At 73.1% G+C, this 114506-nt stretch carries 105 protein-coding genes, 2 tRNA genes and 1 riboswitch (1 of these 108 running past the window's edge); of the genes, 66 read left to right on the top strand and 41 right to left on the bottom strand.

What is annotated here, in order from left to right; translation table 11 throughout:
* The 10 genes from MWU57_RS02015 to pyk form a co-directional block, all read left to right on the top strand.
* Nucleotides 1–1199, top strand: partial view of an anthranilate synthase component I gene (locus MWU57_RS02015; RefSeq protein WP_246906970.1) — the 3' portion only. It extends 403 nt beyond the left edge of the window; 1199 of the gene's 1602 nt are visible here — the last part of the coding sequence; its start codon lies beyond the left edge, outside the window; the stop codon is at nt 1197–1199.
* Complete coding sequence (locus MWU57_RS02010; protein WP_106269470.1) at nt 1196–1783, top strand: Trp biosynthesis-associated membrane protein; 588 nt, start codon at nt 1196–1198, stop codon at nt 1781–1783. Before MWU57_RS02015 ends, MWU57_RS02010 begins: the two co-directional genes overlap by 4 nt.
* A gap of 41 nt (nt 1784–1824) precedes the next feature.
* Complete coding sequence (locus MWU57_RS02005) at nt 1825–2103, top strand: HGxxPAAW family protein (protein WP_106269471.1); 279 nt, start codon at nt 1825–1827, stop codon at nt 2101–2103.
* A 255-nt stretch (nt 2104–2358) separates the two neighbouring features.
* A complete protein-coding gene (trpC, locus tag MWU57_RS02000; protein WP_106269526.1) occupies nt 2359–3183 on the top strand; it encodes an indole-3-glycerol phosphate synthase TrpC in 825 nt (274 codons plus the stop codon).
* Between the two features lie 108 nt (nt 3184–3291).
* Nucleotides 3292–4563, top strand: a complete 1272-nt coding sequence (gene trpB, locus MWU57_RS01995; protein WP_106269527.1) for a tryptophan synthase subunit beta — start codon at nt 3292–3294, stop codon at nt 4561–4563.
* Nucleotides 4560–5402 (top strand): tryptophan synthase subunit alpha, encoded by an 843-nt coding sequence (trpA, locus tag MWU57_RS01990; protein WP_106269472.1) that lies wholly within the window; start codon nt 4560–4562, stop codon nt 5400–5402. The genes trpB and trpA overlap by 4 nt, the downstream gene beginning before the upstream one ends.
* Nucleotides 5399–6409, top strand: a complete 1011-nt coding sequence (gene lgt / locus MWU57_RS01985; RefSeq protein ID WP_246906969.1) for a prolipoprotein diacylglyceryl transferase — start codon at nt 5399–5401, stop codon at nt 6407–6409. The genes trpA and lgt overlap by 4 nt, the downstream gene beginning before the upstream one ends.
* 122 nt (nt 6410–6531) lie before the next feature.
* Nucleotides 6532–11100 carry a glutamate synthase large subunit gene (gltB, locus tag MWU57_RS01980; RefSeq protein ID WP_246906968.1) on the top strand — a complete coding sequence of 1523 codons (4569 nt, stop codon included), beginning with the start codon at nt 6532–6534 and terminating at the stop codon, nt 11098–11100.
* The gene (locus MWU57_RS01975; protein ID WP_246906967.1) at nt 11093–12559 is read left to right on the top strand and encodes a glutamate synthase subunit beta; all 1467 of its coding nucleotides are present in this window, start codon (nt 11093–11095) and stop codon (nt 12557–12559) included. The genes gltB and MWU57_RS01975 overlap by 8 nt, the downstream gene beginning before the upstream one ends.
* 77 nt (nt 12560–12636) lie before the next feature.
* On the top strand, nt 12637–14076 hold the full coding sequence (gene pyk / locus MWU57_RS01970; protein ID WP_106269476.1) for a pyruvate kinase: 1440 nt from the start codon (nt 12637–12639) through the stop codon (nt 14074–14076).
* Nucleotides 14077–14169: 93 nt separating this feature from the next.
* On the opposite strand, the gene MWU57_RS01965 is transcribed toward pyk, so the two are convergent.
* Nucleotides 14170–14243, bottom strand: a tRNA-Leu gene (locus MWU57_RS01965).
* Between the two features lie 133 nt (nt 14244–14376).
* On the opposite strand from MWU57_RS01965, the gene MWU57_RS01960 reads away from it, so the two are divergent.
* Nucleotides 14377–15042, top strand: coding sequence for an ANTAR domain-containing response regulator (locus MWU57_RS01960; protein WP_106269477.1), 666 nt, complete (start codon nt 14377–14379; stop codon nt 15040–15042).
* 109 nt (nt 15043–15151) lie between these two features.
* Complete coding sequence (locus MWU57_RS01955) at nt 15152–15856, top strand: GNAT family N-acetyltransferase (protein WP_125206568.1); 705 nt, start codon at nt 15152–15154, stop codon at nt 15854–15856.
* A gap of 49 nt (nt 15857–15905) precedes the next feature.
* Here the strand turns inward: MWU57_RS01955 and MWU57_RS01950 are convergent, their stop codons facing one another.
* Nucleotides 15906–16328 (bottom strand): hotdog fold thioesterase, encoded by a 423-nt coding sequence (locus MWU57_RS01950; protein ID WP_246906965.1) that lies wholly within the window; start codon nt 16326–16328, stop codon nt 15906–15908.
* Between MWU57_RS01950 and polA the strand changes: the two genes are divergently transcribed.
* Complete coding sequence (gene polA / locus MWU57_RS01945; protein WP_246906963.1) at nt 16327–19041, top strand: DNA polymerase I; 2715 nt, start codon at nt 16327–16329, stop codon at nt 19039–19041. The genes MWU57_RS01950 and polA overlap by 2 nt on opposite strands.
* Before the next feature lie 9 nt (nt 19042–19050).
* On the opposite strand, the gene MWU57_RS01940 is transcribed toward polA, so the two are convergent.
* Entirely contained in the window at nt 19051–19845 is a 795-nt protein-coding gene (locus tag MWU57_RS01940) for a class I SAM-dependent methyltransferase (RefSeq protein WP_246906961.1), read from the bottom strand.
* A gap of 219 nt (nt 19846–20064) precedes the next feature.
* Between MWU57_RS01940 and rpsA the strand changes: the two genes are divergently transcribed.
* Nucleotides 20065–21567, top strand: coding sequence for a 30S ribosomal protein S1 (gene rpsA, locus MWU57_RS01935; protein ID WP_106269482.1), 1503 nt, complete (start codon nt 20065–20067; stop codon nt 21565–21567).
* Between the two features lie 80 nt (nt 21568–21647).
* On the opposite strand, the gene MWU57_RS01930 is transcribed toward rpsA, so the two are convergent.
* On the bottom strand, nt 21648–23576 hold the full coding sequence (locus MWU57_RS01930; protein WP_246906959.1) for an ABC transporter ATP-binding protein: 1929 nt from the start codon (nt 23574–23576) through the stop codon (nt 21648–21650).
* Nucleotides 23577–23610: 34 nt separating this feature from the next.
* On the opposite strand from MWU57_RS01930, the gene coaE reads away from it, so the two are divergent.
* From coaE to MWU57_RS01895, 7 genes are all read left to right on the top strand, one after another.
* The gene (coaE, locus tag MWU57_RS01925) at nt 23611–24249 is read left to right on the top strand and encodes a dephospho-CoA kinase (protein WP_246906958.1); all 639 of its coding nucleotides are present in this window, start codon (nt 23611–23613) and stop codon (nt 24247–24249) included.
* Nucleotides 24246–24875 (top strand): pyroglutamyl-peptidase I, encoded by a 630-nt coding sequence (locus tag MWU57_RS01920; protein WP_246906956.1) that lies wholly within the window; start codon nt 24246–24248, stop codon nt 24873–24875. The genes coaE and MWU57_RS01920 overlap by 4 nt, the downstream gene beginning before the upstream one ends.
* A 67-nt stretch (nt 24876–24942) precedes the next feature.
* The gene (gene uvrB, locus MWU57_RS01915) at nt 24943–27051 is read left to right on the top strand and encodes an excinuclease ABC subunit UvrB (RefSeq protein ID WP_106269486.1); all 2109 of its coding nucleotides are present in this window, start codon (nt 24943–24945) and stop codon (nt 27049–27051) included.
* Between the two features lie 75 nt (nt 27052–27126).
* Nucleotides 27127–27555, top strand: coding sequence for a VOC family protein (locus tag MWU57_RS01910; RefSeq protein ID WP_246906954.1), 429 nt, complete (start codon nt 27127–27129; stop codon nt 27553–27555).
* A 197-nt stretch (nt 27556–27752) separates the two neighbouring features.
* Complete coding sequence (locus tag MWU57_RS01905; RefSeq protein ID WP_106269488.1) at nt 27753–28757, top strand: TerC family protein; 1005 nt, start codon at nt 27753–27755, stop codon at nt 28755–28757.
* Complete coding sequence (locus MWU57_RS01900; protein WP_246906952.1) at nt 28754–29797, top strand: TerC family protein; 1044 nt, start codon at nt 28754–28756, stop codon at nt 29795–29797. The genes MWU57_RS01905 and MWU57_RS01900 overlap by 4 nt, the downstream gene beginning before the upstream one ends.
* 45 nt (nt 29798–29842) lie before the next feature.
* Entirely contained in the window at nt 29843–30466 is a 624-nt protein-coding gene (locus tag MWU57_RS01895; protein ID WP_246906951.1) for a hypothetical protein, read from the top strand.
* 27 nt (nt 30467–30493) lie between these two features.
* On the opposite strand, the gene MWU57_RS01890 is transcribed toward MWU57_RS01895, so the two are convergent.
* The gene (locus tag MWU57_RS01890; protein ID WP_106269491.1) at nt 30494–30790 is read right to left on the bottom strand and encodes a YciI family protein; all 297 of its coding nucleotides are present in this window, start codon (nt 30788–30790) and stop codon (nt 30494–30496) included.
* Nucleotides 30791–30904: 114 nt separating this feature from the next.
* Between MWU57_RS01890 and uvrA the strand changes: the two genes are divergently transcribed.
* The 11 genes from uvrA to MWU57_RS01835 all read left to right on the top strand — a co-directional run bounded on the left by uvrA (nt 30905) and on the right by MWU57_RS01835 (nt 43770).
* A complete protein-coding gene (gene uvrA / locus MWU57_RS01885) occupies nt 30905–33868 on the top strand; it encodes an excinuclease ABC subunit UvrA (RefSeq protein WP_246906950.1) in 2964 nt (987 codons plus the stop codon).
* Nucleotides 33869–33885: 17 nt separating this feature from the next.
* The gene (locus tag MWU57_RS01880; protein ID WP_106269493.1) at nt 33886–34395 is read left to right on the top strand and encodes an OsmC family protein; all 510 of its coding nucleotides are present in this window, start codon (nt 33886–33888) and stop codon (nt 34393–34395) included.
* A 42-nt stretch (nt 34396–34437) separates the two neighbouring features.
* The gene (uvrC, locus tag MWU57_RS01875) at nt 34438–36459 is read left to right on the top strand and encodes an excinuclease ABC subunit UvrC (protein ID WP_106269494.1); all 2022 of its coding nucleotides are present in this window, start codon (nt 34438–34440) and stop codon (nt 36457–36459) included.
* Nucleotides 36456–37391: an RNase adapter RapZ gene (gene rapZ / locus MWU57_RS01870; RefSeq protein ID WP_106269495.1), complete on the top strand. Its 936-nt coding sequence runs from the start codon at nt 36456–36458 to the stop codon at nt 37389–37391. Before uvrC ends, rapZ begins: the two co-directional genes overlap by 4 nt.
* Nucleotides 37392–37452: 61 nt before the next feature.
* Nucleotides 37453–38421, top strand: coding sequence for a uridine diphosphate-N-acetylglucosamine-binding protein YvcK (gene yvcK / locus MWU57_RS01865; RefSeq protein ID WP_246907123.1), 969 nt, complete (start codon nt 37453–37455; stop codon nt 38419–38421).
* Nucleotides 38422–38456: 35 nt separating this feature from the next.
* Nucleotides 38457–39437: a DNA-binding protein WhiA gene (whiA, locus tag MWU57_RS01860; RefSeq protein ID WP_106269497.1), complete on the top strand. Its 981-nt coding sequence runs from the start codon at nt 38457–38459 to the stop codon at nt 39435–39437.
* 246 nt (nt 39438–39683) lie between these two features.
* A complete protein-coding gene (gene gap / locus MWU57_RS01855) occupies nt 39684–40688 on the top strand; it encodes a type I glyceraldehyde-3-phosphate dehydrogenase (RefSeq protein WP_106269498.1) in 1005 nt (334 codons plus the stop codon).
* Nucleotides 40689–40829: 141 nt separating this feature from the next.
* On the top strand, nt 40830–42029 hold the full coding sequence (pgk, locus tag MWU57_RS01850) for a phosphoglycerate kinase (protein WP_246906949.1): 1200 nt from the start codon (nt 40830–40832) through the stop codon (nt 42027–42029).
* A gap of 81 nt (nt 42030–42110) precedes the next feature.
* Complete coding sequence (gene tpiA / locus MWU57_RS01845) at nt 42111–42878, top strand: triose-phosphate isomerase (protein ID WP_219885670.1); 768 nt, start codon at nt 42111–42113, stop codon at nt 42876–42878.
* A 172-nt stretch (nt 42879–43050) separates the two neighbouring features.
* On the top strand, nt 43051–43296 hold the full coding sequence (gene secG / locus MWU57_RS01840) for a preprotein translocase subunit SecG (RefSeq protein WP_246906948.1): 246 nt from the start codon (nt 43051–43053) through the stop codon (nt 43294–43296).
* Between the two features lie 108 nt (nt 43297–43404).
* Nucleotides 43405–43770, top strand: a complete 366-nt coding sequence (locus MWU57_RS01835; protein ID WP_106269502.1) for an RNA polymerase-binding protein RbpA — start codon at nt 43405–43407, stop codon at nt 43768–43770.
* A gap of 75 nt (nt 43771–43845) precedes the next feature.
* On the opposite strand, the gene pgl is transcribed toward MWU57_RS01835, so the two are convergent.
* The 5 genes from pgl to tkt form a co-directional block, all read right to left on the bottom strand.
* Nucleotides 43846–44610, bottom strand: a complete 765-nt coding sequence (pgl, locus tag MWU57_RS01830) for a 6-phosphogluconolactonase (RefSeq protein WP_246906947.1) — start codon at nt 44608–44610, stop codon at nt 43846–43848.
* Nucleotides 44607–45542, bottom strand: coding sequence for a glucose-6-phosphate dehydrogenase assembly protein OpcA (gene opcA, locus MWU57_RS01825; protein WP_106269504.1), 936 nt, complete (start codon nt 45540–45542; stop codon nt 44607–44609). The genes pgl and opcA overlap by 4 nt, the downstream gene beginning before the upstream one ends.
* A 29-nt stretch (nt 45543–45571) precedes the next feature.
* Nucleotides 45572–47113, bottom strand: a complete 1542-nt coding sequence (gene zwf, locus MWU57_RS01820; protein ID WP_106269505.1) for a glucose-6-phosphate dehydrogenase — start codon at nt 47111–47113, stop codon at nt 45572–45574.
* A gap of 60 nt (nt 47114–47173) precedes the next feature.
* Entirely contained in the window at nt 47174–48286 is a 1113-nt protein-coding gene (gene tal / locus MWU57_RS01815; RefSeq protein WP_246906946.1) for a transaldolase, read from the bottom strand.
* 102 nt (nt 48287–48388) lie between these two features.
* Nucleotides 48389–50500, bottom strand: a complete 2112-nt coding sequence (gene tkt / locus MWU57_RS01810; RefSeq protein ID WP_246906944.1) for a transketolase — start codon at nt 50498–50500, stop codon at nt 48389–48391.
* A 401-nt stretch (nt 50501–50901) separates the two neighbouring features.
* Here tkt and MWU57_RS01805 point away from each other — a divergent pair, with 401 nt between their 5' ends.
* The 13 genes from MWU57_RS01805 (at nt 50902) to MWU57_RS01745 (ending at nt 62597) form a co-directional block, all read left to right on the top strand.
* Nucleotides 50902–51816 (top strand): heme o synthase, encoded by a 915-nt coding sequence (locus MWU57_RS01805; RefSeq protein WP_246907122.1) that lies wholly within the window; start codon nt 50902–50904, stop codon nt 51814–51816.
* A gap of 34 nt (nt 51817–51850) precedes the next feature.
* Complete coding sequence (xerD, locus tag MWU57_RS01800) at nt 51851–52804, top strand: site-specific tyrosine recombinase XerD (RefSeq protein WP_246906942.1); 954 nt, start codon at nt 51851–51853, stop codon at nt 52802–52804.
* Nucleotides 52805–52932: 128 nt separating this feature from the next.
* Nucleotides 52933–53841: a ParA family protein gene (locus MWU57_RS01795; RefSeq protein WP_106269530.1), complete on the top strand. Its 909-nt coding sequence runs from the start codon at nt 52933–52935 to the stop codon at nt 53839–53841.
* Nucleotides 53825–54697, top strand: coding sequence for a ScpA family protein (locus MWU57_RS01790; protein ID WP_246906940.1), 873 nt, complete (start codon nt 53825–53827; stop codon nt 54695–54697). Before MWU57_RS01795 ends, MWU57_RS01790 begins: the two co-directional genes overlap by 17 nt.
* Nucleotides 54694–55362, top strand: a complete 669-nt coding sequence (scpB, locus tag MWU57_RS01785) for an SMC-Scp complex subunit ScpB (protein ID WP_374108511.1) — start codon at nt 54694–54696, stop codon at nt 55360–55362. The genes MWU57_RS01790 and scpB overlap by 4 nt, the downstream gene beginning before the upstream one ends.
* A gap of 19 nt (nt 55363–55381) precedes the next feature.
* Nucleotides 55382–56191, top strand: coding sequence for a pseudouridine synthase (locus MWU57_RS01780; RefSeq protein ID WP_246906939.1), 810 nt, complete (start codon nt 55382–55384; stop codon nt 56189–56191).
* Between the two features lie 50 nt (nt 56192–56241).
* Nucleotides 56242–56931, top strand: coding sequence for a (d)CMP kinase (gene cmk, locus MWU57_RS01775; protein WP_246906937.1), 690 nt, complete (start codon nt 56242–56244; stop codon nt 56929–56931).
* A gap of 100 nt (nt 56932–57031) precedes the next feature.
* Nucleotides 57032–58561 carry a ribosome biogenesis GTPase Der gene (gene der, locus MWU57_RS01770; protein ID WP_246906935.1) on the top strand — a complete coding sequence of 510 codons (1530 nt, stop codon included), beginning with the start codon at nt 57032–57034 and terminating at the stop codon, nt 58559–58561.
* An 80-nt stretch (nt 58562–58641) separates the two neighbouring features.
* Nucleotides 58642–58772, top strand: a riboswitch (FMN riboswitch).
* Between the two features lie 126 nt (nt 58773–58898).
* Complete coding sequence (gene ribD / locus MWU57_RS01765) at nt 58899–60020, top strand: bifunctional diaminohydroxyphosphoribosylaminopyrimidine deaminase/5-amino-6-(5-phosphoribosylamino)uracil reductase RibD (RefSeq protein ID WP_246906933.1); 1122 nt, start codon at nt 58899–58901, stop codon at nt 60018–60020.
* Entirely contained in the window at nt 60020–60622 is a 603-nt protein-coding gene (locus tag MWU57_RS01760) for a riboflavin synthase (protein WP_246906932.1), read from the top strand. The genes ribD and MWU57_RS01760 overlap by 1 nt, the downstream gene beginning before the upstream one ends.
* On the top strand, nt 60619–61911 hold the full coding sequence (locus MWU57_RS01755; RefSeq protein ID WP_246906930.1) for a bifunctional 3,4-dihydroxy-2-butanone-4-phosphate synthase/GTP cyclohydrolase II: 1293 nt from the start codon (nt 60619–60621) through the stop codon (nt 61909–61911). Before MWU57_RS01760 ends, MWU57_RS01755 begins: the two co-directional genes overlap by 4 nt.
* A complete protein-coding gene (gene ribH, locus MWU57_RS01750) occupies nt 61908–62402 on the top strand; it encodes a 6,7-dimethyl-8-ribityllumazine synthase (protein WP_246906927.1) in 495 nt (164 codons plus the stop codon). The genes MWU57_RS01755 and ribH overlap by 4 nt, the downstream gene beginning before the upstream one ends.
* Before the next feature lie 121 nt (nt 62403–62523).
* Nucleotides 62524–62597: transfer RNA gene (locus MWU57_RS01745), tRNA-Pro, on the top strand.
* Nucleotides 62598–62668: 71 nt separating this feature from the next.
* Here MWU57_RS01745 and MWU57_RS01740 read toward each other — a convergent pair.
* Together MWU57_RS01740 and MWU57_RS01735 are read right to left on the bottom strand one after the other, a co-directional pair.
* On the bottom strand, nt 62669–63772 hold the full coding sequence (locus MWU57_RS01740) for a pectinesterase family protein (RefSeq protein ID WP_246906925.1): 1104 nt from the start codon (nt 63770–63772) through the stop codon (nt 62669–62671).
* 127 nt (nt 63773–63899) lie between these two features.
* Nucleotides 63900–64301 carry a four-helix bundle copper-binding protein gene (locus tag MWU57_RS01735; protein WP_246906924.1) on the bottom strand — a complete coding sequence of 134 codons (402 nt, stop codon included), beginning with the start codon at nt 64299–64301 and terminating at the stop codon, nt 63900–63902.
* Between the two features lie 103 nt (nt 64302–64404).
* On the opposite strand from MWU57_RS01735, the gene MWU57_RS01730 reads away from it, so the two are divergent.
* Entirely contained in the window at nt 64405–65784 is a 1380-nt protein-coding gene (locus MWU57_RS01730) for a copper resistance CopC/CopD family protein (RefSeq protein ID WP_246906922.1), read from the top strand.
* A 9-nt stretch (nt 65785–65793) separates the two neighbouring features.
* On the opposite strand, the gene surE is transcribed toward MWU57_RS01730, so the two are convergent.
* Nucleotides 65794–66564 carry a 5'/3'-nucleotidase SurE gene (gene surE, locus MWU57_RS01725; RefSeq protein ID WP_246906920.1) on the bottom strand — a complete coding sequence of 257 codons (771 nt, stop codon included), beginning with the start codon at nt 66562–66564 and terminating at the stop codon, nt 65794–65796.
* A complete protein-coding gene (locus MWU57_RS01720; RefSeq protein WP_246906918.1) occupies nt 66564–67505 on the bottom strand; it encodes a PfkB family carbohydrate kinase in 942 nt (313 codons plus the stop codon). Before MWU57_RS01720 ends, surE begins: the two co-directional genes overlap by 1 nt.
* A gap of 165 nt (nt 67506–67670) precedes the next feature.
* Here MWU57_RS01720 and MWU57_RS01715 point away from each other — a divergent pair, with 165 nt between their 5' ends.
* From MWU57_RS01715 to MWU57_RS01705, 3 genes are read left to right on the top strand one after another with little or no spacing between them, the layout of a single operon-like run.
* The gene (locus tag MWU57_RS01715; protein ID WP_246906916.1) at nt 67671–67931 is read left to right on the top strand and encodes an acyl carrier protein; all 261 of its coding nucleotides are present in this window, start codon (nt 67671–67673) and stop codon (nt 67929–67931) included.
* Nucleotides 67932–67986: 55 nt separating this feature from the next.
* On the top strand, nt 67987–68229 hold the full coding sequence (locus tag MWU57_RS01710) for an alpha/beta fold hydrolase (protein WP_246906914.1): 243 nt from the start codon (nt 67987–67989) through the stop codon (nt 68227–68229).
* Nucleotides 68230–68264: 35 nt separating this feature from the next.
* Nucleotides 68265–68612: a hypothetical protein gene (locus tag MWU57_RS01705; protein ID WP_246906912.1), complete on the top strand. Its 348-nt coding sequence runs from the start codon at nt 68265–68267 to the stop codon at nt 68610–68612.
* Nucleotides 68613–68631: 19 nt separating this feature from the next.
* On the opposite strand, the gene MWU57_RS01700 is transcribed toward MWU57_RS01705, so the two are convergent.
* Entirely contained in the window at nt 68632–69960 is a 1329-nt protein-coding gene (locus MWU57_RS01700) for an APC family permease (RefSeq protein WP_246906910.1), read from the bottom strand.
* A gap of 96 nt (nt 69961–70056) precedes the next feature.
* Nucleotides 70057–70488, bottom strand: a complete 432-nt coding sequence (locus tag MWU57_RS01695) for a hypothetical protein (RefSeq protein WP_106269782.1) — start codon at nt 70486–70488, stop codon at nt 70057–70059.
* Nucleotides 70489–70600: 112 nt separating this feature from the next.
* On the opposite strand from MWU57_RS01695, the gene MWU57_RS01690 reads away from it, so the two are divergent.
* Entirely contained in the window at nt 70601–71206 is a 606-nt protein-coding gene (locus MWU57_RS01690) for a DUF998 domain-containing protein (RefSeq protein ID WP_246906909.1), read from the top strand.
* A 1-nt stretch (nt 71207) separates the two neighbouring features.
* Here the strand turns inward: MWU57_RS01690 and MWU57_RS01685 are convergent, their stop codons facing one another.
* The 4 genes from MWU57_RS01685 to MWU57_RS01670 are packed head-to-tail and all read right to left on the bottom strand — an operon-like array spanning nt 71208 to nt 76024.
* On the bottom strand, nt 71208–71738 hold the full coding sequence (locus tag MWU57_RS01685) for a gluconokinase (RefSeq protein WP_246906907.1): 531 nt from the start codon (nt 71736–71738) through the stop codon (nt 71208–71210).
* A gap of 2 nt (nt 71739–71740) precedes the next feature.
* Complete coding sequence (locus MWU57_RS01680; protein WP_246906905.1) at nt 71741–72664, bottom strand: NAD(P)-dependent oxidoreductase; 924 nt, start codon at nt 72662–72664, stop codon at nt 71741–71743.
* A complete protein-coding gene (gene yicI, locus MWU57_RS01675) occupies nt 72661–74976 on the bottom strand; it encodes an alpha-xylosidase (protein ID WP_246906903.1) in 2316 nt (771 codons plus the stop codon). The genes MWU57_RS01680 and yicI overlap by 4 nt, the downstream gene beginning before the upstream one ends.
* A 46-nt stretch (nt 74977–75022) precedes the next feature.
* A complete protein-coding gene (locus tag MWU57_RS01670; RefSeq protein WP_246907120.1) occupies nt 75023–76024 on the bottom strand; it encodes a LacI family DNA-binding transcriptional regulator in 1002 nt (333 codons plus the stop codon).
* Nucleotides 76025–76211: 187 nt separating this feature from the next.
* On the opposite strand from MWU57_RS01670, the gene MWU57_RS01665 reads away from it, so the two are divergent.
* The 6 genes from MWU57_RS01665 (at nt 76212) to MWU57_RS01640 (ending at nt 82059) form a co-directional block, all read left to right on the top strand.
* Complete coding sequence (locus tag MWU57_RS01665; RefSeq protein ID WP_246906901.1) at nt 76212–77417, top strand: extracellular solute-binding protein; 1206 nt, start codon at nt 76212–76214, stop codon at nt 77415–77417.
* Between the two features lie 52 nt (nt 77418–77469).
* A complete protein-coding gene (locus tag MWU57_RS01660; RefSeq protein WP_246906899.1) occupies nt 77470–78423 on the top strand; it encodes a carbohydrate ABC transporter permease in 954 nt (317 codons plus the stop codon).
* Nucleotides 78424–78431: 8 nt separating this feature from the next.
* Nucleotides 78432–79250: a carbohydrate ABC transporter permease gene (locus MWU57_RS01655; protein WP_246906897.1), complete on the top strand. Its 819-nt coding sequence runs from the start codon at nt 78432–78434 to the stop codon at nt 79248–79250.
* A 65-nt stretch (nt 79251–79315) separates the two neighbouring features.
* Nucleotides 79316–80362, top strand: a complete 1047-nt coding sequence (locus MWU57_RS01650; RefSeq protein WP_246906895.1) for a glucose 1-dehydrogenase — start codon at nt 79316–79318, stop codon at nt 80360–80362.
* An 84-nt stretch (nt 80363–80446) separates the two neighbouring features.
* Nucleotides 80447–81049, top strand: coding sequence for a flavodoxin family protein (locus MWU57_RS01645; RefSeq protein WP_246906893.1), 603 nt, complete (start codon nt 80447–80449; stop codon nt 81047–81049).
* A gap of 128 nt (nt 81050–81177) precedes the next feature.
* Entirely contained in the window at nt 81178–82059 is an 882-nt protein-coding gene (locus MWU57_RS01640; protein WP_246906892.1) for a manganese catalase family protein, read from the top strand.
* An 89-nt stretch (nt 82060–82148) separates the two neighbouring features.
* On the opposite strand, the gene MWU57_RS01635 is transcribed toward MWU57_RS01640, so the two are convergent.
* A complete protein-coding gene (locus tag MWU57_RS01635; RefSeq protein ID WP_246906890.1) occupies nt 82149–82406 on the bottom strand; it encodes a hypothetical protein in 258 nt (85 codons plus the stop codon).
* A gap of 194 nt (nt 82407–82600) precedes the next feature.
* On the opposite strand from MWU57_RS01635, the gene MWU57_RS01630 reads away from it, so the two are divergent.
* The gene (locus tag MWU57_RS01630) at nt 82601–82882 is read left to right on the top strand and encodes a hypothetical protein (RefSeq protein WP_246906888.1); all 282 of its coding nucleotides are present in this window, start codon (nt 82601–82603) and stop codon (nt 82880–82882) included.
* Nucleotides 82879–85260 carry a nucleotide sugar dehydrogenase gene (locus MWU57_RS18290; protein ID WP_308221127.1) on the top strand — a complete coding sequence of 794 codons (2382 nt, stop codon included), beginning with the start codon at nt 82879–82881 and terminating at the stop codon, nt 85258–85260. The genes MWU57_RS01630 and MWU57_RS18290 overlap by 4 nt, the downstream gene beginning before the upstream one ends.
* Here MWU57_RS18290 and MWU57_RS01615 read toward each other — a convergent pair.
* The 11 genes from MWU57_RS01615 to MWU57_RS01560 form a co-directional block, all read right to left on the bottom strand.
* Nucleotides 85194–85616, bottom strand: coding sequence for a nuclear transport factor 2 family protein (locus tag MWU57_RS01615; RefSeq protein WP_246906886.1), 423 nt, complete (start codon nt 85614–85616; stop codon nt 85194–85196). The genes MWU57_RS18290 and MWU57_RS01615 overlap by 67 nt on opposite strands.
* Nucleotides 85613–86614 (bottom strand): glycosyltransferase family 9 protein, encoded by a 1002-nt coding sequence (locus tag MWU57_RS01610; protein WP_246906884.1) that lies wholly within the window; start codon nt 86612–86614, stop codon nt 85613–85615. The genes MWU57_RS01615 and MWU57_RS01610 overlap by 4 nt, the downstream gene beginning before the upstream one ends.
* A complete protein-coding gene (locus tag MWU57_RS01605; protein ID WP_246906882.1) occupies nt 86605–87330 on the bottom strand; it encodes an SDR family oxidoreductase in 726 nt (241 codons plus the stop codon). Before MWU57_RS01605 ends, MWU57_RS01610 begins: the two co-directional genes overlap by 10 nt.
* On the bottom strand, nt 87327–89471 hold the full coding sequence (locus MWU57_RS01600) for a PfkB family carbohydrate kinase (protein ID WP_246906880.1): 2145 nt from the start codon (nt 89469–89471) through the stop codon (nt 87327–87329). Before MWU57_RS01600 ends, MWU57_RS01605 begins: the two co-directional genes overlap by 4 nt.
* The gene (locus MWU57_RS01595) at nt 89468–90748 is read right to left on the bottom strand and encodes a glycosyltransferase (RefSeq protein ID WP_246906878.1); all 1281 of its coding nucleotides are present in this window, start codon (nt 90746–90748) and stop codon (nt 89468–89470) included. Before MWU57_RS01595 ends, MWU57_RS01600 begins: the two co-directional genes overlap by 4 nt.
* A complete protein-coding gene (locus MWU57_RS01590) occupies nt 90745–91743 on the bottom strand; it encodes a glycosyltransferase (protein ID WP_246906876.1) in 999 nt (332 codons plus the stop codon). The genes MWU57_RS01595 and MWU57_RS01590 overlap by 4 nt, the downstream gene beginning before the upstream one ends.
* Nucleotides 91740–92771, bottom strand: coding sequence for a glycosyltransferase family 9 protein (locus MWU57_RS01585; protein ID WP_246906874.1), 1032 nt, complete (start codon nt 92769–92771; stop codon nt 91740–91742). Before MWU57_RS01585 ends, MWU57_RS01590 begins: the two co-directional genes overlap by 4 nt.
* Nucleotides 92768–94408, bottom strand: coding sequence for an HAD-IIIA family hydrolase (locus MWU57_RS18285; RefSeq protein ID WP_308221126.1), 1641 nt, complete (start codon nt 94406–94408; stop codon nt 92768–92770). The genes MWU57_RS01585 and MWU57_RS18285 overlap by 4 nt, the downstream gene beginning before the upstream one ends.
* On the bottom strand, nt 94405–96075 hold the full coding sequence (locus MWU57_RS01570) for a carbamoyltransferase C-terminal domain-containing protein (RefSeq protein ID WP_246906873.1): 1671 nt from the start codon (nt 96073–96075) through the stop codon (nt 94405–94407). Before MWU57_RS01570 ends, MWU57_RS18285 begins: the two co-directional genes overlap by 4 nt.
* A 146-nt stretch (nt 96076–96221) precedes the next feature.
* Nucleotides 96222–96764 (bottom strand): DUF2231 domain-containing protein, encoded by a 543-nt coding sequence (locus MWU57_RS01565; RefSeq protein ID WP_246906872.1) that lies wholly within the window; start codon nt 96762–96764, stop codon nt 96222–96224.
* Nucleotides 96761–97426 (bottom strand): PAS and ANTAR domain-containing protein, encoded by a 666-nt coding sequence (locus tag MWU57_RS01560; protein ID WP_165800073.1) that lies wholly within the window; start codon nt 97424–97426, stop codon nt 96761–96763. The genes MWU57_RS01565 and MWU57_RS01560 overlap by 4 nt, the downstream gene beginning before the upstream one ends.
* Nucleotides 97427–97610: 184 nt before the next feature.
* On the opposite strand from MWU57_RS01560, the gene MWU57_RS01555 reads away from it, so the two are divergent.
* Nucleotides 97611–98381 carry a PAS and ANTAR domain-containing protein gene (locus tag MWU57_RS01555; RefSeq protein ID WP_106269763.1) on the top strand — a complete coding sequence of 257 codons (771 nt, stop codon included), beginning with the start codon at nt 97611–97613 and terminating at the stop codon, nt 98379–98381.
* A 44-nt stretch (nt 98382–98425) separates the two neighbouring features.
* Nucleotides 98426–99289 carry an SDR family oxidoreductase gene (locus MWU57_RS01550; RefSeq protein WP_246906871.1) on the top strand — a complete coding sequence of 288 codons (864 nt, stop codon included), beginning with the start codon at nt 98426–98428 and terminating at the stop codon, nt 99287–99289.
* A gap of 113 nt (nt 99290–99402) precedes the next feature.
* On the opposite strand, the gene MWU57_RS01545 is transcribed toward MWU57_RS01550, so the two are convergent.
* The 5 genes from MWU57_RS01545 to MWU57_RS01525 form a co-directional block, all read right to left on the bottom strand.
* A complete protein-coding gene (locus tag MWU57_RS01545) occupies nt 99403–100596 on the bottom strand; it encodes an alcohol dehydrogenase catalytic domain-containing protein (RefSeq protein ID WP_246906870.1) in 1194 nt (397 codons plus the stop codon).
* A 108-nt stretch (nt 100597–100704) separates the two neighbouring features.
* Complete coding sequence (locus MWU57_RS01540) at nt 100705–101388, bottom strand: PAS and ANTAR domain-containing protein (protein ID WP_165800072.1); 684 nt, start codon at nt 101386–101388, stop codon at nt 100705–100707.
* Between the two features lie 122 nt (nt 101389–101510).
* A complete protein-coding gene (locus MWU57_RS01535) occupies nt 101511–102212 on the bottom strand; it encodes a GAF and ANTAR domain-containing protein (RefSeq protein ID WP_246906869.1) in 702 nt (233 codons plus the stop codon).
* On the bottom strand, nt 102209–102973 hold the full coding sequence (locus tag MWU57_RS01530) for a GAF and ANTAR domain-containing protein (protein ID WP_246906868.1): 765 nt from the start codon (nt 102971–102973) through the stop codon (nt 102209–102211). The genes MWU57_RS01535 and MWU57_RS01530 overlap by 4 nt, the downstream gene beginning before the upstream one ends.
* 94 nt (nt 102974–103067) lie before the next feature.
* The gene (locus tag MWU57_RS01525) at nt 103068–103745 is read right to left on the bottom strand and encodes an ANTAR domain-containing protein (protein ID WP_246906866.1); all 678 of its coding nucleotides are present in this window, start codon (nt 103743–103745) and stop codon (nt 103068–103070) included.
* A 121-nt stretch (nt 103746–103866) separates the two neighbouring features.
* On the opposite strand from MWU57_RS01525, the gene MWU57_RS01520 reads away from it, so the two are divergent.
* Nucleotides 103867–105654 carry an ABC transporter ATP-binding protein gene (locus MWU57_RS01520; protein ID WP_246906864.1) on the top strand — a complete coding sequence of 596 codons (1788 nt, stop codon included), beginning with the start codon at nt 103867–103869 and terminating at the stop codon, nt 105652–105654.
* A gap of 15 nt (nt 105655–105669) precedes the next feature.
* On the opposite strand, the gene MWU57_RS18280 is transcribed toward MWU57_RS01520, so the two are convergent.
* Complete coding sequence (locus tag MWU57_RS18280) at nt 105670–105939, bottom strand: acylphosphatase (protein ID WP_106269756.1); 270 nt, start codon at nt 105937–105939, stop codon at nt 105670–105672.
* Between the two features lie 117 nt (nt 105940–106056).
* On the opposite strand from MWU57_RS18280, the gene MWU57_RS01510 reads away from it, so the two are divergent.
* The 5 genes from MWU57_RS01510 (at nt 106057) to MWU57_RS01490 (ending at nt 112031) form a co-directional block, all read left to right on the top strand.
* Nucleotides 106057–106512, top strand: coding sequence for a MarR family winged helix-turn-helix transcriptional regulator (locus tag MWU57_RS01510; RefSeq protein ID WP_246906862.1), 456 nt, complete (start codon nt 106057–106059; stop codon nt 106510–106512).
* Nucleotides 106513–106546: 34 nt separating this feature from the next.
* Entirely contained in the window at nt 106547–106975 is a 429-nt protein-coding gene (locus MWU57_RS01505; RefSeq protein WP_246906860.1) for an organic hydroperoxide resistance protein, read from the top strand.
* Nucleotides 106976–107042: 67 nt separating this feature from the next.
* Entirely contained in the window at nt 107043–109478 is a 2436-nt protein-coding gene (locus tag MWU57_RS01500; protein ID WP_246906858.1) for a glycoside hydrolase family 3 protein, read from the top strand.
* Between the two features lie 127 nt (nt 109479–109605).
* Nucleotides 109606–111015: a hemolysin family protein gene (locus MWU57_RS01495; protein ID WP_246907116.1), complete on the top strand. Its 1410-nt coding sequence runs from the start codon at nt 109606–109608 to the stop codon at nt 111013–111015.
* Nucleotides 111012–112031, top strand: coding sequence for a hemolysin family protein (locus MWU57_RS01490; protein ID WP_246906856.1), 1020 nt, complete (start codon nt 111012–111014; stop codon nt 112029–112031). Before MWU57_RS01495 ends, MWU57_RS01490 begins: the two co-directional genes overlap by 4 nt.
* Here MWU57_RS01490 and MWU57_RS01485 read toward each other — a convergent pair.
* The 3 genes from MWU57_RS01485 to MWU57_RS01475 form a co-directional block, all read right to left on the bottom strand.
* The gene (locus tag MWU57_RS01485; RefSeq protein ID WP_246906854.1) at nt 112028–112837 is read right to left on the bottom strand and encodes a CdaR family transcriptional regulator; all 810 of its coding nucleotides are present in this window, start codon (nt 112835–112837) and stop codon (nt 112028–112030) included. The two genes, MWU57_RS01490 and MWU57_RS01485, sit on opposite strands and share 4 nt — an antisense overlap.
* Before the next feature lie 70 nt (nt 112838–112907).
* Nucleotides 112908–113750 (bottom strand): helix-turn-helix transcriptional regulator, encoded by an 843-nt coding sequence (locus tag MWU57_RS01480; RefSeq protein ID WP_246906853.1) that lies wholly within the window; start codon nt 113748–113750, stop codon nt 112908–112910.
* Between the two features lie 87 nt (nt 113751–113837).
* On the bottom strand, nt 113838–114374 hold the full coding sequence (locus MWU57_RS01475) for a hypothetical protein (protein ID WP_246906852.1): 537 nt from the start codon (nt 114372–114374) through the stop codon (nt 113838–113840).
* Nucleotides 114375–114506 lie beyond the last annotated feature (132 nt).

Below are 114506 nucleotides of genomic sequence, written 5' to 3'. Positions count from 1 at the left end.
CGATCGACGGCCTGCCGCCGCTGACGGGCGGCTTCGTCGGGGCGATGGGCTGGGACATCGTGCGCCACTGGGAGCCGACCCTGCCGGCCACCGCGCCGGACGAGCTCGACGTGCCCGAGGTCGCGCTGTCGCTCGCCACGGACCTGGTGGCGATCGACCACCACACCGGGGCGGTGTGGCTGGTGGCCAACGCGATCAACGGCGACGGCACCGACGAGCGCGTCGACGAGGCGCACGCGGACGCCGTCGGGCGCCTCGACGACCTGGCGAGCCGGCTGGCCGTCGCCGCCCCGGCGGTGCGCACCGTCGTGGACCCGGACGCGGCCGAGCCCGAGCTCGAGTTCCGTTCCACCCGGGACGAGTTCGAGGACGCCGTCCGGGCCGGGCAGGAGGCGATCCGCGACGGCGAGGTCTTCCAGGTGGTGCTCTCCCAGCGCCTCGACCTGGACTGCCCGGCCGCGCCGCTGGACGTCTACCGCGCGCTGCGGACGATCAACCCGAGCCCGTACATGTACTACTTCCAGCTCCGGGACCACCGGGAGCGCGACTTCGCCGTCGTGGGATCGAGCCCCGAGACGCTGGTCAAGGTCGACGCGGGGCACGTGACGACGTACCCGATCGCCGGCTCGCGGCCGCGCGGCGCCACGGTGGAGGAGGACGTCGCCCTGGCCGACGAGCTGATCGCCGACCCCAAGGAGCGGGCCGAGCACCTCATGCTGGTCGACCTGTCGCGCAACGACCTGGTCAAGGTCTGCGAGCCGACGTCCGTCGAGGTGGTCGAGTTCATGTCGACCCGCCGCTTCAGCCACATCATGCACCTGTGCTCCACCGTGGTGGGGCGGCTGCGTGCCGGGGCGAGCGCGCTGGACACCCTGCGGGCCACCTTCCCGGCCGGGACGCTGTCGGGCGCACCGAAGCCGCGCGCGATCGCCCTGATCGACGAGCTGGAACCCGCCTCGCGCGGGATCTACGGCGGCACCTGCGGCTACCTGGACTTCGGCGGCAACATGGACATGGCCATCGCGATCCGGACCGCGTTCCTGCGCGACGGACGTGCCTCGGTGCAGGCCGGCGGCGGGATCGTCGCCGACTCGGTGCCCGCCCTGGAGTACGCCGAGTCGCGCAACAAGGCCGCGGCGGCGGTCCGGGCCGTCCAGCTCGCCGCACGGTTCGCCGATCTCGGGGGGCGGGGACGGTGATCCGCTCCAGGTCCCGGGCGGTCGTCCTGCTGCTGGTGCTCGGCGGCGCGGCCTTCGCGGTCTCCGCACCCGTGTGGCTGCGCACCACGGTGGCGACGGCCCTCGAGCCCGAGGTCGTGGTGGAGGTGCCCGGCACGACGGCGGCGCCCGCGGTGAGCGCAGCGGCCTTCGTCGTCCTCGCCGGGGCGCTCGCGGCGACCCTGGCGGGACGGGTCGCCCGGTGGGTCGCGCTCGCAGCGGTCGGGCTGGCGGGCGTGACGGTGGCCGTGGGGGCCGCCGCCGTGCTGCGTGACGTGCGGGCACCGGCCGTGTCCGCCGCCGCGGACGCCGCCGGGGTGACGACGCTCACGTCGCCCGTCGAGGTGACGCCGTGGCCCTGGCTGACGGTGGTCGTGGGCGTGGCGGTCGTCGCCGCGGCCGTCCTCGCCGCGCTCGGGTCGCCGTCGTGGTCGGGTGGCGGCACCCGGCACGAGCGGGCCCCGACGGGACGGGACGCCCCCACCGGGCCGGTGGACCGGGACCCGGACGCGCAGGCCGACTGGGACGCCCTCTCGCGGGGCACCGACCCGTCCGCCGACCGGTAGTCTGACCCTCAGCACCACGCGACGAAAGGTATGCCCCGCCCATGACCGACAACAGCCCCGCCGAGCCGATCTACCTGCCGAAGGCGGTACCGCCCACCAACCACGGTCACACCGTCGCGGCCTGGACCGCCATGATCGGCATCATGGCCGGTGCGCTCGTGTCGGCGGTCGGATGCCTCCCGGGTGTCCCGTTCCTCCTGTTCTGGGTGGGCATGGTCGTCGTCGTGGCGTCCTGCGTGGCGGGGCTCGTCCTGCGGAACATGGGGTACGGCCAGGTGAAGGACGGCGTCGAGCCGCGGCGCGCGTCGTCGACGCACTGAGCGCACGCGCGCGCTGAACGCATCGAGCAGCCGCGACCCGGCGGCTCCGGCGCCCGCACCTCCACGGAGGTGCGGGCGCCGTCGCGTCCGGGGGCCGCGGCGCCCCGCCTGTCACGGAGCGATAACGATGTGTGCGCGGTGGCCGCGCGAACCGTGCGGCCGTGGCGGCCCATCCGTCTCGCACCGCGGGCGGTGGTCGGCCCGCCGGTGGGACGGGCCTACCATGGCAGCAACACGACCGAGGGAGGGGAGAGCATGACTGTCCTGGAGGACATCGTCGCGGGTGCCCGCGAGGATCTTGCCGCGCGCCAGGCCCGCACCTCGCTCGACGAGCTCAAGGAACGTGCCGCCAGGGTGCCCGGTGCCCTCGAGTGCTGCAGCCGGCTGCTGTCCGAGGACAAGGTCGCCGTCATCGCCGAGGTCAAGCGTTCGAGCCCGAGCAAGGGCGCGCTCGCCGACATCTCCGACCCGGCCGCGCTGGCGGTCGAGTACGCGGCGGGCGGCGCCAGCGTGATCTCGGTGCTCACCGAGCAGCGGCGCTTCAACGGAAGCCTCGCCGACCTCGACGCCGTGCGAGCACGCGTGGACGTGCCGGTGCTGCGCAAGGACTTCGTCGTGACCCCGTACCAGGTCTGGGAGGCGCGGGCGCACGGCGCCGACGTCGTCCTGCTCATCGTCGCGGCCCTCGAGCAGACGGTGCTGACGTCGCTCGTCGAGCGCGTCCACTCGCTCGGGATGACCGCGCTCGTCGAGGCGCACACCGAGGACGAGGTCCGGCGGGCCCTGGACGCCGGCGCACGCGTCGTGGGCGTCAACGCGCGTGACCTCAAGACGCTCGAGGTCGACCGGGGCACCTTCGCGCGCCTGGCCCCGCTGATCCCCGACGACGTGGTCCGCGTCGCGGAGTCGGGTGTGCGGGGCCCGCACGACGTCATGGACTACGCCCGCGCGGGCGCCCATGCCGTGCTCGTCGGCGAGGCCCTCGTCACCGACGGCGAGCCCCGCCGCTCGGTGGCCGACCTCGTGGCGGCGGGGCAGCACCCCGCGCTCTGGTCGGTACGACCCGCCGCGCAGCAGTGAGTCCCGTGGCGGAAGCCGCCGTCCTGATCTGACACCCCCCGACGCCATGAAGGAGCGCCCGTGCCTGAGCAGCCCGAGCAGCCCGTGCGAGACGCGCTGACCGAGACACTGGCCGATCAGGTCGCCGAGAAGCTCGCCGACGTCCATGGTCCCTACTTCGGGCAGTTCGGCGGCCGGTACGTCCCGGAGGCGCTGATCGCCGCGCTCGACGAGCTGGAGGCGGAGTTCCGCAAGGCGCAGGGCGACCCGGGCTTCGCTGCCGAGCTGTCCCGCCTGCACCGCGACTACACCGGCCGCCCGTCCCCGCTGACCGAGGTGCCGCGGTTCGCGGCGCACATCGCCGGCCCGGGCGACGACGGCGCCGCACCGGTGCGGGTGTTCCTCAAGCGGGAGGACCTCAACCACACGGGGTCCCACAAGATCAACAACGTGCTCGGCCAGGCGTTGCTCGTCAAGCGGATGGGCAAGACGCGCGTCATCGCGGAGACGGGAGCCGGTCAGCACGGGGTCGCGACGGCGACGGCGGCCGCCCTCCTCGGCCTGGAGTGCGTCGTCTACATGGGCGAGGAGGACACGCGCCGCCAGGCGCTGAACGTCGCCCGCATGGAGCTCCTCGGCGCGACGGTCGTCCCCGTGACGGTCGGGACGCGCACCCTGAAGGACGCCATCAACGAGGCGCTGCGCGACTGGGTCACCAACGTCGACCACACCCACTACCTGCTCGGCACCGTGACGGGACCGCACCCGTTCCCGGAGATGGTGCGCGAGTTCCACCGGATCATCGGCGAGGAGGCGCGCGAGCAGATGCTCGAGCGCGTCGGCCGCCTGCCCGACGTCGTCGCGGCGTGCGTGGGCGGCGGGTCGAACGCCCTCGGCCTGTTCAACGCGTTCCTGGACGACGACGGTGTGGCGCTCTACGGGTTCGAGGCCGGGGGAGAGGGCATCGAGTCCGGCCGCCACGCGGCGCGGTTCTCCGGTGGTGCGCCCGGAGTGCTCCACGGCGCGCGGTCCTACCTCCTCCAGGACGACGACGGCCAGACCCGCCCGAGCCACTCGGTCTCGGCGGGGCTCGACTACCCGAGCGTCGGGCCGGCGCACTCCTGGCTGCACGACATCGGCCGGGCCGCCTACGAGCCCGTGACCGACGCCGAGGCGATGGAGGCCTTCCAGCTCCTGTGCCGGACGGAGGGGATCATCCCCGCGATCGAGTCGGCGCACGCGCTGGCCGGTGTGCTGCGCGTCGGCCGCCGGATCGTCGAGGACGGCGGGTCCGACCAGGTGCTGCTCGTCAACCTCTCGGGCCGGGGGGACAAGGACGTGGCCACGGCGGCCCGCTGGTTCGGCCTGCTCGACGGGGACGCGACGGAGGGGGACCAGTGAGCACGGCGACGACATCCAGGACCGCGGCGAGGCTCGACGAGCTCGCCGGGACAGGGCGCGCCGCGCTCGTCGGCTATCTTCCCGTCGGGTTCCCCGACGTCGCCCGCTCCGTCGAGGCCGTCACGACGATGGTCGACGCGGGGGTCGACGTCGTCGAGATCGGCGTGCCGTACACCGACCCGGTGATGGACGGGCCCGTCATCCAGCGTGCGGCCGAGGCCGCGTTGGCGGCCGGCGCCCGGGTCCGCGACGTGCTCACCGTGGTCGAGGCCGTCGCCGAGCACTCGGGCGGCACGGTGCCCGCGCTGGTCATGTCGTACTACAACCCCGTGCTGCGGTACGGGGTCGAGGCCTTCGCCCGCGACCTCGCCGCCGCGGGCGGTGCCGGGATGATCACGCCGGACCTCATCCCCGACGAAGCCGCGGAGTGGAGCGCGGCCGCCGACGAGCTGGGGCTCGACAAGGTCTACCTCGTCGCGCCGAGCTCGACCGCCGAGCGCCTGCACCTGACCGCCAGGGCCTCCCGCGGGTTCGTCTACGCCGCCTCGACGATGGGTGTCACGGGCACGCGCGAGTCCGTCGGGCTGGCCGCCGAGGAGCTGGTCACCGCGACCCGGTCCGCCGGCGCGGACCACGTGTGCGTGGGGCTCGGGGTCTCGACGGGCGAGCAGGCGGCCGAGGTCGGACGGTACGCCGACGGCGTCATCGTCGGGTCGGCACTGGTCCGCACGCTGTTGTCCGACGACCCCTGGACCGACCGGCTGGACGCCCTCGGTAGGGTGACCGGCGAGCTCGCGGCCGGAGTCGCGCGCGCCCGCACCACCGGAGGAGACTCGTGACCGTCCTCGGCCAGCTCGCGGCATCGATCCCGAGCCCCGACCAGCACACCTGGCACCTGGGCCCCGTGCCGATCCGCGCCTACGCCCTGGCGATCCTCGCGGGCATCGTCGTGGCGGTGTGGATGACCATGCGCCGGTGGAAGGCTCGCGGTGGTGACCCGGACGACGTCCTGGAGATCGCCTTCTGGGCCGTCCCGTTCGGGATCGTCGGCGGGCGGATCTACCACGTCGTCTCGACGCCGGACCCGTACTGGGGCGAGAACGGCGACCCGGTCAGCGCGCTGTACATCTGGGAGGGCGGCCTCGGCATCTGGGGCGCTGTCGCGCTCGGCGCCGTCGGCGCCTGGATCGGCTGCCGCCGGCTGGGCGTGCGCCTGTCCACCTTCGCCGACGCCCTCGCCCCGGGCCTGCTCGTCGCGCAGGCGATCGGGCGGCTGGGCAACTGGTTCAACCAGGAGCTCTTCGGGGCACCGACCGAGCTGCCCTGGGGCCTCGAGATCGACGTGGCCTACCTGCCCGTCGACCCGGCCACGGGCCTGCAGTACGCCGAGGGAACACTGTTCCACCCGACGTTCCTGTACGAGATGCTCTGGAACCTCGCTGCCGCTGCTCTTCTCATCTGGCTCGACCGCCGGTACAGGCTCGGTCATGGGAGGGTATTCTGGGCCTACGTCGTGATCTACACCCTCGGCAGGGTGTGGATCGAGATGCTCCGCATCGACACCGCTGAGATGGTGCTCGGGATGCGGCTGAACGTATGGACCTCGCTCGTCGTGGGCCTCGGTGCCCTCGTCGCGTTCGTCGTCGTCGGCCGGTTGCATCCCGGTCGCGAGGACGGTGTCTCGCTGCCGGGCTCCACCGTGGAGCCGGACGCCGATGCGCAGACCGAGACCGACGGTGACCACGCAGGCACGGCCGAGGCCGTCGCCGACGAGGACACCACCGACACGACCGACACGGAAGCGTCGGCCGCCGGGCCCGACCAGGACCCGGCACCGCGCGCCTGAGGCACCGCCGACCGGGTCACCACCCGGAGAGCGTCGCCTGGCATGTCCGACGGGCCGACGACGTCCCGAACCACCCTTGAAGCAGACGCGCCCGCGTGCGGGCGCACAGGAGGACGGTGTTGATGACCACGCCGCAGCACTGGGTCGCGCCACCCGAGGCGCAGGGCCTTTACGACCCCGCGACGGAACACGACGCGTGTGGTGTCGCGTTCGTCGCGACCCTGCGCGGGACGCCCGGGCGCGACATCGTCGACGCAGGCCTCACCGCGCTGCTCAACCTCGACCACCGCGGTGCGGTCGGTGCGGAGGAGAACAGCGGTGACGGGGCAGGGATCCTCACCCAGATCCCCGACGCCTTCGTCCGTGACGTCGTCGCCGTGGAGCTGCCGCCCGCCGGGCGGTACGCCATCGGCATGGCGTTCCTCCCGCAGGACCGCGACGAGGCCGACGCCGTCGCACGCCGTTTCGAGGCGATCGCCGTCGAGGAGAAGCTCGACGTGCTCGCCTGGCGGGACGTGCCCGTGACCGCGGACCTCGTCGGGCCGACCGCGCGGGCCTCGATGCCGACCTTCCGTCAGGTCCTCGTGGCCGACCCGGCGCGCGAGCTGGCCGGGATCGAGCTGGACCGGCGCGCGTACCGGCTGCGCAAGCGGTCCGAGAACGAGCTGGGGCTCTTCCTGGCATCCCTGTCGGCGCGTACGGTGACCTACAAGGGCATGCTCACCACGTCCCAGCTCGAGCCCTTCTTCCCCGACCTGTCGGACCCGCGGTACGCGTCGGAGATCGCGCTGGTCCACTCGCGCTTCTCCACCAACACGTTCCCGTCGTGGCCGCTGGCCCAGCCGTTCCGTATGATCGCGCACAACGGCGAGATCAACACGGTGCGCGGCAACCGCAACTGGATGGCGGCCCGCGAGGGCAACCTCGCCAGCGAGGCGCTCGGCGACCTCACGCCGCTCCTGCCCGTCTGCACGGCGGGCTCGAGCGACTCGGCGAGCTTCGACGAGGTGCTCGAGCTGCTGCACCTCTCGGGGCGCTCCCTGCCCCACTCGGTGCTCATGATGATCCCGGAGGCCTGGGAGAACCATGCCGAGATGGACCCGGCACGCCGTGCCTTCTACGAGTACCACGCGAACCTCATCGAGCCGTGGGACGGCCCCGCCTGCCTGACCTTCACGGACGGCACGCTGATCGGTGCCGTCCTCGACCGCAACGGTCTGCGACCCGGCCGGTACTGGGTCACGGAGGACGGCCTCGTCGTCCTCGGCTCCGAGGCCGGCGTGCTCGACCTGGACCCGGCGACGGTGGTCCGCAAGGGACGGCTCGAGCCCGGCCGCATGTTCCTGGTGGACACCGCGCAGGGGCGGATCGTCGAGGACGACGAGCTCAAGTCGCAGCTCGCCGCCCAGCGGCCGTACGCGCGGTGGGTCGAGGAGAACTCGATCTCCCTCGACTCCCTGCCGGAGCGGGAGCACGTCGCGCACTCGCCGGCCTCGGTGCAGCGCCGCCAGCGTGCCTTCGGGTACACCTCGGAGGAGCTCAAGGTCATCCTGACGCCCATGGCGAACAAGGCCATGGAGCCGCTGGGCGCGATGGGCTCGGACACCCCGGTCGCGGTGCTGTCCAGCCGCCCGCGCCTGCTGTTCGACTACTTCACGCAGATGTTCGCCCAGGTCACCAACCCGCCGCTCGACGCGATCCGCGAGGAGCTGGTGACCTCGATCGGCGGTGCCATCGGTCCGGAGCCGAACCTGCTCGACGACACCCCCCTGCACGCCCGCAAGCTCACGCTGCCCTTCCCCGTGCTGGACAACGACGAGCTCGCGAAGATCGTGCGCATCGACCGGGACGCCCGGTTGGAGGGCGAGTTCCGCGCCGCCATCGTCCGCGGTCTGTACGACGTCTCGGGTGGCGGGCAGGCTCTGCACGCCCGCCTCGAGGAGATCTTCGCCGAGATCGACGCCCAGATCGACTCCGGCGCGACCCACATCGTGCTGTCCGACCGCGACTCGGACGCCGAACGGGCACCGATCCCGTCGCTGCTGCTCACCAGCGCGGTGCACCACCACCTGCTGCGCCGGCAGACGCGCACGAGGATCTCCCTCGTGGTGGAGGCGGGCGACGTGCGCGAGGTGCACCACGTCGCGCTGCTCATCGGCTACGGCGCGGCTGCCGTCAACCCCTATCTCGCCATGGAGACCGTCGAGGACCTGGCTCTGCGCGGTTACCTCGACGTCTCTCCGGAGGTCGCCGTGCGCAACCTCATCAAGGCGCTGGGCAAGGGCGTGCTGAAGGTGATGTCCAAGATGGGCATCTCGACGATCATGTCCTACCGCGGTGCGCAGGTCTTCGAGGCCGTCGGGCTCTCCCACGAGCTGGTGGAGGACTACTTCACGGGCACCACGAGCCGGCTCGGTGGCATCGGCCTGGACGTGATCGCCGCCGAGACCGCGGCGCGCCACACCGAGGCCTACCCGGCGTCGGGCAACCACGCCCCGCACGAGCGCCTCACCACGGGCGGCGAGTACCAGTGGCGGCGCGACGGCGAGGAGCACCTCTTCGACCCCGAGACCGTGTTCCGTCTGCAGCACGCCACGCGCACCGGCCGGATGGAGATCTTCCGCAAGTACACCCGTCGCGTCGACGAGCAGTCCGAGCGGCTGATGACGCTGCGCGGGCTCCTGCGCTTCAACCCCGACCGCGAGCCGATCCCGATCGACGAGGTCGAGCCGGTCAGCGAGATCGTCAAGCGGTTCAACACCGGTGCGATGTCCTACGGCGCCATCTCCCAGGAGATGCACGAGACGCTCGCCGTCGCGATGAACGAGCTCGAGGGCCGCTCGAACTCGGGGGAGGGCGGCGAGGACTCCGAGCGCCTCTACGACCCGCGGCGTCGTTCGCGCGTGAAGCAGATCGCCTCCGGTCGCTTCGGCGTGACCAGCGAGTACCTCACGCAGGCGGACGACATCCAGCTCAAGCTCGCCCAGGGCGCCAAGCCGGGCGAGGGCGGCCAGCTGCCCGGACCCAAGGTGTACCCGTGGGTGGCCAAGACCCGGCACTCGACGCCCGGCGTCGGCCTCATCTCGCCGCCGCCGCACCACGACATCTACTCCATCGAGGATCTTGCCCAGCTGATCCACGACGCCAAGAACGCGAACCCGAGCGCCCGCATCCACGTCAAGCTCGTCTCCGAGTTCGGCGTGGGCACGGTCGCGACGGGCGTGTCCAAGGCGCACGCCGACGTCGTCCTCATCTCGGGGCACGACGGCGGCACGGGAGCCAGCCCGCTGACGTCGCTCAAGCACGCCGGCACGCCGTGGGAGATCGGCCTGGCCGAGACCCAGCAGACGCTCGTGCTCAACAACCTGCGCGACCGCATCACCGTCCAGGTCGACGGTCAGATGAAGACCGGCCGGGACGTGGTCGTCGCCGCGCTGCTCGGTGCGGAGGAGTTCGGCTTCGCGACGGCGCCGATGGTGGTCTCGGGCTGCATCATGATGCGCGTGTGCCACCTGGACACCTGCCCGGTCGGCGTGGCCACGCAGAACCCGGAGCTGCGCAGCCGGTTCACCGGCAAGCCCGAGTTCGTCGTCAACTTCTTCGAGTTCATCGCGACCGAGGTGCGCGAGCACCTCGCCTCCCTGGGCTACCGGTCCGTCGAGGAGGCGGTCGGTCAGGTCCAGGCGCTCGACACGCGCAAGGCGGTCGACCACTGGAAGGCCGAGGGCCTCGACCTGGCGCCGGTGCTCGAACGCGTCGAGCACCCGGCCGGTTCGGCCCTGCACCGCACCCGTGCGCAGGACCACGGTCTGGACAAGGCGCTGGACCAGCACCTCATCGCGCAGGCCCGAGCGGCGCTCGAGGACGCCCAGCCGGTGCGGATCGAGGTCCCGGTCCGCAACGTCAACCGCACGGTCGGCACGATGCTCGGCCACGAGGTGACCAAGCGGTACCGCGGGGCCGGTCTGCCCGACGACACGATCGACGTGACGCTGACCGGTTCCGCCGGCCAGTCCTTCGGGGCGTTCATCCCTCGTGGGGTGACCCTGCGGCTCTTCGGCGACGCGAACGACTACGTCGGCAAGGGGCTCTCCGGGGGTCGGATCGTGGTGCGGCCCGACCGCGCGGCCGTGCTCGACGGCGCCGCGAACGTCATCGCGGGCAACGTCATCGGCTACGGCGCGACGAGCGGCGAGGTGCTGCTGCGCGGCCGCGTCGGTGAGCGGTTCGGCGTCCGCAACTCCGGGGCGACCCTGGTCGTCGAGGGCGTGGGCGACCACGGCTGCGAGTACATGACCGGCGGCGAGGTGGTCGTGCTCGGTCCGACCGGCCGCAACTTCGGGGCCGGGATGTCCGGGGGCGTGGCCTACGTGCTGAACCTGCGCGACGGCGCCATGAACTCGGCGTCGGTCGCGTCCGGCGAGCTGGTGGTCGGGCCCCTCGAGGACGACGACTGGTCCCGCGTGCAGGAGCTGCTGACGAAGCACCACGAGGAGACCGGCTCGCCCGTCGCGGCCGAGCTGCTGGCGGACGAGGGCACGCGCGAGCGCTTCTCGCGGATCCTCCCGCCGGCCTGGGCGAACGTCCGCGCGGCACTGGCCGACGCGGAGTCCGCCGGAACGCCCCTGGGCGAGGGCGACGACTTCGATCCCTCCCTCTGGGAGCACATCATGGAGGTGGCACGTGGCTGACCCGCGCGGATTCCTGAAGGTCCGGGAGCGCGAGCTCCCGCCGAACCGTCCCGTCGAGGTGCGCCTGCGCGACTGGAAGGACGTGCACGCCCACCTCCAGGAGGGCCAGCCGTTCCTCAAGGAGCAGGCCGGCCGCTGCATGGACTGCGGCGTCCCGTTCTGCCACCAGGGGTGCCCGCTCGGGAACCTCATCCCCGAGTGGAACGACCTCGTCCGCCAGGACCAGTGGGCCGACGCGATCGAGCGGCTGCACGCGACGAACAACTTCCCGGAGTTCACGGGCCGGGTGTGCCCCGCCCCGTGCGAGACCAGCTGTGTGCTGGGCATCAACCAGCCGGCCGTGACGATCAAGAACATCGAGGTCTCGATCATCGACGAGGCCTTCGAGCGCGGGCTGGTCACGCCGCAGGTGCCGCAGCGGCTCACCGGGTCGACCGTCGCCGTCGTGGGCTCGGGTCCGGCCGGTCTGGCCGTCGCGCAGCAGCTCACCCGTGCCGGCCACACCGTGGTCGTCTACGAGCGGGACGACGCGATCGGTGGTCTCCTGCGCTACGGCATCCCGGACTTCAAGCTCGAGAAGACGCACATCGAGCGTCGGCTCGCCCAGATGGAGGCCGAGGGCACCCGGTTCCGTGCCGGGGTGGAGATCGGCAAGGACATCACGTGGGACGCGCTGCGCCGTCGGTTCGACGCCGTCGTGGTGGCCACGGGTGCGACCGTGCCCCGCGGCCTGCCGGTCCCGGGCCACGAGCTGTCCGGCGTGCTCCCGGCGATGGACTTCCTGACGCCGTCGAACAAGGCGGCCGCGGGCCGCCCCGTCGAGGGCGCGCCGAGCGCCCGGGGCAAGCACGTCGTCGTCATCGGCGGTGGTGACACCGGCTCGGACTGCGTCGGCACGTCGTTGCGCCAGGGCGCGGAGAGCGTGTCGACGCTCGCGATCGGCAAGAAGCCGCCGTCGGAGCGCCAGCCGCACCAGCCGTGGCCCACGGACCCCATCCTCTACGAGGTCTCGACCTCGTACGAGGAGGGCGGCGAGCGGACCTTCCTGGCCTCGACCGTGGAGTTCGTCGGCGACGAGAACGGCGCGGTCCGGGCCCTGAAGGTCGCCGAGACGGAGTACCTGGCCGACGGTCGGCGCGTGCCGAAGTCCGGCACGGAGCGCGAGATCCCGGCGGACCTGGTCCTGATCGCGATGGGCTTCACCGGGCCGGAGACGGACCAGCTGGTCGAGCAGACCGGCATCGAGACCACGAGCCGCGGCCTGGTGCGCCGCGGTGACGACTACGCGACCACACTCCCGGGCGTCTTCGTGGCCGGCGACGCCGGCCGCGGTCAGTCGCTCATCGTGTGGGCGATCGCCGAGGGGCGGGCGGCCGCGGCCGCCGTGGACACGTTCCTCCAGGGGAGCACCGAGCTGCCGGCCCCCGTGGGCCCGCGCACCGTTGCCCTGAGAGAATGAGCACGAACCCGGGCGTCGTGTGGCGTCCGGGACGGCCCCGGTCGGTACCGGGGCAGTACGACGACGAGGCTGGAGACATGCGCAGAGCGAAGATCGTGTGCACCATCGGACCCGCGACAGCATCACCGGAGAAGCTCCGGGAGCTGGTCGACGCGGGTATGGACGTGGCCCGGATCAACCGGAGCCACGGCGAGCAGTCGGAGCACGAGGCCGTCTATCACGGTGTGCGCGCGGCGGCGAAGGACGCGGGGCGCAACGTCGCCGTCCTGGTCGACCTGCAGGGACCCAAGATCCGGCTGGGCCGGTTCGGCGGCGACGAGAAGCACTTCCTGAACGAGGGTGACACCCTCACCATCACGACCGAGGACGTCGTGGGCACCCGTGAGCTGGTCTCGACCACGCACAAGGGCCTGCCGCAGGACGCCCGCGTGGGCGACCCGATCCTCATCGACGACGGCAAGGTGCGCGTGCGCGTCACCGCGGTGGAAGGCCCCCGTGTCGTCACCACCGTCGAGGTGCCCGGCCCGGTGTCCAACAACAAGGGGCTCAACCTTCCCGGCGTGGCCGTCTCGGTCCCGGCCCTGAGCGAGAAGGACACCGACGACCTGCGCTGGGCGCTGCGCATGGGCGCGGACATCATCGCCCTGTCGTTCGTCCGCAACGCGGCCGACTACGAGGACGTCCGCAAGATCATGGACGCCGAGGGCCGTGTCGTCCCCGTCGTCGCGAAGATCGAGAAGCCGCAGGCGGTGGACAACCTCGAGGAGGTCATCGCGGCGTTCGACGGCTTCATGGTGGCCCGTGGGGACCTGGCGGTCGAGATGCCGCTGGAGCAGGTCCCGCTGGTCCAGAAGCGCATCGTGGAGCTCGCGCGCCAGAACGCGAAGCCGGTCATCGTGGCGACGCAGGTGCTCGAGTCGATGACCACGAGCCCGCGTCCGACGCGCGCCGAGGCCTCCGACTGCGCCAACGCGGTGCTCGACGGTGCCGACGCGGTCATGCTGTCGGGCGAGACGTCCGTCGGCGACTACCCCATCCTCACGGTGCAGACGATGGCTTCGATCATCGAGGCCACGGAGGAGATGGGGCGTGAGCGCATCGCCCCGCTCGGCTCCGCGCCGCACACCCGTGGCGGGATCATCACGCGGGCGGCAGCGGAGATCGGCAACTCGCTCGGCGTGAAGTACCTGGTGACGTTCACGCAGTCCGGTGACTCGGCCAAGCGCATGTCGCGCCTGCGCTCGGGCATCCCGCTGCTCGCCTTCACCCCGGAGGAGTCGGTGCGCAACGTGCTGGCGCTCACCTGGGGCACCACCACGTACGCGGTGCCGGAGGTCGGTTCGGTCGACGCGATGGTCGGGCAGGTCGACCAGACCCTGCAGGCCAACGGCCTGGCCGAGGTCGGGGACCGCGTGGTCATCGTCTCGGGCGCCCCGGTCGGGGTGCCGGGTACGACGAACTCGATCCTCGTGCACAAGGTGGGCAGCCACAGCGACGGCGGCGCGCTGAGCGTCTGACCCGCTCCGGTCCGACCGGCGGTGCCGGTGGACCGGCACCGAGGAGACCACGAGAGCCCGGACCGCTGCTGCGGTCCGGGCTCTCGTGCTGCGTGCCCCGGGCGGGATTCGAACCCGCACTGGATCGGGTTTGAGCCGATTGCCTCTGCCGGTTGGGCTACCGGGGCGCGGGCGGCAGCGGCCTTATCGAACCACACCGTCCTGCCCGGTGCCCAACCGGCCGCGACCTGGTACGGGTGCGCACGGTCACACCGCGGCGTGCGGGGCAAAAGCGCCCGACCGGTGCCCACGGGGTCTACGATGGTCCCTGTGACCGACGAGAAGCTGCCGCTCGACCTGCCCCCGCTGATCGACGCCGAGCCGGAGGCGTCGCCTCCCGAGCCCCCGGCGAAGCCCTCACGGCGGGCCGTGGTCGCCGAGGACGAGGCGCTGATCCGCATGGACGTCGTGGAGACGCTGCGCGAGGCGGGCTTCGACGTCGTGGGCGAGGCCGGCGACGGTGAGACGGCCGTCAGCCTGGCCACGGAGCTCAAGCCCGACGTCGTCGTCATGGACGTCAAGATGCCCGAGCTGGACGGCATCTCGGCGGCCGAGCGGATCGGCAAGGCGCACGCGGCGCCGGTCGTGCTGCTCACCGCGTTCTCGCAGACCGAGCTCGTCGAGCGCGCGCGCGACGCGGGCGCCATGGCCTACGTCGTCAAGCCCTTCACCCCGGCGGACCTGCTGCCCGCGGTCGAGATCGCGATCTCCCGCTACCAGCAGATCGGTGCGCTGGAGTCGGAGGTGGCGGACCTCCAGGAGCGTTTCGAGACCCGCAAGCGGGTGGACCGGGCCAAGGGCCTGCTGATGACGAAGATGGGCCTGAGCGAGCCGGAGTCGTTCCGCTGGATCCAGAAGACCTCGATGGACCGGCGGCTCACCATGCGCGAGGTGGCGGACGCCGTCATCGACCAGGTGGGCGCCTGAGACAGACGTTGTGCGACTCCCTGGTGACGGCTATCGTCGCCAGGGAGTCGTGATCTTTTCGTGACCTTTCCGCTCGGAGAAGACGTACGGAGTGTCGGAGGGAGAGTCGATGCGTGCAGCGGTCACAGTTCGCCCCGCGACGGAGGACGACCTGCTGGAGGTCGCCGAGCTGGCGGCGAGCGTCGCCCCGGACGGCACGACGACGGCCGCCGCCGACCCGGGCAGGCTCTGTGAGCACCTCAGCGTCCTGCTGGCCGCCGGGGGAGAGGTACTGGTGGCGGTCGAGGACGGCGCGGTCGTGGGCTTCCTCCTGGTCCGCGTGCTCGGCCCGCGCTTCTACGCACTGACTCCGAGCCTCTACGTCGACGCGATCCTCGTCGCGCCCCGGACCCGTCGGCACGGCGTCGGTCGGTCCCTGCTCGTCGCTGCGCTCGACCTCGCTGCCGAGGCCGGTGCGGAGAACATCTACTGCGCACCCGCGCCCGGCGCCCGGGAGATGCACCGGTTCCTGGCCCGGCTCGGGTTCGCCCCCGCTGCCGGGCACCGCGTCGTCGCGGTGCCGGTGCTGGAGCGGCGGCTGGCGCAGGGAGCGTCGCCCGGTGCCACGGTCGTCCGTCGTCGCGACGGCGGTCGCCGCCGTCGCGACGCGACCCGTGCGGCGATCGAGGACCTGGTGGCGCGCCGGCGTCGCGCTCGTGAGGCCGGTCTGCCCACCGGGCCCGTGGACCTGCGCGCGTTCCAGGTGGAGCACGCCGCGGCCGAGGCGGCCCATCGGGCCGGGACCGAGGCCGAGCAGACGTCCAACGCCTCCTGACGTCCCCCGTCGCGTGGCGGGTCCCGGTCTCCCGAGGACGGCTCGCCGCTCAGCCGGCGTCGAGCAGCATGCAGGTGAGCCGCGCCGTCGCCACACGCCGCTCGTCGTCGTCGGTGACGACGATCTCGTAGGCTGCGGTCGACCGTCCGAGGTGCAGCGCCGTCGCGACCCCGTGGACCTGTCCGCTGCGCACGCCACGGTGGTGCGTGACGTTGAGCTCGAGCCCGACGGCTGCTCGTCCGGGGCCGGCGTGGCTCTGCGCCGCCACGGATCCGAGCGTCTCGGCGAGCGAGGCGGTCGCGCCGCCGTGCAGCAGTCCGGCCGGCTGCGTGTTGCCGGTCACCGGCATGGTGCCCCGCGTCGTGCCGGCGCTCACCTCGGTCAGCACGATGCCGGTGCGCTCGATGAGCGTCCCGGCGGCCGCCCGCTGCCACCCCGCCGCGTCCTGGGGGAAGGAGTCCGTGTCAGTCATGGACGATAGGTTGGCACCCGTGACGACCTCAGCGCGAACCGGTGGCCGACTGCTCCTCATCGACGGCCACTCGATGGCCTACCGGGCGTTCTACGCCCTGCCCGACACGCTGGTGACCTCCAGCGGTCAGGTGACCAACGCCGTGTACGGCTTCTTCTCGATGCTGACGAACCTGCTGCGCGACGAGGAGCCGACGCACCTCGCGGTCGCGTTCGACGCCGGGCGCGTGACGTTCCGCACCGAGCGGTTCGCCGAGTACAAGGGCAACCGCGACGCCACGCCCGAGGTCTTCCGTGGCCAGGTCCCCCTCATCAAGGAGGTCCTCGAGGCGCTGCGCGTGCCGGCGCTGCAGCGCGACGGCATCGAGGCGGACGACATCCTGGCGACCCTGGCGCGCCAGGGCGCCGAGGCCGGGCTGGAGGTCCTGGTCTGCTCGGGAGACCGTGACGCGCTGCAGCTGGTCACCGACGGCGTCACGGTGCTGTACCCGAAGAAGGGCGTCTCGGAGCTCGCGCGGATGACGCCGGAAGCGGTGGAGGAGAAGTACAAGGTCCGCCCGGAGCGCTACCCCGACCTGGCCGCGCTCGTGGGTGAGACGAGCGACAACCTGCCCGGCGTCCCCGGTGTGGGCCCCGGTGTCGCGGCCAAGTGGATCACGCAGTTCGGGGGCCTGGACTCGCTGCTGGAGCGTCAGGGGGAGGTCACCGGCAAGCGTGGTGAGGCGCTCCGGGAGCACGCGGCCCAGGTGCGCCTCAACCGCGAGCTCAACGCCCTGCTGACGGACGTCGACCTGCCGCTCGCGATCGAGGACCTCGCCGTCGTGGGCTTCGACCGCGAGGCCGTCCACAGCGTCTCCGACGCCCTGCAGTTCGGGGCGCTGCGCGACCGGCTCCTCGCGGTCGACCCGGCGGGTGGCGACCAGGAGCAGGTGGCCGCGCCCGGAGTCGCCGTCACCCTGCACGACGGGCCCCTCGCCGACTGGCTCGCCCAGCACGCCGGCGTCGTCCTGAGCCTCGACGTGACCGGGGTGGCCCGACCGGCGCGGGCCGACGCGTGGCAGCTCGCCGTCGCGACCGGAGGGACGGACGGGACGGCGAGCGCCGTCGTGCTCGACCTGGCGGAGCTGGACGCTGCCGACGAGCGCGCGCTCACCGACTGGCTCGCCGACCCCTCCGCCCCCAAGGCCGTGCACGGGGCCAAGGCCGCCTGGCACATGCTCGCCGCGCGTGGTCTCGCGCTCGACGGCGTCGTCTGGGACACCGAGCTGGCCGCCTACCTCTGCTACCCCGACCAGCGAGGGTACGACCTCGCCGACCTCGTGGTCCGGCACCTGCACCGCGAGCTCGCCGTCGCGGACGACGCCGCCCAGGGCGCCCTCGACCTCGACCTCTCCGAGGGCACGGCGCCGGGGGGCGAGGCCGCGGCCCGCGCGGTCGCCGTCGTCGACCTCGCAGACGCCCTGGCGGACGGGCTGGACGACCGGGGTGCGCGCAGCCTGCTCGACGACGTCGAGATGCCGTTGTCGAACGTGCTGGCGCGGATGGAGGACACCGGAATCGCGGCGGACACCGCGTTCCTCACGGAGCTCGAGCAGCACTTCGCGGACGCTGTCTCGCGGTCGGCCGCGGAGGCGTACGACGTCATCGGTCGCGAGGTCAACCTGGGCAGCCCGAAGCAGCTCCAGGAGGTCCTGTTCGACCAGCTGGGCATGCCGCGGACGAAGAAGATCAAGACCGGCTACACCACGGACGCCGCCTCCCTGCAGGATCTCTTCACCAAGACCGAGCACCCGTTCCTGGCGCACCTGCTGGCACACCGCGACGCGGCCAAGCTGCGGACCACCGTGGAGGGTCTGCTGAAGTCCGTGCAGCCGGACGGACGGATCCACACGACGTTCCAGCAGACGATCGCCGCGACGGGTCGGCTCAGCTCGACGGACCCGAACCTGCAGAACATCCCGATCCGGACGGAGTCCGGCCGGCGGATCCGCCGGGCGTTCCGGGTGGGCGAGGGCCACGAGGTGCTCCTGACCGCCGACTACAGCCAGATCGAGATGCGGATCATGGCCCACCTCTCGGGTGACGAGGGCCTCATCGCCGCGTTCCGCTCGGGCGAGGACCTGCACCGCTACGTCGGGTCGCGCGTCTTCGACGTCGCACCGGCCGACGTCACGGCCGAGATGCGCGCGAAGGTCAAGGCGATGAGCTACGGGCTCGCCTACGGGCTGAGCGCCTTCGGCCTCTCCCAGCAGCTCAACATCGCCACCGGCGAGGCGCAGGGGCTGATGGACGACTACTTCACGCGTTTCGGGGGAGTGCGCGACTACCTGGCGGGGATCGTGGAGGAGGCGCGTGCCACCGGGTACACCGCCACCATCCTGGGGCGCCGGCGCTACCTCCCGGACCTGACGAGCGACAACCGGCAACGTCGTCAGATGGCGGAGCGGATGGCACTCAACGCACCGATCCAGGGCAGCGCGGCCGACATCATCAAGCTCGCCATGCTGGGGGTGCAGCGCGAGCTCGACGACCGTGGACTGGCGTCGAGGCTGCTGCTGCAGGTGCACGACGAGCTCGTGGTCGAGGTCGCCCCCGGGGAGCGGGAGGCTGCCGAGGAGGTCCTGCGCACGAAGATGGGGGCCGCCTACGCGCTCGACGTGCCGCTCGACGTGTCGGTCGGTACGGGCGAGACCTGGCACGACGCCGGTCACTGACGTGCCGGGTCAGTCCTTGGTGGTGACGAACACCGCCGTGCCGGGCAGGTACGCGCCGCGGACGGGTCCCCACCCGCCCCAGCTCTGCCTGTTCCAGGCGGGCCACTCGGGCTCGACGACGTCGCGCAGGCGCAGGCCGGCCGCCACGACGTCCCGCACGTGGTCGCCCACCGTCCGGTGGTGCTCGGCATAGACGACGTGGCCCGACGCGTCGGCCTCGACGTAGGGGCGCCGGTCGAAGTACGACCGGTGCGCGGTCAGCCCGTCGGGCCCCGGGTCGTCAGGGAAGGCCCAGCGCAGGGGGTGCGTCACGGAGAACACCCACCTGCCGCCCGGCCGCAGCACGCGCGCGGCCTCCGCGTGCACGCGGTCCGCGTCCGGGACGAAGGGGATCGCGCCGAACGAGGTGAAGACGACGTCGAAGGTCTCGTCGGCGAAGGGCAGCGCCCGGGCGTCCGCCTCCACCGTCGGCACACGGGTCCCGGCGCGGGCGTCCAGGCGGGCCGCGGCGTCCATCATCGCGGGTGCCACGTCGGTCGCGACGACGCGCGCGCCCTGCCGGGCGAGCCAGCGCGAGCAGTGTGCCGCGCCGGCGCCCACCTCGAGGACGTCGGCGCCCCGCACCTCGCCGAGCAGCCCTGCCTCCGACTCGGCGAGCCCCTCCGGGCCCCACCGGAACCCGGCGTCGCCGAGGAAGGTGCCGTGCTCGTCGAGGTACTCGTCGGCGTGGCGGTCCCACCACGCGCGGGCGGCGCAGCCGTCGTCCTCGGGTGCGTCTCGGTAGCCGAACCAGGTCGCGGTCACGACCCCATGGTGTCACCCGACACCTCGGCCGGTGACAGGGGTCTCAGGGCGTCGCTGCCGTCGGCGTTGACCCCTCCATACTGCACGGATAAGATAGCTCGCGGTGCAGTGCGCCGTGAGTCCGCCGGTCTGGCCGACGGCCGCCCGACAGCCGCACAGTACACCTGCACCACGACCCCTGTCCGCACTATGCCCTGTCCGCATCGGAGCAACTACTCAATGACCATCTCCACCACGAAGTCCGCCCCGCAGGTCGCCGTCAACGACATCGGCACCGAGGAAGACTTCCTTGCCGCCGTCGACGCCACCATCAAGTACTTCAACGATGGTGACATCGTCGAAGGCACGATCGTCAAGGTCGACCGCGACGAGGTCCTCCTCGACATCGGCTACAAGACGGAGGGCGTGATCCCGTCCCGGGAGCTCTCCATCAAGCACGACGTGGACCCGGGCGAGGTCGTCACCGTCGGTGACGCCGTCGAGGCTCTCGTCCTCCAGAAGGAGGACAAGGAGGGTCGCCTGATCCTGTCCAAGAAGCGCGCACAGTACGAGCGCGCCTGGGGCACGATCGAGAAGATCAAGGAGGAGGACGGCGTCGTCACCGGCACCGTCATCGAGGTCGTCAAGGGTGGCCTCATCCTCGACATCGGCCTGCGCGGCTTCCTCCCCGCCTCCCTGGTGGAGATGCGCCGCGTCCGCGACCTCGCGCCGTACGTCGGCAAGGAGATCGAGGCCAAGATCATCGAGCTCGACAAGAACCGCAACAACGTGGTCCTGTCGCGCCGCGCCTGGCTCGAGCAGACGCAGTCCGAGGTCCGTTCCACCTTCCTGCAGACCCTGCAGAAGGGCCAGGTCCGCCCCGGTGTCGTCTCCTCCATCGTCAACTTCGGTGCGTTCGTCGACCTGGGTGGCGTGGACGGTCTCGTGCACGTCTCCGAGCTCTCCTGGAAGCACATCGACCACCCCTCCGAGGTCGTCGAGGTCGGTCAGGAGGTCACGGTCGAGGTGCTCGACGTCGACTTCGACCGCGAGCGGGTCTCCCTGTCGCTGAAGGCGACGCAGGAGGACCCGTGGCAGACCTTCGCCCGCACGCACGCCATCGGCCAGGTCGTGCCCGGCAAGGTCACCAAGCTCGTGCCGTTCGGCGCGTTCGTGCGCGTCGAGGACGGCATCGAGGGCCTCGTGCACATCTCGGAGCTGGCCGTGCGCCACGTCGAGCTGCCCGAGCAGGTCGTCCAGGTGGGTGCCGAGGTCTTCGTCAAGGTCATCGACATCGACCTCGAGCGTCGCCGCATCTCGCTGTCGCTCAAGCAGGCCAACGAGGGCATGGACCCGGAGTCCGAGGACTTCGACCCCGCGCTCTACGGCATGGCGGCCGACTACGACGAGAACGGGGAGTACAAGTACCCCGAGGGCTTCGACCCCGAGACGAACGAGTGGCTCGAGGGCTTCGAGACGCAGCGTGAGGCCTGGGAGGCGGAGTACGCCAAGGCGCACGCCCGCTGGGAGTCGCACCGCGAGCAGGTCCGCGCAGCGCTGTCGGCCGACGCCGACGCCGCGGCCGGGGACGTCGTCTCCGGCGGTTCGAGCAGCAGCTCGTCCTCGTCGTCCTCCTCGTCGTCCTACTCCTCCGCTGCCCCCGTGCAGGAGGAGGAGACCGGCGGCACGCTGGCTTCGGACGAGGCGCTCGCCGCGCTCCGTGAGAAGCTGACCGGCAACTGAGCCGACGGTCGCCGGCCCGCTGAGGGTCGTCGACCAGGACGAAGGCCCGCCACCCCCCGGGGTGGCGGGCCTTCGTCTCGTCAGGAGCCGGACCGGTCGGCGTCGAGGTCGGCGAACTGGGTCCGGTACAGCTCGGCGTAGAGCCCGCTCGACGCGAGGAGCTCGGCGTGCGTGCCCCGCTCGACGACGACACCGTCGTCGAGCACCACGATCGAGTCGGCGGCCCGCACGGTGGAGAGCCGGTGCGCGATGACCAGCGAGGTGCGGCCCGCCAGCGCCTCGTCGAGCGCCGACTGCACGGCCGCCTCGGACTCGGAGTCGAGGTGCGCGGTCGCCTCGTCGAGCACGACGACGTCCGGCGCCTTGAGCAGGAGCCTGGCGATCGCCAGCCGCTGACGCTCACCACCCGAGAGACGGTACCCGCGGTCGCCGACGACCGTCTCCAGGCCCTCGGGCATCCGGGCCACGAGGTCGCCGATCCGGGCCTGCTCGAGGGCGTGCCAGAGCTGGTCGTCGGTCGCGTCGTGGCGGGCGAACCGCAGGTTGCCCGCCACCGTGTCGTGGAACAGGTGGGCCTCCTGCGACACCACGCCCACCGTCTCGCGGAGGGAGGCTGCGGTGACGTCCCGGAGGTCCTGACCGGCGATGCGCACCGCCCCGGCCGTCGGGTCGTACAGGCGGACCACGAGCTGGGAGAGGGTCGTCTTGCCCGCCCCGGACGGTCCCACGAGGGCGACCATCGAGCCGGCGGGCACCGAGAACGACACGTCGTGCAGCGTGGCACCGACGGGGTCCTTGCGGACCGTGGCGACGGACTCGAGCGAGGCGAGCGAGATCTCGTCGGCCCGCGGGTAGCGGAACGTCACGGCGTCCAGCTCGATGCCCGCCCCGTGGGTGGCCACGGCCGCCCGGAGGTCGAGTGCATCAGGCTTCTCCGCCACCGTGGGCTCGAGGTCGAGGACCTCGAGCACCCGCTCGAAGCTCACGAGTGCCGTCATCACGTCGACCTGCACGTTCGACATGGCGGTCAGGGGGCCGTAGAGCCGTCCGAGGTAGGCGGTGAGCGCGACGATCGTGCCGACGGTGAGCTGACCGGCGATCGCCTGCAGGCCGCCGACCCCGTAGACGACGGCGATGGCGACGGAGGCGAGCGTCGTCAGACCGACGCGGAACCAGGTCGAGTACAGAGCTCGTGCGACGCCGACGTCACGCAACGCCCGCGCCTGCTCGGCGTAGCGGGCGGCCTCGCGCTCCGGGTCGCCGAACACCTTGGCCAGGTGGGCCCCGGCGACGTTGAACCGCTCGTTCATCAGTTGTCCGGCGTCGGCGTCGAGCTCGTAGCCGCGGTGCGCCAGGGCGGCGATCCGTCGGCCGAACCAGCGGGCGGGCAGGACGAACGCCGGCAGGAGAGCCAGGGCCAGCAGCGTGAGGCTCCACGACATCGCGAACATCGCCGCGAGGGTGAAGACGATCGTGAGGCCGTTGGAGACGACCGTCTGCAGGGTGGACGTGAAGGCCTGCTGCGCTCCGAGCACGTCCCCGTTGAGCCGTTGCACGAGCGCCCCGGTCCGTGCGCGGGAGAAGAAGGCCAGCGGCATGCGCTGGACGTGGTCGTAGACGCCGGTGCGCAGGTCGACGATGAGCTCCTCGCCGACGACCGCCGACACCCACCGCTCGGCGAGCGTCAGCACAGCGGTCAGGAGAGCGAGGCCGGCCGCCGCCGCCGCCATGGCCAGCACGACGTCGCGCTGCCCGTCGCCGATGCCGACGTCGATGAGGCGGCGGAAGAGCAGCGGGACCGCCGCGCCGGCTGCCGCCCCCACGAGGAGCAGGAGCACGAAGAGCGCCAGTCGGCCCCGGTAGGGGCGGGCGAAGGCCAGGATGCGGCGCAGGGTCTCGCGGGGGAGCCGGCGCCGGCGCACCGACGCGTCCTGGAGGTAGGACCGCATCGGCCCGCCCATCCCGGCTCCACCGGGCCGTCCACCGGGTGCTCGCCCGCCCATGCTCATGGCGTGAAGCCTACGGCGAGGGCAGGATGTACCCATGTTCCGCATGGGTCTCACCGGTGGCATCGCCGCAGGCAAGTCCGTCGTCTCCCGTCGTCTCGACGAGCTGGGCGCGGTGGTCGTGGACCACGACGTGCTGGCGCGCGAGGCGGTCGCGCCGGGCTCCGTGGGGCTCGCCGAGGTGGTCGAGGCGTTCGGCGACCAGGTGCTGGCCGGCGACGGTTCGCTGGACCGGCCCGCTCTCGGACGGCTGGTGTTCGCCGACCGTGGTGCACGGAGCCGGCTCGAGGGGATCGTGCACCCGCAGGTGCGCCGTCTGGCGGCCGAGCGCGAGGCCGCAGCGGGCGCCGCCGACCCGCGTGCCGTCGTCGTGCACGACGTCCCGCTGCTCGTCGAGACCGGCCATGCGGACCGCTACCACCTCGTGGCGGTGGTCGACGCCCCGGCGGAGCAGCGCGTGCGGCGGCTGGTGACCGGCCGGTCGCTGACGGAGGCGGAGGCCCGTGCGCGCGTCGAGGCGCAGGCGGGCGACGACGAGCGTCGGGCCGTGGCCGACGTCCTGCTCGACGGGACCGGTACGGAGGCCGGCCTGAGGGCGCAGGTGGACGATCTGTGGGCCCGGGTGGCGACGGAGGTCGCGCAGGAGTTGGACGCCGAGGAGGACGAGCGCGCGTGAAGGTCCTCGTCACGGGGTTCGAGCCCTTCGACGGCGCGGCGGTCAACGAGTCGTGGGAGGCCGTGCGGTGCCTCCGGGCGGCGTGGGCCGACGAGCAGCGCCCGGAGGAGCTGGTCGTCGCCCGGCTGCCGGTCTCCTTCCGGGGCGCCCCTGCGCTCCTGCGCCGGCTGCTCGCCGAGCACTCCCCGCAGGTCGTCGTGTGCGTGGGTCTCGCGGCGGGCTCACGCGCCGTGCGGCTCGAACGGGTCGCGGTCAACGTCGTCGACGCCCGGATCCCGGACGCCGCAGGGCGGGCACCGGTCGACGAGCCGGTCGTCGCCGACGGCCCGGTCGCCTACCTGAGCTCGCTGCCCCTGAAGGCGGCCCTGGCGTCCGTGCGCGGGACCGGCGTCCCCGTCGCCGTCAGCAACACGGCCGGCACCTACGTCTGCAACGCCACCTTCTACGCGCTCGCGCACGCGCTGGCGGCCACGGACGTGCGGGCTGGTTTCGTGCACGTGCCCGCGGCCGACGTCGTCCCGGTGGCCGGGTCGGCGCGCGCCCTCGCAGCGGTCGTGCGCACGGCGGCCGACCACCGCGCCGGACGGATCGACGACCTCGTCCTGGCGGCCGGTACCGAGCACTGACCTGACTGAACTGGTCGGGCCCGCACGTCCCGAGGCGGTTGTCGGTGGCCCGGCCTACCGTGGGGGCATGCGACCCGTGACCGACCTGCAGCGCACCGTTGCTCCCTTCGAGGTGATCTCCGAGTTCGAGCCCAGCGGAGACCAGCCGGCCGCGATCGGAGCGCTCTCCGAGCGGATCCAGGCAGGCGAGAAGGACGTCGTCCTGCTGGGCGCCACGGGTACCGGCAAGAGCGCGACCACCGCCTGGCTCATCGAGAAGCTGCAGCGTCCGACGCTCATCATGGCGCCGAACAAGACGCTCGCGGCGCAGCTCGCCACGGAGTTCCGTGAGCTGCTGCCGAACAACGCCGTCGAGTACTTCGTGTCCTACTACGACTACTACCAGCCCGAGGCGTACATCGCCCAGACGGACACCTACATCGAGAAGGACTCCTCGATCAACGACGAGGTGGAGCGGCTGCGGCACTCGGCGACGTCGAACCTGCTGACCCGTCGCGACACCGTCGTGGTGGCGTCCGTGTCGTGCATCTACGGCCTGGGTACACCGCAGGAGTACGTCGACCGGATGGTGCGGCTCGAGGTGGGGGACGTCGTCGACCGCGACGAGATGCTGCGCAAGTTCGTGCAGATGCAGTACTCGCGCAACGACATGGCGTTCACCCGCGGGACGTTCCGCGTGCGTGGCGACACCGTGGAGATCATCCCGGTGTACGAGGAGCTGGCCGTGCGCATCGAGATGTTCGGCGACGAGATCGAGTCGATCCAGACGCTGCACCCCCTCACGGGTGACGTGATCCGTACGGAACAGAGCGTGTACCTCTTCCCGGCGACGCACTACGTGGCGGGTCCGGAGCGGATGGAGCGCGCGATCGGCAGCATCGAGGCAGAGCTCGAGACGCGCCTGGCCGAGCTGGAGCAGCAGAACAAGCTGCTCGAGGCTCAGCGGCTGCGGATGCGCACCAGCTACGACATCGAGATGATGCGCTCGATCGGGACCTGCAACGGCATCGAGAACTACTCACGTCACATCGACGGCCGCGAGGGGGGTACCCCGCCGAACACGCTGCTCGACTACTTCCCCGAGGACTTCCTGCTCGTCATCGACGAGTCGCACGTGACCGTCCCGCAGATCGGGGCGATGTTCGAGGGCGACATGTCGCGCAAGCGGTCGCTGGTGGACCACGGGTTCCGCCTTCCCAGCGCCATGGACAACCGGCCGCTGCGCTGGGAGGAGTTCGTGGAACGCATCGGGCAGACGGTCTACCTCTCGGCGACCCCCGGCGACTACGAGCTGTCGATGTCCGACGGCGTCGTCGAGCAGATCATCCGGCCCACCGGCCTCGTCGACCCGGAGGTGGTGGTCAAGCCCACGACCGGCCAGATCGACGACCTGCTGGGCGAGATCCGCGACCGCGTGGAGCGCAACGAGCGGGTGCTGGTCACGACCCTGACCAAGAAGATGGCCGAGGACCTCACCGACTACCTGCTGGGCAAGGACGTGCGGGTGCGCTACCTGCACTCCGAGGTCGACACCCTGCGCCGCGTCGAGCTGCTCCGTGAGCTGCGCATGGGGGAGTACGACGTGCTGGTGGGCATCAACCTCCTGCGCGAGGGCCTGGACCTGCCGGAGGTCTCGCTGGTGGCGATCCTCGACGCCGACAAGGAGGGCTTCCTGCGCTCCGAGCGCTCCCTGATCCAGACGATCGGCCGCGCCGCCCGCAACGTCACCGGTCAGGTGCACATGTACGCCGACAAGATCACCCCGGCGATGCGGTTCGCGCTCGACGAGACCGACCGACGTCGGGAGAAGCAGAAGGCCTACAACGCCGAGCGGGGGATCGACCCCCAGCCGTTGCGCAAGCGGATCGCGGACGTCACGGACATGCTGGCCCGGGAGGACATCGACACGGCCGAGCTGCTGGCGGGAGGCTACCGCCGGGCAGCAGGGGACAGCCGCGGCAAGGCGCCCGTGCCCGGATCGCCGAAGGAGGCCTCGACGTCGGGCAACCGCCTGGCCGGGCTGGCGGGCGACGAGCTCGCCGAGCTGATCCAGGAGCTCAGCGACCAGATGCACGCCGCCGCCGCCGAGCTGCAGTTCGAGGTGGCGGCACGCCTGCGCGACGAGATCGGCGGGCTCAAGAAGGAGCTGCGCCAGATGCGGGCGGCCACGGGCTGACGCCGGGGGCCCGGGGCGTGCCCGCGCCCCGGACCCCGGGCCGCCCGCCCACCCACCGGACCGGAGGAGCTCAACATGGCGACGACCTTTCAGGTGACCTTCGACGCAGCCGACCCGAGAGCGCTCGGTGAGTTCTGGTGTGCCGCGCTGGGCTACGAGCGGGACGCGCCCCCGGCCGGGTTCGCCACGTGGGAGGAGGCTCTGACGGCATGGGGCGTGCCGCCGGAGCGGTGGAACAGCAAGAACGCCGTGAGCGACCCGGCCGGCGTGGGTCCGCGGATCTTCATCCAGCAGGTGCCGGAGCCCAAGATGGGCAAGAACCGGGTGCATCTCGACCTGAACGTCAGCGGAGGACGGGCGGATCACGAGCGCCTCGTGGTGCTGCAGGCCGAGGCCGAGCGGCTCACCGCCCTGGGTGCGACGGTCCTCACCGAGGGCGCCGAGCTCGGGGACGTCTGGATCGTCATGCAGGACCCGGAGGGCAACGAGTTCTGCCTCCAGTGAGCGGCCGTCGGCAGCGTGGCGTGCCGGCGACCGAACCGGCCTCGTGCCGTATGCTGGTCGATCGTTGGAGGGGAGTATCTCCCAAGTGGTGAGGCCGTCAGTACGACCGGCGTCGGTGCCGGTTCGGTCTCACCCACCCGGAACGACGGGTGAGAGAGACCTCCGGTGCCTCGTCCTGCGTACCGGAAGGATCTGTCATGGATGTCCCCGTCTGGGTCTGGCTCGTCACGATCGCCGCGATCCTCGCGATGCTCGCCGTCGACTACCTCGGTCACGTGCGCACGCCGCACGCGCCGACCCTGAAGGAGTCGGCATGGTGGTCGCTCGCCTACGTGGCGGTGGCCGTCGCGTTCGGGGCGATAGTGTTCGCGGGCTGGGGAAGCCAGTACGGCGGTGAGTACTTCGCCGGCTACATCACCGAGAAGTCGCTGAGCGTCGACAACCTCTTCGTCTTCGTGCTGATCATGACGAGCTTCCGCGTGCCGCGGGAGCACCAGCAGCGCGTGCTCCTGATCGGCATCACGATCGCGCTCGTGCTGCGGACCGTCTTCATCCTCGCCGGGGCGGCGCTCATCGCGAACTTCGCCTGGATCTTCTACGTGTTCGGCGCGTTCCTCGTGTGGACCGCGATCGCCCAGGCCCGTGCCGGCACCTCGCACGACGAGGAGTTCACCGAGAACGCCGTGCTGCGGCTGACCCGGCGAGTGTTCCGCACGACCGACGACTACGTCGACCACCGGATGACCGTCCGCATCGACGGCAAGCGGTACATCACGCCGATGCTCATCGTGATGGTCGCCATCGGCAGCGCCGACCTGCTCTTCGCCGTCGACTCGATCCCGGCGATCTTCGGGCTGACCCAGGAGACGTTCCTCGTCTTCGCGGCCAACGCCTTCTCGCTGCTCGGCCTGCGCCAGCTCTACTTCCTCGTCGACGGTCTGCTGGACCGGCTCGTGTTCCTCAACTACGGGCTGGCCGCGATCCTCGGCTTCATCGGCGTGAAGCTGATCATCCACGCCCTGCACACCAACGAGCTCCCGTTCGTCAACGGCGGCCAGCACGTCGAGGCGATCCCCGAGATCCCCACGAGCTACTCGCTGACGTTCATCGTGGTGGTGCTCGCCGTCACCACCGTCGCGTCCCTGGCGAAGACGCGCCGCGACCAGCGCGTCGGCGTCGCGGCCGCGAAGGGTGACGAATGACCCACGAGCTGCCGGTGCTGTTCGAGGTCGTGGCGCTCGCCGCGATCGCGCTGCTGCTGGTCGCAGACCTGGCGATCGTCGGGCGCCGGCCGCACGTGCCGTCGATGAAGGAGAGCGGCATCTGGGTCGCGGTCTACGTGAGCCTGGCGGTCGTCTTCGGCCTCGTCGTGCTGGCCGTCGGAGGCGCCGCACCGGCAGGCGAGTTCTACGCCGGCTGGCTGACCGAGTACTCGCTCAGCATCGACAACCTGTTCATCTTCGTCATCATCATGTCGCGGTTCGCGGTGCCGCGGGAGCACCAGCAGAAGGTGCTGATGGTGGGCATCATCATCGCGCTCGTGCTCAGGGCGGGCTTCATCCTCGCGGGCGCCGCGCTGATCGCGGAGTTCCTGGCCGTCTTCTACCTGTTCGGGGCGTTCCTGCTCTACACGGCCGTCAAGCTGCTGGCCGGCGACGACGACGAGGAGTACAAGGAGAACGTCGCGATCCGTCTCCTGCGCCGGGTCCTGCCGGTCGCGGACGCCTACGACGGCGCCAAGGTCCGCACGGTCGTCGACGGCAGGCGTCTGTGGACCCCGATGCTCGTCGTGTTCGTCGCGATCGGCACCACCGACCTGCTGTTCGCCCTGGACTCGATCCCGGCGATCTTCGGTCTGACGAAGGACCCGTTCATCGTCTTCACCACGAACGTCTTCGCGCTCATGGGCCTGCGTCAGCTCTACTTCCTGCTCGGCGGGCTCCTGGAGCGGCTCGTCTACCTGCCCGTGGCGCTCTCGGTGATCCTGGGCTTCATCGGGGTGAAGCTGATCATGGAGGCCATGCACGGCAACACGTTGCCCTTCGTCAACGGCGGGCAGCCGATCGAGTGGGTGCCCGAGGTGCCGATCTGGCTGTCGCTGCTCGTCATCGTCGGCTCGCTCGCCGTCGCGACGGTGGCCAGCCTGATCAGGACCCGACGGACCCCGACGGTCCCTGCGCAGGTCCCGGTCGAGGTGGCCTCGGCGGCGTCGCCCGACGACGGCGGGCGAGACCTGCACTGACCTGGTGCGGCATACTGGGCCGTCGTCGCCGAAGAGGAGCCCACCGTGTCCGACAGCTCGAGCCTGCACCAGCCGCCGCCCGAGGGTGCGGACGGACCGCCGCCGGCCGACGGCAGGCCCCTGCCGGCGTACGGCCGGTACCTGCCGTCGGCCGGGTCCGGCGCCCCGTCGCCGTCTCCCTGGTCCGAGCACCCCGCGCCGGAAGGTCCCCCGCGCCCCCTGCGCATCGCCGTCTCGCTGATGTGGGTCGGCGCGGTGCTGAGCCTGCTCGGTGCCGTCGTCGCGTATTTCATGGTCGACACGGTGAACACGCTGGTGGCACAGGAGCTCGCCGCCCAGGGGATGCAGGAGCTGGCCACGCCGGAGTTCCTGGCCATGCTGGAGGGCATGATCGTGGTGGGGCTCGTCGCCGGCGGAGCGATCTCTGCCGGCCTCTGGGCCTGGATGGCGGTCAAGAACCGGCAGGGCAGGCCGTGGGCCCGCGTGCTGGGCACGGTCCTTGCCGCGGTGTACGTCGTCAACTACGTGTCCGGCCTGGCTCAGGCCGGCGCGACGCCCCAGGCGGTGCTGGGAGTCCTGCAGGTGGGCCTCGTCGTCACGACCGTCGCGCTGATGTGGCAGCGCGCCTCCTCGGACTACTACGCCACGAGGTCCGCCGCGCGCCGTTGAGCGTGCAGGCGCCCGCGGTCGTGAGCGTCAGGCCGCGAACCCGCCGATGACGGGCACCCACGCACGCACGCCGACCGCGGCGACGAGCCCCTCGCGGCGGAACGGGTCGGTGTCGAGCAGCTCCGTCGCCGCCGTCGCCGACGGGGCGCGCACGACGATGAGGGCGCCGTCCGGCTCCTGGTCCGTGGCGGGCAGGGGCCCCGAGACCAGCACGGCCCCCTCGGCGCACAGCGCCTGCAGGTGGTCACGGTGCGCAGGGCGGACGCGGTCCCGAGCGGAGGCGCTGCCCGGTGCGTAGACGTAGGTGACGGCATAGACGTTCATGGCGCCATCCAAGCATCCCGGGACGGTCGGCGGCCGAGGTGTCCGCCGTACCACCACGAGGACGTGACATGGAACACCTGTACGAATGTCGGTGGTGGGCCGTAGGATGCTGCGGTGAGCAATCGCCTCGTCGTCTCCGGTGCCCGCGAGCACAACCTGCGCAACGTCGACCTCGACCTGCCGCGGGACTCGCTCATCGTCTTCACCGGTCTGAGCGGCTCGGGAAAGTCGTCGCTCGCCTTCGACACCATCTTCGCCGAGGGCCAGCGGCGCTACGTCGAGTCGCTGTCCGCCTACGCCCGCCAGTTCCTCGGCCAGATGGACAAGCCGGACGTCGACTTCATCGAGGGGCTGAGCCCCGCGGTCTCGATCGACCAGAAGTCGACCAACCGCAACCCGCGTTCCACGGTCGGCACGATCACCGAGGTCTACGACTACCTCCGCCTGCTCTTCTCGCGCGCCGGCACCCAGCACTGCCCGGTGTGCGACGAGCCGGTCCAGGCGCAGACGCCGCAGCAGATCGTGGACAAGATCCTCGACCTGCCGGAGGGCACCCGGTACCAGGTGCTCGCACCGGTGGTGCGCGGGCGCAAGGGCGAGTACGCCGAACTCTTCGCCGAGCTGCAGACGCAGGGTTTCTCCCGGGCGCGGGTCGACGGTGACGTCGTCCAGCTCAGCAGCCCGCCCGCGCTGGAGAAGAAGGTCAAGCACGACATCGAGGTGGTCGTCGACCGGTTGGTCGCGCGTGACGGCGTGCAGCGCAGGCTGACCGACTCCGTGGAGACGGCGCTGGGACTGGCGGGTGGACTGGTGATGATCGACCTGGTCGACGTCACCGACGACGCCGGTGAGGAGAACGGACTGCCCGGTCTGCTGAAGTACTCCGAGAAGCGTTCCTGCCCCAACGACCACCCGCTGAGCCTCGACGAGATCGAGCCGCGGACCTTCTCGTTCAACGCGCCGTACGGCGCGTGCCCGGAGTGCACCGGCATCGGCTTCCGCCTGGAGGTCGACCCCGAGCTGATCGTGCCGGACCACGAGCGGACGCTGCGCGAGGGCGCGGTCGCACCGTGGTCGCAGACCTCCTCCGAGTACTTCGAGCGCGTCCTCGGGGCGCTCGCCGAGGAGATGAAGTTCTCGATGGACGTCCCGTGGCGAGCGTTGCCGCAGCGGGCTCGGGACGCCGTCCTGCACGGGCGCAACCACCAGGTGCACGTGAAGTACCGCAACCGGTGGGGCCGCGAACGCCAGTACTCGACGGGGTTCGAGGGCGCGGTGACCTTCATCGAGCGCCGGCACGCCGAGACCGAGTCGGACTGGTCCAAGGAGCGGTACGAGGCCTACATGCGTGAGGTCCCGTGCCCGGAGTGCCACGGCGCGCGCCTCAAGCCGGAGGTCCTCGCGGTCAAGGTGGGCTCGAAGTCGATCTGGGACGTGTGCCGGCTGCCGATCGGCGACGCCAAGGAGTACCTGGACGCGCTCGAGCTCGGTGCGCGCGAGACGGCGATCGCGGGCGAGGTGCTCAAGGAGATCCACGCGCGGCTCGGCTTCCTGCTCGACGTCGGGCTGCACTACCTGACCCTGGAGCGGGCGGCGGGGACGCTGTCGGGCGGGGAGGCGCAGCGCATCCGCCTGGCGACCCAGATCGGCTCGGGCCTGGTGGGCGTCCTGTACGTGCTCGACGAGCCCAGCATCGGCCTGCACCAGCGCGACAACCGCCGACTCATCGACACCCTCACCCGGCTCCGTGACCTCGGCAACACCTTGATCGTCGTCGAGCACGACGAGGACACGATCCGCGCGGCGGACTGGATCGTCGACGTCGGGCCCGGCGCGGGCGAGCACGGCGGCGCGGTGGTGCACTCCGGCGACTACGCGGGGCTGCTGGAGTCGGAGGGCTCGATGACGGGTGCCTACCTGTCCGGCCGGCGGAGCATCGCGCTGCCCGCCGCGCGCCGCGGGGTGGACCCCGCGCGCCAGGTCTCCGTGGTGGGTGCGCGGGAGAACAACCTGCGCGACATCGACGTGTCGTTCCCGCTGGGGGTGCTCACGGCGGTCACGGGCGTCTCGGGCTCCGGCAAGTCGACCCTCGTGAACTCGATCCTGCACACGGTGCTGGCCAACGAGCTCAACGGTGCCCGGCAGGTCCCCGGGCGGCACACGCGCGTGACCGGCACCGAGCAGCTGGACAAGGTCGTGCACGTCGACCAGGGGCCGATCGGCCGGACGCCCCGCTCGAACCCCGCGACCTACACGGGGGTGTGGGACCGGGTGCGCAAGATCTTCGCCGAGACGGAGGAGGCCAAGGTCCGTGGCTACGGGCCGGGCCGGTTCTCCTTCAACGTCAAGGGCGGCCGGTGCGAGGCCTGCTCGGGCGACGGCACGCTGAAGATCGAGATGAACTTCCTCCCGGACGTCTACGTGCCGTGCGAGGTGTGCCACGGCGCGCGGTACAACCGCGAGACGCTCGAGGTCCACTTCAAGGGCAAGACGGTCGCCGACGTGCTCGCCATGCCCATCGAGGAGGCCGCCGAGTTCTTCGCGGCGTTCCCCGCGATCTCGCGGCACCTGTCCACGCTGGTGGACGTCGGGCTCGGGTACGTGCGCCTCGGGCAGCCGGCGCCGACCCTCTCCGGGGGCGAGGCGCAGCGGGTCAAGCTCGCGAGCGAGCTGCAGAAGCGGTCGACGGGCCGCACCGTGTACGTGCTGGACGAGCCCACGACAGGTCTGCACTTCGAGGACATCCGCAAGCTGCTGGGCGTCCTGCAGTCGCTGGCGGACAAGGGCAACACGGTGCTCGTGATCGAGCACAACCTCGACGTCATCAAGAGCGCCGACTGGGTGGTCGACATGGGGCCGGAGGGCGGCTCGGGCGGCGGCATGGTCGTGGCGCAGGGCACGCCCGAGCAGGTCGCCGAGGTCGAGGCGAGCCACACGGGGCGGTACCTCGCCGAGGTGCTCGCGGCGCACCCGGACGTTCCCGTCGAGCCGCCGGCGGCATCGGCCACCGCCTCGCCGGCACCCACCGGACGCAAGAGCACCAAGAAGGCGCGAGCCACCAAGCGCGACGCCGCCTGAGCCTCTACGGTGTGGCCATGGGAGCCCACCACGAGTACTCCGTCGCCGTCCGTTGGCCCGCTGCCGAGGTCGTGCCGGGCGGCGCCGACGCGGTGACGTCGTCGTACACCGCGTACACACGCGACCACGACGTCGTGCTGCCCGGTCGCCCGGTGCTGCCCGGATCGGCGGACCCGAGCTTCCGCGGCGACCCGGACCGCTTCAGCCCCGAGGACCTGTTCGTGGCCAGCCTGTCGCAGTGCCACATGCTGTGGTTCCTGCACCTGGCGGCCGAGAGCGGGCTCGCGGTGCGGGAGTACACCGACGACGCGACCGGGACGATGCGGGTCGAGGCTCGTGGCGAGGGCCAGTTCACGGACGTGACGCTGCGGCCGCGGGTGGTCGTGGAACCGGGGGAGCGGGCCACCGACGAGCACGTCGAGGCTCTGCACCACCGTGCGCACGCCCTGTGCTTCCTGTCCCGGAGCGTCAACTTCAGCGTGCTCGTCGAGCCGGCACCGCTGCACCTGGCGGACGCCGCCGCCTGAGCGGTTCCCGCGATGTCGGTGCCCTGACCTAACCTGGGGCCCATGGCCGACCCTGCGACATATCGACCTCGGCCGGGAGAGATCCCGACCTCGCCGGGCGTGTACCGGTTCCGTGACGCCCACGGCCGCGTGATCTACGTCGGCAAGGCGAAGAACCTGCGTCAGCGGCTGTCCAGCTACTTCCAGGACGTCGCCAACCTGCACCACCGCACGCAGCAGATGGTCACCACGGCCGCCTCGGTCGAGTGGACGGTCGTCGGCACGGAGGTGGAGGCCCTCGCCCTGGAGTACTCCTGGATCAAGGAGTACGACCCCCGGTTCAACGTCAAGTACCGCGACGACAAGTCGTATCCCTACCTCGCGGTCACGATGGGTGACGAGATTCCTCGGGCGCAGGTGATGCGCGGGGCGAAGCGCCCCGGCACGCGCTACTTCGGTCCCTACGGTCACGCGTGGGCGATCCGCGAGACGCTCGACCTCCTGCTGCGGGTCTTCCCGGTGCGGACCTGCTCGGCCGGGGTGTACCGGCGGGCGCAGCAGTCGGGCCGCCCGTGCCTGCTCGGCTACATCGACAAGTGCGCCGCGCCCTGCGTCGGGCGGATCAGCCCTGAGGACCACCACGACCTGGCGCGTGACCTGTGCGACTTCATGGCGGGCGACACGGCCCGCTTCGTGCGCCGGCTCGAGCAGGAGATGTCCGACGCCGCCGCGAACCTCGAGTACGAGCAGGCGGCCCGGCTGCGCGACGACCTGGCGGCCCTGCGGCGCGTGACGGAGAAGAACGCCGTCGTGCTCTCCGACGCGACCGACGCCGACGTCTTCGCCATGGTCGGCGACGAGCTGGAGGCGGCGGTCCAGGTGTTCCACGTCCGCGGCGGCCGGATCCGGGGTCAGCGCGGCTGGGTGGTCGAGAAGGTCGAGGACGCCACGGACGCCGAGCTGGTGGAGCACCTGCTCCAGCAGGTCTACGGAGCGGTCGACGACGCGCGCGACCCCGACGCGTCCGAGCGTGAGGCACGGGCCGTGGCGCGCGACGCCGTGCCCCGGGAGGTGCTCGTGCCCGTCCTCCCCGCGGACCTCGAGCAGGTCACGGCCTGGCTGGCCGGTCTGCGGGGAGCCCGGGTCGACGTCCGGGTGCCGCAGCGCGGCGACAAGCGCGAGCTCGCCGAGACCGTCCGCAAGAACGCCGAGCAGGCGCTCGCGCTGCACCGGACGCGGCGCGCCGGCGACCTCACGACCCGCAGCCAGGCGCTGGCCGAGCTCCAGGAGGCGCTCGGGCTCGACGAGGCCCCGCTGCGGATCGAGTGCTACGACGTCTCGCACACCCAGGGCACCTACCAGTCGGCGTCGATGGTCGTGTTCGAGGACGGGCTGCCGCGCAAGAGCGAGTACCGGTCGTTCTCGGTCCGCGGGCCGGACGGCGACGGCGCGGCGGACGACACGGCAGCCATGTACGAGGTCATCACCCGCCGCTTCAAGCGCTACCTCAGCGACCGGCACGCCAGCGGCGAGCTCGGGACGAACGGCGAGGTCGCCTCGGAGGTGGACCCGGAGGAACGTCGGCGCTTCGCCTACCCGCCGCACCTCGTCGTCGTGGACGGTGGCCCACCACAGGTCGCGGCGGCCGCCCGGGCGCTCGCGGAGCTCGGGGTGACCGACGTCGCGCTGTGCGGGCTGGCGAAGCGGCTGGAGGAGGTGTGGATGCCCGGCGAGGACTATCCCGTCATCCTGCAGCGCGCCTCCCAGGGCCTGTACCTGCTGCAGCGGGTCCGGGACGAGGCGCACCGGTTCGCCATCGCCCAGCACCGTCGTCGCCGCAGCAAGGGCATGGTCTCGTCCGTGCTCGACGACGTCCCGGGCCTCGGCCCGGCACGCCAGCAGGCGCTGCTCGCCCGGTTCGGCTCGGTGAAGCGGCTGCGTGCGGCGAGCGTGGAGGAGATCGCCGAGGTCAAGGGCATGGGCGCACGCACCGCCCAGGCGGTGGCCGACGCGCTCGCCAAGAGCGACGCCGTCGGCCAGGGCGGCACCGTGCAGGGTCCGCGGGCTGGCATGCTTGACCCATGAGCGAACCGTCGCCCATCACCGTCCCGCAGGGCATCGCCGCGATCGAGGCCGCCACGCCCGCACCTGACCGTTCCGACCCCGAGGTGCTCATCATCACGGGCATGTCCGGTGCCGGCCGCACCCGGGCGGCCGGAGTCCTGGAGGACCTCGACTGGTTCGTGGTGGACAACCTCCCTCCGCTGATGATCGTCCCGCTCGTCGACCTGATGACCAAGGCCGGCTCCTCGGTCGAGCGTCTGGCGGTCGTCGTCGACGTCCGTGGGCGCGAGTACTTCCCCGAGCTGACCGAGGCGCTGGGGCACCTGCGGTCGGGCGGGGTCACCTACCGGATCCTGTTCCTCGACGCCTCGGACGAGGTGCTCGTGCGGCGTTTCGAGAGCGTGCGCCGTCCGCACCCGCTGCAGGGCGGCGGGCGCATCCTCGACGGCATCGCCGCGGAGCGTCGGGTGCTGGCCTCGATCGCCGAACGGGCCGACGTCGTCCTCGACACCACCGGCCTGTCGGTGCACGACCTCGCCAAGGAGGTGCGCGACGCCGTCGCCGCCGGCTCGGTCGACGCCCTGCGGATCAACGTGGTGGCGTTCGGCTTCAAGTACGGTCTGCCGCTCGACGCCGACCACGTCGCGGACGTGCGGTTCCTCGCCAACCCGTACTGGATCTCCGAGCTGCGCCACCTGACGGGGCAGGACGAGGCCGTGCGCAGCTACGTCCTGGGACGGCCCGGCGCGACCGAGTTCGTCGAACGGTACGTCGCGGCCCTCGAGCCCGTGCTGGCCGGGTACCTCGCGGAGGAGAAGCGGTACGTGACGATCGCCGTCGGATGCACCGGCGGCAAGCACCGGTCCGTCGCGCTCGCCGGAGAGATCGCCGACCGCCTGCGCGCCACCGGGCAGCGCGTCACGGTCACCGCCCGTGACCTCGGCAAGGAGTGAGACGCTGAGCTCCGCACCCGCCGAAGGCGTCCTCGCGCGCCCCTTCCCGACACCTCGCGAGATCGGCGGCCCGGAGGGGCCGCGGACGGTCGCGCTGGGCGGCGGCCACGGCCTGGCCGCGAGCCTGGGCGCCCTGCGCCTCCTGACGGACCGGCTCACGGCCGTGGTCACGGTGGCCGACGACGGCGGCTCGTCCGGACGGCTGCGTGACGAGCTCGACGTGCTGCCCCCGGGGGACCTGCGCATGGCGCTCGCGGCCCTGTGCGACGACTCGGAGTGGGGTCGGACGTGGAGCGACCTCCTGCAGCACCGGTTCGCCTCGGGCGGCGAGCTCGACGGGCACGCGATGGGCAACCTCCTCATCGTCTCGCTGTGGGAACGCCTCGGGGACACCGTGGCCGGCCTCGACTGGGTCGGACGCCTGCTCGGGGCGCGCGGCCGGGTGCTGCCGATGGCGTCGGTGCCGCTGGTCGTCGAGGCCGAGGTCGTGGACGAGGGCGTGACGACGACGGTCGTCGGGCAGAGCAGCGTCGCCCGGTGCGGGGGCAGGATCGACACGCTGCGGCTCGACCCTGCCGACCCGCCCGCGTGCCCGGAGGCCGTCCGCGCCGTGATGGAGGCGGACTGGGTCGTGATGGGACCGGGGTCCTGGTACTCGTCGGTCCTCGTGCACCTGCTCGTGCCGGAGCTGGCGGCGGCCCTGCACGCGACGCCGGCGCGTCGGTGCGTCACCCTGAACCTCAGTGCTGAACCGGGGGAGACCCACGGTCTGACGGCGCCCGAGCACCTGGCGGCGTTGCGTCGGCACGCGCCCGGGCTGCGCGTCGACGCCGTCCTGGCGGACCCGTCCGCCGTCGACGACACCGAGGAGCTGCGGGAGGCGGCGCAGGCGCTGGGGGCCCGGCTCGTCGTCGGTCCCGTGGCGCGGGGCGACGGCACGCCGCGGCACGACCCGCTCCGGCTGGCGGCCGCCTACCGGGACGTCTTCGAAGGGCCGGAGCCACGGGCCGGGGGCGACACCCACGGCTGACGGCGCACGTCACGGGCCCGTGGCAGGATGACGCCATGGCGCTGACGGTAGAGGTGAAGGACGAGCTGTCCCGGCACGTGGTGACCCGGACGTCGTGCCGCAAGGCCGAGGTGTCGGCGATGCTGAGGTTCTCGGGCGGGCTGCACATCATCTCGGGGCGCGTGGTGATCGAGGCCGAGCTCGACACGGAGTCGGCGGCGGCCCGCCTGCGGCGGGCGATCGTGGACCTGTACGGGCACGCCAGCGAGCTGATCGTCGTCCGGGCCGGAGGCCTGCGCAAGAACGACCGGTACGTCGTCCGTGTGGTGCGCGACGGGGAGTCGCTCGCCCGGCAGACCGGGCTGCTGGACTCGCGGGGGCGGCCGGTGCGCGGCCTGGCGCCCGAGGTCGTCTCGGGCGGGGTGGACGCGGCGGAGGCGGTGTGGCGTGGTGCGTTCCTGGCGCACGGCTCGCTGACGGAACCCGGTCGGTCCATGTCTCTCGAGGTGACGTGCCCGGGGCCGGAGGCGGCGCTGGCGCTGGTCGGTGCCGCCCGGCGCATCGGGGTGCAGGCGAAGTCCCGCGAGGTGCGCGGGATCGACCGCGTCGTGGTGCGTGACGGGGACGCCATCAGCGAGGTGCTGCGCCGGATGGGCGCGGTGGTCACCCGCGAGACGTGGGAGGAGCGCCGGGCCCGCCGCGAGGTGCGGGGCACGGCGAACCGCCTGGCGAACTTCGACGACGCGAACCTGCGGCGGTCGGCCCGCGCGGCGGTCGCGGCCGGCGCGCGCGTGCAGCGGGCGTTCGAGATCCTGGGCGACGAGGTTCCGGAGCATCTCCGCGAGGCCGGCGAGCTGCGCCTGGCCCACAAGCAGGCGTCGCTGGAGGAGCTCGGGCAGCTCGCCTCGCCGCAGCTCTCCAAGGACGCGGTGGCCGGCCGTATCCGGCGGCTGCTCTCGACCGCGGACAAGCGGGCCATGGACCTCGGCATCCCCGACACCGAGGCGGGTCTGTCGCCGGACCTGCTGGACCTCTGACCCTCGTCGCCGACCACTGGTCGGACCACCTGTCTCACGGGGGACCGGAGTCAGCAGCAGGCAACGGATGGGTATAGGCTCCCAGGTGTCAGGTGACGACGGTGTGACCCTGGACTTGATGTCCCGGCCATGCGTCACGGGACCTCCGGGGTGGCTCCGTACGTTCCAGCGCGCCGACGGCGCGCGTGAGTTTGGCATCAACCGTGTGCGCCGGTCCGGATCCGGCGCGCCCTGAGGAGGGCTATCGTGACCATCCGCGTCGGCATCAACGGCTTCGGCCGCATCGGACGTAACTTCTACCGCGCTCTCGTCGAGTCGGGTGCGGACATCGAGGTCGTGGGCGTCAACGACCTGACCGACAACAAGACCCTGGCCCACCTGCTGAAGTACGACACCACGCTGGGTCGCTTCGGCAAGACGGTCGAGTTCGACGACGACAACATCATCGTCGACGGCACCAAGATCCGGGCCCTCGCCGAGCGCGACCCGGCGAACCTCCCCTGGGGCGAGCTGGGTGCGGACATCGTCATCGAGTCCACCGGGTTCTTCACGGACGCCACGAAGGCCAAGGCGCACATCGACGCCGGCGCCAAGAAGGTCATCATCTCCGCCCCGGCGAAGAACGAGGACGCCACCTTCGTGATGGGGGTGAACAGCGACCAGTACGACCCGGCCGCCCACCACATCATCTCCAACGCCTCGTGCACCACGAACTGCCTCGCCCCGCTGGCGAAGGCGCTCAACGACTCCATCGGCATCGAGCGTGGCCTGATGACCACGATCCACGCCTACACGGGTGACCAGAACCTGCAGGACGGTCCCCACAAGGACCTGCGTCGCGCACGCGCCGCCGCGCAGAACATCGTGCCGACCACCACGGGTGCCGCGAAGGCCGTGGCTCTGGTGCTCCCGGAGCTCAAGGGCAAGCTCGACGGGTACGCCCTGCGCGTGCCGGTCATCACCGGCTCTGCCACCGACCTCACCTTCGAGGCGCCCAAGGACGTCACGGTCGAGGAGGTCAACGCCGCGGTGAAGGCTGCCGCCGAGGGCCCGCTCAAGGGCGTCCTGTCCTACGTCGAGGACGAGATCGTCTCCTCCGACATCGTGACGGACCCGCACCAGAGCATCTTCGACGCCAAGCTCACCAAGGTGATCGGCAACCAGGTCAAGGTCGTCTCCTGGTACGACAACGAGTGGGGCTACTCCAACTCCCTCGTCTCGCTGACGCTGCTCGTCGGCGACAAGCTCTGACGAGCTGCTCCACCAGAGTGTGACCACGACGTCCGCGGGTGCGCGGTCCGCCCGTCCCCGTGACGAGCGGACCGCCGCACCCGCGGACGTCGTCGTGTCGCGAGAAGTACCCCACCCGACCTTCCTGCACGAGGTGAGCTCATGAAGACGATCGACACTCTCGGGGACCTGCGCGGCCGCCGCGTCCTGGTCCGCTCCGACTTCAACGTGCCGCTCGACGGCACGACCATCACGGACGACGGCCGTATCCGTGCGGCGCTGCCCACGTTGCGGCGCCTGGCCGACGGCGGCGCGCGCGTCGTCGTCATGGCCCACCTGGGCCGCCCGAAGGGCGCCCCGGACCAGAAGTTCTCCCTGGCCCCCGTGGCCGCGCGCCTCGGTGAGCTGCTGGGGCAGGAGGTCTCGCTCGCCACGGACCTCGTCGGCGAGTCGGCACGGTCCACCGTCGAGAGCCTGGCCGACGGTCAGGTGGCGCTGCTCGAGAACGTCCGCTTCGACGCGCGCGAGACGTCCAAGGTCGACGCCGAGCGCGCCGAGCTGGCCGGCGAGCTCGCCGGGCTCGCGGACGCGTTCGTCTCCGACGGCTTCGGCGTTGTCCACCGCAAGCAGGCCTCGGTCTACGACATCGCCCAGCTCCTGCCCGCGGTCGCCGGCGACCTGGTCCTCAAGGAGGTCGAGTCGCTCTCCCGCGCCACGACGGACCCGGCGCGGCCCTACGCCGTCGTGCTCGGTGGGTCGAAGGTCTCTGACAAGCTCGGCGTCATCGCCAACCTCCTGACCAAGGCCGACCGCCTCCTCATCGGCGGCGGCATGGTCTTCACGTTCCTCGCCGCGAAGGGCCACTCCGTGGGCTCGTCGCTGCTCGAGGAGGACCAGGTCGAGACCGTCAAGGGGTATCTCGCCCAGGCCGCGGAGAACGGCGTCGAGATCGTCCTGCCCACCGACATCGTGGCCGCCGACTCGTTCGCGGCGGACGCCCCGCACGCGACCGTGCCCGCCGAGGAGATCCCGGACGGCAAGATGGGGCTGGACATCGGCCCGGACTCCGGGCAGCTCTTCGCCGCGAAGCTCGCGGACGCGCGAACCATCGTCTGGAACGGTCCGATGGGAGTCTTCGAGTTCGACGCGTTCGCCGGCGGCACCCGTGCCGTCGCGCAGGGCATCGTCGACGCGACGGCCGGCGGCGCCTTCTCGATCGTCGGTGGTGGCGACTCCGCGGCCGCGGTGCGCATCCTCGGGTTCGACGAGCAGGGCTTCAGCCACATCTCGACCGGCGGCGGCGCCAGCCTCGAGCTGCTGGAGGGCAAGGAGCTGCCGGGCCTGACCGTGCTGGCCGACTGAGCGTCGCTGCTCGACACCTCCTCGGCACCAACCAACCACGACACGAAGGACACGACTGTGGCCACGAACCGCACGCCCCTGATGGCGGGCAACTGGAAGATGAACCTGGACCACGCCGAGGCGATCGCCGCGGTCCAGAAGCTCGCCTGGACCCTGAAGGATGCCGGGCACGACTACTCCGCGGTGGAGGTGGCGGTGCTCGCACCGTTCACCGACCTGCGGTCCGTGCAGACGCTGGTGGACGCCGACAAGCTCGAGGTGCGCTACGGCGCGCAGGACATCTCGCAGCACGAGTCGGGCGCCTACACCGGTGAGGTCTCCGGCGCGATGATCGCCCGTCTCGGCTGCACCTACGTCGCCGTCGGGCACTCCGAGCGCCGCGAGTACCACGCCGAGGACGACGCGGTCGTCAACGCCAAGGTCAAGGCCGCCTTCGGCAAGGGCGTCACGCCGATCCTGTGCGTCGGGGAGGGGCTGGACGTGCGCAAGGCGGGCGACCAGGTGGCCTACACGCTCGCCCAGCTCGACGCTGCGCTCGACGGCGTGCCCGCCGCGCAGGCGAAGGACGTCGTCGTGGCGTACGAGCCCGTGTGGGCCATCGGCACGGGCGAGGTCGCGACGCCGGAGGACGCCCAGGAGGTCTGCGGCGCGATCCGTGCCCGACTCGCCGAGCTCTACGACGCCGAGGTCGCCGGCGGCGTGCGCGTGCTGTACGGCGGCTCGGTCAAGTCGGGCAACGTCGCGCAGATCATGGCGCAGCCGGACGTGGACGGAGCGCTGGTCGGCGGGGCGAGCCTCGACCCGGAGGAGTTCGCGAAGATCGCGCGGTACCAGTCGCACGTCGCCTGACGCAGGGACGCGGCGCTCCGGCGCCGGTCCGTCCAGGACGCCTCTCGTGGCGGTCAGCCCTCGGTCATGCCAGGGGTTCGCCACGGGAGGCGTTCGTCACCTAGTCTTGACCCCGCCGGGCAATCCCGGCACCGTCAGCCCGCCGTGAGGCGGCCGAGAACCGAGGACACCCATGTTCGCCGCGTTGACCCTCTTCCTGAACGTCGTGCTCGTGCTCACCAGTGCGTTCCTGATCCTGCTCATCCTGATGCACAAGGGCAAGGGCGGTGGCATGTCCGACATGTTCGGGGGCGGGATGTCGAGCGCGGCCGGGAGCTCCGGGGTCGCCGAGCGCAACCTCAACCGCATCACGGTCGGGATCGCCCTGGTGTGGATCGTCGTGATCGTCCTCCTCGGACTCGCCACCAAGGTCAGCTGACGGACCAAGAGCCGCTCAGTGGGGTGCGGCGTCAGGCGGTGGGGGCGCCGTCGGGCACGAGGATCGTCCGTGGGCGTGAGCCCACAGAGTCGAAGGTGAGGACGACACGTGGCATCTGGACACGCCATCCGTGGCTCGCGCGTCGGAGCCGGCCCGATGGGAGAGCAGGAACGCGGCGAGATCGCTCCGCGGACCGTGGTCTCCTACTGGTGTCTCAACGGGCATGAGACACGGCCGAGCTTCGCCGCGGTGGAGCAGGTGGAGCCCCCCGAGCACTGGGACTGTCCGCGGTGCGGATTCCCCGCGGGGCAGGACGCGGCGAACCCGCCGGCACCGCTGCGCAACGAGCCGTACAAGACCCATCTGGCCTACGTGAAGGAGCGGCGGTCGGAGGAGGACGGCGCCGCCCTGCTGGAGGAGGCTCTCGCGACGTTGCGGGACCGGCGCTCCGGCGGACTGGCGACGATGCGCTGACGAACGACGAGGGGCGGTCCCGAGGACGGGACCGCCCCTCGTCGTTCGTGGCGGAGGACGTCGGTGCCGGACGACTCAGTCGCGACCCGCGGCGGCCGCGGCGTCGAGGAGCCACAAGGTGCGGTCGTGCCCGACGGCACGGACCGCGGGGACCTGCGTCACCGGTCCGTCCGCCAGCGCTGCCGCGGCCTGGGCAGCCTTCTCGGACCCGGCGGCGACGACCCACACCTCGCGCGCATGCCCGATGGTCGCGAACGTCAGCGAGACGCGGTCCGGCGGGGGCTTGGGGGAGTCGTGGACCGGCACGACGGCGCCCGCCGCGCCGAGCGCGGGATGCTCGGGGAAGAGCGACGCGACGTGCCCGTCCGGGCCCATGCCGAGCAGGAGCACGTCGAACGACGGCGTGGCGGCGTCCCCGGCCGCGAATCCGGCGAGCTCGGCGGCGTAGGCGGTGGCGGCGTCCTCGGCGGTCTCCGCCTCGCCCGGCCCGTCGCCGCGCGCCGGCACGGCATGGATGTTGCCCGCGGGCAGACCTGACGAGGCCACGAGGTCGTCCAGCAGGGCGTCGCGGGCCTGGGTCTCGTTCCGGTCGGCGTCGCCGGCCGGCAGGAACCGCTCGTCGCCCCACCACAGGTGCACGACCGACCAGTCGACCGCGGCACGCAGCGGGCTGCCGGCGACCGCGGCGAGCGTCTTGATACCGACCGTGCCGCCGGTGAGCACGACGTGCACCGGGCTGCGGACCGACTGCACGTCCAGGATCCGCGTGAGCAGGCGTGCCGCGGCAGCCTCGGCGAGGACGGTGGGGTCGGGATGGACGACGACCAGCCGGGTGCTCACGCGACCGCCTCGACCGTCTCGACCCGGGCCAGGCCCTTGGCGAGCACCTGGCCGTAGATCTCGTCGGGGTCCAGCCGCCGCAGCTCCTCGATGAGTGCCTCGGACAGCGAGCGGATGGGCAGGGACATGCGCCGCTCGGGCTTGCCGGGCTGGCTGATCGTCACCACCCGGCCGTCGGGGCGGTCGAGGACGATGGGCCCGCTGCGGCGCTCCAGGGTGACCCGGGTGATCGCGTCGGAGCCCTCGGTGCGTTCCACCGTCGCCGGGCACTTGAGCTTCAGCCCGAGCCATGCCGCCAGCAGGTCGAGCGAGGTGTGCTGGGTCTGCCCCTCGACGCGGACGGCGGTCACCGGCTCGTAGGGCGGCTGGTCGATCGCCGCGGCGATGAGGCCGCGCCACAGGGTGACACGCGCCCAGGCCAGGTCCGTGTCACCCTCCGTGAACGACGCGGCGAGCCGCCCCAGCATCCCGACCGGGTCGCTCGCCGTCGTGGTGTCCGTGATCCGTCGCTGCGCCATGGCGCCCAGGGGGTCGGCGACCGGGTCGGCCGGGCCTCCCGTGGGCCACCAGACGACGATGGGCGCGTCCGGCAGCAGGAGGGGCATCACCAGCGTGTCGGGGTGGTCCCGCAGCGGCTCCGCGCACCGCAGCACCACGACCTCGCTGGCGCCGGCGTCCCCGCCGACGCGGATCTGCGCGTCGAGCCGGCCGGCCGTGCCGCGCGAGGCGAGGGGCGCGACGACGATGACCCGGCAGGGGTGCTCGTGGCTGGCCTCGTTGGCGGCGGCCACCGCCGCCTCGATGTCGTCCTCGACGGCGACGACGACCAGCGTCAGCACACGGCCCAGCGCCACGGCGCCGCCCTCGTCGCGGAGGTGGTCGAGCCGCTTGCTGACGGCGTTGGTCGTGGTGTCCGGCATGTCGATGATCATGGCTGGTGCTCCTTCGTCGTGCCGGCGGGTCAGGGTCGGCGCCACGTGCGGCCGTCACGGGCCATCATGGCGTCGGCGGACGGCGGGCCCCACGAGCCCGACGGGTACGGCTCCGGAGTGCCCTTGTGCGCCCAGTGCGCGATGACCGGGTCGAGGATCTTCCAGGAGAGCTCGACCTCCTCGCGGGTGGGGAAGAGCGGCGGGTCGCCCAGCAGGACGTCCAGGATCAGCCGCTCGTACGCCTCCGGGGAGGACTCGGTGAAGGAGTGGCCGTAGCCGAAGTCCATCGTGACGTCGCGGACCTCCATCGCCGTGCCCGGGACCTTGGCGCCGAAGCGGAGCGTGACGCCCTCGTCCGGCTGGACACGGATGACCAGCGCGTTGCTCCCGAGGTCGGACGTCAGCGAGCTCTCGAACGGCAGGTGCGGAGCCGTCTTGAACACGACGGCCACCTCCGTGACCCGCCGGCCGAGCCGCTTGCCGCTGCGCAGGTAGAAGGGGACGCCTGCCCACCGGCGGTTGTCGATGTCGAGCCGGATCGCGGCGTACGTCTCGGTGGTGGACTCCGGGTTGAAGCCCTCCTCCTCGAGGAACCCCACGACCTTCTCGCCGCCCTGCCAGGCCGAGGCGTACTGCCCGCGGGCCGTGTGGCGGGAGAGGTCGCGCGGCAGGCGGACCGAGGACAGCGCCTTGATCTTCTCGGCGCGCAGCGCGTCGGCGTCGAAGTCGACCGGCTCCTCCATGGCGACGAGAGCCAGCAGCTGCATCAGGTGGTTCTGGATGACGTCGCGGGCCGCGCCGACGCCGTCGTAGTACCCGGCCCGCCCGCCGATGCCGATGTCCTCGGCCATCGTGATCTGGACGTGGTCGACGTAGTTGCTGTTCCACAGCGGCTCGAACATCTGGTTCGCGAAGCGCAGCGCCAGGATGTTCTGGACCGTCTCCTTGCCGAGGTAGTGGTCGATGCGGAACACGGATTCGGGCTCGAAGACCTTGGAGACGACCGAGTCCAGCTCCCGGGCGGACTCCAGGTCGTGGCCGAACGGCTTCTCGATGACCACGCGGCGCCAGGCCTCGTCCGGGGACTCCGAGAGGCCCGAGCGGGAGAGCTGCTCGCACACGAGGGGAAAGGCGCTCGGTGGCACCGAGAGGTAGAACGCGTGGTTGCCGCCCGTGCCGCGCTCGGCGTCGAGGTCCTCGACCGTCGTGCGCAGCCGCTCGAAGGCCTCCGGGTCGTCGAACGAGCCCTGGACGAACCGGATGCCCTCGCTGAGCTGCTGCCACGTCGCCTCGCGGAACGGGGTGCGAGCGTGCTCCTTGACGGCGTCGTGCACGATCTGCGCGAAGTCCTGGTCGTCCCACTCCCGGCGGGCGAACCCGGTCAGGGCGAAGCCGGGTGGCAGGAGCCCGCGGTTGGCGAGGTCGTAGACCGCCGGCATGAGCTTCTTGCGTGACAGGTCGCCCGTGACCCCGAAGATCACGAGGCCGCAGGGGCCAGCGATCCGGGGGAGCCGGAGGTCGAGCGGATCGCGCAGCGGGTTCTGCTCAGCAGTGATCTTGGCCGGTCTCACGGTGCCCCGTCTCTCTCGTGGTGCTGATCTGGTGATGCGTGGTGGTCGTCGCGCGAACGGTCAGCCGCGGGCGGCGTCGAGGCCGTTCTTGGTCGTGGTCAGCAGCTCGTCCCAGCTCTTCTCGAACTTGGACACGCCCTCCGCCTCGAGGCGGGCGGTGACCTCGGTCATCGAGATGCCCTGCGACTCGACGGCCGCCAGCGTGGCGAGCGCCTGCTCGGCCGTGCCCGAGACGGTGTCGCCGGAGATCTCTCCATGGTCCGCGAAGGCGTCGAGCGTGGCCTCGGGCATGGTGTTGACGACGCCCGGTGCCACGAGCTCGGTGACGTACAGGGTGTCCGGGTAGGCGGGATCCTTCACGCCGGTCGACGCCCACAGCGGGCGCTGCGGCTGTGCCCCGGCGGCGGCCAGCGTCTGCCAGCGCTCCGAGGCGAACACCTCCTGGTAGGCGGCGTAGGCCAGACGGGCGTTGGCGATCGCAGCCTTGCCGCGCAGCGCGAGGGCCTCGTCCGTCCCGACGTCGGTGAGCGCGGAGTCCACGGCGGCGTCCACGCGGGAGACGAAGAACGAGGCGACCGAACCGATCGGCCCCAGGTCGTGCCCCTGGGCCCGGGCCCGCTCCAGCCCCGTGAGGAACGCGTCCATGACCTGGCGATAGCGGTCGATGGAGAAGATGAGGGTCACGTTGACGCTGAAACCGGCGGCGATCGTCTCGGTGATGGCCGGCAGGCCCTCGACGGTCGCAGGGATCTTGATCATGAGGTTGGGCCGGTCCACGGTGGTCCAGAGCCGGCGGGCGGTCTCCACGGTGGCCGCCGTGTCGCGGGCCAGCCGGGGGTCGACCTCGATGGAGACCCGGCCGTCCACGGTGCCGGTCGCGTCGTACACACCGCGCAGCACGTCGGCCGCGGACCGGACGTCGTCGGTGGTGATCGTCTCGACCGCCGCCTCCACGTCGGTGCCGGCCAGCTCCGCCAGCGCCGTGTCGTAGGCGTTCCCCGTGGAGAGCGCCCCGGCGAAGATGGTGGGGTTGGTGGTGACGCCGACGACGTCGTGGGTGTCGATGAGCCCGGCGAGGTTGCCGGTGTCGAGCCGCTCGCGCGACAGGTCGTCCAGCCAGATGGACACGCCTGCCTCGGAGAGGCGCCGGGTGGGTCGGTTCGTCTCGGTCATCTCAGGGTCTCCTGCCTCGACGTCGGTGGCCTCGCCACCGCGTTCGTCACATGGTGGACGACGACGGCGGCCGACGCCTGCCGGCCGCCGTCGTCGGAGGTGCTACTCGCCGCGCACGGCCGCGACGGACTCGCGGGCGGCGGCGGCCACGGCCTCGGCGGTGATGCCGAACTCGCGGTAGAGCGTCTGGTAGTCGGCGGACGCACCGTAGTGCTCGAGCGAGATGCTGCGTCCGGCGTCGCCGACGATGTCCCGCCAGCCCTGCGCCACGCCGGCCTCGACCGAGACGCGTGCCCGGACCGCCGTCGGCAGCACCGACTCGCGGTAGGCGGCGTCCTGGCGGTCGAACCACTCACGGCTCGGGAGCGACACGACCCGCGCGGCGATGCCGTCGGCGGCGAGGAGCTCGCGCGCCTCGACCGCGAGCTGGACCTCGGAACCGGTGCCGACGAGGATGACGTCGGGCGTGCCTTCGGTGTCCAGCAGCGTGTAGCCGCCCTTGAGGGTGCCCTCCGCACCGGCGAAGCCCTCGGTGCCGCGGGGGAAGGTGGGCACGCCCTGGCGGGTCAGGACGAGGCCCGCAGGGTGGTCGCGGTTCTCGAGGATGCCGCGCCAGGCCCATGCCGTCTCGTTGGCGTCCGCCGGGCGGACGATGTCGAGACCGGGGATGGCACGCAGGGCGGCCAGGTGCTCCACCGGCTGGTGGGTCGGGCCGTCCTCGCCGAGGCCGATCGAGTCGTGGGTCCACACGAAGGTGCTCGGGATGCCCATGAGGGCGGCGAGCCGGACCGACGCGCGCATGTAGTCGGAGAACTGCAGGAACGTGCCGCCGTAGGGACGGGTGAGCCCGTGCAGGACGATGCCGTTGAGGATCGATCCCATGGCGTGCTCACGGATGCCGAAGTGCAGGGTGCGGCCGTAGGGGTCGCCCGGGAACTTCTTCGTCGCGTGCTCGATCGGGACGAACGAGGTCGCCCCGTCCATGGTCGTGTTGTTCGACCCCGCGAGGTCGGCCGAGCCGCCCCAGAGCTCGGGCAGGACGTCGGCCAGCGCGGAGAGCACCTTGCCGGAGGCGGCGCGGGTCGCGACGCCCTTGGTGGACTCCTCGAACTCCGGCAGCGCCTCCGTCCAGCCCTCCGGGAGCTCACCCGCCGTGAGCCGCTCGAGGAGCGCCGCCCGCTCGGGGCTCGCCGTGCGCCAGGCCTCGAAGGCGGTCTCCCACGCGGCGCGCTGGTCACCCTGGCGCTCGGCGACGGCGCGGGTGTACGCCAGCACGTCGTCGTCGATGTGGAAGGACTTCTCCGGGTCGAGGTCGAGGACCTTCTTCATGCCGGCGACCTCGTCGGCGCCCATGGCGGAGCCGTGGATGCCACCGGTGTTCTGCTTGGTGGGGGCAGGCCAGCCGATGATGGTGCGCAGCGCGATGATGGACGGCTTGCCCGTCTCGGCCTTCGCGGCGTCGAGCGCTGCGGCGAGCTCGGCGGTGTCCTCGGCGTAGCCCGTGCCGCCTTGCGTGAAGTCGACGCGCTGCGTGTGCCAGCCGTAGGCCTCGTAGCGCGCGAGCACGTCCTCGGTGAACGCGATGTCCGTGTCGTCCTCGATCGAGATCTTGTTGTCGTCCCAGATGACCACGAGGTTGCCGAGCTGCTGGTGGCCGGCGAGCGAGGACGCCTCGGAGGTGACGCCCTCCTGCAGGTCGCCGTCGGAGGCGATGACGTAGACGTGGTGATCGAACGGGGAGGTGCCCGGCGCGGCGTCGGGGTCGAGCAGGCCCCGCTCGCGGCGTGCGCCGTAGGCCATGCCGACGGCGGACGCCAGGCCCTGGCCCAACGGACCGGTCGTGATCTCGACGCCGGGCGTGTGGCCGTACTCGGGGTGGCCCGGGGTCTGCGAGTCCCAGGTGCGCAGCGCGGCGATGTCGTCCATCTCCATGCCGTACCCGGCGAGGAAGAGCTGCAGGTACAGCGTCAGGGACGAGTGCCCGGCCGACAGCACGAACCGGTCGCGTCCGACCCAGGCCGGGTCGCTCGGGTCGTGCCGCATCGCCTTCTGGAAGAGCAGGTACGCGGCGGGCGCGAGGGAGATCGCCGTACCGGGGTGGCCGGAGCCGCACTTCTCGACGGCGTCGGCGGCGAGCGCCTTGATGGACTTGACCGCGCGCGCGTCGAGTTCGTTCCACTCGAGCGGCGACAGTGCGGGGTCGAACGCGTTCACGTATGCCTCTTTCCTGCCCGAGGCGTGGCCCCGGGAGCTCTGCTGCTGTGGCCGGGCGCGGCAGGCCTCGCCTCTGGCGGCGAGGACGGTCGCCGGGCGCAGCCGAGGGACCGGTGCGCACGACGGCACCAGTGCCCTGCGGTGTGCGTCTCCACACTAGCGGTGACGGCGGACCGACGCGTCCATGCCTCGGGACCGTCCCACGATGTGGGCGCGCGCCGGGCCGGCGGCCGGCCCTGCCCGGACCTTTCTCACACCCGGTCGGCGCCGCGCGGGGACGAGGGGTCGCACGGGTCGGCGTACGATGGAGCCGCCCGACCGACCCCCTCGCGAACGGAAGCATCACGCGCGTGAGCACCCCGAGCCGCACGACGTCCGACTCGTCGACGACACGCGCCGTCGTGCACCGTCCCGACGGCGCCCGCGCGGCGGCCTGGCGCGATCGCGTCGGCGCCTACGTCGCGCTCACCAAGCCGCGCATCATCGAGCTGCTGCTGGTGACCACGGTGCCGACGATGATCCTCGCTCAGGGCGGCCTGCCGGACCTGTGGCTCGTGGTCAAGACGCTCGTCGGCGGCGCCCTCGCGGCCGGTTCGGCCAACGCCTTCAACTGCTACCTCGACCGGGACATCGACGAGGTGATGAACCGGACGAAGCGTCGGCCGCTCGTCACCGGGGAGATCGTGCCGCGCAGCGCGCTGATCTTCGCCACGGCCCTGGGCGTCGTGTCGCTGGTGTGGTTCGCCTGGCTGGTCAACGTCCCGGCCGCCTGGCTGACCTTCGCGGCGATCGCCATCTACGTCGTCGGCTACACGATGATCCTCAAGCGGCGCACCTCGCAGAACATCGTCTGGGGCGGCATCGCCGGCTGCATGCCGGTGTTCATCGGCTGGGCGGCTGTGACCGAGTCGCTGAGCTGGGCCGCGCTGGCCCTGTTCGGCGTCATCTTCTTCTGGACACCGCCGCACTACTGGCCGCTGTCGGTCAAGTTCAAGAAGGACTATGAGAACGCCGGCGTGCCGATGCTGCCCGTGGTCGCCTCGGACCGCCGCGTCGCGGCCGAGATGGTCGGGCACACGGTGGCGATGATCGCCTGCTCGCTCGCCCTGGTGCCGCTGGCCGGCATGACCTGGGTGTACACGGTCGTCGCCGCAGCATCGGGCGGGTGGTTCCTGTGGCTCACCGTCGCCATGCTCCGCAAGGCTCAGGGGCGCTCGCGGGGCGGCCCGGGTGCGATGAAGGTGTTCCACGCCTCGATCACCTACCTCACCGTGCTGTTCGTCGCCGTCGCCGTGGACGTGTTCCTCCCGTTCTGACCTGCCGGCGGCCTGGACCGGGCATGATGGGCGCGTGAGCGCTCCCGCCGATCTGCTGCAGCCCGCCCTCGAGGCGGCGCTGCGCGACTACCTGGCGCACGTGCGGGTCGAGCGCGGCCTGTCGACCAACACCGTCGCGGCCTACCGGCGGGACCTGGGTCGCTACGCGAGGTACCTGGCAGAGGCCGGTCGCAGCGCGCTCGACCAGGTGACCGAGCACGACGTGAGGTCGTTCCTGGCGGCGGTCCGTGAGGGGTCGGACGGCGGGCGCGCGCTCTCGGCGTCGTCGGCCGCCCGTTCCCTCGCCGCCGTCCGGGGGTGGCACCGGTTCGCCCGCGCAGAGGGCCTGACGACCGAGGACCCGTCGGCCGAGGTGGCCGCGCCCACCCAGACACGACGGCTGCCGCACGCCCTGAGCGTGGACGCCGTCGCCCGGCTGCTCGCCGCCGCGTCGTCGGGGGACACGCCGGCCGGTCTGCGCGACCGGGCGCTGCTCGAGCTGCTGTACTCGACCGGTGGGCGGATCAGCGAGGTCGTCGGCCTGGACGTCGACGACGTGGGGTCCGACGCCCTGGTGCGCCTCTTCGGCAAGGGCAGCAAGGAGCGCATCGTCCCGGTCGGCTCGTACGCCCGGGACGCCGTGGACGCCTACCTGGTCCGGGCGCGTCCGGTGCTGGTCGCGGCGGGCTCCGCGCGCGGCCGGGGCACCCCGGCGCTGTTCCTCAACACGCGGGGCGGCCGTCTCTCGCGGCAGAGCGCCTGGGCGGTGCTGCAGGGCGCGGCCGAGCGCGCGGGTCTGACCGAGCACGTCTCGCCGCACACGCTGCGGCACTCGTTCGCCACCCACCTGCTCGCCGGCGGCGCCGACGTCCGCGTGGTCCAGGAGCTGCTCGGGCATGCCTCGGTGACCACCACGCAGATCTACACGATGGTCACCCCCGAGGCGCTCCGGGAGGTCTACGCCGCCACGCACCCGCGGGCGTTGTAGCGGGCCGCGGCACGGCCGCGCGTCGGCCGGGGTGCCGATGTCCACCACGCCGCGCGGCGGACCGGTGCCCGGCACACCGCCGGTGTAGCGTGACGGACGTGAGCGACGCACCCGGGGGGAGCGACACGATGACGCAGCCTGCGACGGCCGAGAGCACGTTGCCCGGGATCCCGGGCCGAGGGCCGGAGGACGGACCGGCCACCGACGTGGTGGGTCGGCCGCTGCCCGAGTTCCCGGAGCCTCCGACGCGCGCGGGCCACGGCCCGGCGCGGATCGTGGCGATGTGCAACCAGAAGGGTGGCGTCGGCAAGACGACCACCACGATCAACCTGGGTGCGGCCCTGGCCGAGTACGGCCGCAGGGTGCTGCTGGTCGACTTCGACCCGCAGGGCGCCGCGTCGGTCGGGGTGGGGATCAGCCCGCACGAGCTCGACCTGAGCGTCTACAACCTGATCATGGACCGCGACGTCGAGCTGTCCGACGTCGTCCGGCCGACCGCCATCGAGCGGCTCGACGTGGTCCCCGCCAACATCGACCTCTCGGCGGCCGAGGTCCAGCTCGTCGGAGAGGTCGCCCGGGAGTCGATCCTGTCGCGGGCGCTGCGCCCGGCGCTGGACGACTACGACGTCATCCTGGTCGACTGCCAGCCCTCCCTGGGGCTCCTGACCGTCAACGCGCTGACGGCCGCGCACGGCGTGCTCATCCCGCTGGAGTGCGAGTTCTTCGCGCTGCGCGGTGTCGCCCTCCTGGTCGAGACGATCGACAAGGTCAAGGACCGTCTCAATCCCGATCTGGAGGTCGACGGGATCCTGCCCACCATGTTCGACTCGCGCACGCTGCACTCGCGCGAGGTCGTGCAGCGGGTCCACGAGGCGTTCGGCGACACGTTGCTGCACACGGTCATCGGACGCACGGTGAAGTTCCCGGACGCCTCGGTGGCCGCCGAGCCGATCACCGCTTACGCTCCGACCCACCGCGGCGCGTCCGCCTACCGGCAGCTCGCCCGCGAGCTCGTGGCCCGTGGACGCATCGCCTGACCCCGGTCGGACGGAGCCGCCGCGGGCCGGAGCCTTCACGGTCCACCTCGCCAACTTCGACGGTCCGTTCGACCTGCTGCTGTCCCTGATCAACGCTCGCAAGCTCGACGTCACCGAGGTCGCGCTGGCCGAGGTCACCGACGACTTCATGGCACACATCCGGGCCGCCGACTCCGCCTCCCGAGAGGCGGCCGGCCGCGGCGAGGAGCATCCCTCGTGGGACCTCGGCGTGGCGAGCGAGTTCCTGGTGGTCGCCGCGACGCTGCTGGACCTCAAGGCGGCCCGGCTGCTGCCGGGCATCGCCGAGGAGGACGCCGAGGACCTGGAGCTCCTGGAGGCGCGCGACCTGCTCTTCGCGCGGCTGCTGCAGTACCGCGCCTACAAGGAGGTCTCCGCGGTGCTGGCCGAGCGCCTGGCCGCGGAGGGTCGGCGGGTGCCGCGCTCGGTGCCGATGGAGGCACACCTGGCGGCGATGCTGCCCGAGCTCGTCTGGACCCTCGACGGCGACCGGATCGCCGCGCTCGCCGCGAAGGCGCTCGAGCCCCGGCTGCCCCCCGTGATCGGGCTGAGCCACCTGCACGCGCCCGCGGTCAGCGTGCGCGAGCAGGCGGCGATGGTGGTCCGGCTCCTGCGGCGCGACCACGTCGCGACCTTCCGTGCCCTCACGGCGGGCGAGGAACGCCTCGTGGTGGTGGCGCGGTTCCTGGCCCTGCTGGAGCTCTTCCGCAACGGTCAGGTGGCGTTCGACCAGGTCGCGGCACTCGGTGAGCTCACGGTGCGGTGGACGGGGCACGACGGCGGCGAGATCGGCGAGGAGTTCGAGGAGTTCGAGGGCGCCGTGGAGGGAGTCGCATGACCGACACCGAGACCGAGACCCCGGCCGAGTCCGACGCCGCGGCGCGACGAGACCGCACCGGGTCGGAGTCCAGCGCGAGCAGCGCTACGGAACCGGTCGACGTCGACGAGCTCCCCGGCGGCATGGAGGCCGCGCTCGAGTCGATCCTCATGGTCGCGGAGGCGCCGGTCGAGGTGGAGCGGTTGGCCGCCGCGGTCGGCCGCCCGACGGCGGAGGTCGCCGACGCGCTCGAGCGCCTGGCGGGGGAGTACCGCGGCGAGACGGGCCCGAGACCGCGGGGCTTCGAGCTGCGCCGCGGCGCGCAGGGTTGGCGCGTCTACTCCTCGCGGGAGCACGCCGAGGTCGTGAGCCGGTTCGTGCTCGAGGGCCAGTCGTCCCGTCTGAGCCAGGCGGCGCTGGAGACGCTCGCGGTGGTCGCCTACCGGCAGCCCGTGACGCGCGGTCAGGTCTCCGCCGTGCGGGGTGTCAACGTCGACGGCGTGGTGCGCACGCTCCTGGCCCGCGGACTGGTGGCCGAGGTCGGGCAGGACCCGCTGTCCGGAGCGGTGCTGTTCGGCACCACGGCGGAGTTCCTGGACCGGATGGGCTGGTCGTCGCTCGACGAGCTCCCGCCGCTCGCCCCGCACCTGCCGGGTGTGGAGGCGGTCGGCGACCTCACCGACTGACGCCTGCGACAATAGGACCATGCCCACCTCACGCCGCGGCGGCCGCCGTCGTCCCCAGCAGTCGAACGCAGCACAGACCCCACCGGTCGACGTCCACGTCGCCGACGGCGTCCGGCTGCAGAAGGTGCTCGCCCAGGCGGGGCTCGGCTCGCGCCGCAAGTGCGAGGAGCTGATCTCCGAGGCCCGGGTCGAGGTCGACGGCCAGATCGTCACGGAGCTGGGGGTACGGATCGACCCGGCCACGGCGGTCGTCCGCGTGGACGGCATGACCGTCCAGCTCGACCCGTCCAAGATCACCGTCGCGGTGAACAAGCCGCTGGGCATGATCTCGGCCATGAGCGACCCCGACGGCCGGCCCACGGTGGCCGAGCTGGTCAAGGACCGCCCGGAGCGGCTGTTCCACGTCGGTCGCCTCGACGCGGACTCCGAGGGCCTGCTGCTCCTGACCAACGACGGCGAGCTCGGCAACCGGCTCGCGCACCCGAGCCACGAGATCCCCAAGACGTACCTCGTCACGGTCGAGGGTGGCGAGGTGTACCCGCGGATCATGAAGCAGCTCACCTCCGGGGTGGATCTCGACGACGGCAAGGCACGCATGGACAAGGTGCGGGTCGTGGACGCGGTGCCCGGGCAGTCGATGCTGGAGGTCGTGCTGCACGAGGGCCGCAACCGCATCGTGCGGCGCATGTTCGAGGCCGTCGGTTTCCCCGTGACCCGTCTGGTGCGCACGCGCATCGGCCCGATCGCCCTGGGCGACCTCAAGGTCGGCCGGTCGCGCGTGCTGGGGCGCACCGAGCTCGGCACGCTCATGCGCGCCGTCGACCTCTGACCTCTTCCCGACCGCACCCGTACCCCACCCACTCACAGAAACGAGCAGCAGTGGTCACGATCGCCGTCGACGGTCCGTCCGGATCCGGCAAGTCCAGCGTCTCCAAGGCCGTCGCCGCCCGGCTCGGCCTCGCCTACCTCGACACGGGCGCCATGTACCGCGCGGCCACGCTGTGGTGCGTGCGCAGCGGCGTGGCTCTCGACGACACGGCGGCCGTGGCCGCCGCCGTGCGCGCGATGCCGCTGGAGATGGGCGTCGACCCCGCCGCGCCGGGGGTCGCCCTGGACGGGGACGACGTCGCCGCGGCGATCCGGACGACGGACGTCACCGCGGTCGTGTCGCAGGTCGCCACCAACCTGGACGTCCGCGACGAGCTGCGTCGTCGGCAGCGTGCCATCATCGCCGACGAGACCGCGGGCGGCTTCTCGGGTGGGCACGGCATCGTCGCGGAGGGCCGGGACATCACCACCGTCGTCGCGCCGGACGCGGACGCCCGCGTGCTGCTCGTGGCGAGCGAGGAGGCACGGCTGCGCCGCCGGTCCCTCGAGGTGCACGGCGTCGCCGACGCCACGTCCGTCGAGGCGACGCGGGACCAGGTGCTGCGCCGCGACCGTGACGACTCGACCGTGAGCACGTTCCACGTGGCCGCCGACGGCGTGGTCACGGTGGACTCCAGCGAGCTGGACTTCGAGCAGACGGTCGAGGCCGTGCTCACCGTCGTGGAGCGCGCGGCCGTCTGACGGACGCAGGGCCGCCCTCGTGCCCGGCGTGACGCGCGTCTCGCCGGGCACGACGGTACGACGTGGTGCCGACCCGTGCGCACCTGGGACAATGGTTGGCATGACCTACCCCGCCGACGGCCCCGAGACCACGCCCGCCGACGTCGTCGACGACCCTGCCGAGGACACCGCGACCGTCGTGACCGAGTTCGTCGACGACGAGGCGCGCGAGCGCGCTCTGCGCGCCGGCCTGGAGGACTTCGAGCTCGACGACTCCGACCGCCTGCTGCTGTCCGACGAGTGGGACGACGACGGCTTCGCCCCCGCCGAGCACGCCCTGCCGGTGCTGGCCGTCGTGGGCCGGCCCAACGTCGGCAAGTCCACCCTCGTCAACCGGATCCTGGGCCGGCGCGAGGCGGTCGTCGAGGACACGCCGGGGGTGACCCGCGACCGCGTGAGCTATCCCGCCGAGTGGTCCGGGCGGCACTTCACGCTGGTCGACACGGGCGGCTGGGAGGTCGACGTCGCCGGGATCGAGTCCAAGGTGGCGGAGCAGGCCGAGGTCGCGATCTCCCTGGCCGACGCCGTCGTGTTCGTGGTGGACGCCCAGGTCGGCGCCACGGCGAGCGACGAGCGGGTGGTCGAGCTCCTGCGCCGTTCGGGGAAGCCGGTCGTGCTGTGCGCCAACAAGGTCGACGGCCCTGCCGGCGAGGCCGACGCCGCGTACCTGTGGGCCCTCGGTCTCGGCGAGCCGCGTCCGGTCTCCGCCCTCCACGGGCGCGGGACGGGGGACCTGCTGGACGCCGTGCTGGACGCGCTGCCCGAGCATTCCGCGCACGGCACCCTGCGGCCTGAGGGTCCGCGGCGCGTCGCCCTGGTGGGCCGCCCGAACGTCGGTAAGTCGTCGCTGCTGAACAAGATCGCGGGCTCGCAGCGCGTGGTCGTCGACGAGGTCGCCGGGACGACCCGTGACCCCGTGGACGAGCTCGTCGAGATCAAGGGCATCCCGTACTGGTTCGTGGACACCGCGGGCATCCGCCGCCGCGTGCACCAGACCAGCGGTGCGGACTTCTACGCCTCGCTCCGCACGCAGGCCGCCATCGAGAAGGCCGAGGTCTCGGTCGTCCTGGTGGACGCGTCGGTGCCGCTGACCGAGCAAGACACGCGGGTGATCTCCCAGGTGGTCGACTCCGGGAGGGCACTGGTGATCGCGTACAACAAGTGGGACCTCATGGACGAGGACCGGCGTCCGTACCTGGAGCGCGAGATCGAGCGCGACCTGGTGCAGGTCACCTGGGCGCCCCGGGTGAACGTCTCGGCCCGGACGGGCTGGCACACGGACAAGCTGGTGCGGGCTCTCGAGACGTCGCTGGAGTCCTGGGACACGCGCATCCCGACCGGACGGCTCAACGGCTTCCTCGGTGAGCTCGTCGCGGCGCACCCGCACCCCGTGCGCGGGGGCAAGCAGCCGCGCATCCTGTTCGCCACGCAGGCCTCGACGCGCCCGCCGCGGTTCGTGCTGTTCGCCACAGGGTTCATCGAGGCGGGCTACCGCCGGTTCATCGAGCGCCGCCTGCGCGAGACGTTCGGGTTCGAGGGCTCGCCGATCTCGATCAGCGTGCGTGTCCGGGAGAAGCGCCGCCGGCGCTGAGTCCGCGCGCCCGGTGTGACCGGTGTCGCACCGGATGCCCGTGCTCGTGCGGTATCGTCGCAGCACGAACGAGCAACAGCTCGCGTGCTCTGGGGTCGGTGAAAATCCGAGCCGGCGGTGAAAGTCCGCGACCCGGTCACAGCCAGTGACCGGTTGACCAGGTGGAACTCCTGGACCGACGGTCAAAGTCCGGATGGGAAGACGCACGCGACGCCTTCGCCCGATCGCCGATGGTGTGGACCTGTCCACACCCGCGGTGCCTTGCGCCGCGGGCTCGGCGCGCGGCGACGACGCCGTGCAGCCCCAGCGGTCCGCGACCGGATGACAGGGGCTGACCATGACCACCGCCACGGCGGGACCCACCGTGAGACCCGCGGAGACCGACGCCATGCGTCGCGCCCTCGAGCTGGCTGCCACCGACGGGCTGGTCCTCGGCCCCAACCCGCGTGTCGGGTGCGTACTGCTCGACGCCGACGGCGCCACGATCGCCGAGGGCTTCCACCGCGGCGCGGGAACGCCCCACGCCGAGGCGGTCGCGCTGGCGAACGCGCGGGCCGCGGCCGGACCGGACGCGGCGCGCGGCGCCACCGCCGTCGTGACCCTCGAGCCGTGCGCCCACACCGGGCGTACCGGGCCGTGCGCACAGGCGCTGGTCGACGCCGGCATCGGCCGCGTCGTGTTCGCTCAGCTGGACCCGAACCCTCTCGCCACCGGCGGCGGTGCGCTGCTGCACGCGGCCGGTGTCGACGTCGTCGGCGGGGTGCTGGGTGACGAGGCACGCACGCTCAACGCCGTCTGGACGCGGGCCATGGAGCTCGGCCGCCCGGTCGTGACCTGGAAGGTCGCCGCGAGCCTCGACGGGCGCACCGCCGCGGCCGACGGGACCTCCCGCTGGATCACCTCGGCCGCGGCGCGGGCGGACGTGCACCGGCTGCGCGCCTCCTGCGACACGGTGCTCGTGGGCACCGGCACCGTGGCCGCCGACGACCCGTCGTTGACGGTCCGCGACGCCGACCTGACCGGCCAGCAGCCGCTGCGTGCCGTGATGGGCCGACGCGAGCTGCCGCCGTCGTCGCGGCTCGCCGTGCCGGCCGACGACGGGACCGAGACCCTGCACCTGCGCACCCATGACCCGCGCGAGGCGCTCGAGGCCCTGTGGGCCGCCGACCGTCGCCACGTGCTGCTCGAGGGCGGGGCCACCCTGGCCGCCGCCTTCTGGCGAGCGGGGCTCGTGGACGAGGTGGTCGCCTACGTCGCGCCCGTGCTTCTCGGTGCCGGCCCTGCCGCCGTGGGCGACCTCGGCATCACCACCATCGCCGGGGCCGCGCGGCTCGACGTCGTCGACGTCGCCCTGCTCGCCGCAGGCACCCCCGGCACGGCCGGGGCCGACGGTCGGGCCGACGCCGGCCCGACCGAGACGAACGTGCGGCTCACCCTGCGGCCGCGGAAGGAGTCCTGATGTTCACCGGGATCGTGACCGAGCTCGGCACCGTCCGTGCCCTGGAGACCACCGCCGACGCCGCACGGCTGACCGTCGCCGCGTCGGACGTGCTCGACGGCGTCCGCCTCGGCGACTCGATCGCCGTCGACGGCTGCTGCCTGACGGTGACGGCCTTCGACGCCGAGACGTGGACCGCGGACCTCATGGCCGAGACGCTGCAGCGCACCTCGCTCGGCTCCCTGGCCCCGGGTGCCCGGGTCAACCTCGAGCCGGCGCTGCCCGTCACCGGCCGCCTCGGCGGGCACATCGTGCAGGGGCACGTCGACGGCGTCGGCACGGTGCTCGCCCGGACACCGGGGGAGCGGTGGGAGGTCGTGGAGATCTCGCTGCCCACCGACCTGGCCCGCTACGTCGTGACCAAGGGGTCGATCGCCGTCGACGGCGTCTCGCTCACCGTGGTCGACGCCGGCACGGACCGGTTCGCCGTGAGCCTCATCCCCGAGACCCTCGAGCGCACCACGCTCGGCGCGCGGGCCGTGGGCGACCAGGTGAACCTGGAGACGGACGTGCTCGCGCGGCACGTCGAACGGCTGCTCGCGACGGCGGAGGTGACCTCGTGAGCGCGCCCGGCACGACCGCGGTGGTGGAGCGGGTCGAGCGCGCGCTGGCGGCCGTGGCGGCGGGACGCGCCGTCGTCGTCGTCGACGACGAGCACCGCGAGAACGAGGGGGACCTCATCTTCGCCGCCGAGGCGGCGACACCCGAGCTGATGGGCTTCACCGTGCGGCACACGTCCGGGCTCGTCTGCGTCGCCGCGGACGGCGCCACGCTGGACCGGCTCGCACTGCCCCTGATGGTCGCCGAGAACCGCGACGCCTTCCGCACGGCGTACACGGTGACCGTCGACGCGGCCGACGGCGTGACCACCGGGATCTCCGGCGCCGACCGGGCGCGCACCGCACGCACGCTCGCCGCGCCCGGCGCGGTGCCGGCGGACCTCACGCGGCCCGGTCACGTGCTGCCGCTGCGCGCCCGCGACGGCGGGGTGCTGGAGCGCCCCGGGCACACCGAGGCGGCCGTCGACCTGGCCCGGTTGGCCGGGCGGGGCACCACCGGTGTGCTCGCCGAGCTCACGCACGACGACGGCACGATGATGCGGCTCCCGGCGTTGCGGGAGTTCGCCGCCGCGCACTCGCTGGAGCTGCTCAGCGTCGCCGACCTGGCGGCCTACCGGCGCCTGACCGAGGTGCTCGTGGACCGCCTCGCCGTGACGCGGCTGCCCACCCGGCACGGCACGTTCACCGCCGTGGGATACCGCGACCGGGTGACCGGGGACGAGCACGTGGCCCTCGTGGCGGGGGCGCTCGCGGACCTGGACGGCGAAGGACCCGTCCTGGCCCGGGTGCACTCCGAGTGCCTCACCGGCGACGCGTTCGGCTCCCTGCGCTGCGACTGCGGGCCGCAGCTCGACGCCTCCCTGCGCGCCGTGCAGGAGGCGGGCCGCGGTGTGGTCGTCTACGTGCGCGGGCACGAGGGCCGGGGCATCGGGCTCGTCGCCAAGCTCGCCGCCTACAGCCTGCAGGACGGCGGCCACGACACCATCGACGCGAACCTCGCCCAGGGGCTGCCGGTCGACTCCCGGGAGTACACGGCGGCCGCCCACGTGCTGCGCGACCTCGGGGTCGGCGCCGTGCGCCTGCTCACGAACAACCCGGCGAAGGTCGACGGCCTGCACGCCGGGGGAGTGGAGGTCGCCGAGCGCCTGCCGCTGGCGATCCATCCCGCCCCGGACAACGTCGCCTACCTGCGGACCAAGCGGGACCGCATGGGGCACGACCTGCCCAACCTCGAACCCGACGAAGGAGCACCCGTGACCACTCGCCCCAGCCTGCCCGAGGCCGCCCGATGAGCGGCGCCGGAGCGCCCACGACACGGGCGACGGACTGCTCGGACCTGCGGGTCGCCGTCGTCGCCGCCTCCTGGCACGACACCGTGATGGGTGGCCTGCTGGACGGCGCCCTGCGGGCGTGCCAGGACCACCAGGTGGAGCCGGAGGTGCTGCGGGTACCGGGATCGTTCGAGCTGCCGGTGGCGGCCCAGGCCGCGGCGGCCGCGGGGTTCGACGCCGTCGTGGCGCTCGGCGTCGTCATCCGCGGCGGCACGCCCCACTTCGACTATGTGTGCGCTGCGGCCACCGACGGTCTCGGTCGGGTGGCCCTGGACCACGCCGTCCCCGTGGGCTTCGGGCTGCTCACCTGCGACGACGAGGCCCAGGCGCTGGACCGTGCCGGACTGCCCGGTTCCTCCGAGGACAAGGGCTACGAGGCCACGGCCGCGGCGCTCGCGACCGCGCGCGTCGTGCGCACGGTGCGCTCCACCGTGGTGGCCGACGTCCGGTGACCCCGCACACACCGGCCGCCGCGAGTGGACGAGCAGCGCCCGGTCTGGGGTAGTATTTCGGTCGGCCCTCCGGGGCCGAACCGGACTGGTTCCCGCGCTCCGGCGCGAGGGGCGGTCCGGGCGGGCTGTGGCGCAGCTTGGTAGCGCACTTGACTGGGGGTCAAGGGGTCGCAGGTTCAAATCCTGTCAGCCCGACGTCGTGCAGACGTCAGAAGTGCAGGACGGAAGGCCGGTTCTCGGAGACGAGAACCGGCCTTCTGCGTGTGTCAGTCCGCCCGCGGATCCCAGCCGTCGTCGCCGGCGAGGTACGAAGCCGGCGTGTGGTCGGCTGCCTCGTCGGGGGTCAGCTGCGGCCGGAACTCGTTCAGCACCGCACCGGGGCCGCGGTTGGCGTGCTCGGCGTTGCTGCCGGCGAGCCAGTCGTAGCCTGACATCGTCGTCCACGGGTCGGCCTTGAGGAAGTTGCCGATCCACGTGTCGCGCACCACGATGCGGGGGTCGTTGTCGGGGTTGCTGCTCGGGTGCCAGGGGCGACCGAGGTAGTAGCTGTCCGGCCCGGCGTTGGAGATGATCCGCGAGTCGGTGACGAGGAACCCGCGGGAGAACTCGTGGGAGGTGCTGGGGGCGAAGACGTACCCGCTCGGGTCGGAGTCGCGGCGCAGGGCCTTGATGGTGGTGTCCTCGATGACGGCGGTCCCGCGGCCGAAGATGAAGTCCACGTCGCCCTCGATCCAGCTGTCGGTGAGGTAGACGCGGGCCGGCGTCCGGTTGTCGGGGCTGTCGAGGTAGAGGGTGTCCTGGTTGCTCAGGAAGCGGACCTTGTCGTAGACGACGCGGTCGGCCCGTGACTTGACCGCCACGGACTGCCTGCTGCTGATCTCCGGGTGCGCGGCCTCGTCGAAGGCGTTCTCGAACGTCACGGCGTGGGCTTGGAGACCGGCACCGGAGATGGTGACGGTGCTGCTTCCCGTGGTGCCCCAGGTGCCCCCGTCGGGGTGCGGTGTGCCGGCGGCACGGTCGTCGGTGATGACCACGTCGGCCGGGTCGCCGGTCGCTCCCACGAACGACAGGTTGGTGTGCGAGGAGGGCACGACGACCCGTCCGTGGTACGTGCCGGGCTCGATGAGGATCTCCACGCGGTCCTCGGAGTGCGCCGGAGCCAGGTCGACGGCCCCCTGGACCGTGGTGACGTCGCCGGAGCCGTCAGCCGCGACGACGATCTGGGTTTCGTCGTCGCCCTGGATCCCTCCGTCACCCGCCGCCGCCGGGGCGGCCAGCAGGCCCGCTGCCAGCGCGAGCGCCATGGCGCTGCCGGCCGGGCCGCTGAGGTTGCGGCGAGTGGCGGATCGCGGAGCTGGGGTGGTGGGCATCGTCGCCTCCGGGAGCTGGTGTCGTCGTCGACATCGGGCTTGATCAGCGAGAAACCGGTTTCCCGCTCGCCTCATGGTGACATGGACGATGGCGCTGGGCAACTCCCGGTAAGGACTGGTCGGCCGGTCAGCTCATCGCGGCCAGGAGGTCGGCGCAGGCACGCTCGCAGGCGCGGCACGCCTCGGCGCAGACCCGGCAGTGCTCGTGCATCGCGGCGTGGCTCTCGCACTGGTCACCGCAGGAACGGCAGGCCTGGATGCAGGCCTCGAGCTGTGCGCGGGAGACGTTCGCGTCGTAGCCGGTGTGCCGCGACAGCACGCGCGCCGTCGTGTCGCAGATGTCGGCGCAGTCGAGGTTCGAGCGGATGCACTTGCGCAGGTCGGCGACCATCTCCTCGCTCAGGCAGGCGTCCGCGCACGCGGTGCAGGCCTGGGCGCACTCGACCAGTGCCTCCACGGCACCTGCCAGGAGCCGGCGGTCGAGATTGATCTCGGCCGGGTACGTCGCCATCATCTCGGTCGTCTTCATCGCGTTCTCCTTCGCGCCGGAGGGATCGTGCGGACTCCTCGACGCTAGGAGCCGTCGCCGGTGCCCGCATCCGGGTGCCCGGGCACCCGTAAGATCGGCTGTCATGCTCAAGAAGGTCGCTGTGGTGCTGTTCACCGTCGCGCTGGTGCTCGTCGGCGCTCCGTCGGCCTCCGCCCACACGGATCTGGACACCGCGGAGCCCGCGGACGGGACGACGACGTCCGGCCCCGTGGGCGAGGTGGTCCTGACCTTCACGCGGCCGGTGACACCGCTGGGCGACACCGTGGTGGTCGAGGGCCCCGACGGCACGGTGGACGTCGACGTGACGCAGGAGCGTGCGGGAGCGGTGGTGGTGGCGACCCCGGAGGGCGGGCTGGCGGACGGCGGATACGAGGTGGCCTGGTCGGTCGCGGCGCAGGACGGGCACCCGCTCGAGGGCACGTTCTCGTTCACCGTCCAGGAGACGCAGACCGCACCGTCCGAGGCGCCGGAGCCCACCGTCACGCAGGAAGCCTCGTCGCCGGCCGAGCCGAGCGGCGCGCCGCTCCCGCCTCCGGACCTGGAGACGACGACGGACCCGGGCGCCGAGGACTTCGCGCAGGTGGTGGCGAGGCTCGGCAACGCCGCTGCCCTCTGGGGGCTGCTCGTCGGGGCCGGCGGACTGCTGTTCGCCGCACTGGTGATGCGAGGTCCGGACCGGCGCGACATCCCGGTGGTGCTGCGCGCGGTGCGCTGGACCGTGCTCCTCGTGCTCGTCGGGCTCGCCGTCCGTGTCACGGCGCGCGCGGTGGTGGTGGCCGGGGGCGACGTGGCGGCGGCGGGCTCGGCCGCCGCCCTCGGCGACGCCCTCGCCGGTCCCACGGCGTGGGTGTTCGGCCTGCAGGCGGTCGGGGCCGCCCTCGTCCTCGTCGGTGCGTGGCGGTCGCTCCCCGGCTCCTGGGCGGCGGTGGTGGGGGTCCTGGCGATGACCGCCGGCCAGGTCCTCGGCGGCCACAGCAACACCGGGTCGCCGTGGTGGCTCGTCGTCGGCGTCGACGTGGCGCACCTGGCGGCGGCGGCCACGTGGACAGGCGGAGTCGTGATGATCGGTGTCGTGCTGCGCCGTCGCCGCAAGGACGGCCGAGCGCTCGACGCGGGCCACCTCGGCAGCCGCTTCTCGTCGGTGGCCGCCCTGTCGGTGGTGGTCGTGGGGATCGCCGGCATCCTGCTCGCCGTCGAGATCCTCGACCGGCCGTCGCAGCTCTGGGAAAGCAGCTGGGGCTTGTTCCTGCTGGCGAAGGTCGCCGTCGTCGCCGTCGTCGCGGCGATCGGTGCACACCAGCACTTCCGGGTGGTCCCGTCGCTGCAGGCCCCGGGGCACGGCGCACGGCGTGCGCACGCGGCAGGCAGCCTGCTCCAGCGCGGGGCGGGGCACGAGACGGCCCTGCTCGTGGTCGTGGTGCTGATCACGGCATGGCTCGTGGCGGCCTCCGTGCACGCGTGACCGCGGTCCTCAGCCGTCCGCGTCCCCGAGGCCCGGCACCTGCACGGACTCGTCCGCGTACGGGGCGAGCAGCAGCGACGCCGTCGCCCACCCCTGGGCGAGCAGCCCGGCGTCCGACTCCGGCTCGGTCGATCGCTCCGTGCCCTCGTAGCGCACCACCAGTGCCGCGTCGTCGGCCTCGTGCTGCGCCACCCGGGCGTGGACCGCGCCGAACGAGGCGAGCGGCGCCTGCCGCAGGCCCCGCAGCTCGGCACGGGGCAGGTCCGGCACGTTGATGTTCAGCGTGCGACGGGACCGGGGCCCGGCGAGCAACCAGTCGAGGGCGTGCGCGGTCACCGCCTCCGCCGTCTCCCAGTGCCGGGGGTCGGCGGCGTCGAGCGACACGGCCAGCGACCGCATGCCGAGCGTCGCCCCGGACAGGGCCGCACCCACCGTGCCGGAGTGCAGGACGGCGTTGCCGACGTTGGGCCCCCGGTTGACGCCCGACAGCAGAACGTCGGGGACGGCGCCGAACGCGCCGTAGGCCGAGACGAAGGCGATGAGGGCCGGGTCGGCGGCGACGGCGAGCGAGCGCACGCCGTCGGGCACGCCCGGCGCCCGGCGCTCCTCCACCATCAGGCGCCCGTCCTCCTCGGCGCCGTGCAGCGCGGCCGAGGCGCCGGACGACTCGACCCGGGGCGCGGCGACCAGCACGTCCAGCCCGGCGGCCGCCGCGCACCGCGCCAGGACCCCCAGGCCGGGGGAGCCGATCCCGTCGTCGTTGGTGACCAGTGCCAGCATCAGACCCTCCCGAGCTCGTCGACGGACACCCGGGCGGCGAAGGCCTCGATCTCGCCACGACGTCCGCTGCCCAACCCGTGCCGTGCGACGTTGAGCGCCCCGGCGGCGGCACCGAGCCGCACCGCCTCCGTCAGCGGCAGGCCCCGGGCGAGCCCCACTGCGATCCCGGCCGTCATAGAGTCGCCCGCACCCCGGTGGTCGACGGTCGACACCTCGGGCGTCGTGAGCGTCCAGGCGTCCTCCGTGGTGACGAGGAGCGTCGGATCGCCCGCCCGGGAGACGACGAAGGCCCCGGGGCCGTCGGCCACCCACGCCTCGGCCGCGCGACGCAGAGCGGCCACGGAGTCGTCGTCGGCGACGCCCGTGGCGACCATCTCCTGGTCGCTCATCTTCAGCACGGCGATCGCCTCCCGGCCGACGGCGGTGGCCAGGTCGCCGCTCAGGTCGGCGACGACCGGCGTGCCCGACGACGCGACGTCGTGAGCCAGGCGGGCCAGATGGTCCGGCGGTATCCCGACGTCGTGCTGGTTGCCCGTCAGCACGCACACGTCCGACTCCAGCGCTCCGACGAGGGCGATGCTGTAGAAGTCGTCGATGCCGTGCCGGTCGAGGGGCTGCGGCGGCACGGTCACCAGCTCGGGCTCGCCGCCGCCGCGGCGGTCACGCAGCAGCGTGCCGCCACCGCCCTGCGCCGGGGTGCGCACCACGAGGCCGCGGGACCGTGCCAGGTGGGCGGTGATCTCCCCGGTCTCGCCGCCGAACGGTCCGCAGACGACCACCTCCGCGTCGAGCGAGCGGGCCATGGTCGCCACCCACAGCCCCTGCCCGCCCGGGTGCAGGTGGATCTCGGGAGCCTCGCGGGAGCGGTCCGTCTCGATCTCGATCGTCAGCTGCGGCTCGGGCGCCACGACGCAGACGGTGGGGGCGGTGTCGGCAGCCATGTCAGGGACCCTAGGCAGGATCCGCCGTGCACGCCCGGCGCGGTGCACGGTGCCGGGGTTGCGAGCCGACGCGACCCTGGCACGGTGACTGTGACGGTCCAGCAGCGGGCCACCGGCCGGGACGCCCGCGACCGCCGCGGTGTCCCCCGTGGGAGAGGACCCATCATGGCAACAGGAGAGACCGGCTTCGACGACGTCACCTACGACCTCGTCTCGGTGCAGTACCACGCGCTCAAGGCCGGCCACGACTACGGCCAGTACGTGCGTGACGCCCGCAACGCGGGCAAGGAGGAGATCGCCGCCTTCTTCGAGCAGGTGATGTCCGAGGACTCCGCACGTGCCCAGCAGTGCCACCGGTTCATCGCCGAGCTCACCCAGCACCAGGGGACGTCGGCGACCGCGCCGCAGGGCGGCACCGACGGCTGAGCCGCCGGTCGACCGGCTCGCCGTCTTCGAAGCGGGCGACCCGACCGCCCATGCCGTGGTCCTGGTGCACGGCATCGGCGTGTCGGAGCGGTCCTTCCGGCCGCTCGCCGCCGAGCTGGCCACCGACCGGCGGGTGAGCGCTCCGGACCTGCCGGGGTTCGGCCGCAGCCCTCGCCCTCGCACGGTGCCGAGCGTGGAGGAGCTGGCGGGCCTGGTGTTGGGGGTGCTCGACCGCCGAGGAATCACCTCCGCGGTGCTGGTCGGGCACACGATGGGGCCCAGGTCGTCGTCGCGATAGCCCTGGCCGACCAGGGCCTCGAGGACGTGGTGGCGGTGGCGCACAGCAAGGGCGGGCTGATCGGCAAGAGCCTCATGGGCCGCGCCGACGTGGGCCCGCGCCTCCTGGGGATGGTGGCGGTCAACACGCCGTTCTCCGGGTCGCCCTACGCCAGACGGGTGCCGCTGCGCAGCGTCCGGGCCTTCCTTCCCGACGACGAGGTGATCGCCGCGCTGGACCCGCACGTCCCCACCGGGAGGGGGCTGCCCGGCGCGCACAACGTCCGGCTCGCCACGCCGGGGCACTTCCGGTCGCTGGCGGACCCGGAGCTGGTGCCGCTCCTGCTGCGCGAGCTCGACCGGTTCGCCGCACGACGGCGTCGCACGGCACAGCCGGACGCCTGAGGCCGTGCCGCGAGGTCGGTCACGCCGCCGACGCCGACGTCGAGCCGGACCGCGCCAGGCGCCGCATCACGAGGTGCAGGCCCACCCCGACCGCGAGCAGCACCCCTGCCAGAGCCCAGTGCCGCAGCTCCTGCTGCGTGAGCAGGAGCAGACAGGACAGGACGGCGAGGACGGGCATCACCGACGGAGCGCGGAAGTGGTCGTGCGCGACGGTGTCGCGACGCAGCACCAGGACCGCGACGTTGGTGGAGAGGAACACGAAGAGGAGGAGCAGGACGACGGTCGAGGCCAGGTCGATGAGCTCGTTGGTGGCGGCGAGCACGACGGCGAGGGCGGTGGTGACGAGGATCGCGACCCCCGGCGTGCGGCGGCGCGGCAGGACGCGGCCGAGCGGAGCGGGCAGCAGGCCCTGGCGGGCCATGCCGTAGGCCAGCCGGCTCGCCATGATCATGGTCAGGAGAGCTCCGTTGGCGATCGCGACGAGCGCGATCGCGGCGAAGAGCTCCGGCGGCACGGCGCCGGCGACCCGGACGACCTCGAGCAGCGGCCCGGAGGACGCGGCGAGCTCGGCCGGTGCGACGACGGCCGGCGCGACGAACCCCAGCACGACGTAGACGGCGCCCGCCGTCGCCAGCGAGCCGAACAGGGCGCGCGGGTAGACCCGGGAGACGTCACGGATCTCCTCGGCCAGGTTCGCCGACGTCTCGAACCCCACGAACGAGTAGAAGGCCACCAGGGCGCTGCCCAGGACGGCGAGCCAGACGGAGGAACCCTCCGGCGGGGTGAAGGCACCGCCGAGGTCCGCGTCCCCGCGCCCGATGACCCAGGCGCCCAGGACGGTGACGAGAACCAGGCCTGCGGCCTCGACGACCGTCATGACGACGTTGGCCCGCAGCGACTCCTTGATGCCCCACGCGTTGACGAGCGCCACCACGAGCAGGAACACGATCGCCGCGGGCACCTGCGGCACGGGGAGGAACGCGGTGAGGTACTCGCCGGTGAAGGCCAGGGACAGCCCGGCGGCGCTCACCACCCCGGCAGCGAGCATGCAGTAGCCGACGAGGAACGCGACCAGCGGGCTGCGGTACGCCTTCTCGGCGTAGACGGCCGAGCCGCCGGCTCGCGGGTACTTGGTGACGAGCTCGGCGTAGGAGAAGGCGGTCAGCAGGGCCAGACCCAGTGCGACCCCGAACGACAACCACACGAGACCGCCCGCGTCGCCGGCCATCTCGCCGATGAGGGCGTAGACGCCGGCGCCGAGGACGTCGCCGAGGATGAACAGGAAGAGCAGCGGACCGGTCACCGCGCGGCGGAGACCGGTCGGGCTGGAGGTTCCGGTGCCAGACATGTGGCGATTGTGCGGGGAAGGGCCGATGCCCGCATCGGCGACGCGGGCAGCCCGACGACTGCCGCCCGGCTCGCGCGGCCGGGCGGGATCGGACGCCTACCCGCAGCTGTCGCAGACGCCCGTGGCCGGCAACGTCATGTAGCACGTCGGGCACACCGGAGCCGGCTTCTCCGGCTCCTGGGTCTTGGTGGACCTCGTGGCCCGTGCGGCGGTCCTGGCCGACCGGCGTGCCGTCGCCGGCGGCGCGCCGCCGCTGCCGTCGACCTCGAAGCCGTGCTTGCGCAGGAGCGCTCCGACCGCGACCTTGCCACCCTCCATCTCTTCCGGCAGGGCGGCCCGACCGGTCGCGTACCGGTGCGCGACGGCGAGGATCGCCATCGCGTCGTAGGTCGTGCCACCGAACTGCAGGGTGGTCCCCGGGGTCGGGCTGAACCCGTAGAGCTTGAGGAACGCCACGGGACCGCGGTCGTCGTGCTCGGCGATGGCCGAGAGGACGTGCGGACGCGTGACGGAGGAGAAGGTGGCCATACCTCGAGGGTAGGTCACCGACCGGCGCGGCCAGGACGGCCGTGCGTCGACCTGGTGACCGCCGCAGCGCTGCCGACGCGCCGGAGCGGCTTCGCAGTGGGATCGTTCAGTCGTGAACCGTCTCTCGGCGACCGTGGTCCTCGCACTGCTGGCGGCGAGCGCCGTGTGCGTCGCCCTGGCCCCCCTCGCCGTGCCCGAGACCTACGACGTGGTGCGCCACTCGGTGAGCGAGGCGGGCGGCCAGGAGGTCCCGGGCGCCTGGGTGGCACGGACCGGGTTCGTGCTGCTGGGGCTGGCGGTCCTGCTCGAGGCCGGGCTCGCCGGCGAGGCGTGGGGGCCGTGGGGTCGCTCGGCGCACGGCGTGTACGGCACAGCGGTCATCCTGGTCGGCACGTTCTCCCACCGAGCCTGGTACAGCGCACCGTGGGACCGCGTGGAGGACACGATGCACAGCATCGCCGCGACGACGGTCGGGTTCGCCTTCGTGATCGGCGTGGTGGCCGTGAGCGTCCGGCGGGGGCGCCGTCCCGGGCCGATCCGGGTGCTCGACTCCGTCGCCGTCGTGGCCTCCGTCGTCCTGCCGCTGATCATGTGGACGGCACCCGACGTGCAGGGAGCGGCGCAGCGGTTGCTGTTCGCCGTCGGTTACGCCTGGTTCGCCGTCGAGGCCCTGCGGCTGGCGGGCCCGGACGCTCCGGGCACGTACCGGGAGGTGTGACTCAGCGGGCGGCCGGAGCGTGCCCGCGGTGCCAGGTGGCGACGCGCTCCACCACGAGGTCGGGAGGCTCGGTGATGTCCAGGGCGAGGCCCGTCTCGTCGTCCTGGAGCGGTTCCAGCGTCGCGAGCTGGGAGTCCAGCAGGGCCGGCGGCATGAAGTGCTCGTGGCGCCCCAGGACGCGCTCGGCCAGGACCTCGCGCGTCGCCGTGAGGTGGACGAACGCGAGGTCGCCGCCCGCGGTGCGGCGCAGCTCGTCCCGGTAGGTGCGCCGCAGCGCCGAGCACGCCGTCACGACGAGCTGCCCGGCGTCCGCGGCCGCAGCGATGGTGGTGCCGACCCGCTGCAACCACGGTGACCGGTCGGCGTTCGTCAGCGGGTGGCCTGCCGCCATCCGCGCGACGTTCGCGGGCGGGTGCAGGTCGTCGCCGTCGACGAAGCGGCCCTGCCAGCGCGACGCCAGGAGCGTCCCGACCGTCGACTTCCCGCTGCCCGAGACCCCCATGACGACGACGCCGCGCACGTCGGCGGGCACCGTCAGTACCCCGTCGCCACGTCGACGACGCCGTCGAACGGCTCGCCGGTGACGAAGCGTCGCAGGTTGACGCTCACCCGCTGCCGCAGCAGCGGCTCGACCATCTCCGGGGTGTCCGCCGTGTGCGGCGTCACGAGCGCGTTCGGCAGGTCCCACAGCGGGTGACCGTCCGGCAGGGGCTCGGGGTCGGTCACGTCGAGAGCGGCCGCACCGACCTGTCCCGAGCGCAGCGCGGCGACCAGCGCCGCGGTGTCGACCAGGCCGCCGCGGGCGATGTTCACCAGCGTGGCGCCCGACCGCATAGCGGCGATCTCCTCGGCACCGACGAGTGCGCGCGTCTGCGACGTGAGCGCCGCGGCGAGCACCACGACGTCGGCCCGGGCGAGCTCCTCGAGCAGGTGCTCGCCGGTGACGACACGGTCCGCGCCGGGCACCGGGTCGGGGCGCCGGCGCACCACGACGTTGGTGGTCCTGAACGGGGCCAGCAGCTCCAGGAACGACCGGGCGATGCCACCCGCGCCGAGCACCAGCACCCGGGCGTCGTAGAGCGACGACCCGGCCTCGGTGCCCCAGGTGCGCGTCCGCGCCCGCTCGGGGAGCCGGCGCAGCGCCGCGAGCGTCAGGGCGAGCGCGTGCTCGGCCACCGGCTCGGAGAACGCGCCCTTCGCGGAGGTCCACGTGACGGCCTCGTCCAGGAGCCCGGCGTCGAGGTAGGCGTCGACCCCGGCCGACGGCAGCTGGACCCAGCGGGTGCCCGGCGCGGACGAGAGCGTCGCGTCCAGACCCGCTGCGCCCAGCGGCCCGAACCAGAGCAACCCCTCGGTCTGCGGGCCGACGGGGACCAGACGCGCGCCGGCGTCGGCGACGGCCCCGGCGACCCAGGCAGGCACGTCGGGTGCGGCGCTGACCGCGGGGACGGGGCTCATGCCGGTACCTCCGCCCGGCCCTGCGCGGCGGCGACCGTCTCGCCCGCGACCACCTGGAGCGACCAGCCGGACGCCTGGTCCGACTCGGCCACGAGCGTGCCGCCGGCACGTCGCACCGTGAAGGACACCGGCTCGCCCTCGAGGTTCAGCACCTCCACGGTGCGCGACCAGTCGGCATCGGGGCCGGCGTGGACCAGCAGGGTCAACCCGTCCAGGTGGTCGGCGTCCGGCTTGTCCTCGTGCCGGCTCAGCGGGACGACGGCACCAGGGCGCACGTAGAGCGGCACGGAGTCGTAGTCGTGGTGCTCGCGCAGCCAGCGGCCGCCGGTGACGCGCTCACCCGTCAGCAGCCCGACCCACTCGCCGGCAGGCAGGTACAGGTCGACGTCGCCCTCGGCGCTGAAGACCGGCGCGACGAGCAGGTCCTGGCCGAGCATGTACTGGCGGTCCAGGTGCGCGGCCGTGAGGTCGTCGGGGAACTCGAGGAGCATCGGACGCATCGTCGGCGTGCCCGTGCGGTGCGCCTCCTCGCCGGCGGCCACGAGGTAGGGAGCGAGCCGGTTCTTGAACCGCGCGAACGTGCGGGTCACCGCGACGGCGCTGGTGGGGTCGGACTCGTCCTCGTCGAACATCCACGGCACGCGGTACGAGCCGCTGCCGTGCATGCGCGAGTGGCTGGACAGCAGCCCGAACGCCGTCCACCGCTTGAAGACACCGGCGTCCGGTGTCAGCTCGAACCCGCCGATGTCGTGGCTCCAGTAGCCGAACCCGCTGTAGGCCAAGGACAGCCCGCCGCGCAGCGACTCGGCCATCGAGACGTACGACGCGGTGTTGTCGCCGCCCCAGTGCACGGGGAACTGCTGACCGCCGGCGGTGGCCGAGCGGGCGAACAGCACCGCGTCGCCGGCACCACGCTCCTCGGCGAGCACCTCGTGCACCGCCTGGTTGTACAGGTGCGTGTAGTAGTTGTGCATCCGCTCCGGGTCCGACCCGTCGAAGTACTGCACGTCGACCGGGATGCGCTCGCCGAAGTCGGTCTTGAAGGCGTCCACGCCCTGACGGACCAGGCGCCGCAGCTTGTCCTGGTACCAGGCGGTGGCGTCGGGGTTGGTGAAGTCCACCAGGCCCATGCCCGCCTGCCAGCGGTCCCACTGCCACACGGAGCCGTCGCGGTTCTTGACGAGGTACCCCGCGGCCATGCCCTCGTCGAAGAGCGGTGACTGCTGGGCGATGTAGGGGTTGATCCACACGCACACCCGCAGGCCGCGGTCGTGCAGCCGGGCCAGCATGCCCTCCGGGTCGGGGAAGACCCGCTCGTCCCACTCGAAGTCGCACCAGTTGAACTCGCGCATCCAGAAGCAGTCGAAGTGGAACAGGCTCAGCGGGATCTCGCGCTCGGCCATGCCATCGATGAAGGAGCTGACGGTCTGCTCGTCGTAGTCCGTGGTGAAGGACGTCGAGAGCCACAGCCCGTAGGACCAGGCAGGGACGCGGGCGGGACGTCCGGTCAGCGCCGTGTAGCGCTCGAGGATCGACTTCGGGTCGGGGCCGTAGATGACGTAGTAGTCGAGGGTCTCGCCGGGCACGGAGAACTGCACACGCTCCACGGCCTCGGAGCCCACCTCGTAGGACACGTGGCCGGGATCGTTGACGAAGACCCCGTAGCCGGCGTTGGTCAGGTAGAACGGGACGTTCTTGTAGGCCTGCTCGCTGGAGGTGCCGCCGTCCTCGTTCCAGATGTCGACGCTCTGGCCGTTCTTGATCACGGGACCGAACCGCTCGCCCAGGCCGTAGACGAGCTCGCCGACACCGAGATCGAGCTGGTCGAACATGTAGCTCGTCCGTCCGTCCCGCTCGAGCCGGTCGGCGCCGTGGTCGACGGCCGCGCCGGGGGAGACGTCCACCCAGGCGGCGGACTTGCCGCCCGACCGGGTGAGGGTGCGACCGGCGGCCCGGAAGTCGAGCGACCACGACTTCCCGACGGACAGGTGGGCGCTGAGCGCGCCCGACGTCACCGTGCCCTCTCCGCCGGCGACGGTGGCCTCACCGGCGCCGGGAGCCGCGACCTCGAAGCGGAACGGCTCGCCCACGCCCTTGTGGTGGGTGTGGCGGACCCGCACGACGTTCTCCATCGGGGCCGAGACGGACGTGGTGAGCACCGGCAGGTTGAGCACGTCGCCACGCTGGCGCACGACCTTGGTCGGCGAGATCGCGCGGAGCTCGCCGTCCTGGGCGACGACGCGGTCGACCTCGCGGGCGTAGTGGACGGCGACGCCGCGGCGAGCGTGCCAGAAACCGTCGGTGAACTTCATGCGGGACCTTCCGTGGTGCTGCGTCGGTGCGGGGGCGGGGAGGGGCTCAGCGCGGCGGCGCCGTGGAGCCGGCCGGCGTCAGGTCGCCGGCGAGCAGGAGCTGCAGCGGTGGGGTGGACGGCTCGTCGAGCCGGTCCAGGAGCGCCTCGAGGCTGCGTCGGCCCAGCTCGGGTCCGGGGGCGACGACGGCGCTGACCGGCGGGTCGGCGGTGGAGATGGCCTCGGCGGAGGTGGCCACGCCGAGCACGGAGACGTCGCCGGGGACCGACCGGCCGCCGGCGACGAGCCCGTTGACGAAGCCTGGGAGCGCGGTCTCGTTGAGCGCCAGCACCGCCGTGACCTCGGGATGCTCGGCCAGCAGGGTGTCGGCGGCCCGGTGACCGGAGCGGGGGTCCTGCGGCGCGCGGACGACGACGGCGTCGAGCCCGCGGGCGGCGGCCTCGGCCCGGTACGCGGCCTCGGTGCGGGCGATCGGGCCGTACCCGGCCCAGGACGTCGCACCGAGGTCGCCCAGGAAGAGCGCGACGCGTGCGTGACCGAGCCCGACGAGGTGCTCCAGGCCCGTGGCCACCATCGCCTCGAAGTCCATGTCGACGTAGGGCAGCTCGTCGGGCGCGTCGGTGCGACCGATGAGCCCGAACGGGACCCCGCGGCGCTGCAGCACGGGGACGCGGGGGTCGTCCGCGGTGACCTCCATGAGCAGGACGCCGTCGACCAGGCCGCCCGAGACGTAGTCCTCGAGCTGGTCGGCGCCGGTGACCGGCCACAGCACGACGTTGAAGCCGCGCTCGGTGGCCGCGGACGCGGCGGCGGTGACGATGCTGAGCGCCGCGGGGCTGAGGCGGTGCTCCAGGGCCGGGAACACCAGCGCCACGATCCGGCTGCGCTGGCTGGCCAGGGCCCGGGCGAGCACGTTGCGGCGGTAGCCGAGCTCGGTCATCGCCGCCTCGACCCGTGCCCGGGTGGCGGGGGCGACCGGCTTGGTGCGGTTGATGACGAACGACACGGTCGTGGGGGAGACGCCGGCACGGTCGGCCACGTCCTGCATGGTCACCACGGCGGGCCTCCGGTGGGTCGGTGGACGGGTGGGTGGGTGATGCGCACTGATGATCACACATCCGAGGGGAGTTGGTAAAGCGCTTTGATGTCGTCTACCGTGGCACACGGTAAAGCGCTTTGCGAACCGGATCCACCGACCGGCGCGCGAGCCTCCCCCGAGCGAAGGAGCTGCGACCGTGCGACGAACTCCCACCACCGTCGGTGCGGTGTCGACCGCCGTCGTCCTGGGCCTGTCGGCGTGCAGCGGGCAGACCGGGGCGGACGAGGACACCCTCGTGGTGACCGACACGATGTCGGCGACCAGTGCCCCCATCTACGAGGAGATCTACGACGCCTGCGCCGCCCAGGTCGGCATGGACGTCCAGGCGAACCACGTCGCCGGCTCCGGACTCATCGCGACCGTGCTCCAGCAGGCGTCGTCGCGGACGCTGCCGGACGTGCTCATGCTGGACAACCCGGACGTGCAGCAGATCGCCTCCTCGGGCGCCCTGAGCCCGATCGGCGACTACGGGATCACCGGCGAGGGCCTGCCGCAGGGTGTCGTCGACGCCGGCACCTACGAAGGAACGCTGTACGGGGTCACGCCGGTCGTGAACTCGATCGGCCTCTTCTACGACGCCGACGCGCTGGCCGCCGCGGGCCTCGAGCCGCCGTCCACGTGGGACGAGCTGCGCACCGCCGCGGCCGAGCTGACCACCGACGACCGGTACGGCCTCGCCTTCAGCGCCACCAACACGTTCGAGGGCACGTGGCAGTTCCTGCCCTTCCTGTGGAGCAACGGCGCCCAGGAGGACGACCTCGACTCGCCGGCGGCCGTCGAGGCGCTGGAGTTCGTCGACTCCCTGGTCGCTGACGGGTCCGCCTCGACCAGCGTCGTGAACTGGTCCCAGAACGACGTCAACGACCAGTTCCTCGCCGGCAACGCCGCGATGATGATCAACGGGCCCTGGAACATGCCCAGCCTGGAGGAGGCCGAGGGCCTCGACTACGCCTCGGTCCCGCTGCCGGTGCCCACGGCCGGGGACACCCTCGTCGCCCCGCTCGGGGGCGAGGCGTTCACGGTGCCCGACACCGGCGACGCCGAGAAGATGGCCCGCGCCGGAGAGTTCGTCTCCTGCGTGACCGAGGGCGACAACCAGCTCACGATGGCGACGGGCCGTGGTGCGGTCCCGGCGGACAGCGAGGTCGCCGACCGGGCCGCGCAGCAGAACCCCACGGTGGCGACCTTCGTCGAGACGGTGCAGACCGCTCGTGCCCGGACCGCGCTGCTCGGGCCCGACTGGCCGCGCGCGGCCACCCAGATCTACACCGCCGAGCAGCTCGCCCTGACCGACACCGAGTCGCCGGCGGAGGCGCTCGAGCGTGTGGCGGCGCAGGACTGATGCCCGACGCACCCACCGGGCACGCCCGGACCGAACGAGAGGACGGACGACGATGACCACCACCCTCGCCACCGGAACCGCCGGCGCACCCGCGCCCGCGCGTGCGGTCCCACCGGGGCGTCGGCGCGCACGACGGCGCGAACGGACCGCCCAGTGGCTGTTCCTCGTGCCGGCGATCGCCTACGTCCTGGTGTTCTTCGGATACCCGATCGTCAAGAACCTGGTCATGGGCTTCCAGGACTACTCGGTCCGGACCTTCGTCACCGGCGAGGCACCGTGGGTCGGGCTGGCGAACTACGCCGAGGTCGTGAGCAGCGGCATCTTCCGCACGACCGTGGTGAACACCGTGCTGTTCACCCTGGGCTCGATCGTCGGGCAGTTCGTCATCGGGCTGCTGTTCGCCCTGTTCTTCCAGCGCCGCTTCCCCCTGGGCAACGTGCTGCGCTCGCTGCTGCTGCTGCCGTGGCTGCTGCCGATGATCGCGGGCAGCGCCGTGTGGCGCTGGATACTCGACCAGGACGGCGGCATCCTCAACGAGACCTTGCAGAACATCGGCCTCGGGCCGGTGCCCTGGCTCACCAGCCCGGACGTCGCGCTGGTCGCGGTGATCCTCGTCAACGTCTGGGTCGGCATCCCGTTCAACATGACGCTGCTCTACAGCGGCCTGCAGAACATCCCGGACGAGCTCTACGAGGCAGGTGCCCTCGACGGCGCCACCGGCTGGAAGGCGTTCTGGCACATCACCTGGCCGAGCCTGCGACCGGTGGTCAACGTCGTGCTCGTGCTGGGCGTGATCTACACGCTCAAGGTGCTCGACATCATCCTGGGGCTCACCGGCGGGGGACCGGCCAACGCGACGCAGACGCTCGCCACCGACTCCTACCGCCGTTCGTTCCAGGAGTTCTCCTTCGGCACCGGGGCCGCGGTGAGCAACGTCCTCATCGTGGTCTCCCTGGTCTTCGCCGTCGTCTACCTGCGCGCAAACCGCCGCGCCGAGGATGAGTGAGGTTCGACATGTTGCAGACCACCAGCACACGCCGGCTGTCGTCCACGATCCTCGGGATCGTCCTGCTGGCCATCATGCTCTTCCCCGTCTACTGGATGGTGAACGTCTCCCTGCAGGGCGGCAGCACCGCGGCCAGCAGCACGTTCTTCCCCACGGACATCACGTTCGACGGCTACCGCACCGCGATCGCCGACCAGACCGGCAACCTGGTGACCAGCATCGTCGTGGCCCTCGGCGCGGTCGTGGTGTCGCTGGCGGTCGCCACCCCGGCGGCGTACGCGCTGTCGCGGTTCCGGCTGCGCGGCATGGGGATCTTCCTGTTCGCGCTGCTGCTGGCCCAGATGATCCCGGGCATCGTCATCGCGAACTCGCTGTACACGTTGTTCAACGACCTGGGGCTGCTGAACTCCTACCCGGGGCTCATCCTCGCCAACGCCACGCACGGCATCCCGTTCGCGATCCTCATCATGAGCGCCTTCATGCGGTCGATCCCACCCGCCCTGACCGAGGCCGCCCGCGTCGACGGAGCGAGCCACTTCCGCGCGTTCTGGTCGATCATCGTGCCGGTCAGCAAGAACTCGCTCATCACGGCCGGGCTGTTCTGCTTCCTGTTCGCCTGGAGCGACTTCATGTTCGGTCTCACGCTGACCACCGGCGCTGACATCAAGCCGGTCACGCTCGGCATCTACGACTACCTGCAGGGCAACGTGCAGAGCTGGGGACCGGTGATGGCCACCGCCGTGCTCTCCTCGATCCCCGCGATCGTGCTGCTCGTGGCCGCCCAGCGGTACATCGCGGCCGGCGCTCTCGGGGGAGCGGTGAAGTAGCGGCCCGGCCGACGGCGGACCACGATGGCAGTGCACACCGTGCCTGCCGCCGAAGGAGGATCGTCGTGAAGGCACTGACCATCCGTCCCGGCCGGCCCGGGTCGCTCGCGGTGACCGACGTGCCGGAGCCGGGTCTTGAGCTCGGCACGATCCTCGTCGAGGGCGTGGCGCTGGGCGTCTGCGGCACCGACCGGGAGATCGCGGCCGGCGAGCACGGCGAGGCCCCCGGCGGCCGTGACCGGTTGGTGCTGGGGCACGAGTCGCTCGGCCGTGTCCTCGAGGCACCCGAGGGCAGCGGCTGGACCGCGGGCGACCTGGTCGCCGGCGTCGTGCGCCGGCCGGATCCGGTGCCCTGCGGGGCGTGCGCCCGGGGCCGCTTCGACATGTGCCGCAACGGGCGGTTCACCGAACGCGGCATCCAGGGCGTCGACGGCTTCGGCAGCGAGCGCTGGCGCATCGAGCCGGACTACTCCGTGCCGGTCGATGCCTCTCTCGGCAGCCTCGGGTTCCTCGTCGAGCCCACCTCCGTCGTGGCCAAGGCGTGGGAGCAGGTGGAGCTGGTCGGGCAGCGGTCGTGGTTCGACCCGGACTCGGTGCTGGTCACCGGCGCCGGGCCGATCGGTCTGCTCGCAGCGTTGCTCGGCGTCCAGCGCGGGCTCGACGTGCACGTGCTGGACCAGGTCTCCGACGGGCCCAAGCCGGAGCTCGTGCGCGCCCTCGGGGCCACCTACCACGCTGAGCCGGTGGACGAGGTGATGGCGACCCTGCGCCCCGAGGTCGTGCTGGAGGCGACCGGCGCCAGCAGCGTCGTCGTGGACGTCCTGTCCGGCACGGCCCGCTACGGCGTCGTCTGCCTGCTCGGCGTCTCGCCGGCCGGACGCTCCGTCCGCATCGACGCCGGCGGTGTGAACCGGGAGTTCGTGCTCGAGAACGACGCGCTCATCGGTTCCGTGAACGCCAACCAGGAGCACTTCCGCGCGGCGGCGACGGCGCTCGCGGGCGCCGACCACGACTGGCTCGGCCGGCTGGTCACCCGCCGCGTGCCCTTCGACGGGGCGGCCGAGGCGTTCGAGCCCCGGCCCGGTGACATCAAGACCGTGATCGAGCTCTGAGGAGACGGCGACGTGGGTCGCCGTGGAGCGTTACGGTGGTGCGAAGGTCGAGCCCAGGCCGCCGCACCCCGGCGAAGGTGACCCATGAGAGCCCTCTTTGTCAGCTGCACCCTGAAGAAGTCCCCGGAACGGTCCAACACCGAGACGCTCGGCGCCGTGGTCGCCGACGCCCTGGCGCAACAGGGCGTCGAGGTGGACCACGTGCGGCTCGCCGACCTGGACGTGCCGCCCGGCGTCGTGACCGACGTCGGCGACGGCGACGAGTGGCCCGGCGTCCACGAACGCCTGCTGGACTCCGAGATCCTCGTCGTGCTCACCCCCACCTGGCTGGGCCGACCCTCCTCGATCGCCCAGCGCATGCTGGAGCGGATGGACGCCATGATGACCGAGACGGCCGACGACGGGACGCCGGTCGCCTACAACCGGGTCGCCGGCGTGGTCGTCACCGGCAACGAGGACGGCGCCCACCACGTCATCTCCGAGGTCAGCGGGGCGCTCGCCGACCTCGGCTACACGGTGCCCGGCCAGGCATGGACCTACTGGAACCAGGGACCCGGACCGGGCGACGACTACGTCTCCACCGAGCACGGCCACGACTGGGCGCAGAGCACCGCCCGGCTCATGGCGCACAACCTCCACGCGGTGGCGGCGGCGCTCGCTGCCCGACCGGTCCCACCTCCCGGCTAGCCCCTCGGCGTCGGGATGCGACGACACGAGCGCGGGCCGAACCTGGCCGGGAAGCGTCGAGAAGTGGCGTGGCACGGGCCGTGCCGCAGCCGCGGGTCGCCACGGCCTCCATCCGAACGGAGATGCCGATGTTCTTCCACCGTCAAGAGCTGCAGCACCGGGCGAAGCCCGACAAGCCCGACGCCGTCTACGCCCGCAAGCTGCAGGAGGTGCTCGCCGGGCAGTACGGCGAGATCACCGTCGCCATGCAGTACGGGTTCCAGTCGTGGAACGCTCACCTGCCGGGTAAGTACCGCGACCTGCTGTACGGCATCGGGGCCGAGGAGATGGGCCACGTCGAGATGCTGGCGACGATGATCTCCCAGCTCCTCGGCGACGCCCCCGTCGGTGCGGTCGAGGGCGCCGTCCAGGACGACCCGACCGTGGCGGCGATCATCGGGGGCACGGACCCGCAGCAGGCCATCGTGGCGGGGGCCGGTGCACGCCCCGTGGACTCCAACGGCAACCCGTGGACCGCGGGCTACGTCACGGCCAGCGGCAACATGCTGGCCGACTTCACGGCGAACGCGAACGCCGAGATGCAGGGGCGGCTCCAGGTGGCTCGGCTCTACCACATGACCGACGACGCCGGGGTGCGCGACCTGCTCGCGTTCCTCCTCGCGCGCGACACCATGCACCAGAACCAGTGGATCGCCGCCGCCCAGGAGCTGCGCGACGAGGGCATGGAGGAACTGCCCGTGCCGAGCACGTTCCCGCAGGGCAAGGAGCACACCGAGTCCTCCTACCAGTACATCAACTTCAGCGACGGTCAGCACGCGTCCGAGGGCAGGTGGGCCAGCGGCCCGACCCCGGACGGCAAGAGCGAGTTCGAGTACGTCGACACCCCTCCGCCCGGAGAGCCCATGCCCGCGCCCACGACCCCGGACCCCCGCTTCCACGGCACCACCGGCAAGCCCGGAGCGTTCGAGAAGGCCGCCGGTGCGGTGAAGGACGCCCTGCACCGCGAGTAGCCCGTCGAGCACCCGGCGCACGAGGCCACCCGGCGCACGAGGCGCCCCCGCCCGGGAACCCGGACGGGGGCGCCTCGTGCGCTGCGTGCTCAGCCCTGCGAGCCCGGGGAGCGCGGCCCCGGGCCGGTGCCCGGGCCGGGCTCCTCCTGCGGGTGCGGCCCGGGCACCCGTCGTCCGGGCCCGGTGCCCGGTGTGCGCTCGGCGTCCCGGTCGTCCCGGTCGTCCCGCTCGTCCTGGTCGTCGTCCTCGGGACGCGGCGGGTGGGCGGAAGGCCCGGTCCGTGGGTTGAGCTGCTCCGGGTCCGCGTCGGGATCCTCGAACGGCTCGTCGGCAGTGTGCTCGCTCATGCTCGCCTCCTGACCACGTGGCGTGACGCGGCCGCTCTCCTGGACCGACGCCGCCCCGTCCTCGAAGCCTGGCAGGTCGTCCTGCGCAGGCAACCCGTGCCGGCGGCATGCCGTGCGAGCCCGGGAGGACGGTGGCAGCGTGAGCGGTGCCGGGTCCAGCAGCGAGGCCGTGGGTGACTTCCCAGGAGGGGACCATGTCGGACTCACAGACCAGGACGACCACCGACCACGACGAGATCCGGAGCTGGGTCGAGGAGAACGGCGGGGCACCGGCGAGCGTGCGCGGCACGGAGCACGGTGACGAGGCCGGCGTGCTGCGGATCGACTTCCCCGGCGGCACGGTCGAGGACCAGCTGGAGCACGTCGACTGGGACACGTGGTTCGAGAAGTTCGAGGACGCCGGCCTGGCGTTCCTCTACCAGCCGCAGCGCGCCGACGGCGGTGGCAGCACGTTCGCGAAGCTCGTGCGGCGATGAGCGAGCGTCCCGCCCCCACGTTCCACCGTGCGGTCGTCACGGGCGGTGCCGGCTTCGTCGGCAGCCACGTGTGCGAGGCCCTGCTGCGTGCCGGCACCGCCGTCGTCTGCGTGGACGACCTGTCGAGCGGAGCCGCCGCGAACGTCGCCCACCTCGTCGGCGACCCGGGGTTCGACCTGGTGCGCGCCGACATCACCCAGGGCCCCGTCCCGCTGGGGGAGGGGGCGCCCCGCGACGTGGACCTGGTGCTGCACCTCGCGTCGCCGGCCTCCCCGGTCGACTACCTCGAGCGGCCGATCGAGACCCTCGACGTGGGCTCCGTCGGCACCCGGCACGCCCTCGAGCTGGCGCAGTCCTGCGGGGCACGGTTCGTGCTGGCCTCCACCTCCGAGGTGTACGGCGACCCCGAGACCCATCCGCAGCGCGAGGACTACTGGGGCCACGTGAACCCCGTCGGCCCCCGCAGCGTCTACGACGAGGCCAAACGGTTCTCCGAGGCGCTCACGACGGCGTTCCGCGGCGACCGCGGCGTCGACACCGGCATCGTCCGGATCTTCAACACCTACGGTCCGCGGATGCGCGGGAACGACGGCCGGATGGTGCCGACCTTCGTGCGGCAGGCGCTGGCGGGAGAACCGCTCACGGTGGCGGGTGACGGCTCCCAGACACGGTCCGTCTGCTACGTCGACGACCTCGTGGAGGGCATCCTCGCCTTCGCCGCGAGCGGCCACACCGGGCCGATGAACCTCGGCAACCCCGAGGAGCTGTCGGTCGCGGAGGTGGCGCGGGACGTCCTCGCCGCGACCGGCTCCACGGCCGGGACGCGCTACGTCGACCTCCCGCAGGACGACCCGGTCCGCCGCCGGCCGGACGTCTCGCTCGCCCGTGAGGTGCTCGGGTGGCGCGCCCGGACCCCCTGGCGCGAGGGCCTCGCCCGCACGGTCGAGTGGTTCCGTGAGCACGACGACACCGACGCGGCCGCACCGGCCGGTCCCCACGGGCGGCGTGTGTCGGTCATCGGCTGCGGGTACCTCGGTGCCGTGCACGCCGCGTCGCTCGCCCGGCTGGGGCACGACGTGGTCGGCATCGACGTCGACGAGGCGCGCGTCGCGACGCTGTCCGCCGGGCGCGCGCCCTTCTACGAACCCGAGCTGGTGGAGCTGCTCGACGAGGGACGCCGGGCCGGACGGCTCCGGTTCTCGTCCGACACGACGGACGTGCAGGGGTGCGACGTGCACTTCGTGTGCGTGGGCACCCCCCAGCGTGCCGGCTCCGGGGAGGCGGACCTGCGCCACCTGGACGAGGCCGTCGAGTGCCTCCTGCCGCACCTGCGCGCCGGCGACCTGGTGGTCGGCAAGTCGACCGTCCCGGTGGGCACGGCGCCGCGCGTCGCCGACCGGGTGCGCGCACGCGGGGCGGACCTGGTGTGGAACCCCGAGTTCCTGCGCGAGGGCCATGCCGTCGCCGACACGCTGCGCCCCGACAGGCTGGTGTACGGCGTGGGCACGGGCGATGCCGGCCGCGCGGCGGCGGCACGCCTGGACGCGGTGTACGCGCCGCTCGTCGAATCCGGCGTACCTCGGGTGGTGACCGACCTGGCCACGGCCGAGCTGGCGAAGGTGGCCGCCAACGCGTTCCTCGCGACCAAGATCTCGTTCGTCAACGCCATGGCCGAGGTCTGCGAGACCTCCGGCGGTGACGCCGTCGCGCTGGCCGGGACCATGGCGTACGACCCGCGCATCGGGGGGCAGTACCTGGGCGTGGGGCTGGGCTTCGGCGGCGGGTGCCTGCCGAAGGACATCCGGGCGTTCCTCGCCCGGGCACGGGAGCTGGGGATCGGTCCAGCGGTCGAGTTCCTCGAGCACGTGGACGCCATCAACGACCGCGCGTGCACCCGTGCCGTGGCGCGCGTGCGCCGGGCGTGCGGCGGCACGCTCGCCGGCGCCCGGGTCACGGTGCTCGGAGCGGCCTTCAAGCCGGAGTCCGACGACGTCCGGTCGTCACCCGCTCTGGAGCTCGCCGAGCGCCTCGCCGAGGGTGGCGCCCGTGCCGTCGTGACCGACCCGCAGGCCGTGGCGCACGCGCAGGAGCACCACCCGGCCCTCGGGTTCCAGGTGGACGTGGACGAGGCGCTGCGTGCGGCGGACGTGGTCGTGCTGGCCACCGCGTGGGAGGAGTACGTCCGGCTCGACCCGTACCGCGCGGGCGAGCTGGTCCGGCACCGCCGGTTGGTGGACACGCGCAACGCCGTGGACCCCGGCCCCTGGCGGGCGGCCGGCTGGTCCGTGGACGGTCTCGGCCGCCCGACGGGTCAGATCTCCGGCGTCGGCCCGGGCTCGACCGGAGCCTCGTCGCTCGCCCCGCCGCCGGCGCTGTAGGGACGCCCCGGCCAGAACGGCCACTCCTCGAAGTCGGCCACCCGGCCGTCGTCGGCGAAGCGCAGGACCCAGAGGTTCTTGTACTCCTGGGACTCCGGTGCGGTGTAGTGCACACCCACGCGCACCACCGCGGTGACGCCGTCGACGGCCAGGGGCTCGGCCGTCATCGTGAACGTCGCGCCGGCGTCGGTCGTCCAGAAGTCCTGGATGCTGGCCTGGCCCAGCAGCGCCCGCTCGTACGGCGAGCGGGCGTAGGAGGCCTCAGGGGTGAACAGGTCCGCCACGGCCCCGGCGTCGTTCTCGCGCCATGCGCGCTCGTAGCGGTCCACCCACTGCACGACCTGGTCATGTCTCATCTCTGCTCCTCCACATCGGTGGGCACCCCGACCGGTGCCCTCTGGAGGAGGTGGTCGACGGCGTCGACCACCTCCTCGGTGCGGATGCTCGCGAGGGCGGGGTCCACCGTGCTCCCGTGGGGGTCGCCGACGTACCCGGCCTCCCCGTGCCACAGGACGACGTGGCGGTCCTGGTCGACCGACGGGCCCCAGCGGTGCGGTGGTGTGGGCCCGAACAGGTGGACCGACGCCGTGCCGAACGCGGTGGCGAGATGGCCGACCCCCGTGTCCCCGCACACCACGAGCCGCGCCGCGGCGACGGTTCGTGCGAGCGCGGGGACGTCGAGGCGCCCGGCGAGGCTGGTGGCGGTGCCCGGGCCGGAGGCCGCGGCGGCCACACGGGAGCACGTCCCGGACTCCGAGGGACCCCCGGTGACCAGGACGTCGACACCTCGTCCGGTCAGGTGCCGCACCACGGTGGCGTACCGGTGCTCCGGCCATCGCCGCGCGGGGGACGCGGCCCCGGGGTGCACGACGACGACGTGGTGGCCCGGCGGACCCGTGCGCTCGAGCCGCAGGTCGGCCCGCCCGCACGCGCCGCCGGCGTCGCGCACCAGCCGGCACCAGCGGTCCACCTCGTGCTCGTCGTCGTCCCACGTGGGGCCCGGGGCGCCGGTGACGGCGTCGGCGAAGGCGACCAGCCGTGCCGGCCGGACCGAGCGCAGCAGCCGGTGGCTCTGCGGGCCGGAGCCGTGCAGGTTCACCGCCACCAGGCCGTGGCGTCCGGCGTCCAGCACGCCGTGCGGCCACTCGGGCGAGTCCAGGCCCGACGTCGGCAGCACCTCGTCGACCAGGCCCAGGGCGCGCAGCCACTCGCCGGTGCCGGACGGCCCCGCCAGCAGGATCCGCCGACGGGGCCAGGCCCGGCGCACGCCCCGCAGGGCGGGCACGCCGGTCACGGCGTCGCCGAGCCCCAGCGCGCGCAGGACCAGGACGCTGCCCTGCGGGCTCAGGGCCACGACGACTCGCCCGAGGCGGCCACCAGCATCTCGCGGATCTCGACGCCGACGGGCTGGCGCAGGGCCGTGACGGCGGCCGCCGCGGTGGCCCGGGGGTCGGCGAGGTCGGCGTCCGGGCCGGGCTTGTACTGCTCCGGGCGTCCGTCGAAGAACGCGGTGCGCATCCCGCCCGGCACGAGGCAGGTGACGCCGACCCGCCCGGCGAGCTCGGCGGCCAACGCCTGCGAGAACCCCCGCACCCCGAACTTCGAGGCGCAGTAGGCGGTGGCGTCGGAGACACCCTTGAGACCCAGCGTCGAGGCGACGGTCACCACGGTGCCCCGCCGCTGCTCGAGATAGGGCAGCGCGGCTCGCACGACGGCGACCGTGCCCAGGAGGTTGACCTGGACGACACGCTCCCAGTGCTCGACGGAGATCTCGGCGAGCGGGCCGCAGGCGTCCGTCCCGGCGGCGGTCACCACGGCGTCGGGCGGCCCGACCTCCACGGCGAGCCGCTCGACGGCGTCGGCCGCGGCGGCGCTGTCGGCCAGGTCGACCACGGCGTGGGGCACCTCCGCCGACGGGGGGACGCGGTCGAGGACGACGGGCTTGCCGCCGGCGGCGGTGACGGCCTCGACCAGCGCGGCACCGAGGCCGCTGGAGCCGCCGGTCACGTAGACGGTGCCCAGCTCCCGAGGAACCGGGGTCTCGGTGGGCGGTGCGGTGGCGTCGGTCATGCTCGTGCCTCCCTCGTGGTGGTGGCCGGCGCCCGGTCGGGCGCCGCGGGTCGTGCGGACCGGGGTGCCCGGTCCAGGATCGAGGTGGTCGACCTGCCCTCGACGAACGGCAGCAGGACCACCCGGCCGCCGTGCCGGCGGACCGTCTCGGCCTCCGGCAGCGGTCGGCGGGTGTAGTCGCCGCCCTTGGCCCACACGTCGGGGCGGAGCCGGTCGAGGACGGTCGTGGGGTCGTCCTCGTCGAAGACGACGACGTCGGCCACGCAGTCCAGCGCCGAGAGCACCCGGGCGCGGTCGGCGGCCCCTACGACGGGCCTGCCCTCGCCCTTGAGCCGCCGGACCGAGTCGTCGCCGTTGAGCAGCACGACGAGGTGGTCGCCCAGCCGTGCGGCGGCCTCGAGCGTGGCGACGTGCCCGGCGTGCAGGATGTCGAAGCAGCCCCCGGTCGCGACGACGGTGCCGCCGTCGGACCGCAGCCTTGCGGCGACGCTCTCCGGGGTGCGCTCGGTGGTGCCCGACCCCGACCAGGCGCCGGAGCCGCCGTCGGTGCCCGCGTCGGACTCGTGCGTGGACCCGGGCGTGGACCCGTGCGCGGCCCCGCCCGGCCCGGCGAGAGCCGCCCGGCGGCGGTACCCCTCGGCGCCGCCCTCGGCGACCCAGGTCGTGGCGGCGTGCACCGCCCGGTTCACCACGTCGACCACGGACGTGCCGCGCGCGAGCTCGACGGCTGCCGTGGCCGCGAACCGGTCGCCCGCACCGCAGGGATCGCCGGCGACGGCGTCGGCAGGGACGTAGACGCTCTCGCCGGTCGCGCGCGCCAGGTAGGCGCCCCGGTCACCGAGGGTGAGGCAGACCGCCTCGGCCTCCCAGGCGCGTGCGAGCGACTGGGCCAGTCCGCCGGGGTCGTCGGCCACCACGGTCAGGCCGAGGTCCTCGGCGGCGCCGAGCGCCTCGGCATGGTTGGGCGTCACGAGCGTCACGCCCGGCACCGGCGCGCCGCCCCGGGGGTGCGGGTCCCAGACCACGGGCCGGTCGGCCGCCGCCGTGGCGACGGCGTCGCGCAGCGGGCCGGGGAGCGTGGTGCCCGCGCCGTAGTCGGAGACCAGCACGGCGTCGGCGTCCGAGAGCGCCTCCCGGACCCGCTCCACCGGGACGTCGCGCGGGACGGCGGGTCCGCCGTCGTCGACCCGGACCATCGTCTGGCCCCCCGAGCGCACCCGGGTCTTGCGGCGCGTGCCGCCCTCCTGGGGCACCTCGACGATCTCGACCGTCGGGCGCAGGAGGTCGCGCAGCTCGCGCCCCCCGGGGTCGGGGGCGAACGGTGCGAGCACCCGGACCTTCGCGGCGTCGGCCGCGAGGACGGCCGCCAGTCCCGCGCCACCGGGGCTGCTCCGCACGCCGAGCGTGTCGACGACGGGCACGGGGCCGTCGGGCGAGAACCTGGTGACCTGGCCGTCGACGTCCCGGTCGAGCAGGACGTCGCCGACGACGACCACGCGGGGCCGCCCGTCGTGCGGCGCGTGCGTCCCGTCCTGCGCGCCGGGCTCGGCCGTGACGTCGTGCCGCAGGTGGGCGTCGACGGCGGCGCACAGGGCGTGCACCACGGACAGGTGCAGCTCCTGGACGGTCGAGGTGGAGCGACCGGGCAGCGCCATGGTGTCGTCGCACTCCTGAGCGAGGGGGCTCGGCGCCGGCCCGGTCAGCGCCCACGTGGTGATGCCGCGCTCGCGCGCGGCCCGGGCCGCCGCCACCACGTTCGCGCTCCGGCCCGACGTCGACAGCAGGACGAGGACGTCGCCCGACCGTCCGTGGGCGGCGACCTGCCGGGCGAACATCTCGTCGGGCCCGTAGTCGTTGACCAGGGCGGTCAGCGACGAGGTCTCCGCGTGCAGGGCGATCGCCGACAACGGCACCCGCTCGCGCTCGAACCGGCCCACCAGCTCGGCCGTCAGGTGCTGCGCCTCGGCGGCGCTGCCCCCGTTGCCGGCCACGAGCAGGCGCCCGCCGGCCAGCGTGCGCTCGGCCAGGTGCGCGCCCCAGGAGTCGATGCGGTCGGCCTCGGCGAGCAGTGCGTCCAGGCCGGTGTGCAGGTCCGCGAGGTGCGTGCGCAGCCAGTGCGACGCCTCGTCCCGTGCGCTCATCGGTCGTTCACCGCCCGGGACGCCCCGAGCTGCTCGGAGCCGCTCTCCGCACCGTCCGACCGGCGGTCGGCGACGACCGTCCCGTAGGCCTCGACGGTCCGTGCGGCGACGGTGGACCAGTCGTAGAGACGCTCGGCGCGGGCCCGTGCCGTGGCGCCCATCCGCTCACCGGCGGCGGGGTCGCTCTCCAGCTCCCGGAGGGCGTCGGCGAGGGCCTCCGGTTCCCGCGGCGGGACCAGGAGCCCGGTGCGGCCGTCCACCACCGAGTCGAGGAGGCCGCCCACGGCCGAGCCGACGACGGGGCGTCCGCAGGCCGCCGCCTCGAGCGGCACGATGCCGAAGGGTTCGTACCACGGCGTGCACACGACGACGTCGGAGGTGTGCATGAGGTCCTGCACGGCGTCCTGCGTCACGCTGCCGACGAACCGGACACGGTCCTCGACGCCCAGCCGGCGGGCGACGTCCCGCAGGCGGCAGGCCTCCGCGTCGTCGACGAGGTCGTCGGCCGACGGGCCGCCCGCGACGACGAGTCGCGCCGACGGCAGCAGGGCCAGGGCCGCGATGACGGTGTCGACGCCCTTGCGCTCGACGAGCCGGCCGACGGACAGCAGCCGCAGGGGAGCGCCGGGGCGCCGACGCCGACGCGCGGCGGGCGGCTGGAACGCGCCGACGTCGACGCCGCAGGGCACCACCTCCACGCGTTCGGGCGGGGCGCCGAGCGCCACGAGCTCGGACACCTCGTCCTGGCAGGTGGCGACGATGCCGTCGACGGCCCGGCAGAGCAGCCGTTCGCGGGCCACCCGCTCGGGCGGGCTGGTGTCCCGGGCACCCTGGTGGCGGCGTTTGACCGAGCCCAGGGCGTGAAAGGTCTGCACGAGCGGGATGCCGAGCGGGGGCGCGCACTGGAGGCCCGCGACGCCGGACATCCAGAAGTGCGCGTGGACGACGTCGGGCACGGGATCGCGCCCGGAGCCCGGGACGGACCGGTCCCATCGACGGCGCAGGTCGGTGCCCAGCTCGTCCATGTACGGCAGGAGGTCGTCCTTGGGCAGCGGCTCCGGCGGACCCGCGTCGACGTGCACGACCTCGACGCCCGGGGCGAAGGGGACACGCTCCGGCAGCACGGGGTCGTCGCGCCGGGTGTACACCTGCACGGAGTGGCCCTGGGCTCCCAGGCGGGTGGCGAGCGAGGCCACGTGAACGTTCTGCCCGCCGGCGTCCGGCCCGCCGAGCACAGCGAGAGGGCTGGCGTGCTCGGAGATCATCGCGATCTTCATGAGGTCACCTCCGTCAGGATGGCGTCCCAGCGGTGCAGGAACGCGTCGAGCGAGTAGTGCTGCAGGACGTGCGCGCGGGCTGCTGCGCCGTGCTCGCGCGCCTCGTCGGGCTCGGCCAGCCAACGGCGGGCGGTCGCGACGAGGGTCTCGGGCCGGGAGCTGAGCACCCCGGCGGTGGGGGGCACGGCGACCGGGGCCTCCGTGGTGGGCAGGGCGAGGACCGGCAGGCCGAGAGCCATCGCCTCCAGCAGCGCGAGGCCGAGACTGGTCCACCGGAAGGGGTGCAGGTAGGCGCGCGACCGGGCGAGGGCGTCGTGCATCGCGGCCTGCGGGACGTCGTCGTACAGCCTCAGAGGAGGAGCCCCGGGCACCGACGGACGGTGGTTCCCGAGTCCCGTGACGCCCACGCCGTAGACGTCCACCGGGACGTGCCGAGCGACCTCGAGCAGCACGTCGGTACCGACCACCCGCCATCGGCGGACGGGTTCGTTCACGACGGCGGCGATCGTGTCCAGCTCGCCGGTACTCCGGTGGCCGGGGTCCGGGATGCCGTGGTCCACCACCAGCGTCCGTGCGTCGCCGGTGTCCCACATCAGGGCGTTGTACGCCGTGACGTGGACGACGGGCACCGTGCCGTCGGCGACGACGTCGAGGTCCGCCAGCGGGTGGCGGGTGGCCGCCGCCGGTCCCGTCGGGGCGTTGTGCTCGACGTAGACGGCCGGCACGTCGCGGCCGGCGACGAGCCCGGTCCACCGGTGCAGCAGCTCCGGTTCCTCGGGCCGCTGGAGGACCACGACGTCGATCCCGCCGTCCGCGGCGAGCCTCGCCAGCTCGGCGGGGTCGGCCTCGCCGACCGAGCCCGGCCAGTCCCAGGTGCGTGCCCGGCCACGGCCGTCCGGCCCGCGGTCCGGGATCACGGGGACGACGTACTCGTGGGGGCCTGCGACGAACGAGGTGGTCCACGAGCCGTGCACGTGCCAGACGAGGACCCTCATGCGACCACCTCCGCGGGCACGGGAGCGAGCCGCTCGACGGCGTCGGCCACCCGGGCCGGAGCCACGGACGACAGGCACGGGTGCCCGGGCACCGGGCACTCGCGGGCGCGGGTGCCGCCGCACGCCGCGTGCTGGTCGCCCAGCAGCAGGGACGGGACGCCCCACGGGGCCCACCGCTCGGGGGGAACCACCGGGGAGAACAGGGAGACCACCGGGGTGCCGACGGCGGCGGCGAGGTGCGCGGGTCCGGTGTTGCCCGCCACGACGCATCCCGCACCCGCCAGGACCGTTGCCAGAGCGCCCAGGTCGGTGCTCCCGGCGAGCACCTGCGCGCGGCCGGCCGCGACGTGGACCGCCAGCTCCGCCTCGGCGGGCGAGCCGGTGACCACGACCCTGCGGCCGCGACGGACCAGCTCGGCCACGATCTCGCGGGCGTGGTCCGGCGCCGGGGCGCGCGCAGGCACCGAGGCCCCGGGGTGGACGACGACGTAGGCGTCGGGGCGGCGGGCCTCGGCCGACGGGACGTCGACCCGCAGGCGGCCGTCGTCGTCCGGCGGGGGCGGGAAGCCCGCCGCGCGGGCGAGGTCCGACGCCGCCTCGACCTCGTGCAGCCCGTCGGGGCGGTGGTGCCGCACGTCGAGCAGCGAGCCCGGGTAGTCGACGCTCGTCGCGCTCACCCGGGGGATGCCGGCCCACCGGGCGAGCAACGCCATCGGCAGCGGGCTCTGGTGGAAAGAGGTGAACACGACCGCTTCGGCGTACCGCCGCTCGGCCAGCGTCGTGACGAGCGTCTGCAGCGCTTGCGCGTCGGCGTCGGGAGGGTCGAACCCGGACCACGGCGCGTCGAACGCCAGCACGGACCGGACGCCGGGCAGGAGCTCGCCGGCCGCGCGGGAGGCGGGGGAGGTGAGCAGGTCGACGGCGCCGCCGCGGTCCGCCGCCCCGTGAGCCAGCGCCCGGACCGCCGGACCGGTCAGCAGCACGTCGCCCAGGTTGTCGAGGCGGACCGCCAGCACGTCGGCGCTCATCGGGCACCCTCCTGGCCGGCAGACGTCCGGCGGCTGGTCCCCGACGTCGACAACCGAGGTTCGAGATAGCGCACCGCGGCGGCCAGGTCCGGTGCCACGACGGGTGCGTCGTCCACCTCGTCGCGTCGGGTCACGGCGGTGGGGACCAGGACCGTCTCGGCACCCGCGGCGATGCCGGCGGCGACGTCCGAGCCGATGTCGCCCACCACGGCGCAGCGCCAGGGCTCGACGCCGAGGGCGGTGGCCGCGGCATGCACGAGGCCGGGGGCGGGCTTGCGGCACCAGCAACCGTCCTGGGGGGCGTGCACGCACACCTGCCAGGTGTCGAACGGTCCCAGCAGCTTCTCCACGTGGTCGTTCACCGCCTGCACCTGGGCACGGGTGAGCACACCGCGCGCCACCCCCGACTGGTTGCTGACGACGCCGAGGCGGACACCGCGAGCCCGGAGGACGTCGAGCTGGTCGAGGACGTCCTCGAGCGGCTCCACCCGTGTGGGGTCCCCGTTGTAGGGCACGTCGTGCACGAGCGTGCCGTCCCGGTCCAGCAGCACGGCGCTGATCGGGGGCGGCCACGGTTCGACGCCGCCGCGTCGCGCGAGGGAGCCGGCAGCCCGGTTGCTCACCGCGGCGAACGGGATCGCGACGCTGGTCCACGCCATGCGCCACACCTCCGTGCCGAAGCCGCGGTCGCCCGGGCGGGGCCCCGGGACGAGACGCCGGGCCAGGAAGTCCGCCGTCAGCCCCGCCCACACGCCCGCCCCGACGGCTGCCGTGCGGCGCCGGCCGGCCGCTGCGGCGGTGACGGCCAGCGCGGCGGCCCCGACCGTCGCCACGTGCCACGGGAGACGACCGGAGCCGGTGGCCGCGCGCTCGCGCCAGCGGCGGCCGTGCAGCGCCCGCATGAGGGCGTCGTCGCGGGCACCGACCTGAGCCCGCAGGCTGGCGGCACCGTCCGAGGGCCGTGGGGGGTGCGTGGTACGGCGCACCCCGCGCACCAGCCGCCACCCGGCGTCACGCACGCGCAGGGCCAGGTCGGCGTCCTCCCGGTAGGCCCGCGGGAAGCGCTCGTCGAAGCCGCCGACGTCCTCCAGCGCGCGTCGGCGGTAGGCCATGTCCGCCGTCGCCCACGCCGCCCCCTCGAGGGCAGCGGTGTTGCGCTCGGCGTCGGTCGGGCGACGGCTCTCAGGGAGCGGGACGTCGAGGTTGCCCTGCACGCCGCCGACGCCGGGCCCGGCCGCCGCGAGGTCCGAGGCGAGCCCGGCGGCCCAGTGGCGGGGTGCCTCCACGTCGTCGTCGAGGAACACGACCCACGTGGCTCGCGTCGAACGCCAGCCGGCGTTGCGGGCCGCCGCCGGGCCGCGGCCGCCCGTGCGGACGACCTCGGTGTGGAGCCGTGCGCCGGCCTGGCCGAGGTCGAGCGGTGGGGGGACCTCCGCCGGCTGCGGCGAGGCCGGGACGGGCCGGTCGTCGACCACCACGACCTCGGGCAGCGGGGAGGGCTCGGAGCCGGATCCGAGGGGCAGGGTCGCGACGAGCGAGTCCAGGAGCAGGCGGAGCGAGGGTCGCCCGACCGTGGGGACGACGACGGCCCAGGTGTCGAGGGTCGGGTGCGACGTCTCCGGGGTGTTCGCCGTCACGAGCGTCCTCCGTCCGTCAGGTCTCCACGGCGCACGAGGTGCGGCCCCATGACGAGAGCGTCGACCGGTGCCGAGCCGAACAGCTCGAGCGCGTCCCGTGGGTCGTCGACGATCGGGCGACCGGCCGTGTTGAGGCTGGTGTTGACCACGACGGGCAGCCCGGTGCGGTCCTTGAAGGCGCGGATCATGGCCTGCAGGCGGGGCATCCCGTCGTCGACCGTCTGGATCCGTGCCGTGCCGTCGACGTGGACCACGGCAGGGATGCGCTCGCGCCACGCCGGGGTGACGTCGTGGACGAACAGCATGTAGGGGCTGGGGATCGGTCCGCCGGCGAAGATCTCGGGGGCGTCCTCGAGGAGGACCATCGGCGCCACGGGCCGGAACTGCTCGCGGCCCTTGACGTCGTTGAGTCGTTCCACGTTGTCGGCCCTGCCCGGGTGCGCGAGCAACGACCGCTGGCCGAGGGCACGCGGGCCCATCTCCGCCCGGCCGTCGAACCATCCGACGACACCGTCGGCCGCGAGCACGTCGGCGACCTCGCCGGGCAGGTCGGCCGGGGTCGAGAAGGGGATGCGGGCCGCCCGCAGCCAGGCCGCCAGCTCGTCGTCGTCCCAGGACCGGCCGAGCGCGGCCGACGTCAGGGGCTCGACGGTCTCGCCCGCCTCGGCCGTGAGCTGCAGGGCCGCGCCGATCGCTGTGCCGGAGTCGCCGGCGGCCGGCTGCACCCACACCTCGTCGAACGGGGAGTCGCGCCACACGCGGGAGCTGGCGACGCAGTTGAGCGCGGTCCCGCCCGCCATCGTCAGGACCCGGTCACCGGTCTGCCCGTGCAGCCAGGTGGCGAGCTCGACGAGGACCTCCTCCAGGCGGGCCTGCACCGAGGCGGCGAGGTCCGCCTGGTCGCGGGTCATCCCGCCGTGCGGGGCGTCGCCCGGGCCGGCCTCCGCCGCCGGCGGGGCCCAACGGCTCCAGTCCGGCGGCTCGGCGACGAAGCCGCCGTCACCTGTGGGACGCACCACCTCGCGGATCTCCGCCAGGAACCGGGGCCGGCCGTAGGAGGCGAGCGCCATGACCTTGTACTCGTCGCTGGAGCGCAGGAACCCGAGGTGCTCGGTCAGCGACTCGTACACCAGCCCGAGCGAGTGGGGGAGCTCCTGGCTGGCGAGGACCTCCAGGCGGCCGTGGTCGTAGCGCCCGGCGAGGTGGGAGGACCGCTCGCCGCGGCCGTCGAGGGAGAGCACGCTGGAGACCGGGAACGGCGCCGCGAGTGCCGCGGAGGCCGCGTGGGCGACCTCGTGCGGGACGAAGCGCACCGCCGCGGGGGAGAGGCCCGGCAGCGCCGCGGCGAGGAACTCGGGTGCCCGTTCCGCGTAGCGCACGCGCAGCCAGTCCCACGGGTCGTCCAGGCCCATCTCCTCCGCCGGCTTGGCGAGCGCCGGGTCGAACGAGTACGCCACCGCGTCGAGGTCGGCCGGCCGGAGGCCGCCCACCTCGAGGCACCAGGCCGCGGCCCGCTCCGGCAGCTCCCACGCGGCGAAGGGCACCGGGCGCTTGCCGTGCTTGCGCCGCGAGAAGCGTTCCTCCTCTGCGGCGGCGACGACGGTGCCGTCCACCACGAGGGCGGCGGCGGGGTCGTGGAAGAGGGCATTGACGCCGAGGACGCGCATGACCGACGCACCTTCCGACAGGGTCGGACAGGCTCACCGAAGCCGTCCGACGGTCGACGGGTCGTCGCTGCTGCAACCCGTCCACACCGTCACCCCGAGAAGCGCTTCTTCGCAAGACGAACCGCTTCTGCGTCCGGCGACGTCCGTCAGGGCAGCTCGGCGGGCTCCTTCATGCCCAGCGCGACGTGGCCGCCGAGCAGGGCTCCGAGCCCGGCGGCAGCGAGGCCGGCGGTCGAGAGCAGGACACCCGTGCGCTGGCGCCCGGAGCGGCGTGCGACCCAGGACGAGGCCATCAGGGCGTTGCCCACGCCGTTCGTCGTGGCGTGGACGGCCGCGACGCGTCGTGCGGACCGTGTCAGCGCGCGGTAGTCGGTCAGCCCCGTGACCACCGTGGGAACGGTGCTCAGCACGCCCAGCCCGACGAGCCGCCGTGCGGCTGTCGCGTGGCCCGGCGGGCGCGTGAGGTCCAGGAGCGCCGCGCCGACCCACAGGCCGACGGGGAGGTCGGTCAGGGCAGCGTGCAGCGGATGGCCCAGCGACCGTCCGCGCAGCTCGTCGTAGAGCGGCCCGGCGGTCGGTGTCACCTGGCGCGCGGCCCGCAGCACGACGCCGGACAGCCCGTCGGCCGACTCGCTGCGCTCCAGCCGCTCGAGCACGCCGGTCAGCGGTCCGCGCCGTCCGCCGGTCATCGCGACTCCACGGCGCCGTGTTCCTCCAGGCCCCGAAGGAAGGCCAGGACCGCGTCGCGCGACGGCGTCTCGGCCTCGCGCGCGCTGGTCATCAACCAGCCGGCCAGCACCCTGAGCGGGGTGTTGGTGTCGTTGGAGAGCCGGCGCAGGATCTGGAACGCGCCGTCGTCGTCGACCCCGAGGACCATCATGAGGACGCCCTTGGCCTGCTCGATGTCGCGCCGGCTGCGGGCCGCGGCCTGGATGGAGGCGTTGGCCTCCTCCGAGGCCAGGTGGCGCACGCTCGTCGTCAGGTCCAGCAGGTAGCCGGTGACCTCCGTCACCGTGCCGTCGTCGTCGCACCGCCCCCTGCCGACCGTGGCGACGACGTGGCCCTCGCCCTGGGCGTCCACGATGCGGTGGATCATCGCGAACGGCTCCTCGCTGCACCGTGCCTCGTCGAGAACCGCCTGCGCGTGCTGGCGGTCGTCGGGGTGGCTGTGCGCCAGGACGAGGTCGCTCGTCGGCACCACCTCTCCCGGCGCGAACCCGTGCATCTCGTAGACCACGTCGGACCACCACCACTCGTCGGTGGCGACCGTGACGCGGAACTCTCCGACCGAGGCCTGGTCTCCTCGGGACAGCACCTTCGCCAGTGTCTCGTCGTCCGGGACCGTCGTCATCTTCACTCCAGGAGGCAGGGTGGTGGCCGCTTCATGACCGCACTTCGACGCTACGCCCCGCAGCCCGGCGCGACAACATCGGACGCGGCGCGAGGTCGTCGGTTGGCGCGGTCGCCGGGCCGGGGCTAGCGTGGCGAGCGAGGTCAAGGAGCGGCTTCGGACTTCGTCCGGACGGAGACTGACCATGGCACAGACCACGGAACCGCTGACGACCACCGCGACCGATCCCTTCGTCGCCCCGCACCCGGACCAGGCGGGGCCGGTGACCGCCGAGGAGCTGGCGAGCACGCTCGCGGTGGGCACGGGGGTGCTCGTCGGGCGCTACAGCGTCGACCTGGAGACGGGTCGGTGGTGGTGGTCCGAAGAGGTCACCACGATCCACGGGTACGAGGCCGACGAGGTCTCGCCCGACCCCGACGTGCTGCGTCGCCACCAGCACTCCGACGAGCGGGAGCGGCTGGTGAAGGAGTCGCTGGCCGCCCTGCGCTCAGGACGTGCGTTCGCCTGCTCGCACCGCATCGTCGACGCGCACGGCCGCACCCGGGACCTCGTGGTCACCGGCCAGGCGCGGCGCTCGCGCGAGACCGGCGGCGAGCAGGTCGTCGGGTACATCGTCGACATCACCCCGGTGCGCAAGCAGGCCGTCGAGCAGCAGGTGAAGCGGGCCATCGACGCGGCCTATGTGTCCGCTGCCGCCATCGAGCGCACCAAGGGGGTGCTCATGGCGGTGCACGGCCTCGACGAGGACGCGGCCGAGGCCATGCTGGTGCAGCAGGCCGGCGCCACCGGCGCCGGGCTGCGGCAGACGGCCGCCCAGGTCATGACGCAGCTCGCCTCCGGACCCGGCCTCGGGCAGGACGCCTGCAAGACGGTCGACCAGACCTTCGACGCGGTCGTCCCCGACCGGCGCCCGCACATGCGCGAGGCCCAGCTGGCCCGGCGGCGCGCGAGCTGACAAGTAGCCCAGCGACGGCGCACACGAGACCGAGGAGGTAGGAGATGACGGACGAGCAGCGGGCCTTCCCCGCGCAGCAGCAGGACCCGCCGGGGTGGACGGGGCAGATGAGCCCGCGGCCCGACCACGGTGAGGAGAGCTACCGCGGGTCGGGCCGCCTGGTCGGACGGCGGGCGCTCGTCACCGGCGGCGACTCGGGCATCGGGCGGGCGGTCGTGATCGCCTTCGCCCGGGAGGGCGCGGACGTGGCGATCAGCTACCTGCCGGAGGAGCAGCAGGACGCCGAGGAGGCGGCGCGGTGGGTCCGGGAGGCCGGCCGGACGGTCGCGCTCCTGCCGGGGGACATCACCGACGAGGCCACCGCGCGGGCGCTGCCGGAGCGGGCGGCCGAGGCGCTGGGCGGCCTCGACGTGGTGGTGAACAACGCCGGCTTCCAGATGGCGCGCCGCGAGTCGATCGAGGACGTCACCACGGCGGAGATCGACCGCGTGCTCAAGACGAACCTCTACGCGCTGCTGTGGGTGACGCAGTCGGCACTGCCCTTCCTGAAGGAAGGATCGGCGGTGATCAACAACTCGTCGATCCAGGCCTACCAGCCGTCGACGTCGTTGGTGGACTACGCCTCGACGAAGGCGGCGATCAACAACCTGACGGTCAACTTGGCGGCCGAGCTAGGCCCCCGAGGGATCCGGGTCAACGCCGTGGCGCCCGGACCCATCTGGACGCCGCTGCAGCCCGCGACCCAGCCGGAGGAGAAGCTGGCGTCGTTCGGCCAGGACACCCCGCTGGGGCGCGCCGGCCAGCCGGCCGAGGTGGCGCCCGCCTTCGTGTTCCTGGCGTCCCCGTCGGAGGCGAGCTACGTGTCCGGCACGGTGCTGGGCGTGACCGGCGGCAAGCCGGTCTTCTGAGGAACCTGTCGCGCGATCACGCCGAGAGGGCGGCCCCTGCCACAGCGTGCCGGGGCCGCCCTCTGCGTCTCTCCGAGCCTCTCCGCGTGCTCGGACCGTCCGGACGACGGCCCTCAGGCCCAGGGGTCGAGCACGACCTTGATGCAGCCGTCCTCCTTGCGCTGGAACGTGGCGTACGCCTCCGGGGCGCGTTCGAGCGGCACCCGGTGCGTGCGCAGGTCGAGCACGCCGAGCGGGTCGGCCGCGTCCTGGGCCAGCGGCAGCAGGTCGTCGACCCACCGGCGCACGTTCGCCTGCCCCATGCGCAGCGTCACCTGCTTGTCGAACAGCTGCAGCATCGGCAGGGGATCGAGGGCACCGCCGTAGACCCCGGAGATCGACACGGTCCCGCCCCGGCGGACGAGGTCGAACGCTGTGCGCAGCGCGGCCAGGCGGTCGGTGGCGGCGCGCTCGGTGAGCGGCGCGGCGACGGCGTCGGGCAGGAACCCGACGGCCTTCTGGACCGTCTCCGCCGCGGGGGAGCCGTGCGCCTCCATCCCGACCGCGTCGATGACGGAGTCGGGTCCCCGCCCGGACGTGAGGTCCCGGACGGCTGGCACCAGCGCCCCGGCGGCCTGCGGGTCGAGCGTGGTGACCCCGTGCCGCTCGGCCATGGCGCGGCGTTCGGCGACCGGTTCGATGCCGACGACGGTCCCGGCCCCGCGGTGGAGCGCCACCCTGGCCGCCATCTGGCCGACTGGTCCGAGCCCGACGACCACCACGCTGCCGCCCTCGGGGACGTCGGCGTACTCCACGGCCTGCCAGGCCGTCGGCAGCACGTCCGAGAGGTAGAGGTAGCGCTCGTCCGGGGCACCGTCGTCGGGCACCTTGACGGGCCCGTAGTGCGCCTGCGGCACGCGCAGGTACTGCGCCTGGCCGCCGGGCACCTGTCCGTACAGGCGGGTGTAGCCGAACAGCGCCGCACCCTTGTCCTGCGAGCGGACCTGGGTCGTCTCGCACTGGCTCTGCAGACCGCGGGTGCACATCCAGCACCTGCCGCACGAGATGGTGAAGGGGACCACGACCCGGTCGCCGACCTGGAGGTCACCGGCGGCGGGGCCGACCTCCTCGACGACGCCCATGGCCTCGTGCCCGAGGACGTCACCCGCGTCGAGGAACATCCCGAGGACGCCGTACAGGTGCAGGTCGGACCCGCAGACGGCGGTCGACGTGACGCGGACGATCGCGTCGGTGGGTTGTTCGATACGGGGGTCGGGGACGTCCTCGACCGAGACCGTCTCGCGTCCTTGCCAGGTGAGCGCACGCATTCGTCTCCTCGTTCCGCAGAGGGAGCCGTGTGCCGCGCTTCTCGAGCACCCATCCACCTTGCGGCGGGACGCCGGTCGTTGCCACTCGGGCCCGGGTCGGTCAGGGCGTCACGAGGCCGTGACCGACCGCGCGCCTGCGCCCCGGGGTGACCTGCCGTCCTGCGCGGGGACGCCGGCGAGGAGGTCGTCCAGCCGCGCACGGCGCCCTGACGTGCTGCTCGTGGCGGCGTCCAACGCGGCCTCCGCGATCTCGCGCAGGGGGGTGTTCTGGTCGTTCGACGCGACCCGCATGACCTCGAACGCCGATTCCGGAGAGATCCGGTAGACGGCGGCGAGCGCTCCCTTGGCCTGCTCGATGACGCCGCGGCTGCGTGCGGACGCCCGGATCTGCTGGTTGGCGACGGCGCCGGCCCGCTCCTCGACCGTGGTGCTCACGTCCGTGGCGTACCCGTGCAGGACCAGCTCGCCGCCGTCGCTGACCGGCTCGACCATCCCGCCGACGACGACGGACCGCTCCGTGCCGTCCGCCCCGATCAACCGGTACATCGCGCCGAAGGGCTTGTCCGTCCGTCGTGCCGCGGCCAGGAACCGGGCCGTGCGGGGCCGGTCGTCCGGGTGGTGGTGGGCCAGGACGAGGTCGGTGGTCGGGACCACCTCGCCCGGGGCGAACCCGTGCAGGGCGTAGATGTCGTCGGACCACCACCAGGTCCGCGTCGCCAGGTCGAGCCGGTAACGTCCGGTCGGGCCCGCACCTCGTCGGCCACGTCGGGCGTCAGGTTCGTCGAAAGACACGCCGTGCTCCAGTCTGCGTCTCACCGTGGAGCCGCTTCCTGACTCACCAGGGAAAAAAGTACAGACCGAAACGGCCGAACGCACGTTTGACTGCTGCGCCGTGACCGTCCGCCGGGCGAGGCTCAGCCTTCCTGCGCCTCCTGGAGCACGGAGCGTGCCGTCTCCGTGACCGTGGTGCCGGTGCGCAGCGACCGCTCGACGAGCGCGTCGTAGGCCCGGGCCATGTCGAGGTCGAGACGTTCGGCCAGGGCGCCCTTGGCCTGCTCGATGACCACGCGTCCCGCCAGCGCGTGGTCGATGCGGCGGGCGAGCTCGTCCTCGCCGAGGGTGTCGGGCTGGGTCACCACCAGGGTGAGCATGTCCGCCACGGCCTGGGCGGCCCTCGCGGTCTCGGGCGTCGCCTCCAGGTCGTGCCGCGCGAAGATGTTCAGGCCGCCGACGACGGCGCCGCGCCACGCCAGGGGGAACGCGTGCACGCTGCGCAGCCCGGCGTCGACGATCTCCCGGCCGACGGCGGGCCAGCGCTCCAGGAGCTCCTCGCGGCCGACCGCGGCGACCGGCGCCCCGGTCACGACGACGTCGACGCAGGGGCCCTCGACCCGCTGGGCCTGGTACACCTCGAGATGGCTCGCGAGGTGGTCGGTGGCGGCGAGGACCTCCAGACGCCCGGCGCGGTCCGCCCTGACCAGGAGACCCCCGACGTCCCCGCCGAACGTGCGGGTGGCCTGCTGGGTGAGTCGCAGGAGCAGGTCCGTGACGTCGTGGCCGTGGACCAGCGCGGAGGCGGCTCCGGCCAACGTGTCGGTGGGTTCTTGCGGGGTCATGGCTCCTCGGTTCGGTCGTTGTCGTCCGACGGCTGGTCCTGCTCCTGGTCCTGGTCCTGCTCGTGATGCTGCTCGCGCTCCTTGCCCCGGTCGTGCGAGAAGGCCATCCGCCGCGCCAGCACGTCGTCGGCCACGGTCTGCAGGTCGGTGGAGCGGGCGAACGCATGGGCCCGCAGGACCGCCAGCGCGTCGTCGGGGTGGATCCGCAGCTGCGCCGTCACCATGCCGGTGGCCTGGTGGACGTGCGACTTCTGCGACCAGTCCAGGGCGTCGAGGTCGTTCATCAGGGAGGTGCCGACCGCGTCGGCGAGGAACTGGATGTCCGCGCTGCCGCGCGACAGCTGGCCGCTGGTGAGGTACAGGCTGAGGACCCCGACGGTCCGCACCCCCGCGTGCATCGGTACGGCGTAGACGGTGAGGGGCCCGCCGACGGCCTTGGCGGCCTCCTGGGCGAACGTCGGGAAGCGGTTCGGCGAGTCCTCGACGCGTGCCACGACGAGGCGGTCGTCGTGGATCGCCTGCGGCACGGGTCCCTCGCCGAGCAGCTCCTGCAGGGCGTCGATCTGCGCGTACGTGGTGGAGGTGCTCACGACCATGCGGTCGCCGGGCACCGACGCCACGGCGAGCGTGCCGCCGTGGCCGTCGACGATCTTGACGACGGCCCGGCACAGCCGGACGGCGAGCGGCTCCTCGGCGTCGGCCGAGGCCAGCGTCTGGGCGAGCAGACCCAACAGCTCCGTAGGGCTCAAACCAGCCGTCACCTCGTCTCGTCGTCAGCTTCAGTGTTCCATCATCGGCCCGTGCCGACGCGTCGGCACACGCCGGTCCGGGCGGAGGGCGGGTCCGCGGCGGCACTCACGGGCCGGGCAGCCGGTCGTCGACGATGTTCCCCGTGCCGTAAGCCACCAGCGAGCGCAGGACGGTGGTCGCGATCTCGCGTTCGGGGACGCCGCGCCGCCGGGCCGCGGACCGGATGAGCTCCTGCGCGGCCTCCTCGGAGCACCCGTTGGTCTCCATCACGGCGCCGACCGCCTGCTCGATGATCGCGGCGTGCGAGGCCCCGCGGAACAGGGCGCCGGCCGCGTCGTCCAGGTCGGCGAACTCGAGCTGCAGGCGCACCGCCCCGGCGATGAGCCGGGAGTACTCCTCGGCGGCGCCGACCAGTCGTTCGCCCCACGGACCGGGCGACCGCGAGTACAGGTTGAGCGCCACCGCGATGCCGGGTGCGACCGGCGACGGGACGGCCAGCGCCTTGACGAAGCCCGCCTCGAGGCTCTGCCGGCGCCACTGCAGCCATCGGTCCTCGTCCGCCACGGCGGCGACGTCCACCATGAGGCCGCTCACCATGGCGTCGATGCAGGGCCCGTCGTCCGCCATCGCCTCCGCCCGGTCGCACCGGGCCGCGTCGTCGCTGCTGCTCCCGGCGTGCACGGTGAGCCCGTGCTGGCGCAGGGTCACGCTCGCGTCCAGATCGTCGCCCAGCACCCCGGCGGACCGGGCGGCACACTCCTGCAGGTACCCCGAGAGGGTCATGGTTGCCTTCCCGTGGCGGGTCGCGCCACGCGAGCAGGCGTCCGTGACCGGTCGCCTGTCTCCACGGTACGCCCGCGGACAGGTCGTGCGGCCCGCCGGTGTGAATCGATACGATCGGCGCATGCGCAGGAAAGCCCTTACCCACCCCGCCGACGCCGATCGGGTCGACGGCGCCCGCCCGGTCCGCTCGATCCTGCGCCTGCTCGGGACGCAGCGGAGGCGGCTGGCGGTCGCCCTGTACGCCTTCACGGTCAAGGAGATCCCGCTGTGGTTCCTGCCGGTCATCACCGGTGCCGTCATCGACATCGTCGCCGACGGGGGCGCTGTGACCACGGTGCTGCTCTGGTTCGCGCTCGCCGCGGTGCTGCTCGCCCAGAACTACCCCCACCACATCGTCTACACCCGCAACTTCATGACGGTGGTGCGCGGGACGGGGGCGCGGCTGCGCAACGCGCTCGTCGAGCACCTGCAGGGCCTGTCGATCGGCTACTACGCCCGCTCCAGCGCCGCGCTGGTGCAGTCCAAGGTGGTGCGGGACGTGGAGAACGTCGAGCTGATGCTCCAGCAGGTCACCCACCCGCTGCTCTCCGCGGTCATGGTGCTCGCCGGAGCCGTCACGATGACGGCGATCAAGGTGCCGGAGTTCCTCCCGGTCTACGCGCTCGCGATCCCCACGGCCCTGGTGATCCGCCGCACGATGGCGAAGCGGTCACGGTCGCGCAACGAGCTGTTCCGCCGCGAGATGGAGACGTTCGCGACGCAGGTCGGGGAGATGGCCTCGCTCATCCCGGTCACCCGTGCCCACGGGCTCGAGCGCACGGCGACGACGCGGGTGGCGTCCGGTGCCGACGACGTGCGGCGCGCGGCGTTCGACCTCGACATGCTCAACGGGCGGGTCGCGTCGGTGTCCTGGGTGGCGATGCAGTTCCTCGGGGTGTGCTGCCTGGTGCTCGCCGCCGTCGTCTCCCTGACGGGGTTCATCGTCATCAGCCCGGGTGAGGTGGTCCTGCTGTCCACGTACTTCGGGCTGCTCACGCAGGGCCTGACCCAGGTCCTCAACCTCGTGCCGGTCACCGCCCGCGGCGTGGAGTCCATGCGCTCGATCGCCGAGGTCCTGGCCGAGCCCGACCTGGAGGCGAACGAGGGCAAGCGCGTCGTCGACCACGTCGAGGGCCACCTGCGCATCGAGCACGTCTCGCACCGCTACCCCGAGTCCGAGGCCGACGCGCTGCACGCCGTCGATCTCGAGGTACGTCCTGGCGAGACCGTGGCGTTCGTCGGGTCCTCGGGCTCGGGCAAGTCCACCCTGCTCAACCTCGTGCTGGGGTTCGTGCGGCCGACCGCCGGGAGGATCCTGCTCGACGGGCAGGACATGGCGGAGCTGGACCTGCGCACCGTCCGGCGCTCGGTGTCCGTCGTGCCGCAGGAGTCCGTCCTGTTCGAGGGCACGATCCGCGACAACGTCGGCTACGGGCTCGAGGACCCGTCGGACGAGCGGATCGCCGCCGCCCTGCGGGACGCGAACGCCTGGGAGTTCGTCAGCGCCCTGCCCGCGGGGTGGGACACGGTGGTCGGGCAGCGTGGAGCCCGGCTGTCCGGCGGTCAGCGGCAGCGGCTGGCGATCGCCCGAGCGCTCGTGCGCGACCCGCGCATGCTCTTCCTCGACGAGGCCACCAGCGCCCTGGACCCGGAGGCCGAGGCCACGGTGCGCGACGCGCTCGACCGCCTCATGCGGGGCCGGACGACACTCGTCGTGGCGCACCGGCTGTCGACGATCCGGCGGGCCGACCGCATCGTGGTGCTGGACCGCGGCCGGGTGGTGGAGGTCGGCGCGCACGCCGAGCTGCTCGCCGCGGGTGGCCGGTACGCGACGCTGCACGCGGCGCAGGAGGGCGACCTCAGCGCGTAGGCCGTCGGACGGCGCTCACCGGACGGCGAACGAGCGTTCGTCGCGCAGCGGGACCTGCTCGACCTCCACGCCGGTCACGTGCGCACCGTCGGGTCCGGTGCGCAGGAGCTCGAGCACCCGGTCCACGTCGGCTCGCTCGCCCTCCAGCGCCGCCTCGAGCGTGCCGTCGGTGCGGTTGCGGACGAAGCCGGCGACGCCCGCGTCGCGGGCGGCGTGCTCGGCGGCCGCGCGGAAGCCGACCCCCTGGACGGCCCCGCGGACGAGGACATGGACCCGGATGCTCACCGCTCCACGGTAGGGCCGCCACCGGCGGCTCGCGCGCGGCGGGGGTGGCGGTGTCGCCGCTCGCCCGGCCCCGACGTTAAGTTGTGCGCAATGAGATTGCGTGCCATTGTTTTCCCCATGCCCGACGCCGGAGCCTCCGCGGCCCTGAACCCGATGCTCTGCTTCGCCGTGTACTCGCTGGAGCGCAGGATCGGGCGCATCTACCAGGAGCTGCTCGCCCCGTGGGGGCTCAGCTACACGCAGTACATCGTCCTGACGATGCTCTGGGCGAACCACGACGTCCCGCTCACCGTCGGAGAGCTCGGACGCCTGCTCGACCTGGACTCGGGCACGCTGTCGCCGCTGGTGAAGCGGCTCGAGGCGCGGGAGCTCGTCGAACGTCGGCGCACGGCGGACGACGAGCGCGTCGTGTCGGTCTCGCTGACCGAGACCGGCCGAGGGCTGCGGGCCGAGCTCGCCGACGTCCAGCGGTGCCTGGCCGAGCGGATGCCTGGCCGGCGTGACGAGGCCGAAGAGCTCCTCGCGCGCCTCCACGAGGCGAACGACCGGCTGCCCCGCCGTATCGGGGCATGACGCACCACCACCCACGGACGGAAGGAACTCCACCATGCCCACCTCCATCGCGTACACCGCCGAGGCGCTCTCCACCGGCGCCGGCCGTGACGGACACGTCCGCTCCGACGACGGCCGGGTCGACCTCGACATGGCGATCCCCAAGCCCATGGGCGGCTCGGGGGACGGCTCGAACCCCGAGCAGCTCTTCGCCGCGGGGTATGCCGCCTGCTTCCACTCCGCGCTCCAGGCCGTGGCCCGCGCGCAGAAGGTGACCCTCGAGGACACCTCGGTCGGTGCCCGGGTGCACATCGGCCCGGACGGCCGCGGCGGCTTCGAGCTGGCCGTGGAGCTCGAGGTCGTGGTCCCGCACCTGCCCGCCGACCAGGCCCAGGCGCTCGCGGACGCCGCCGAGCAGGTGTGCCCCTACTCGAACGCGACGCGCGGCAACATCGAGGTCAGCGTCACCGTCGTCGAGGGCTGAGACGCGAGGTCGGACGGGCGGGCGGTCCAGGCGGTCGCCCCTCGTCCGGCCGCGTAGAGTACGGCGCGTGAATCAACGAGACGCAGGGATCGGCGCGGCCGCGCACAGCACCGACGAGCTGGCCCAGGGCCGGGTACGACTGCAGTCGCAGGACCGCTGGATCCCCGAGGGCATGGGGGAGGCGTGCCGCCGTGCGGCGGCCGAGGGCGTCGTGCTGCTCAAGAACGACGACGCGCTCCTGCCTGTGGGTGGGAGCGCTACCATCGCCGTCTTCGGTCGTGTCCAGCGCGACTACTTCACGGTGGGTTACGGCTCCGGCGGGGACGTGCGCCCGCCGTACCTCTGGAACCTCCTCGACGCCCTGCGTGCAAGCGACGCCGTCGAGGTCGACGCCGAGCTCGCCGCGCGCTACGAGGCGTGGTGCGACGAGCACCCCGTGGAGGCCGAGCCCGAGTGGGGCACCTGGCCCCGGTCGCACCCCGAGATGCCCCTGACGGCGGACGACGTCGCGGCGGTCGCCCGACGCACCCCGCTCGCGCTGGTGGTCGTGGGCCGGTCCGCCGGCGAGGCGCGCGAACAGGCGCTCGAGCCGGGCAGCTACCACCTCACGGACGACGAGCGCGACCTGCTGCACCACGTCTCGACCACGTTCGAGCACACGATCGTCGTCGTCGACACGGGCAACGTCATCGACCTCGCCTGGACGCGCGAGTACGACCTCGACGCCGTGCTGCTGGCGTGGCAGGGGGGCATGGAGTCCGGCCGGGCCGTCGTCGACGTGCTGACCGGCGTGGTTCCGGCCGGCGGCAAGCTCACCGCCACGATCGCGGACGCCTACGAGCACTACCCGAGCGCCGGGCACTTCGGCGGCGAGGACTTCAACGAGTACGTCGAGGACGTGTACGTCGGGTACCGGTACTTCGAGACCTTCGCGCCGGAGCACGTCCTGTACCCGTTCGGGTACGGGCTCGGCTACACCACGTTCGACGTCCGCAGCGCGGGCGTCACGGACGAGGGCGGGATCGTCGTCGTGCCCGTCGACGTCGTCAACACCGGTGCCCGCGAGGGGACGGAGGTCGCCCAGGTCTACGTCCGCGCGCCGCACGGTCTGCTGGGCCGGCCCGCCCGGCACCTGGCCGCCTTCGCCAAGACGCGGGTACTGGCGCCCGGCGAGTCCCAGCGGCTCGAGCTGCGGTTCGACCTGGACGACGTCGCCGCCTACGACGACGCCGGGGTCACCGGTCACCGGTCGGCGTACGTCCTGGAGGCCGGGCGCTACGAGGTGCTGCTGGGCACGGACGTGCGGTCCGCGACGGTCTGCGGCGGGGTCGACGTCCCGGCACTGCGGGTCGTGCGCCGGCTCAGCGAGGTCGCGGCCGTCCAGCCGCAGCACACGTTCGAGCGGCTCGTGGCACGCACCGGGGACGACGGCGGCACGGTCGCCGGGTACGAGGAGGTGCCGGCGTCCACGGTGTCCCGTCGTGACCGCGTGCTCGCGGACCTGCCCGTCCCGCTGGAGCGCACCGGGGACCGGGGCGTCACGCTCGACGACGTCGCCGGCGGCCACGCCAACCTGGACACCTTCCTCGCGCAGCTCGACGACGACGAGCTCGAGGCGCTGAGCCGCGGTGACTACGTCATGGACTCCGCGCTCGGCGCGCCGGGCAACGCCGGTGCGCTGGGCGGCACGGTCGCCTCGCTGCGGGGCAAGGGCGTGCGGGCGCTGACGACGACGGACGGCCCCGCCGGGATCCGGCTGGCCACCTACACCTCGCTGCTGCCCAGCGGAACGGCGCTGGCGTCCACCTGGAACCCCGCCCTGGTCGAGCGGCTCAACACGCTGCTGGCCCAGGAGATGGCGGTCAAGGGCTCGCACGTGCTGCTCGCCCCGGGCATGAACATCCAGCGCGACCCGTTGTGCGGGCGCAACTTCGAGTACTTCTCCGAGGACCCGTTGCTGACGGGGATCATGGGTGCGGCGACGGTCCGCGGGATCCAGCACGACGGGCTGGCCGCGTGCCCGAAGCACTTCGCGGCGAACAACCAGGAGACCAACCGCGAGCACAACGACTCGCGGGTCTCCGAGCGTGCGCTGCGGGAGATCTACCTGCGCGGCTTCGAGATCTGCGTCACGACCGCCGCGCCGCGGACGATCATGACCTCGTACAACAAGATCAACGGCACCTGGGGCCACTACCACCACGACCTGGTCACGACGGTGCTGCGTGGCGAGTGGGGCTTCGACGGCGCGGTGATGACCGACTGGTGGCTGCGCGAAGCCGTCGACCCGGACTTCCCGCAGCTGCGCAACGACGCCTACCGGGTGCGCGCGCAGGTCGACGTCAACATGCCGGGAGCGTGGGGGCGGGAGGTCCAGACCGGCGACGGGTCGCTGCTGGAGTCGCTCGGGACGCCGGACGGGATCACGCTCGGCGAGCTCCAGCGGACGGCGCGCAACGTCCTGCGCCTGGTGCTCTCGGTCCGGGCGCAGGAGCGCGGCTGAGCTAGGATCCTGCCCAGACGACACCGCTGGGAGGCGTGGAACGTACCGTGAGCAAGCCTGCGACATCCGCAGACAGCGACGATAGGCCGGGCACCGCCGGCGCCTGGACCGACGGCGGTGCCCGTTGCTGATCACCGTGGCCACGTTGCTCCTCGGCTTCGTGGTCATCGCCGTGGTGATCGCGGCGAACGGCTACTTCGTGGCCCAGGAGTTCGCCTACATGTCGGTGGACCGCTCACGGCTCGGCGCCCAGGCCGACGCCGGTGACGCCACCGCGGCGCGCGCCCTGGCCGTGACGCGCCGGACCTCGTTCATGCTCTCCGGGGCTCAGCTCGGCATCACCGTCACCGGCCTGATGGTCGGGTACGTCGCCGAGCCGCTGGTCGGCGAGAGCCTCGCCGAGATCCTCGGCGTCGTGGGCGTCCCCGCGGGGGTGAGCATCGCGGCCGGGACGGTGCTGGCGCTCGCCGCCTCGACCGTGCTGCAGATGATCTTCGGCGAGCTGTTCCCGAAGAACCTGGCGATCGCGGACCCCGAGCCCCTGGCGCGTCGGCTCGCCCGGTCGACGCAGATCTACCTCGCGGCCTTCGGGTGGCTGATCACGGTGTTCGACCACGCCGCCAACGCGCTGCTGCGGCTGATCCGGATCGAGCCGGTGCACGACGTGGACTCCAGCGCGACGGCGCGCGACCTCGAGCACATCGTGGCGGACTCGCGCCAGAGCGGCGACCTGCCCGAAGACCTGTCGATGATGCTCGACCGGATCCTCGACTTCCCGGGGCGCGACGTCGAGCACGCGATGGTGCCGCGCTCGCGGGTGGACTCCGTCGACGAAGATGCCACGGTCGGTGAGGTCCGGGCCCTCATGGCGGCGGCGCACACGCGGTACCCGGTGACCTCGGCCGAGGACCAGCCGGTCGGCGTCGTGCATCTCCTGGACGTGCTGGCGGCGCCCGACGAGGACCTGCCGGTCTCACGGATCATGCGGCCGGCCATCGTCGTACCGACGCTGATGAGCCTGCCGGACGCCCTGGCGGAGCTCGCCGCGGAGCACGACGAGCTGGCGTGCGTCATCGACGAGTACGGAGGCTTCGCGGGGATCCTGACGCTCGAGGACCTCGGCGAGGAGATCGTCGGCGAGCTCACCGACGAGCACGACGTCGACGCCGACGAGGTCGTCGAGCCCGACGGCCCGCACGCGTGGCGGATGGACGGTGACGTCCACCTCGACGAGGTCGAGCGTGCCATCGGCCACGACCTGCCGCGCGGCGACTACGAGACGCTCGCCGGTCTGCTGATCGCCTCGTCCGGGGGTCTGCCCGAGGTCGGGGAGTCGATCGACGTCCAGCTGCCGGTCGACCCCGCGGACCTTGCCCTGGAGGAGCCGGTCCGGCGCCTGCTGCACGCCGAGGTGCTCGAGGTCGACCGACGGGTGCCGGCCGTGGTCCGCGTGTCGCTGGACGCTCCCGGCGACGGTGAGGATGACGGTGAGCGCGACCCTGACGGTGACCGTGACGGACGGGAAGGTGCCCGATGAGTGACGCGTGGATCGTCGTCCTGGCCACGACGGGGCTCATCGCGCTCAGCGCGTTCTTCGTCGTCATCGAGTTCGCGCTCCTCGGCGCTCGGCGGCATCGCCTGGAGGAGGTCGCGGCGTCGAGCCGTGGCGCTCGATCAGCCCTGCGGGCCTCCCACGAGCTGACCGTGATGCTCGCGGGCGCTCAGCTCGGCATCACGGCGTGCACCTTCGCGCTCGGTGCCGTGACGAAGCCGGCGGTCGACTACTGGCTCGCGCCGATCCTCGCGTCCTGGGGGCTGCCCGGCTGGTTGGCGGACTCCGCCTCGTTCGCCTTCTCGCTCCTGCTGGTGACGTTCCTGCACCTGGTGGTGGGGGAGATGGCACCCAAGTCGTGGGCGATCGCCCACCCGGAGCGAGCGGCGATCCTCGTCTCCCCGCCGGCGCGTGCGTTCGTGTGGGTGTTCCGCCCGCTGCTGCTGTGGATCAACCAGGTCGCCAACCGCCTGGTGTCGGCGACCGGTGTGCGGCCGGTGGACCGGGCAGCCGTCGGCGGGCAGGACGCGGCGACGATCCGCCATCTCGTGGAGCACTCGGCCGAGGTCGGGACGATCGACGCCTCGATCCGCAGCCCGCTGTCCGGAGCGCTGGACCTCACGGCCCGGCCGGTCTCGTCGTTCCTGACGCCCGGTGCGCCCGTGACGGCCGTCCCGCCGACGGCGACGGTGGCCGACATCCAGGAGATGTCGCGGGCATCCGGGCACCTGCGGGTCCTGGTCCGGGCCGACGGCGGCGGTGCGCCGGACGTCGTGCACGTCCGGGACACGCTCCTCGAGCCGCTCGACCGCCGGGCACGTGAGCTGGCGCGGCCCGCCCACGTCGTGCGACCTGACCTGCCGGTGCACGAGGCGCTGACCGGGATGCGACGCGCCGGCGAGCAGCTCGCCGTGGTGATGGACGGGCCGCTTCCGCTCGGCGTGGTCACCCTCGAGGACGCGTTGCGCCACGTGATCCCGGGCTCCAGCTCCGGCTCCTAGCTGTAGCCGTCGCGCCACGCGGGGTCGGACGCCGCGGGACCAGGCCCGGCGTGCAGGGCGTGCAGGGCGAGCGTGAGATCGACGAGGTCCCGCGGGCGGTCCACGCGGCGTCCGGTGAGGTGTTCGATCCGGCGCAGGCGGTTGGTCACGGTGTTGCGGTGGCAGCCGAGCCGTCGCGCCGCCTCCTGAGCCGAGCCGTCGGTGGCCAACCAGACCGCGAACGTGTCCAGCAGGGTCTCCCGGTCGTGGCCGGCGCGGCCGAGCGGGCCCAGCACCTGGTCACGGACCTGGCGGGCGAGGGTCGGGTCGACGCTCAGCAGCGCCGCCGGCAGGTGGTCGGCCAGGCGGACCGCTCCGCCGCACGGCGGGCACAGCCCCAGGGCCGTCTCGGCCTGCCGGCGGCTGTCGGCGAGGGCGGTCAGCCCGTCCACGGGCATCCCGACGCCGAGGCGCACCCCGGCGGGGAGCGGGCCGAGCTCTGCCGGCCCCGCGGCGTCGGAGCCGGCGTCGAGCAGGACGATCCCGAGCTCGACGGGCTGCGAGCTGTGCCAGTGCAACCGGGCGGCGCGGCGGGCGACCGTCGCGCGGCCGGCCGCGCGAGCTGCCGGACCTCGTCCCTCGAGCGCGACCACCTGGTAGCGGCCCGCGACCGGCATGGCGAGCGCGGCCGCGGTCGGCCGCAGCTCGGCCAGCAGGCAGGAACCGTCCAGCAGGGCGGAGACGGCGCGGTGCCGTGACCAGAGGCCGTCGCGCCGGGCACCGGCGCGCGGGGCAGGCGGCGCGGTCAGAGCGGTGACGTCGGCCATGGATCCTCCTCGCGGACGACCCCGGCGTCGTCCCACCAGGCGACAGCATGACATACCGCCTGGTCGGTCTCTAGGGCGAGGTCGGCCCCGTGGCCGGGGGTACCTGCCGCGCGAGCTCCACGCGCGAGCGGACACCGAGGGCGACGAAGATGTTGCGCAGGTGGCAGTCGACCGTCCGGACGCTCACCGACAGGCGTTCGGCGATCTCGCGGTTCGTGTCCCCGGCGGCGACGCGGCGGGCGATCCGCAGCTGGTGCGGCGTGAGGCCGGTCAGGTCCCCGGGAGCCGGGCGGTGCTGCGCACCCCCGGCGGCCCGCAGCTCGGTGCGCGTGCGGTCCGCCCACGGGTCGGCGCCTGCGCGCTCGAAGAGCCGCAGGGCGTCGCGCAGGCGGTCCCGGGCATCGCTCGGACGACGACGGCGACGCAGCCGGCTCCCGTGCAGCAGCAGCGTCCGCGCGGCCTCGAAGGTGCCGCCGGACGCGAGGTGCGACACGTGCGCCTCGTGGAACCGTGCGTCCGCATCGGCGTCGGAGGCGGCGAGCAGGGCGGCGCAGCGCAGCAGCAGGGCCGGCGACTGCGGGTCCGACGCGGACCGCCCCCACGCGGTGAGCTCTGGCATCGCGGCCCGAGCCGTGGCGCGGTCGCCCGCGCCGACGGCTGCCTCGACCAGCGTCGGCAGCACCAGGCCGCGCAGGGCGAAGTGGGCCCCGCCGTCGGACGGGGCCAGGAGTGTCACGAGCCGGCCGGCCGCGTCGGCGGGGCGGCCCTCGACGAGCTCGGCCCGGGCGAGCGCCCACTCGGCCAGGGTGACCGGCTGGGCGAGCCCGTGGCGGCGTGCCGTCGACAGGGCGGCCGTGGCGTGTCGCGTCACGTCGCTCAGCGGTCCCTGGACCGACGCCGTCAGGGCCAGCACGGCGTGGTGGTGGGCAGCGGTGTTGGCGCGCGACGACCGCTGCGCCGCACGCAGCCCGGCCAGGGCGTGCTCGCGCGCCTCGGCGTGTCATCCGGCCCTCAGCTCGGCGTAGGCCAGGTGCTCCGCGGCCCGGGCGACCAGCGCGTCGTCGCCGGCCGCCCGGGCGGCGGCCAGCGCGCGCGAGCCCGCACGGCAGGCGTCCGGGACGTCACCGGTGAGCAGCGCCGCGGCCGCCGCGAGCAGCAGAGCCTCGGGCTCGTGCCCGGTGAGCGCGGTGCGCACCACGCGCCGCAAGGGTCCGGCGGCCTCCGCGGAGCGGCCGCGCAGCAGCGCCAGCAGACCGGCGACGTAGTCCTGCGCCGTGCCGTCGGGTGCCCCGAGCGGTGCCCCGTCATCGGGCAGCCCGGCCGCGGCGGTCAGCGCCTCGACGCACGCGGTGCGGTCCCCGGCGGTCCATGCGGCCGCGGCGGCGGCCTGGACGGCGGTCAGCGCCGGCCCGGGTTCTGCGACGAGCGCCGAGCGCGCCAGGCGGAGGCTGGCGTAGGCGTCGAGCGCGGGGCCGTCGGCCTGGAGGCGTAGCCCACGGGCGAGCTCGGTCCGCCCACGTGCCGCTGTGCTCTGCATGCCGTGAGGCTAGGACTGCCGGTCGCCGGCGCCACCGCTGCGTGTGCCGGCTCACCGGGGTCGTGCAGCAACGGTGTGCCGCGGCACAGGGCACATGGCACACGCCGGCGGGCGGACGCACCGGTGCGTCCG

Origin of the sequence: Isoptericola sp. S6320L (genome assembly GCF_023015685.1) — a bacterium.
In the GTDB taxonomy this organism is placed as follows: Bacteria; Actinomycetota; Actinomycetes; order Actinomycetales; family Cellulomonadaceae; genus Isoptericola; species Isoptericola halotolerans_A.
The sequence above is the reverse complement of the archived record's forward strand: the minus strand, read 5'-3'. Positions and strand labels throughout refer to the sequence as shown.

Excerpts from the sequence above, each read along its gene's own strand:
- MWU57_RS02005 (WP_106269471.1), top strand. The coding sequence starts at position 1,825 with ATGACCGACAACAGCCCCGCCGAGCCGATCTACCTGCCGAAGGCGGTA.
- trpC (WP_106269526.1), top strand. The coding sequence starts at position 2,359 with ATGACTGTCCTGGAGGACATCGTCGCGGGTGCCCGCGAGGATCTTGCC.
- gltB (WP_246906968.1), top strand. The coding sequence starts at position 6,532 with ATGACCACGCCGCAGCACTGGGTCGCGCCACCCGAGGCGCAGGGCCTT.
- pyk (WP_106269476.1), top strand. The coding sequence starts at position 12,637 with ATGCGCAGAGCGAAGATCGTGTGCACCATCGGACCCGCGACAGCATCA.
- MWU57_RS01960 (WP_106269477.1), top strand. The coding sequence starts at position 14,377 with ATGGTCCCTGTGACCGACGAGAAGCTGCCGCTCGACCTGCCCCCGCTG.
- MWU57_RS01955 (WP_125206568.1), top strand. The coding sequence starts at position 15,152 with ATGCGTGCAGCGGTCACAGTTCGCCCCGCGACGGAGGACGACCTGCTG.
- polA (WP_246906963.1), top strand. The coding sequence starts at position 16,327 with ATGGACGATAGGTTGGCACCCGTGACGACCTCAGCGCGAACCGGTGGC.
- MWU57_RS01950 (WP_246906965.1), bottom strand. The coding sequence starts at position 16,328 with ATGACTGACACGGACTCCTTCCCCCAGGACGCGGCGGGGTGGCAGCGG.
- rpsA (WP_106269482.1), top strand. The coding sequence starts at position 20,065 with ATGACCATCTCCACCACGAAGTCCGCCCCGCAGGTCGCCGTCAACGAC.
- MWU57_RS01930 (WP_246906959.1), bottom strand. The coding sequence starts at position 23,576 with ATGAGCATGGGCGGGCGAGCACCCGGTGGACGGCCCGGTGGAGCCGGG.
- coaE (WP_246906958.1), top strand. The coding sequence starts at position 23,611 with ATGTTCCGCATGGGTCTCACCGGTGGCATCGCCGCAGGCAAGTCCGTC.
- uvrB (WP_106269486.1), top strand. The coding sequence starts at position 24,943 with ATGCGACCCGTGACCGACCTGCAGCGCACCGTTGCTCCCTTCGAGGTG.
- MWU57_RS01910 (WP_246906954.1), top strand. The coding sequence starts at position 27,127 with ATGGCGACGACCTTTCAGGTGACCTTCGACGCAGCCGACCCGAGAGCG.
- MWU57_RS01905 (WP_106269488.1), top strand. The coding sequence starts at position 27,753 with ATGGATGTCCCCGTCTGGGTCTGGCTCGTCACGATCGCCGCGATCCTC.
- MWU57_RS01900 (WP_246906952.1), top strand. The coding sequence starts at position 28,754 with ATGACCCACGAGCTGCCGGTGCTGTTCGAGGTCGTGGCGCTCGCCGCG.
- MWU57_RS01890 (WP_106269491.1), bottom strand. The coding sequence starts at position 30,790 with ATGAACGTCTATGCCGTCACCTACGTCTACGCACCGGGCAGCGCCTCC.
- MWU57_RS01880 (WP_106269493.1), top strand. The coding sequence starts at position 33,886 with ATGGGAGCCCACCACGAGTACTCCGTCGCCGTCCGTTGGCCCGCTGCC.
- uvrC (WP_106269494.1), top strand. The coding sequence starts at position 34,438 with ATGGCCGACCCTGCGACATATCGACCTCGGCCGGGAGAGATCCCGACC.
- rapZ (WP_106269495.1), top strand. The coding sequence starts at position 36,456 with ATGAGCGAACCGTCGCCCATCACCGTCCCGCAGGGCATCGCCGCGATC.
- whiA (WP_106269497.1), top strand. The coding sequence starts at position 38,457 with ATGGCGCTGACGGTAGAGGTGAAGGACGAGCTGTCCCGGCACGTGGTG.
- pgk (WP_246906949.1), top strand. The coding sequence starts at position 40,830 with ATGAAGACGATCGACACTCTCGGGGACCTGCGCGGCCGCCGCGTCCTG.
- tpiA (WP_219885670.1), top strand. The coding sequence starts at position 42,111 with ATGGCGGGCAACTGGAAGATGAACCTGGACCACGCCGAGGCGATCGCC.
- secG (WP_246906948.1), top strand. The coding sequence starts at position 43,051 with ATGTTCGCCGCGTTGACCCTCTTCCTGAACGTCGTGCTCGTGCTCACC.
- opcA (WP_106269504.1), bottom strand. The coding sequence starts at position 45,542 with ATGATCATCGACATGCCGGACACCACGACCAACGCCGTCAGCAAGCGG.
- tal (WP_246906946.1), bottom strand. The coding sequence starts at position 48,286 with ATGACCGAGACGAACCGACCCACCCGGCGCCTCTCCGAGGCAGGCGTG.
- MWU57_RS01795 (WP_106269530.1), top strand. The coding sequence starts at position 52,933 with ATGACGCAGCCTGCGACGGCCGAGAGCACGTTGCCCGGGATCCCGGGC.
- scpB (WP_374108511.1), top strand. The coding sequence starts at position 54,694 with ATGACCGACACCGAGACCGAGACCCCGGCCGAGTCCGACGCCGCGGCG.
- MWU57_RS01780 (WP_246906939.1), top strand. The coding sequence starts at position 55,382 with ATGCCCACCTCACGCCGCGGCGGCCGCCGTCGTCCCCAGCAGTCGAAC.
- der (WP_246906935.1), top strand. The coding sequence starts at position 57,032 with ATGACCTACCCCGCCGACGGCCCCGAGACCACGCCCGCCGACGTCGTC.
- ribD (WP_246906933.1), top strand. The coding sequence starts at position 58,899 with ATGACCACCGCCACGGCGGGACCCACCGTGAGACCCGCGGAGACCGAC.
- MWU57_RS01760 (WP_246906932.1), top strand. The coding sequence starts at position 60,020 with ATGTTCACCGGGATCGTGACCGAGCTCGGCACCGTCCGTGCCCTGGAG.
- ribH (WP_246906927.1), top strand. The coding sequence starts at position 61,908 with ATGAGCGGCGCCGGAGCGCCCACGACACGGGCGACGGACTGCTCGGAC.
- MWU57_RS01740 (WP_246906925.1), bottom strand. The coding sequence starts at position 63,772 with ATGCCCACCACCCCAGCTCCGCGATCCGCCACTCGCCGCAACCTCAGC.
- MWU57_RS01735 (WP_246906924.1), bottom strand. The coding sequence starts at position 64,301 with ATGAAGACGACCGAGATGATGGCGACGTACCCGGCCGAGATCAATCTC.
- MWU57_RS01730 (WP_246906922.1), top strand. The coding sequence starts at position 64,405 with ATGCTCAAGAAGGTCGCTGTGGTGCTGTTCACCGTCGCGCTGGTGCTC.
- surE (WP_246906920.1), bottom strand. The coding sequence starts at position 66,564 with ATGCTGGCACTGGTCACCAACGACGACGGGATCGGCTCCCCCGGCCTG.
- MWU57_RS01720 (WP_246906918.1), bottom strand. The coding sequence starts at position 67,505 with ATGGCTGCCGACACCGCCCCCACCGTCTGCGTCGTGGCGCCCGAGCCG.
- MWU57_RS01715 (WP_246906916.1), top strand. The coding sequence starts at position 67,671 with ATGGCAACAGGAGAGACCGGCTTCGACGACGTCACCTACGACCTCGTC.
- MWU57_RS01700 (WP_246906910.1), bottom strand. The coding sequence starts at position 69,960 with ATGTCTGGCACCGGAACCTCCAGCCCGACCGGTCTCCGCCGCGCGGTG.
- MWU57_RS01695 (WP_106269782.1), bottom strand. The coding sequence starts at position 70,488 with ATGGCCACCTTCTCCTCCGTCACGCGTCCGCACGTCCTCTCGGCCATC.
- MWU57_RS01680 (WP_246906905.1), bottom strand. The coding sequence starts at position 72,664 with ATGAGCCCCGTCCCCGCGGTCAGCGCCGCACCCGACGTGCCTGCCTGG.
- yicI (WP_246906903.1), bottom strand. The coding sequence starts at position 74,976 with ATGAAGTTCACCGACGGTTTCTGGCACGCTCGCCGCGGCGTCGCCGTC.
- MWU57_RS01670 (WP_246907120.1), bottom strand. The coding sequence starts at position 76,024 with ATGCAGGACGTGGCCGACCGTGCCGGCGTCTCCCCCACGACCGTGTCG.
- MWU57_RS01660 (WP_246906899.1), top strand. The coding sequence starts at position 77,470 with ATGACCACCACCCTCGCCACCGGAACCGCCGGCGCACCCGCGCCCGCG.
- MWU57_RS01655 (WP_246906897.1), top strand. The coding sequence starts at position 78,432 with ATGTTGCAGACCACCAGCACACGCCGGCTGTCGTCCACGATCCTCGGG.
- MWU57_RS01645 (WP_246906893.1), top strand. The coding sequence starts at position 80,447 with ATGAGAGCCCTCTTTGTCAGCTGCACCCTGAAGAAGTCCCCGGAACGG.
- MWU57_RS01640 (WP_246906892.1), top strand. The coding sequence starts at position 81,178 with ATGTTCTTCCACCGTCAAGAGCTGCAGCACCGGGCGAAGCCCGACAAG.
- MWU57_RS01635 (WP_246906890.1), bottom strand. The coding sequence starts at position 82,406 with ATGAGCGAGCACACTGCCGACGAGCCGTTCGAGGATCCCGACGCGGAC.
- MWU57_RS01630 (WP_246906888.1), top strand. The coding sequence starts at position 82,601 with ATGTCGGACTCACAGACCAGGACGACCACCGACCACGACGAGATCCGG.
- MWU57_RS18290 (WP_308221127.1), top strand. The coding sequence starts at position 82,879 with ATGAGCGAGCGTCCCGCCCCCACGTTCCACCGTGCGGTCGTCACGGGC.
- MWU57_RS01615 (WP_246906886.1), bottom strand. The coding sequence starts at position 85,616 with ATGAGACATGACCAGGTCGTGCAGTGGGTGGACCGCTACGAGCGCGCA.
- MWU57_RS01605 (WP_246906882.1), bottom strand. The coding sequence starts at position 87,330 with ATGACCGACGCCACCGCACCGCCCACCGAGACCCCGGTTCCTCGGGAG.
- MWU57_RS01600 (WP_246906880.1), bottom strand. The coding sequence starts at position 89,471 with ATGAGCGCACGGGACGAGGCGTCGCACTGGCTGCGCACGCACCTCGCG.
- MWU57_RS01595 (WP_246906878.1), bottom strand. The coding sequence starts at position 90,748 with ATGAAGATCGCGATGATCTCCGAGCACGCCAGCCCTCTCGCTGTGCTC.
- MWU57_RS01590 (WP_246906876.1), bottom strand. The coding sequence starts at position 91,743 with ATGAGGGTCCTCGTCTGGCACGTGCACGGCTCGTGGACCACCTCGTTC.
- MWU57_RS01585 (WP_246906874.1), bottom strand. The coding sequence starts at position 92,771 with ATGAGCGCCGACGTGCTGGCGGTCCGCCTCGACAACCTGGGCGACGTG.
- MWU57_RS01570 (WP_246906873.1), bottom strand. The coding sequence starts at position 96,075 with ATGCGCGTCCTCGGCGTCAATGCCCTCTTCCACGACCCCGCCGCCGCC.
- MWU57_RS01565 (WP_246906872.1), bottom strand. The coding sequence starts at position 96,764 with ATGACCGGCGGACGGCGCGGACCGCTGACCGGCGTGCTCGAGCGGCTG.
- MWU57_RS01560 (WP_165800073.1), bottom strand. The coding sequence starts at position 97,426 with ATGACGACGGTCCCGGACGACGAGACACTGGCGAAGGTGCTGTCCCGA.
- MWU57_RS01555 (WP_106269763.1), top strand. The coding sequence starts at position 97,611 with ATGGCACAGACCACGGAACCGCTGACGACCACCGCGACCGATCCCTTC.
- MWU57_RS01550 (WP_246906871.1), top strand. The coding sequence starts at position 98,426 with ATGACGGACGAGCAGCGGGCCTTCCCCGCGCAGCAGCAGGACCCGCCG.
- MWU57_RS01545 (WP_246906870.1), bottom strand. The coding sequence starts at position 100,596 with ATGCGTGCGCTCACCTGGCAAGGACGCGAGACGGTCTCGGTCGAGGAC.
- MWU57_RS01535 (WP_246906869.1), bottom strand. The coding sequence starts at position 102,212 with ATGACCCCGCAAGAACCCACCGACACGTTGGCCGGAGCCGCCTCCGCG.
- MWU57_RS01525 (WP_246906866.1), bottom strand. The coding sequence starts at position 103,745 with ATGACCCTCTCGGGGTACCTGCAGGAGTGTGCCGCCCGGTCCGCCGGG.
- MWU57_RS01520 (WP_246906864.1), top strand. The coding sequence starts at position 103,867 with ATGCGCAGGAAAGCCCTTACCCACCCCGCCGACGCCGATCGGGTCGAC.
- MWU57_RS01510 (WP_246906862.1), top strand. The coding sequence starts at position 106,057 with ATGCCCGACGCCGGAGCCTCCGCGGCCCTGAACCCGATGCTCTGCTTC.
- MWU57_RS01505 (WP_246906860.1), top strand. The coding sequence starts at position 106,547 with ATGCCCACCTCCATCGCGTACACCGCCGAGGCGCTCTCCACCGGCGCC.
- MWU57_RS01490 (WP_246906856.1), top strand. The coding sequence starts at position 111,012 with ATGAGTGACGCGTGGATCGTCGTCCTGGCCACGACGGGGCTCATCGCG.
- MWU57_RS01485 (WP_246906854.1), bottom strand. The coding sequence starts at position 112,837 with ATGGCCGACGTCACCGCTCTGACCGCGCCGCCTGCCCCGCGCGCCGGT.
- MWU57_RS01475 (WP_246906852.1), bottom strand. The coding sequence starts at position 114,374 with ATGCAGAGCACAGCGGCACGTGGGCGGACCGAGCTCGCCCGTGGGCTA.